This is a genomic window from Klenkia terrae, assembly GCF_900491935.1.
In the GTDB taxonomy this organism is placed as follows: domain Bacteria; phylum Actinomycetota; class Actinomycetes; order Mycobacteriales; family Geodermatophilaceae; genus Klenkia; species Klenkia terrae.
This window is the reverse complement of record NZ_UEXK01000004.1, coordinates 1,537,331-1,651,059: the sequence shown is the minus strand read 5'-3', so window position 1 is coordinate 1,651,059 and position 113,729 is coordinate 1,537,331. Positions and strand designations below refer to the sequence as shown.

Here is a 113,729-nt window from a genome sequence, read left to right as displayed (position 1 = left end):
CCTCGCGCCCCCGCACCCCGCCGAAGATGAAGCTCACGGCGTCCAGTGTCCCTGGTGACGGGATGGAACGGCCTGGCCCCAGGGGCCCGCGGCACGCGGAGCGTGTCGTGGGGTGGGGCCAGGTCCTTCGTCGGCTGCGGGGTGTTGCTGGGTGCGGTTACTCGGCGGGTGCGGCGCCCGGGCCGGACTGGCCCTGCTGGGTCTCGCCGTGCTCGGTGCCCTGCGGGGCGGTGCCCCGGTCCTCCGGGCCCTCGGAGCCCGGCGTCGGGCCCGACGCGGTGCCGGCTGCGGCGGCCCCGACCGGGGCCATCGCGCGGAGCAGGATCTGGCTGACGTCGAGGACCTCGACGTGCTCGGCCGCCTCGCCCTTCTCCTTCTTGGTGTTCACCGCGTCGCTGAGCATCGTGATGCAGAACGGGCAGGCGGTGGAGATGACGTCGGGCTCGAGCTCGAGCGCCTCCTCGGTGCGGTTCATGTTGATCCGCGTCCCGATCTTCTCCTCCATCCACATCCGCGCACCGCCGGCGCCGCAGCAGAACCCGCGGTCCTTGCAGCGGTGCATCTCCTGGGTGCGCAGGCCCTGGACGCTGTCCAGGATCTCCCGCGGCGGGGTGTAGACCTTGTTGTGCCGGCCCAGGAAGCACGGGTCGTGGTAGGTCACCTTGCGGTCGATCGGGGTGACCGGCACCAGCCGGCCCTCCTCCACGAGCTGGCCCAGCAGCTGGGTGTGGTGCACGACGTCGTAGTCGCCGCCCAGCTGCGGGTACTCCTTGTTGATCGAGTTGAAGCAGTGCGGGCAGGTCGCCACGATCTTGCGGCGGCCGGTCTCGCGGCCCTCGAAGACGGTGTTCAGCGTCTCGACGTTCTCCGCGGCCAGCTGCTGGAAGACGAACTCGTTGCCCATCCGGCGGGCCGGGTCACCGGTGCAGGTCTCGCCCGAGCCCAGCACGGCGAACTCGACGCCCGCGGTGTGCAGCAGCTCGGCGACGGCCTTGGTGACCTTCTTGGCCCGGTCGTCGATGGCCCCGGCGCAGCCGACCCAGAACAGGTACTCGACGTCGTCGTCGATCGCGCCCTCGACCTGGCGGACCGGGAAGGGCATGTCCTTCATCCACTCGTCACGGGTGGACGGGCTGACGCCCCACGGGTTGCCGCGGTTCTCCAGGTTGCGCAGCATCACGCCGGCCTCGGAGGGGAAGCTGGACTCGATCAGCGTCTGGTAGCGGCGCATGTCCATGATGTGGTCGACGTGCTCGATGTCGACCGGGCACTGCTCCACGCAGGCCCCGCAGCTGGTGCAGCTCCACAGCACGTCGGGGTCGATGACCCCGCCCTCCTCGAGGGTGCCGACCAGCGGGCGCTCGGCCTGGGCGTCGTTGGTGCCCTCGATGCGGGCGAAGCCGGAGTACCAGGTCTGCTCCGCCGACGGCGCCTCGGGCGTCATCACCGACTCGCCACCCGCGGAGTCGCCCTTGCCGTCACCCACCTCGCGGGCGCCGACCAGGTACGGCGCCTTCGCGTACAGGTGGTCCCGCAGGTCCATGATCACCATCTTCGGCGACAGGGGCTTGCCGGTGTTCCAGGCCGGGCACTGGCTCTGGCACCGCCCGCACTCGGTGCAGGTGGTGAAGTCCAGCATCCCCTTCCAGGTGAAGTCCTCTATCTTGCCGCGGCCGAAGGTCGCGTCCTCGTCCGGGTCCTCGAAGTCGATCGGCACGCCGCCCGAGGTCATCGGCTGCAGGGCGCCCAGCGCGACCCCGCCGTCGTCCTCGCGCTTGAAGTAGATGTTGAAGAAGGCGCTGAACCGGTGCCAGGCCACGCCCATCGTCAGGTTGCGCGCGATCACGATCAGCCAGACCAGGCTGACCACGATCTTCACGAACGCGATGACGCTGACCAGGTCGGGGCTGTCGGGGAACAGGTTCGACAGCGCCGAGCTGACCGGGTGCGACCAGCCGGGGGCGTCGTCCAGGCCCGAGGCGATCTTGGCGGCCCGGATCGACAGGATGCAGATGCCGATGACCAGGACGACGGCCTCGACGAAGTAGCCGCGGCCCTCGTTGGACCCGGTGAAGCGGCCGTTGCGGCCGGTGCGGCGCGGGTGGTCCTTCTGCCGGATGACGATCAGCACCAGGATGCCGATGACCGTGCCGGCGCCGATGACGTCGACGAAGAGGTTCCAGACGCCCCAGGTGCCGATCAGCGGCAGGTGGAAGCTGGGGGAGAAGACCTCGCCGAAGGCCTCGACCAGGGTGAGGAACAGGCCGTAGAAGCCCACCATCACGAACCAGTGCGCGGCGCCGATGGTCGACCACTTGAGCATCCGGGTGTGCCCCAGGGACTCCACGGCCAGGTTCTTCAACCGGGGGCCGACGGGGCCGAACCGGGTGCCGTCGGGCTGGCCGGTCTTGATGACGGCCAGCATCTTCCGCACCGCCTGGGTCGCCAGCACGACGGCGACGACGAGCAGCAGCACGCACAGCGTGCCCAGGACGATCTGCAACGGGCCCACGGAACTCCCTCTCCCCGAGCGTCGGGACGACGACGGTGACTGGCGCGGACGATAGCCCAGCGCACCGACAGGCTACTGGCGAGTAACCGACACCGGGGGCGCGCCCGTCCGCGGGTCGGCGTTGCCGCGCCCGGGCGGGCGTGACAACCTCTGGCGACCGCCCGACCTGCGTCGATCACCCGGCGCAGGGGGGTGGCGACAGGGAGGCGGCGCGTGCAGGGGCAGGTGCGGCGCCGCGTCTACCTCGCGATCTGCCTGCTCGGCCTGCTGGGCTGCGCCTGGCAGATCGCCCGCCCCGGGGGTCAGCAGCTCGAGCGGACGGTGTCCTTCCCGCTGCTGGCGCTGTTCCTGCTCGGCGCCGGGGCGCTGCTGGTGTGGTGGCCGTCCCGGGTGCGGTGGGTGGAGGTCGGCGGGTTCGTCGTCCTCGCGGTGGTCTGGCTGACCACGATGGCCCTGCAGCTGGCCGCGGCCCCCGACGACGCCGCCGCGTGGGCCTCGCTGTTCCCGGGTGTCTTCGCCAACCTGTGCCTGCTCGTGGTGCTGGCCCACCTGTGGTTCGACGTGCGCTGGGCGGTGGTCGCCTCGCTGGCCGGCCCGGCGATCGCGCTGGTCGTCGGCACGGTGCGGTTCCTGCCCGTCGAGCCCGGGATGCGGAACTACGCGCTGGACCTCGCCGGCGCGCTGGGCTACGTCGTGGTGCTGGCGATGCTGGCCTTCCTCATGGCCCGCAGCAAGGAGGCCCTGGCGCTGAGCCGGGCCGAGGCCGCCCGGCTGCGGGAGCTCGCGCACACCGACGTCCTGACCGGGCTGCCGAACCGGCGCAGCCTGATCGACGCGCTGCACACCGCGGTGCAGGACCGCCGCGCCGGCGGCAGCACCGCCGTCGTCCTGTTCGACCTGGACCACTTCAAGGCCGTCAACGACCGGTACGGCCACGACGTCGGCGACCTGGTGCTGCAGGAGGTGGCCGACGTCGTGCTGTCCTCGCTGCGCCCGGACGCCGTGTTCGGCCGCTGGGGCGGCGAGGAGTTCCTCGTCGTGGTCCCGCGGGCCGACCTGGAGGCCGGGGTGGCGGTCGCCGAGCGGCTGCGCCGGGACATCGCCGCCCGCGGCTTCCCGGGCGGGCTGGCCATGACGGCGAGCTTCGGGGTCAGCGTGCTCAGCGACGCCGACTCGGTCGACGCGGTGCTGCTGCGCGCCGACCGGCTGCTCTACGTGGCCAAGGAGGCCGGGCGGGACCTCGTGGTCACCCGCCTGCCGCGCCCCTGACCGCGCGGGTCGCCCAGCCGTGCCGCTGTGGCGCAGGTCTCCGGCGACCCCCGGGAACACCACCCCGGGGTCTGCCGTTACGGTGGGCAGGAAAGTTGAGCGGCCAGGGCGCAAGGCCCGGTGGTCGCGAGACGACCAGCCAGCACCAGACCTGACCACCGCACGAGAAGGGCCAACTCCCCCATGGCACGAGCTGTCGGCATCGACCTCGGCACCACGAACTCCGTCGTCACCGTCCTGGAGGGTGGCGAGCCCACGGTCATCGCCAACTCCGAGGGCTCCCGCACCACCCCGTCGGTCGTCGCCTTCGCCAAGAACGGCGAGGTGCTGGTCGGCCAGTCCGCGAAGAACCAGGCCGTCACCAACGTCGACCGCACCATCCGCTCGGTCAAGCGGCACATGGGCACCGACTGGAAGACCGCCGACATCGACGGCAAGAACTACACGCCGCAGGAGATCAGCGCGCGCGTGCTGCAGAAGCTCAAGCGCGACGCCGAGACCTACCTGGGCGAGCCGGTCACCGAGGCCGTCATCACCGTCCCGGCCTACTTCGAGGACGCCCAGCGCCAGGCCACCAAGGAGGCCGGCGAGATCGCCGGCCTGACCGTCCTGCGCGTGGTCAACGAGCCCACCGCGGCCGCGCTGGCCTACGGCCTGGACAAGGGCGAGACCGAGCAGACCATCCTGGTCTTCGACCTCGGCGGCGGCACGTTCGACGTCAGCCTGCTCGAGATCGGCGACGGCGTCATCGAGGTCAAGGCCACCGCCGGTGACAACCAGCTCGGTGGCGACGACTGGGACCAGGCCGTCATGGACCACCTGGTCAAGCAGTTCAACGCCGCCAACGGCATCGACCTGTCCAAGGACAAGCTGGCGATGCAGCGTCTGCGCGAGGCGGCCGAGAAGGCCAAGATCGAGCTGTCCGGCGCGCAGTCGTCGACGGTCAACCTGCCCTACATCACCGCCGGGGCCGACGGCCCGCTGCACCTGGACGTGACGATCACCCGCGCGGAGTTCCAGCGGATGACCCAGTCGCTGCTGGACCGCACCAAGGCGCCGTTCAACCAGGTGGTCCGCGACGCCGGCATCCCGGTGGCCTCGATCGACCACGTCGTGCTCGTCGGTGGCTCCACCCGGATGCCCGCCGTCTCCGACCTGGTGCGCGAGCTGACCGGCGGCAAGGAGCCCAACAAGGGCGTCAACCCCGACGAGGTCGTCGCCATCGGTGCCGCGCTGCAGGCCGGCGTGCTCCGCGGCGAGGTCAAGGACGTCCTGCTGCTCGACGTCACCCCGCTGTCCCTGGGCATCGAGACCAAGGGCGGGATCATGACCAAGCTCATCGAGCGCAACACCACGATCCCGACCAAGCGCTCGGAGATCTTCACGACGGCCGACGACAACCAGCCCAGCGTGCAGATCCAGGTGTTCCAGGGCGAGCGCGAGATGGCCGCCTACAACAAGAAGCTCGGCATGTTCGAGCTGACCGGTCTGCCCCCGGCGCCCCGCGGCGTCCCGCAGATCGAGGTGGCCTTCGACATCGACGCCAACGGCATCGTGCACGTCCACGCCAAGGACCTGGGCACGGGCAAGGAGCAGTCGATGACGATCACCGGCGGGTCGGCCCTGCCCAAGGACGACATCGCCCGGATGATGGCCGACGCCGAGGCGCACGCCGAGGAGGACAAGAAGCGCCGCGACGAGGCCGAGACCCGCAACCTGGCCGAGTCCCTGCAGTACCAGACCGAGAAGTTCCTGGCCGAGAACGGCGACAAGATCCCCGAGGACAAGAAGGACGAGCTGGGCTCCGCCCTGACCGACCTGCGCTCCGCCCTCGGTGGCTCGGACATCGCCGCGATCAAGACCGCGCAGGAGAACGTCGCGCGGATCTCCCAGGAGGTCGGCGGGGCCCTGTACGCCCAGCAGGCCGAGAACGCCGCCGGTGCCGAGGGTCAGCCCGGTGCCGACGCCGGTGCCCCCGGCGCCGCGGCCGGCAACGACGACGACGTCGTCGACGCCGAGATCGTGGACGAGGACACCGACAAGAAGTGAGCGACCGACCGCAGGACGAGGAGACCCCGCGCGTCGTGATCAACGACAAGCGTCGGATCGACCCGACCAGCGGCCAGGTCAGGGTGCCGACCGGCGGGTCCGTGGAGGACCCGTCGGCCGGCGCCCAGCCAGGGTCGACAGTCACCCCAGGGGAGCAGATGAGCGAGCAGACCGGTCCGGCCCCCGAGGTCGACCAGCCCGATGCCGTGACCGCCGAGGTCTTCGATGCAGCAGACGCACCTGCCGACGGGCCGGCCGACGAGGCCGCCCGCCAGCTGGCCGAGCGCACCGAGGACCTGCAGCGGGTGACGGCGGAGTACGCCAACTACCGGCGGCGGGTCGACCGCGACCGCGTCGCGGTGGTGGACCAGGCCGCCGAGCGGTTCGCCGGCCAGCTGATCCCGGTGGTCGACGACATCGAGCGGGCCCGCGAGCACGGTGACCTGACCGGTGCGTTCAAGGTCGTCGCCGACCGCGTGCTGGGGCTGCTCGACGGCCTGGGCGTGACCACGTTCGGGACGCCGGGCGACCCGTTCGACCCCGCCCTGCACGAGGCGGTGCTGCACGACTCGTCGGCCGACGTCGCCGTGCCCACCGCCACCACCGTGCTGCGGCCGGGCTTCCGGCGCGGCGACCGCGTGCTGCGCACCGCGATGGTCGGGGTCACCGACCCCGAGCAGCCCGCAGCGCCCGCGCCGGACGCGGCGGGGGAGACCCCCGCGGGCTGACCGGCACCACCGCGGCCGGGGCGACGGACCGTCGCCCCGGCCGCACCCGCACTCACCCGTCCGGTCACCGGACGCACACCGAGCAGGAGGGGGGCGCCCGATGAGCACCCGGGACTTCATCGAGAAGGACTACTACGCCGCACTGGGCGTCGCCAAGGACGCCGACGCGGCCGCCATCAAGAAGGCCTACCGCGCGCTGGCCCGGGACCTGCACCCGGACAAGAACCCGGACAACGCCGCGGCCGAGGCCAAGTTCAAGGAGGCCTCCGAGGCCTACGGCGTGCTCTCGGACCCGCAGAAGCGCACCGAGTACGACGAGGCCCGCCGGCTGTTCGGCAGCGGCGGGTTCCGGCCCGGCGGCGCCGGCGGCGGCTTCCCGTCCGCCGGCGGCTACCCCAGCGGCGGCGCCGGCCAGCCCTTCGACCTCGGTGACCTGTTCGGCGCCGCCGGTCAGGGCGGGGCCGGCACCCGCGCCGGCGGCGGCGGTCTGGGCGACCTGTTCGGCGGGCTCTTCGGCGGCGGCGCCGCCCCGGGCGGGACCCGGAGCCGGCAGCAGGCCGCGTCGGGCCCGGCCCGCGGCCAGGACGTCGAGACCGAGGCGACGCTGGCCTTCGACGAGGCCGTGCTCGGCGTGACCGTGCCGCTGCGCATGCAGAGCCCCGGCTCGTGCCCCACCTGCCACGGCAGCGGCGCGAAGCCCGGCACCGCACCGCACACCTGCCCGGTCTGCAACGGGGCCGGGGTCACCAGCCGCAGCCAGGGCGCCTTCGCGTTCTCCGAGCCGTGCCGCGAGTGCCGCGGCAGCGGCTCCGTCGTCGACGACCCCTGCGCCACCTGCAAGGGCAGCGGGATCACCGACCAGGTCCGCACCATCACCGTCCGCATCCCGGCCGGGGTGAAGGACGGCCAGCGCATCCGGCTGGCCGGCAAGGGAGCCCCCGGACGGCGGGGCGGCCCAGCGGGTGACCTCTTCGTCGTCGTGCACGTGACCGGCAGCGAGCTGTTCGGCCGCAGCGGCGACGACCTGACCCTCGACGTGCCGATCACCTTCGCCGAGGCGGCCCTGGGCACCACCCTCACCGTGCCGACGCTGGAGGGCACCGTCTCCCTCAAGGTCCCCGCCGGCACGTCGGGCGGACGCACCTTCCGGGTCCGCGGCCGCGGCGTGCAGGGCAAGTCCCGCGCCGGTGACCTGCTGGTCACCGTGTCGATCGCCGTGCCCGCCGCGCTCAGCCCGGAGGCGCGCACCGCCGTCGAGGCGCTGGCCGCCCAGCTCGACGAGGACCCGCGCCCGGCGGTCACCGCCGCCGTCCGTGCCGGAGGGGGTGCATGAGGTGACCGAACCCCGGTCCGTGGCCGAGGACGCCCCGGTCTTCGTCATCTCGGTGGCCGCCCAGCTGGCCGGGATGCACGCCCAGACGCTGCGCCAGTACGACCGCCTCGGCCTGGTCAGCCCCGGCCGCACCGCCGGCGGCGGACGCCGCTACAGCCCCCGCGACGTCGCGCTGCTCCGCGAGGTGCAGCGGCTGAGCCAGGAGGACGGCGTCAACCTGGCCGGCATCAAGCGGATCATCGAGCTGGAGTCCCAGGTCGAGGCGCTGCAGGACCGGGTGCGCGAGCTGCTGGCCGAGGTCGACGACGCCCAGCGCCGCGCGATGGCCGCCGAGTCGGCGTTCCGGCCCGACTTCGGCCACCCCGCGCCGGGGACCGCCCTGGTGGTGTGGCGCCCGCGCGGTCCGCGGAGCAGCCGGTGAGCGCCGCGGACCCGGCCGGGAACCCAGGGGGCCCCGCGCACGTGGAGCACGACGTGAGCACCGCGACGACCACCACCGACCCCGCCGCGCACGAGGCGCACGTCCAGCTCGAGCGCGAGATCGCCCTGCTGCTCCGCCGGGCGCGGGCGATCCAGGGCCGGCTGGCCAGCGAGCTGCACCGCGGTCTGGACGGCGCGGCCTACGGGTTGCTCGTGCTGCTCGACGACGCCGGGCCGCTGCGGGCCAGCGACGTCGTCGTCCGGCTCGGCCTGGACAAGTCCACCGTCAGCCGGCAGGTCGCCTCGCTGGTGGACGCCGGCCTGGTCGACCGGGTGGCCGACCCCGACGACGGCCGCGCCCAGGTGCTGTCCACCTCGCCCGAGGGCCACCGGCGGCTGTCGGAGATCCGCGACGCCCGGCGGGCCCGCTGGGAGGCCGACCTGGCCGACTGGGCGACCGACGACGTCGCCGCCCTCGGCGCGCTGCTCGGCCGGCTGAACCGGCTCGGCGAGGCCCGCGAGGCGCAGATCGGCGCCCCGACCACGACCTGACCCACCCGCACCGCCACGACCGCCACGACGGCCGCGTCCCCGCACCCGGGGGACGCGGCCGTCGTGCGTCGTGAGGCAGGTCTCCGGGCAATGAGGTTGCAGACAACAACCATCGGTGTGAACATGGTTGGAGCAAGCAAGCAACTTCCTGGAGGTCCCCCGTGCAGCTCGCGCAGCACACCGCCGACCGGCTCACCGCCGGGCTCAGCCAGCTCATCCGCGCCGGCCGGCACCTCTCGCACGCCGCGGCCCACGAGCTCTACGGCGACCTGCCCAGCTTCGGCTGGGCGGTCCTCGTGCCGCTCGAGCGCGACGGCGAGCAGCGCTGCAGCGCCCTGGCCGCCGGCCTCGGCGTCGACGGCTCGGTCGCCAGCCGCCAGGTCGCCGCGCTCGAGCGCGCCGGCTACGTCCAGCGCCGTCCCGACCCCCTCGACGGCCGGGCCAGCCTGATCGGTCTCAGCGAGGCCGGCGCCGCCGCGCTCGCCCGCACCCGTGAGGTCCGGGCCGACTGGGCCACCGCCGCGCTGGCCGACTGGACCGACGAGGAGGCCGACACGCTGTGCCGCCTCCTCGAGCGGCTCACCGCCGACCTCGCCGTCGGCCGCCCCGCCCGCCACGCGCAGCTCGCCGGGGCGGGCGGCGAGCACGAAGGACTGCAGCCGCATCTTCAGGGTGTTGCTGCCGCNCCCCCCGACCGGCGGCCGTCGGATGAGCACCGTCGCCGACCCCGCCACCCCGCACACCTCACCCGCAGGAGCTCCTCGCATGGCCAGCACCACCGCCGACCTGCCGTCGGCCGAGCAACAGGGTCGGATGACCCACCGGCAGATCCTGGAGGCCCTCTCGGGTCTCCTCCTCGCGCTCTTCGTGGCGTTCCTGTCCTCGACGGTGGTCTCGAACGCCCTGCCCACGATCATCACCGACCTGCGCGGCAGCCAGAGCCAGTACACCTGGGTGGTCACCGCGACCCTGCTGGCCAGCACCGCGTCCACCCCGATCTGGGGCAAGCTCGCCGACCTGATGAGCAAGAAGCTGCTCATCCAGATCGCGATCGTCGTGTTCGTCCTCGGGTCGATGCTGGCCGGGCTCGCCCAGTCGGTGCCCACCCTGATCGGCTGGCGCGTGCTGCAGGGCCTGGGCCTGGGTGGCCTGCAGGCGCTGGTGCAGATCGCGATGGCCGCGATGATCAGCCCCCGCGAGCGTGGTCGGTACTCCGGCCTGCTCGGCGGTGTGATGGCCGTGGCCACCGTCGGCGGCCCGCTGATCGGCGGTCTGCTGGTGGACACCAGCTGGTTGGGCTGGCGCTGGTGCTTCTTCGTCGGCGTCCCGTTCGCCGTCGTCGCCCTGGTGCTGCTGCAGCGCACGCTGCACCTGCCCACGATCAAGCGCGACGTGTCCATCGACTACCTGGGTGCGGCCTTCCTGACCGCTGGCGTCTCCCTGCTGCTGATCTGGGTCACGCTGGCCGGTGACACCTTCGCCTGGATGTCGGTCGAGACCCTGCTGATGGTCGGCGGCGGGCTGCTGGCCGTGGCCGCGTTCATCGTGACCGAGCTTCGGGCCAAGGAGCCGATCGTCCCGCTGCGGCTGTTCAAGGACCGCACCACGACCCTGGCCATCGTCGCCAGCGTCGCGGTCGGCGTCGCCCTGTTCGGCTCCACGGTCTTCCTCGGCCAGTACCTGCAGATCTCCCGCGGCTACTCGCCCACCGCGGCCGGCCTGCTCACCATCCCGATGGTCGGCGGCCTGCTGGTCTCCTCCACGGTGTCGGGCATCCTGATCAGCCGCTACGGCCGCTGGAAGGCCTACCTGGTCACCGGGTCAGTGCTCGTCGCCGCCGGGTTCGGGCTGCTGTCCACGATCGACCACACCACGAACATGGTGCTGCTCGGCGTCTTCCTCGCCGTGCTGGGCCTGGGCATCGGCATGACGATGCAGAACCTGGTGCTGGCCGTGCAGAACACCGTGGCCGCCACCGACCTCGGGGCCGCGAGCTCGGCGGTCGCGTTCTTCCGCAGCCTGGGCGGCACGATCGGCGTCTCGGTGCTGGGCGCGGTGCTCAGTGCCCGCGTCACCACCCTGATCACCGACGGCCTGCCCGCCGGTGCGGCGGCCCAGGCCGGGGGCGGGGACGTCGGCCTGGCCACCCTCAACGACGCGCCGCCGGCGATCCAGGACCTCATCCGGGTCTCCTACGGCGACGCCACCGGCCGGATCTTCCTCATCGCCGCGCTGCTGTCGGTGATCACCGTGCTCGCCGTGGTGTTCATCCACGAGGTGGCGCTGCGCACCGAGAGCGGCGACGAGCGGGTCGCCCAGCAGAGTGCACCGACGGACAGCACGTCCGCGGTGGACCAGCAGCTGGCCGGTCGGCACACCGCCGGTGGGGTCGACGGCCCGGCCGAGCCGGTGCGGGTGACCGCGATCGTCGGCACGGAGCTCGACGACCACCACGGCCGGCACGAGTCGGCGGGCCGCGAGCGGGTCGACACCCGCAGCTGATCCGCTGCACCACCACCGAGAAGCCCGTCCCCAGCCGGGGGCGGGCCTCTCGTGCGTCGCGGGGGTCGACGCCCGGGACGACGACGGCCCCGCCTCCCCAGGGGGAGACGGGGCCGTCGGGGTGGTGCGGGTGGATCAGGAGACGAGCGCGGCGTCCAGGGTGATGTCGACGCCGGTGAGGGCCTTGCTGACCGGGCAGCCGGCCTTGGCGTCCTGGGCGGCCTTCTCGAAGCCGGCCGCGTCCAGGCCGCTGACCTCGCCGCGGACGGTGAGCGCGATGCCGGTGAGCTTGAAGCCGCCGTTGGCGGAGTCCGGGCCGAGCGAGACGTCGGCGGAGACCTCGAGGGACTCCGGGGTGCCGCCGGCCTGGGCGATCAGGGCCGAGAGCTGCATGGCGAAGCAGGAGGAGTGCGCCGCGGCGATGAGCTCCTCGGGCGAGGTGGTGCCGCCGGCCTCGTCGGCCGCGCGCTTGGGGAAGGACACCTCGTAGGTGCCGACCTTCGAGCTGGACAGCTCGACCTGGCCGGAGCCCTCCTCGAGCGTGCCGTTCCAGGCGGTGCGTGCGGTGCGTGTCGGCATCGGTGCTCCTTCGTCGTCGAGGGCGACCGACGATCGGCCACCCTGTTCAATTGTGCACAACCGATCAGCTGTGCGCGGTGTTCCCGTCGGCGGTCACGCGGTCGGTCAGGGTGCGCAGCTCGGTCTTGAGGTGGTCGAACTCCGAGATCGTCATGCCCAGGGCGCCGATGATCTCGCCGGACACCTCCAGCGCCTGCGAGTGCAGCGCCTTCCCCTCGGGGGTGAGCAGGATGGAGACCGACCGCTCGTCGTCCACCCGGCGGTGCCGCGTGACCAGGCCGGCGGCGGTGAGCCGCTTCAGCAGGGGGGACAGGGTGCCCGAGTCCAGCGCCAACCGGCTGCCGAGCTGCCCCACGGTCTGTCCGTCGGACTCCCAGAGCAGCATCATGACCAGGTACTGCGGATAGGTCAGCCCCATCCGGTCGAGCATCGGCCGGTAGCGGGCCGTCACGGCACGCGAAGCTGCGTACAGCGCGAAGCAGAGTTGGTCGTCGAGTTCGACGCTGGGTGACGGCGTGTCCGACATCGCCCCAGCTTAAGGGGCGTTGGCCAACCATGTGACGCCCACCCGTTCCGGATGCCCGCACAGGGTTGAGTGGAACAGACTCAACCCGACGCTCGTTGCCCCCTTCGAGAGCCCCCGGACGAGAGGAACACGCACCGACCATGGACAAGCTGACCACCCGGTCGCAGGAGGCCATCGCTGCTGCCCAGCGGCTGGCGGTGGACCGCGGCCACGCCGGCCTGGAGCCGCTGCACCTGCTGCTGGCGCTGCTGGACCAGGCCGACGGCATCACCGGCCCGCTGCTGCAGGCCACCGGCGCCATCCCCGGCGAGGTCCGCGTCAAGGCCGACGCCGCGCTGCGCCGCCTGCCCAGCGTCTCGGGGTCCACGGTGGCCGCGCCGTCGCCGTCCCGGGACTTCTTGCGGGTGGTCAACGCGGCCGGCGAGCAGGCCACCGCCCTGGGCGACGAGTTCGTCTCCACCGAGCACCTGCTGGTCGGCCTGGCCGCCGTCGGTGGCGAGGCCGGGTCGGTGCTGGTCGGCGCCGGGGCCACCGACGACGCGCTGCTGGCCGCCTTCCGCACGGTCCGGGGCAACCGCAAGGTGACCTCGGCGGACCCCGAGGGCACGTTCCAGGCGCTGGAGAAGTACGCCGTCGACCTCACCGAGCGGGCGCGGGACGGGAAGATGGACCCGGTCATCGGCCGCGACGCGGAGATCCGCCGCGTGGTCCAGGTGCTCTCCCGGCGCACGAAGAACAACCCGGTGCTGATCGGCGAGCCCGGGGTCGGCAAGACCGCGATCGTCGAGGGCCTGGCCCAGCGGATGGTGGCCGGCGACGTCCCGGAGAGCCTCAAGGGCAAGCGGCTGATGAGCCTGGACCTGTCGGCCATGGTGGCCGGGGCCAAGTTCCGCGGTGACTTCGAGGAGCGGCTCAAGGCCGTGCTGACCGAGATCACCGAGTCCGACGGCGAGATCGTCACCTTCATCGACGAGCTGCACACGATCGTCGGCGCCGGCGCGAGCGGGGACTCCGCGATGGACGCCGGGAACATGATCAAGCCCATGCTGGCCCGCGGCGAGCTGCGGATGGTCGGTGCCACCACGCTGGACGAGTTCCGCGAGCACATCGAGAAGGACCCCGCCCTGGAGCGCCGCTTCCAGCAGGTGTTCGTCGGCGAGCCCACCGTCGAGGACACCATCGGGATCCTGCGCGGGCTCAAGGAGCGCTACGAGGTGCACCACGGCGTCCGGATCACCGACGCCGCGATCGTGTCCGCCGCGACCCTGTCCGACCGCTACGTCACCGCCCGCTTCCTGCCCGACAAGGCCATCGACCTGGTCGACGAGGCCGCCAGCCGGCTGCGCATGGAGATCGACAGCCGTCCGGTCGAGGTCGACGAGGTCGAGCGCGTGGTGCGCCGGCTGGAGATCGAGGAGATGGCGCTGGCCAAGGAGGAGGACGAGGGCTCCCGGGCCCGGCTGGTCGCCCTCCGCGAGGACCTCGCCGACCGCCGCGAGCTGCTGGACGAGCTCACCGCCCGCTGGCAGCAGGACAAGGGCGCCATCGACCGCATCCGCGAGACCAAGGAGCGGCTGGAGACGGTCCGCTCCGACGCCGAGCGCGCCGAGCGGGACGGCGACCTCGCCCGCGCGGCCGAGCTGCGCTACGGCCAGCTCCCCGCCCTGGAGAAGGCGCTGGTCGAGGCCTCGGCCGGCACCGGCGAGGCGTCGATGCTCAAGGAGGAGGTCGGCCCCGACGACATCGCCGAGGTGGTGCAGGCCTGGACCGGCATCCCGGCCGGCCGCCTGCTGGAGGGCGAGACGGCCAAGCTGCTGCGCATGGAGGACGTGCTCGCCGGGCGCGTCGTCGGCCAGCCCGACGCCGTCCGCGCGGTGTCCGACGCCGTCCGGCGGGCCCGCTCGGGCGTCGCCGACCCCGACCGGCCCACCGGGTCCTTCCTGTTCCTCGGCCCGACCGGGGTGGGCAAGACCGAGCTGGCGAAGGCGCTGGCGGAGTTCCTCTTCGACGACGAGCGCGCCATGGTCCGCATCGACATGAGCGAGTACTCCGAGAAGCACTCGGTGTCCCGGCTGGTCGGGGCGCCCCCCGGCTACGTCGGCTACGAGGCCGGTGGCCAGCTGACCGAGGCGGTGCGGCGCCGTCCGTACACGATCGTGCTGCTCGACGAGGTCGAGAAGGCGCACCCCGACGTGTTCGACGTCCTGCTGCAGGTGCTCGACGACGGCCGGCTGACCGACGGCCAGGGCCGCACGGTCGACTTCCGCAGCACGATCCTGGTGCTGACCTCGAACCTGGGCTCGCAGGTCATCGCCGACCAGTCGATCCCGGCCGACGCCAAGCGGCGCGCGGTGGACGAGGTGGTGCGGGCGCACTTCAAGCCCGAGTTCCTCAACCGGCTGGACGACGTCGTGGTCTTCCGGGCGCTGGGCACCGAGGAGCTCACCGGGATCGTGGACATCCAGGTCGCGGTGCTGGCCCGCCGGCTGGCCGCCCGCCGGCTGGTGCTGGAGGTCTCCGACGCCGCCCGCGAGTGGCTGGCGATGAACGGGTTCGACCCGGTCTACGGCGCCCGGCCGCTGCGCCGCCTGGTGCAGTCGGCCATCGGCGACCAGCTGGCCCGCGCCCTGCTGGCCGGGGACATCCGGGACGGCGACACCGTGGTCGTCGACGTCGCCGGGGACCTGGACGCCGGGCTGACCGTGCGGCGGTCCGGTGCGGCCACCCCCGAGGAGCCGATCGACCCCGCCTCGCGGGAGCTGACCGCCTGACCCCGCCGCGACGGGCCCGCCGACACGCCGTCGGCGGGCCCGTCGTGCACCCCGTCGTGCCGTCCCGGCTCGCCACCGTCTCGTTGGCCCGCCATGATCACTGCGCCCGGCGCGCGCCGGGTCCGGACGAGGAGGACGCATGACCGCAGGACAGGGACAGCCCGACGGCTCGTGGGGGCAGCCCCCGCAGGGTGGCCCCGGTCAGCCCCCGCAGGGGTACGGCCAGCAGCCGCCCCAGGGCTACGGCCAGCAGGGCCAGCAGCCCCCGCCGGGGTACGGCCAGCAGCCGCCGCAGGGCTACGGCCAGCAGGGCTACGGCCAGGGCGGTTACCCGTCGGCCCCGCAGGCCGGCTTCGGTGCCCCGGGCCAGGCGCCGCCGCGGCCCTCGACGGTGACCAACGGCGTCTACGCCTTCGTCGCGGCCACGGTCATCGGCCTCATCGGGTCGATCATCACCTTCGCCAACCTGGACACGATCCTGGACAACGCCTACCGGGACGCCGGGATCGACCCGAACTCGGTCGACGCGTCGCTCTCGGGCATCGGCACCGGGGCGGCCACGGCCGGCGCGGTCTTCGGCCTGATCATCTTCGCCGCCTACTGCGCGGTCATCTGGTTCGCCTACCAGGGCAAGAACTGGGCCCGGATCGTGCTCTTCGTGCTCGGCGGGATCAGCCTGCTGTCGGTGTTCAACGTCGCCGGCACCGGCGTCGCGCTGATCACCATCACCAGCATCCTCCAGCTGCTGCTCATCGCCGCCGGCATCTTCTTCCTGGCCCAGAAGGCCTCGAGCCAGTGGTACGCGGCCATGAAGGGCCGCTGAGCGCCCAGGCACAGGACCGCGGGGGTCGCAGGGCCCCCGCGGTCAGCCCGTCCGGCGGGCCGGCAGCCAGGCCCGGGTGGTGCGGGCCAGCAGGCTGCTGACCGCGGCCACGCAGAGCACGAGCACCAGCAGCGAGAGGATCGTCGTCCCGCCGGCGGTGAGCGTGGACAGCAGCGTGCGCAGGCCCAGGAACAGCGCGGCCCCGACCCCCAGCCACCGGCCCCACGGGCGGCCACGCAGCAGGGCCACCGCGCCGACCCCGGCGGCCAGGGCCAGCACCAGGTAGAGGAGCTGGCCGAGCACCAGCGACCGGGTGACCGCGGCGCGGTCGAGCTCGGGCTGCGCGGCGACGAAGCGGTCGACCACCGTGTCCTGGCCGAGCAGGGTCAGCGCCGCGCTGATGCCCAGCAGCAGGGCCAGCGCGAGCAGGGTGCCCACGGCGACGCGCACCGACGGGGGAGCAGGCGTCCGGTCGGTCACCGCTCCACCCTGGCACGAGCCAGCACACTGGTGACGTGAACCCCCCGGCGACCCAGCACGAACCCCGGGTCGTGGCCCCCACCCGCGCAGCTGCCGCCCTCGCCGGGGTGCTCTCGGCCGCGGTGGCCCTCGGCGTCGGCGAGTTCGCGGCCGGGCTGCTCGGCGCGGAGAGCCCGGTGGTGGCCGTGGCCGACGCCGCGGTCGCCGCGACGCCGGAAGGGCTCAAGCAGTTCGCGATCGCCTCGTTCGGCACGGCCGACAAGGCGGTGCTGGTGGCCGGCGTGCTGGTCGTCGTCGGGCTGTGGGCGGCCGCGACGGGCCTGGCCGGGCGGCTCCGGCGGTGGGCCGGGATCGCCGGCGTCGTGGTGTTCGGCCTGCTCGGCGCGCTGGCGGCGGCCACCGCGCCGGCCGGGTCACCGCTGGACGTGGCCCCCCCGCTGCTGGCGGCCGCGGCCGGCGCCGTCGTCCTGCCGGCGCTGCTCACCCGGTTCGGCGCCGCCGGGCGTGCGCCGGCGGCCGGCCGCCGCGGCTTCGTCCTGGCCACCGGGGCAGCGCTCGGGACGGCGGTGGTCGCCGGCGGTGGTGGCCTGGTGCTCCAGCGCCGCCTCGCGGTGGCCGACGCCCGGGCCGACCTCGTGCTGCCCCGGGCCACCGACCCCGCCCCCCGCCTGCCCGACGGCGCGGACCTGGTGGGCGCCGTCGACGGCCTGACACCGCTCATCACCGACGCGGCCGACTTCTACCGGGTGGACACCGCCATCCAGGTGCCGCAGCTGGACCCCAGCCGGTGGTCGCTGACCCTGTCGGGCATGTTCGACCGGCCCGGCTCGATCACCCTGGCCGAGCTGTTCGACCGCCCGGACGTCGTCGAGCGGGACATCACGCTGACCTGCGTGTCCAACGAGGTCGGCGGCACGCTGGCCGGCACCGCGCGGTGGCTGGGCGTCCCGCTGGGGCCGCTGCTGCAGGAGTTCGGCATCCGGTCCGGTGCCGACCAGCTGCTGTGCCGCTCCAGCGACGGCATGACGATCGGGACGCCGACCCGCGCCGCGCTGGACATCGCGGACGCGATGCTGGCCTTCGGCATGAACGGCGAGCCGCTCCCGGTCGAGCACGGGTTCCCGGTGCGCATGGTCGTCCCGGGGCTCTACGGCTACGTGTCGGCGTGCAAGTGGCTGACCGGCATCGAGGCCACCACGTTCGACGCCCAGGACGCCTACTGGGTGCAGCGCGGGTGGGCGGCCGAGGGGCCGATCAAGATCGCCTCGCGGATCGACACCCCGGTCCGCGACGTCGACGCCGGCCAGGTGGTCGTGGCCGGGGTGGCCTGGGCCCAGGGCACCGGCATCGAGCTGGTCGAGGTGCGGGTGGACGACGGCCGCTGGCGCGAGGCCGAGCTGTCCCCGGAGGTCGGCCCCGACCTGTGGCGGCAGTGGTACCTGCCGGTGGACCTGGACCGCGGCACGCACCAGGTGTCGGTGCGGGCCACGGACGCCGACGGCCGCCGGCAGCCCGAGGAGCAAGCCCCGCCGTTCCCGGACGGCGCGACGGGCTGGCACACCGTCGAGGTGCAGGCCGGCTGATGCCGGACACTGGTCGCCAGTCCCCGACCGCTAGGAGCCCCCGACCATGACCAGCACCCGCCGCGCCCGCGGCGCCCTGATCGCGGCCACCGTCGTCCTCGTGGTCGGTGGTTGCTCCTCCGACGCCGGCACGGACGACGCGGCCGGCAGCTCGACGGCCACCACGACGTCCGCGCCGGCCACGGCCACCGGCCCGATCGGCGCCGGCTGCGCGCAGCTGCAGGTCGACCCGGCCGCCGCGGCCACGCTGCCGGCCGGCACCGCCCTGGCCGCCGTCCCGCTGCTGAGCACGCTGGCCTCGGTGGTCGGCACGGCGAACCTGACCGCGGCGCTGGACGCGCAGACCGAGATCACCGTGCTGGCGCCGGCCAACGCGGCCTTCGACGCCGTCCCGGCCGACCAGCTCAACGCCCTCGTCGCCGACCTGCCGCGGCTGACCTCGCTGCTCCAGCACCACGTCATCAGCGGCCGGCTGAGCCCGGACGAGCTGGTGGGGGAGCACACCACCCTGCTCGGCGACACCGTCACGGTGACCGGGTCCGCCGACGCCCCGGTGGTCTCCGCGGACCAGACCGTGCTCGGCGCGGTCGACGCGACCGTGGTGTGCGGCAACGTGCAGATCGCGAACGCCACCGTCTACGTCGTCGACCAGGTGCTCAGCCCCGAGGCGTGATCAGTTGCGCCGGGCGATGGCCCCGGACAGCACGGTGGCGAACGCCGTCCACGCGGCGTAGGGCGCCAGGGCGGCCGCGGCCGGTCGGCTGACCCGGTCCGCCCGGCGCACCAGGTCCACGGTGGACGCGGTGAGCGCGGCGGACTCGAGCGTGGCCAGCCACGGCCGGTGCGCGCGGAAGAACAGCGGCGTCCACGCCGTGTTCAGGGCCAGGTTGGCCGCGTAGGCGCGGGCGAAGTCGTGCCGCTGCTGGGCGTCGGACCTGGCCAGCACCTCGCCGCCGGCCCAGGCGATCCCGGTGTACAGGGCGCTCCACACGATGCCGAAGGCCTGCGGCGGCGGGTAGAACGACGGCGTGGACAGGCCGCGGAACCAGCGGCTGCCCGGGTCGGTCGCCAGCCCGCCCACCAGCGCCGAGCCAGCGGCCAGGACGGCCGCACCGATCCGGTCCGAGGAGGTCGTCATGCCCGGATGGTCGTCCTCAGTAGGGTCGGCCGCATGACGGCGACCACCCCGCACCCCGACCGGACGCGCCTGCAGGAGCTGATCACCGAGCTCGCGGTGGTGCACGGCAAGGTCACGCTGTCCTCCGGGCGCGAGGCCGACTACTACGTCGACCTGCGCCGCCTGACGCTGCACCACGAGGGCGCACCGCTGGTCGGACGGGTGATGCGCCAGCTGACCGCGGACCTCCGCTACGACGTCGTCGGCGGGCTCACGCTGGGCGCCGACCCGGTGGCCACGGCGATGCTGCACGCGGCCGCCGAGGGCCAGGGCTTCCTGGACGCCTGCGTGGTGCGCAAGCAGGGCAAGGCGCACGGGCTGCAGCGGCGGATCGAGGGCCCGGACGTCGCCGGGCGCGCGGTGCTGGTCGTGGAGGACGTCTCGACCACCGGCGGCAGCCCGCTGACCGCGGCGGAGGCGTTGACCGAGGCCGGCGCGGAGGTGGTGGCGGTCGCGGTGATCGTCGACCGCGGTGCCCGCGCGGCGGTCGAGGCCGCCGGCTACGAGTACCGCGCCGCCTTCGACCTCTCGGACCTGGGCCTGGCCTAGGCCGCCGAGCCGGCTCGCCGGTTGCGGACGACCTCGATCACGACCGGGACCAGCGACAGCGCGACGATGCCCAGGATGAACAGCTCGACGTGCTCCCGGACGACGGTGACCTGGCCCAGCCAGTAGCCCAGCAGCGTCACGCCGCCGGCCCACAGCACGCCGCCGATCACCGACCACACCGCGTAGCGGCGGAAGTCCATGAGCGACGCGCCGGCCATGACGGTCGCGAAGGTCCGGATGATCGGCACGAAGCGGGCCAGCAGGATCGTCCGGCTGCCGTTGCGGTCGAAGAAGGCCTGCGACTTGTGCACGTACTCGGCCTTGAACAGCCGGCTGTCCGGGCGGCTGAACACCGCCGGCCCGAGCCGCCGGCCGATCCAGTAGCCGACCAGGTTGCCGGCGATCGCGGCCAGCGGCAGCGCGACCAGCAGCACCCACAGCGGCACGGTGAACACCCCGCCGGCGACCAGCAGCCCGGCGGTGAACAGCAGCGAGTCCCCGGGCAGGAAGAACCCGACGAGCAGCCCGCACTCGGCGAACAGGATCACCACCAGCCCGATGAGGCCGAAGGTGTTGACCAGGTGCTCGGGGTCCAGGAAGGAGCTCACGGGGCGGGACCGTACGTGCGCCGGCTGTGGGTTCCCTGGACGACGGCGGGCGTGTCGGTGCCAGGTCGTACGGTGAGGAGGTGACCGCCACCACAGCGACGACGACGTCGCCGACCGCGCCCACCCCGGCGTGGCTGGCCGAGCTCACCGCGGCCCTGGGCGCCGGCAGCGTGCTGACCGACCCCGACGTGACCGCCTCCTACGCCCGCGACCAGGCGATGCTGGCGCTGTCCGGTGTCCCGGCCGCGGTCGTGCTGCCGCGCACCACCGCCGAGGTGTCGGCGGTGATGACGATCGCCTCCGCGCACGGCGTGCCCGTCGTGCCGCGGGGCGCGGGCTCCGGGCTGGCCGGTGCCGCGAACGCGGTCGACGGTGCGATCACCCTGGTGATGACCCGGATGGACGCCGTCCTCGAGGTGTCGACCGCCGACCGGCTGGCCGTCGTCCAGCCCGGGGTGGTGAACAAGGCGCTGCGCGACGAGGTGGCCCGGCACGGGCTGTTCTACCCACCGGACCCCAGCTCCTACGACTGGTGCACGATCGGCGGCAACCTGGCCAACAACTCCGGTGGCCTGTGCTGCGTGAAGTACGGCGTGACCACCGACTACGTGCTGGGCCTGGAGGTCGTGCTCGCCGACGGCCGGGTGCTGCGCACCGGCCGGCGCACGGTCAAGGGCGTGGCCGGCTACGACCTGGCCAAGCTGTTCGTCGGCTCCGAGGGCACCCTGGGCGTGATCACCGAGGCCACGCTGTCGCTGCGCCCGGCCCCGCAGACCCCGGTCACCCTGGTCGCCACCTTCTCCACCACCGCGCAGACCGGGCAGGTGGTGGAGGCCGCCGTCAGCTGTGGGGTGGTGCCGAGCCTGTTCGAGGTCATGGACCGCACCTGCATCCGCGCGGTCGACGACATGATGAAGGCCGGGCTGGACCGCGACGCGCACGCGCTGCTGGTCGCCCAGTCCGACGCCGGCGGCGAGGCCGCGCTGGCCGAGATGGAGGTCCTGGCCCAGCTCTGCCGCGACGCCGGCTGCGACCTGGTGCACGTCACCGACGACGCGGCCGAGGGCGACCTGCTGCTGGCCGCGCGCCGGATGGCGCTGCCCGCGCTGGAGCAGCTGGGCACGACGCTGATCGACGACGTCGCCGTCCCGCGGTCGCGGATCGCCGCGTTCCTCGACGGCTGCGACGCGATCGCCCGGGCCCGCGACCTGGTCATCGGGGTGGTCGGGCACGCCGGCGACGGCAACATGCACCCGACGATGTGCTTCGACCCCACCGACGACGACCACCGCGCCCGGGCCTTCGCCGCCTTCGACGACGTGCTGGAGCTGGGCCTGTCGCTGGGCGGCACGATCACCGGCGAGCACGGGGTGGGCAGCCTGAAGACCGCCTGGCTGGAGCGCGAGATCGGCCCGGTCGGGCTGGACGTGCACCGGTCGGTCAAGCGCGCGCTGGACCCGGACGGACTGCTCAACCCGGGCAAGATGTTCAGCGCGGGCTGAACCGGGGCACCTGGGCACGGTGTCGAGACAACGGCTGGTGGTCATCGGGGGAGATGCGGGCGGGATGTCCGCGGCGGCGCAGGCGCGCCGGCTGGACGAGGACCGGGAGATCGTGGTCCTCGAGCAGGGCCACGACACCTCCTTCTCGGCCTGCGGCATCCCCTACTGGGTCGGCGGGCTGGTCGGTTCCCGGGAGGACCTGGTGGCCCGCACCCCGGCCGAGCACCGGGAGCGCGGGCTCGTCGTCCACACCGCGACCCGGGCGGCCGGCATCGACCTGGACGCCGGCCGGGTGACCAGCGACGACGGCCGCACCTTCGACTACGACACCCTCCTGGTGGCCACCGGCGGGCGGCCCACCCGGCCGCCGATCGAGGGCCTCGACGCCCCCGGGGTGTTCGGCGTGCACCGGCTGGACGACGGCGAGGCCCTGCGCGCGTGGATCGCCGACCTGCCCGCGGGCGCCCCGGCGGTCGTGCTGGGCGGTGGCTACATCGGCCTGGAGATGGCCGAGATGCTTCAGGTCCGCGGGCTGGACGTCACCGTCGTGCTGGCCGACCCGCTGCCGATGGGGCTGCTGGACGCCGACATGGGCGAGCGGGTCTGCACCGCCATGCGTGCCCAGGGGATGACGGTGCAGACCGACCAGGCGGTGCGCGAGGTGCTGCGCGACGCGGACGGCACGGCGTGCGGGGTGCGCACCGACGTGGGGTCCTACGACGCGCGGGTCGTCGTCCTCGGGCTGGGCATGGGGCCCGAGTCGCGGCTGGCCGCCGAGGCCGGCCTCGGCATCGGCGTGACCGGCGGGATCGACGTCGACGCCTCGATGCGCAGCCGCACCCACCACAACGTCTTCGCCGCCGGCGACTGCGTGCAGACCTACCACCGGCTCACCGGGGAGCCCGCGCACGTCGCGCTGGGCACCCACGCCAACAAGCAGGGCCGGGTCGCCGGGTCGGTCATCGCCGGCCGGCCGGCCCGGTTCGCCGGCGTGCTGGGGACCGCGCTCACGAAGGTGGGCGACCTGGAGATCGGCCGGACCGGGCTGTGCACCTCCCAGGCCGAGGCCGCCGGCTTCGCCTTCCGGTACGACACGGTCGAGGCGACGACCCGGGCCGGGTACTACCCGGGGGCCGAGGACATCGCGGTGAAGCTGATCGCCGAGCAGGGCTCCGGCCGGCTGCTGGGCGCGCAGGTGCTCGGCGGGTCGGGTGCGGGCAAGCGGATCGACGTGTTCGCCACCGCGATCTGGTCGGGGATGACCGCCGACGAGCTCGCCGGGGCCGACATCTCCTACGCCCCGCCGTTCTCCCCGACCTACGACGCGGTGTCGGTGGCCGCCCGGGTGGTCAGCCGGCCCGAGCGGGGCTGACGCCCCGCCGGGGTGCCGACCGGGCCAGCAGGACGGCGCTGCCGAGGCCCGCGAGGGCGAGCACCACCGCCACCCAGGTGCCCGGCTCGACCGTCGCGGTGCCCCCGACGAGCTGGAGGGCGGCGACCACGGCGCCGAGCAGGGCGAGCCCGGCGAAGACGGCCGCGGTGACCCCGGCGGCCCGTCGGGCCCCCCGCCAGACCAGGACCAGCAGCACGACGGCCGGGAGCGCCGCTACCAGGAGCAGGATGAGCAGGGTCTCGCCCAGGGGCGAGTACTCGTCGACGTCGGCGATGCCGGCAGCGATCAGCACCCCCACGACCACCGCGACGCCGACGGTCACCCCGATCCGCCCGACCCGGCCGGCGGGCACCGCGGCGACCCCGAACCAGGCGGCCAGCACCAGGCCGAGGACCGAGGCCACGACGGCGAACGGGAGCGCGCCGTCGCCGAGGTTCACCAGGTCACCGGCGTTGAAGTCCGTCGTCCGGGCGCTGAGCAGCTCCCCGGACGCCCACGGCAGCTGGGCGACGGCGGCGGCGAACGCCGCCACGGCGGTCACCAGCACGAGCAGCCACCCGACCAGCACGCCCGTCCGACCCGGCGCACCGGTGCCGGGCGCCGGCGCGGGCGGCCACGGGCTGGTCACGCGGCAGATCCTGCCCGAGCGGGGTCGACCCGGGCCAGCGACCGGACGACCCACCCGGTGGCGCCCAGGGCCACCAGCAGCAGCCCGCCCATCGCCCAGGCCCCGAGCGCGGGGGAGCCCGCCGAGGTGAGCAGGCGGACGAGCGTGATCGCGTGCGCGAGGACCCCGACGGCCACGGCCACGAGCGCGATGACGGCGCTGGTGAGGCGCCACCGCCGCCAGGCCAGCAGCAGGAGCAGGGCCGCCGGGACCAGCGAGATGACGAGGGCGCCGATCAGCTCGCCGGACGGGGCGTCCTGCTCCTGGGTGAGGGTGGCCACGACCCCGGCGAGCACCACCGCCGCCACGACCGTCGTCAGGGCCCAGCGGGTCGCCCGGGACCAGGGCGCTGCGGCCAGGCCGAAGAAGACGGCGGCACCCAGCCCGGCGAAGGCCAGGATCACCGTCGCCTCGTAGCCGGCGACCGCGACCAGCACGCCCTGGGTCGCGGTCACCTCGGAGCCGCCGTCCATGACGCCGCGGGCCCAGACGGTGTCGCCGGTCAGCGGGATCGACAGCAGGGCGGCGGCCAGGGTGATCAGCCAGCCCACCAGCGGGACCAGCTGCCGTCGGGCGGGGGAGAGGGCGGTGCTCACGGAGAGCGATCCTGCCGGGTGCACCGCTCGCCCGCTGTCGTCGTCCCCACATCGGGCGGGATACTGGCCCGCGAGCAGCTCGTCCTCTCTTCGATCGGAGCGTCACCGTGCCCATCGCGACCCCCGAGGTCTACGCCGACATGATCAGCCGGGCGAAGGAGGGCGGATTCGCCTACCCGGCCATCAACTGCACCTCCTCGGAGACGGTCAACGCCGCGCTGCGCGGGTTCGCCGAGGCCGGCAGCGACGGGATCATCCAGTTCTCCACCGGCGGTGCGGAGTTCATCTCCGGCACCCGGGTCAAGGACATGGTCGTCGGCGCCACCGCGCTGGCCGAGTACGCCCACGTCGTCGCCAAGCAGTACCCGGTCCAGGTCGCGCTGCACACCGACCACTGCCAGAAGGAGAAGCTGGACACCTACGTCCGGCCGCTCATCGCGATCTCCCAGGAGCGGGTGGACCGCGGGGAGAACCCGCTGTTCCAGTCGCACATGTGGGACGGCTCGGCGATCGACCTGGACGAGAACCTGTCCATCGCCGAGGAGCTGATCGCCAAGACCTCCGCGGCGAAGATCGTGCTGGAGCTGGAGATCGGCGTCGTCGGCGGCGAGGAGGACGGCGTCTCCCACGACATCAACGACAAGCTCTACACCGCCCCCGGCGACTTCGTGCAGACCGCGAAGACCCTGGGCCTGGGCGAGAAGGGCGTCTACCTGCTGGCCGCCACCTTCGGCAACGTGCACGGGGTCTACAAGCCCGGCAACGTGCAGCTGCGCCCGGAGATCCTCAAGGAGGGCCAGGAGGTCGTCGTGGCCGAGCTGGGCCTCGAGGCCGGCAGCAAGCCGTTCAACCTGGTCTTCCACGGCGGCTCGGGCTCCTCGCAGGAGGAGATCCGCGAGGCGCTGAGCTACGGCGTGGTGAAGATGAACGTCGACACCGACACCCAGTACGCCTTCACCCGGCCGATCGCCGGGCACATGCTCGCCAACTACGACGGGGTGCTCAAGGTGGACGGCGACGTCGGCAACAAGAAGTTCTACGACCCGCGCACCTACATGAAGGCCGCCGAGCTCGGCATGGCCGCCCGCGTGCAGACCGCGTGCGAGGACCTCCTGTCGGCGGGGAAGTCCCAGGCATGACCCACGCGCACCGGGACCTGATGGGCCCCCCGCCCGAGACGTTGCTGCCCGAGACCCCCGAGGCCAGCGCCGCGCTGGCCGCCGGCACCCCGGCCGCCGAGGTCGCCGCGGCGCACCCGACGGTGAGCGCCGCCTGGGCCGCGCTGGCCGAGGAGGCGCTGGCCGGCGGCCGGACCATCGAGGCCTACGCCTACGCCCGCACCGGCTACCACCGCGGCCTGGACGCCCTGCGCCGCAACGGCTGGAAGGGCTTCGGCCCCGTGCCGTGGCGGCACGCCCCCAACCAGGGCTTCCTCCGCTGCGTGACCGAGCTGGCCAAGGCCAGCGAGGCGATCGGCGAGACCGCCGAGACCCAGCGCCTGACCGAGCTCCTGCGGGACTGCGACCCCACCCTCGCGCCTTAGTCGCACCAGACTCACGCCGTCCAGGGATCTTCCTGCCCTGCAGGGGCACAGGATCCCCGGACGGCGTGAGTCTGCGGCCGGGTGACGGACCGGTTGTCCACAGGGCCGCCGACGGGGCTGGGCGGGCGGCGCACTCCGGGTCACGATCCCGGGCGTGCACCCCCTCGTCCGCGCCGCCGCCGACCGCCAGCACGGCGTCGTCACCCGCCGGGACCTGCAGCGGGCGGGGATCGGCGACCAGGAGATCCGGACCCGGGTGGCCCGCGGCGAGTGGGTCCGCCTCCGTCGAGGCGCCTACATCGCGGCCGCCGACCTCGCGGCCGCCCGGTCCCGGCACCGGCGGCACGTCATCGCCTGTCGCGCGGTGCTGCTGACCCTCGGTCGGGACAGCGCCGTCGTCGGCGGGCTCAGCGCGGCGGTGGTGTGGGGACTGCCGCTCCCAGCCGGCCCCGATCCCGAGGTCACGCTGCTGGACCCGACGCAGACGATGCGCGGACCGGGGTTCCGCATGTCCATGGCCCCGATGCCCCCGGACGCGGCGACCGAGCACGACGGTCTGCCGGTGACCTCGCTCGCCCGGACGGTCGCCGACTGCGCCCGCCTGGAGCGGTTCGACCACGCGATGGTCATCGCCGACGCCGCCCGCTGGGACGACCGGCTGCCGTCGGCCGACCTGGCGGCCGTGGTCGCCGGGATGCAGGGCTGGCGCGGCGCCGCCGCGGCCCGGTGCGTCGCGGAGCTGTGCCGGGCCGGCGTGGAGTCACCGCTGGAGACGAGGGTGCGGCTCCGGCTGCTCGCCTCGGGGATCGTCGAGCCGGAGTTGCTGGTGACGATCCGGGTCGACGGCCGGGCGATCGAGGCCGACGGGTGGTGGGCCGACGCCGCGGTGGTCATGGAGTGCGACGGGCGGGTCAAGTACCGCGAGCCCTGGGGCGGGCTGACCACCGAGCAGAAGCACTGGGAGGAGAAGCGCCGGGCCGAGGTGGCGGGCGCGGCCGGGGTGCGGTTCTGGCGGGTGGCGGAGGAGGACCTGCGGTCCGATGCCGCCTGGGCCGCCGCGGTGGCCCGGCTGGAGGCCATGCTCGCGCACCCGCTGCCCGGACCTCGACGGTTCACGGTGACCCACGAGCCCCGTCGCGTCCGTCGGGCGAGCTGACCCCCGGCGCAGGATCACGCCGTCCAGGGATCCTGTGCCCCTGCAGGGCGGGAAGATCCCTGGACGGCGTGAGTCTGCGGGGGAGGGGCGGTCGGCGGGCGCGGGGGGACCTGGCCCTTATACACATCCGACGCCGCCCGCGCAAGTCCCTGGTCGGGCTCNTCGAGACCGAGCTGATCCCGTTCATCTCCAGCGTCGAGATGGCCCGCGACGTGGTGGCCAAGCTGGACGAGGCGGCGCAGGGGCCGGTCATGCCGCTGGCGTTCACCACGGCCGCGGACACCGAGGTCCGCGACGTGCTGCTGACCAGCCGGGTGCCGATCATCGACTTCTTCGGCATGCACATGGACCGGGTCGAGTCCCTGCTCGGTGCCCCGGGCGTGCGCGAGGCCCGGCGGCTGCACGGGGTCGGCGACGTCCGTCGGTACAACGACCGGATGGCCGCGGTCGAGTTCGCCATCGAGCACGACGACGGGCAGACCTTCCGGGCCATCGAGCGGGCCGACGTGATCCTGCTGGCGCCCTCGCGCTGCGGGAAGACCCCGACCGCGATGTACCTGGCGCTGCAGCACGGGCTCTTCGTGGCCAACTACCCGCTGGTCGACGAGGACCTGGAGTCCACCGACCTGCCCCGCCCGGTCCGCGACCACGCCGCCAAGTGCTTCGGGCTGACCACGACGGTCACCCGGTTGTCCCGGGTGCGCCAGGAGCGCCGTCCGAACTCCCGGTACGCGTCGGAGGAGCAGTGCCGCTACGAGCTGCGGCAGGCCATCGCGATGTACGACCGGCACAAGCTCCCCACCGTGGACACCTCGGCGGCCTCCGTCGAGGAGATCGCCGCGGTGGTCATCCAGACCCTGGCCAAGCTGCGCCGCCGGCAGGGCACCGCCCCGAGGAGAGGAACCCCATGAGCACCGAGAACGTCCGCTGGTTCGCCGACCTGGGCATGGGTGACCTGGAGGAGGTCGGGGGCAAGAACTCCTCGCTGGGCGAGATGATCTCCAACCTGGCCGACGCCGGGGTCAAGGTGCCCGACGGCTTCGCCACCACCTCGTCGGCCTACCGCTCCTTCCTCGGCGACACCGGGCTGGCCGAGCGGATCACCGAGAAGCTGGGCTCCCTGGACGTCGACGACGTCCGCGCGCTGTCCGCGGCGGGCACGGAGATCCGCGGCTGGATGGTCGACCAGCCCTTCCCCGAGCAGCTCGAGGCCGACATCCGCACGGCCTACGAGCAGCTCGCCGTGGACCAGGAGCTGTCCTTCGCCGTCCGGTCCAGCGCGACCGCCGAGGACCTCCCCGACGCGAGCTTCGCCGGGCAGCAGGAGACCTTCCTCAACGTGCGCGGGATCGACTCGATCCTGACCGCGATCCGCGAGGTGTACGCCAGCCTCTACAACGACCGGGCGATCGCCTACCGGGTGCACCACGGCTTCGACCACGACGCGGTGGCGCTCAGCGCCGGCGTGCAGCGCATGGTCCGCTCGGACATCGGCTCGTCGGGCGTCATGTTCACCATGGACACCGAGTCCGGCTTCCCCGACGCCGTGTTCATCACCAGCGCCTACGGCCTGGGCGAGGGCGTCGTGCAGGGCGCGGTCAACCCCGACGAGTTCTACGTCTACAAGCCCGCGCTGAAGGCCGGCAAGGCCGCCGTCCTCAAGCGGGGCGTGGGCGCCAAGGCGACCAAGATGGTCTACACCGACGACGCCACCGTCGGCCGGACGACGGAGTTCGTGGACGTCGACGACGCCGAGCGCCGGAAGCTCTCGCTCACCGACGACGAGGTGCTGACCCTGGCCCGCTACGCGGTGACCATCGAGGAGCACTACGGCCGCCCGATGGACATCGAGTGGGGCAAGGACGGCCTGGACGGCGAGCTGTACGTGCTGCAGGCCCGCCCCGAGACGGTGGTCTCCCGCACCGGCAGCTCCCTGGAGCGCTACAAGCTCACCGGGACCGGCTCGGTGGTCGTGGAGGGCCGGGCGATCGGGCAGAAGATCGGCGCCGGCGCGGTGAAGGTGCTCTCCGACATCGACCAGATGGCCGACTTCGCCCGCGGGGACGTGCTGGTCGCGGACATGACCGACCCCGACTGGGAGCCGATCATGAAGCGTGCCTCGGCGATCGTGACCAACCGCGGCGGGCGCACCTGCCACGCCGCGATCATCGCCCGCGAGCTCGGCATCCCGGCCGTGGTCGGCACCGGCGACGCCACGAAGACCCTCGCCGACGGCCAGGAGGTCACCGTCTCCTGCGCCGAGGGCGACGTCGGCAACGTCTACGAGGGCCTGGTCGACTTCGAGGTGGAGGAGACCCGGCTGGACGCGATGCCGGAGATCGCCACCAAGATCATGATGAACGTCGGGACGCCGGAGCAGGCCTTCGCGTTCTCCCGGCTGCCGCACAAGGGCGTGGGCCTGGCCCGCCTGGAGTTCATCATCAACCGGCAGATCGGCATCCACCCCCGCGCCCTGCTGGACTTCGACTCCCTCGAGGGCCGGCTGCGCGAGGAGGTCGCCGAGCAGATCGCGGCCTACCCCAGCCCGCGGGACTACTTCGTGCAGCGGGTCGCCGAGGGCATCTCGATGATCGCCGCGGCCTTCGCGCCCGAGCCGGTGATCGTGCGGATGAGCGACTTCAAGTCCAACGAGTACGCCAACCTGCTCGGCGGCGAGGCCTACGAGCCGCACGAGGAGAACCCGATGCTGGGCTACCGGGGCGCCTCCCGGTACCTGTCGGCGGACTTCGCCGAGTGCTTCGCGATGGAGTGCGCGGCGCTCAAGCACGTGCGCGACGAGATGGGCCTGACCAACGTCAAGATCATGATCCCGTTCGTGCGCACCGTCGCCGAGATCGAGGGCGTGGTGGAGCTGCTGGCCTCGCACGGGCTGGTCCGCGGGGAGAACGACCTGTCGGTGGTGATGATGTGCGAGCTGCCCTCGAACGCGCTGCTCGCCGACGCCTTCCTCGACCACGTCGACGGGTTCTCCATCGGCTCCAACGACATGACCCAGCTGGTGCTCGGCCTGGACCGGGACTCCAGCCTGGTCGCGGCCACCTTCGACGAGCGCAACCCGGCCGTGCTCGCGGTGCTGGAGATGGCGATCAAGGCCTGCCTGGCCCGCGGCAAGTACGTCGGCATCTGCGGCCAGGGCCCCAGCGACCACCCGGACCTCGCCCAGTGGCTGGTCGAGCAGGGCATCGAGTCGATGTCGCTGAACCCGGACACCGTCGTCGACACCTGGCTGGCGATCGCGAAGCAGAAGGACCCCGGCGCCCCCCACCACTCGTGACCTCGCGGCGGGCCCCTGCGCCGGGGCCGTTCCATCACGTCACCAGGGGGTCGGGGCGGCGGCGGAGCTCGGCGGTCAGGGTCGCCAGGGCCTCGCCGCCGCTCACCAGCCGGGTCAGGCCGTCGACGTCGACGTCCTCCCGGGTGAGGTCGGCGGCCACCCGGCCGCCGGCCAGCAGCACGAACCGGTCGCCGACCAGGTGCGCGTAGGCCGGCGTCGAGGTCACGAACAGCACGGCCAGGCCGGCGTCCCGGGCGCCGACGACGGTGCGCAGCACCAGCGCGTGCTGCGCGACGGTCAGCGGTGCCGCGGGCTCGTCGACCACCAGCACCTTGGCCCCGAAGTGCAGGGCCCGGGCCACGGCCAGGCTGTGCCGCTGGCCCGGCGCGAGGGAGGCCGCGGGCTGGTTGACGTTGAGCCCCGGCAGCCCGACCCGGGCCAGCGCGCGGGCCGCGCCGTCCCGGGCGACGTCCACGTCGATCCGGCGGAACGGCCAGATGCCGCGGGTGGGCTCGTCGCCGAGCCAGAAGTTGCGCCAGACGGTCATCAGCGGGATGACGGCCAGGTCCTGCCAGATGGTGGCGATGCCGCGGGACCGGGCCTGCCGGGGACGGCGGAAGCGCACCGGCCGGCCGTCGACCAGCAGCTCGCCCTCGTCGTGCCGGCGGACCCCGGACACCACCTGGACCACCGTGGACTTGCCGGCGCCGTTCTCGCCCAGCAAGCAGGTGACCGTGCCGGGGTGCATCCGCAGGGAGACCCGGTCCAGCGCCGGCACGCTGCCGTAGCGCACGGTCACCCCGCGCAGCTCCAGCACCGGGGCGCCGGGCACCGGGGGCAGGCCGCCGGGGGAGTCGGGGAAGGGCAGCGGCTCCTGGCCCTCGACGGCGCCCACCCGCTCGGGACCGGTCACGACCGCGGCACCGCGACCAGCCGGCGGCGGGCCACGCCGTTGGCCAGCAGGGCCACCACCAGCAGCACGCCGAGCACGACCTGGAAGGACCGCGGGTCCCACCCGGCCACCCCGATGCCGGTCCGGACGGTGCCGTAGAGCAGGGCGCCGGCGGCCGCGCCGACCGCCGAGCCGTACCCGCCGCCGAGCAGGCAGCCGCCGATGACGGCCACCACGATGTACTCGATCTCGTTGCCGAACTCCGGCGTCACCGGCACGCCGGACTGCCGGACCAGGGCCAGCGTGCCCAGGAGCCAGGCCGCGGTGGCGGTGACCAGGTACAGCGCCACGGTGGTCCAGGCGGTCGGCACGCCGAGCTCGCGGGCCGCCCGCCGGGACCCGCCCAGGGCGTAGACGGCGTTGCCGAACCGGGTGCGGCGCAGCAGCCAGCTGGTGAGGCCGACCGCGAGCAGCCACCACACGATCGACACCCGGAACCGGCCGTCGCCGACCAGCAGCCCGGAGCCGAACACCACCTCGGCCGACGCCCAGCCGGTGCCGCCCTCGACCTGGTCGACCAGGGAGGTGCCGGCCACCGACTGCGCCACCACGAGCGTGCCGCCCTGCAGCACCAGGAAGGTGGCCAGGGTGACCAGGAAGCTGGGCAGCCCGGTGAACACCACGAGTGCCCCGTTGACCGCGCCGACGGCCAGCGCGGCCAGCAGCGACACCGCCAGCGCGGGCCACACCCCCCATCCGGCCTCGGAGATCAGCAGCGCGGCGACCACGCTGCTGGCCACCGCGAGCACGCCGATGGAGACGTCGAACTGCCCGGCGACCAGCAGCAGCGTGACCGCCACGGCGCCGATGCCGATCAGGGCGGTGGCGTCCAGCAGCGAGGCGAGCCCCCCGGTGCCCAGCAGCTGCGGGGCCTGCGCGCCGAAGACCACCAGCGCCACCACGACCCCGATCAGCGCGGGCGTGCTGGGCCGGGTGAGCATCCGGCGGCCGCGCGAGGGCGGCCGGCGCGCGGGCGCCCCGAAGACCGGGCGCTGGGCGGTGCTCACCGGGACGGACCAGGGGTGGAGCGCGACAGGGGGGCCTCCTACGGGGGCGGGAGCACCAGTCTCCCCCACGACCCCCCGCGGTGGTGCCCCGCGGCCCTACGGTGCGGGGGTGGACCCCGCCCGGCACCGTCGCCGGCTGCTGGTCGCGCTGTTCGCCACCGCGGTCAGCACCCAGTCGCCGTCCCCCCTCCTGCTGCGCTACGCCGACGTCCTGGACCTCGGTGCGCTGACCCTCACGCTGTTCTTCGCCGCCTACGCCGCGGGCCTGGTGCCCTCGCTGCTGCTGGCCGGCCCGCTGTCGGACCGCGACGGCCGTCGCCGGGTGGTGCTCGGCGGTGTCCTGGCCGCCCTGGTCTGCACGCTGGTGCTGGTGGCCGCCGACGTCGGCGGCGTGACGTTCCTGGTGGTGGGCCGGATCGCCCAGGGGCTGGCCAGCGGTGCGGTGTTCACCGTCGGCACGGTCTGGCTGCGGGAGCTGTCCGCCTCCGACGACGACGCCGGTCCCGCCCGGGTGCGGCGCGCGGCGGCGGTGGCCAGCGCGGTGATGGCGTCGGGGTTCGCAGCCGGGCCGCTGGTCGCGGGCTTCCTGGTGCAGTGGGGTCCGGCTCCCCAGCTGGTGGCGCTCGCGCCCTCGGCGGTGCTGCTGCTGGTCGGCCTGGTCGGGCTGCGCGGGGTGCCCGAGACGATGACCGACCGCCGTCCCGGCCGGCTGGCGCTCGGGGTGCCGCCGGTGGCCCGCCGGGCGTTCTGGGCCTACCTGCTGCCGGTCGGGCTCACCGTCTACACCTACGCCGTCCTGTCGTTGACGGTCTTCCCGCTGCTGGTGGCCGCGGCCGGCTTCGGCGCGGTGTTCGCCCTGGTCGGGGTCTCGGCCCTGCTGGTGCAGGGCAGCGCCGCGCTGGTCACCCCGCTGGCGACCCGGCTGGGACCGGTGCGCGCGGGCCCGCTGGCCGCCGGCCTCGCCGCCGGTGGCTGCGGGCTGGGCTACCTGGCCGTGCAGCCGGGCGGGTGGCCGTGGGTGCTCCCCGCCTGCCTGCTGATCGGCCTGGGGGAGGGCCTGGGGATGACCTCGGGCGTGGCGGTCTGCGACCGGGTCGCCCCGCCGGACCGGCGCGGGGCGTTGCTCAGCGCGTTCTACCTGCCGGTGTACGCGGGCTTCGTCGTCCCGACCGTGCTGGCGCTGGTCAGCGGGGACGCGCTGCGCGGTGGCGTGCCGATCCTGGTGCTCGGCGGCGTCGGGCTGCTGCTCGGCGTGGTGCTGCTCGGCCCGGGGCGGTCCGCGTTGCGCGCCGCCGGGGCGACGACGGCCACCCCGCTGGCGCCGGTCCTCGCCCCGGTGGACGGCACCGACCGCTAGACCGGCCGGTCCGCCGTCGCCCGGGCGTGCGCCCGGCGCGCCTTGGCCCGGTACATCTGCAGGTCGGCGGCGCGCAGCAGGTCGGCCGGGGTCTCGCCGTCGGCCGGGTGGACCGCGACGCCGACCGAGGCGCCGATGGTCACCGGCCCCCCGGGGAGCTCGACCGGCACCGCCAGCACGCGCTCGACGTCGGCGGCCACCCGGTGCGCGGCGGCCAGGGCGCCGGCCAGCGCGGAGGACGGCCCGTCGTCGTCCGCGGGGACGTCGACCTCGCCGAGCACGAGGACGAACTCGTCGCCGCCGAGCCGGGCGAGCAGGTCACCGCCGCGGACCACCGAGCGGAGCCGGTCGGCGACCGCGCCGAGCGCGAGGTCGCCGACGGTGTGGCCGAACCGGTCGTTGACCCGCTTGAAGCCGTCGAGGTCGACGAACAGGACCACGGGCCCGGCGCCGGGGGACCGGACCTGGCGGTCCAGCTCGCTCAGCAGCGCGGTGCGGTTGAGCGTGCCGGTCAGCGGGTCGGTGCCGGCCCGCTCGCGCAGCGCCTCCTCGGCGGCCACCCGGTCGCTGACGTCGTGCTGGAAGCCGACGAAGTGGGTGACCTGGCCGCCGGCGTCGCGCAGCGGGGACAGGTGCAGCTCGTTCCACCAGGTGGTGCCGTCGCGGCGGACGTTGAGCAGCGTCGTCCGGTGCGGCTGCCCGGCGCGCAGCGCGGCGGCGAGCTCGTCCAGCGCGGCGCGGTCGGTCTCCGGCCCCTGCAGGAACCGGCAGTTGCGGCCCACCGAGTCCTCGGCCGGGTACCCGGTGACCTCGGCGAACGCGTCGTTGACGTAGACGATCGGCATGTCCGGGGCCAGGGCGTCGACGACGACCACCGAGCTCCCGGTCAGCCCGACCGCGCGGGCCAGCAGGTCCCGGTCGGCGGGGCGCGCCGGCTCCTGCGGCTGCTCGGCCCGCGGGTCGAGCGCGACGGCGGCGTCGGGCCACGACGGGTCCGGCGCGGTGCCGGGCAGGGCCCGGGTCGGGACGGCGGCGACGGCGGTGGTCGGTCGGACCGGCCGGCCCCACAGCCAGCCCTGCCCCAGGTCGGCGCCCAGCTCGCGGGCGACCCGGGCCTGCTCCTCGGTCTCCACGCCCTCGGCGAGCACCAGGCCGCCGTAGGAGTGGGTGATGTCCACGACCGCCGACACCACGGCGACGGCGGCCGGCTCGGGCAGCGACTGCACGATCGCCCGCTCCAGCTTCACGATGTCGGGCTTCAGGCGGACCAGCAGCGCCAGGGAGGACCAGCCCGAGCCCAGGTCGTCCAGCGCCACCCGGCAGCCGCGGCTGCGGTAGTGCTCGAACACCCGGGCCAGGTGGTCGACGTCGTCCACCACGTGGCCCTCGGTGACCTCGAAGACCAGCTGGTCCAGCCGCAGACCGGCCTTCTCGGCGGCGCGCTCGGTGGTCTGCAGGCAGACCTCGGGGCGGTAGATCGACGTCGGCACGAAGTTGATGAAAAGCAGGTCCTCGGCCAGCCAGGGGCCGGCGTCCCGGATCGCGGTGGTGCGCCCGACCCGGTCCAGCACGTGCGTCCAGCCGGCCTCCTCGGCGGCCGGGAAGAGCTGGTCGGGCATGATCCGCGCGCCGTCGACGCCGGTGGCCCGCAGCAGCGCCTCGTGGCCGACCACGCCGCCGTCGTCCATCCGCACGATGGGCTGGTACTCGGCGTGGAAGCGGGCCTCCTCGTCGGCGAAGAGGGGGACGAGGTCGGCGTGCCGCAGCCGGGCGGCCGCGGCGGCGAGGCTGGGGGCGGTCAGCGCCTGCACCAGCAGGTCGGGCCCGCTGCCGGTGGCGCCGGTCAGCAGGCAGCGCACCTCGGCGGACTCCACCGACGACAGCGCGGCCGCGACCTCGGTGACCAGGGCGGGCAGGTCGTCGCCCTCGGCCTCGAGCAGGCCGGGGGCCAGGGGACGCAGGACGACGCCCTGGCGGCGGGCGACCGAGCGCACCGTCGCCAGGCTGTGGCTCACCCGGGAGGCGAAGAGGGCCCGGCGGGTGTCGCAGGCGGTCGTCGGGGCGGTGCACAGGCAGGTGGCGCAGCGGGACACGGTGGACCTTCCAACGGATTCGGGGGTGCACCGGTGTCGTCGGCGCGCCGGGCCGTCGGCTGGAGGGGGTCTCCCCCCGGAGGGGTCAGGGCTGCAGCCGCCAGCGGACCCGGTCGTCGGCGTACCAGGTCCAGCGCTGCACCTCGCGGTCCAGGGCCACGCCGTCCCGGAGCACCCGCGCCGGGTCGCAGGCCACCTGCAGCGCGCGGCCCGTCGTCCGCCGGGCCGGGCGCATCGGGACGGTGACGACGGCGACGGACAGCTCGTCGGCGTCCCACCTCGGACGGGCCTCGATCCGGGTGACCGGGCCGTCGGCGACCCGGGCGTCGTCGTGGTGGGCCTGGGCGCCGAACCGCTTGCGCAGCGCCGACCCGCCGGCCGCCTCGATCCGGCCGTGGTGCAGCAGCACCCCGCCGTGGTCGTCGCGGACCAGCGGCAGCTCGCGGGGTGCGCCGTCGCCCAGGCCCAGGGCGCGGGCCAGCCCGCGGCAGTCGGCGTCGCCGTCCACCGGTTCCCAGCCCACGGCCACCGCGGGCAGCCGGTCGGTCTTCCACAACCGGGCCAGGACGGCGGCCAGCGCGGGCACCGGTCCCTGCACGACCACGGCGCCGTCGACCCCGTCCACGACGGACGCGACGTGCCGGCGGGAGGGGCCCTGACCGGGGGCCAGCCCCCGCAGGTCGAACCGCGAGACGCTCACGGCAGTACCCTGCCACCTGCCAGCCGGGAGTCTCCGGGGCCCGTTCGACGAAGGAGAACCACCCGATGCCGGCTGTCGTGCTGATCGGTGCCCAGTGGGGCGACGAGGGCAAGGGGAAGGCCACCGACATCCTCGGCGGCCGCGTCCCCTACGTCGTGCGCTACCAGGGCGGCAACAACGCCGGGCACACCGTGATCACCCCGGACGGCGAGCGGTACGCGCTGCACCTGATCCCCTCGGGGATCCTGACGCCGGGCTGCACGCCGGTGATCGGCAACGGCGTCGTCGTCGACCCGCAGGTGCTCATCGGCGAGCTGGCCGGCCTGGAGGAGCGCGGGGTGGACACCTCGCGGCTGGTCATCTCCAGCGACGCGCACCTGATCATGCCGCACCACCGTGCCCTGGACCGGGTCACCGAGCGCTTCCTCGGCAAGGCCAAGATCGGCACCACCGGCCGCGGGATCGGCCCGGCCTACGGCGACAAGGTCGCCCGCGTCGGCATCCGCGCGCAGGACCTGCTGGACCTGGGCATCCTGCGGGACAAGCTCGAGGCCGTGCTCCGGGAGAAGAACCAGATCCTGGTCAAGGTCTACAACCGCAAGGCGATCGACGTCGACGAGGTCGTGGAGGAGTACGCCGGCTACGCCGAGGTCCTCAAGCACCGGATCACCGACACCCGCCTGCTGCTGGGCAACGCCCTCGACCGGGACGAGTGGGTCCTCCTGGAGGGCTCGCAGGGCACGCTGCTGGACGTCGACCACGGCACCTACCCGTTCGTGACGTCGTCCTCGCCGACCGCCGGTGGCGCCTCGGCCGGCTCGGGCATCGGGCCCACCCGGATCGAGCGCGTCGTCGGGATCCTCAAGGCCTATACGACCCGCGTCGGCTCGGGCCCGTTCCCCACGGAGCTCTTCGACGCCAACGGGGAGTACCTGCGCAAGCAGGGCGGCGAGGTCGGCGTGACCACCGGCCGGGACCGCCGCTGCGGCTGGTTCGACGCCGTCATCGCCCGCTACGCCAGCCGGGTCAACGGGATCACCGACTACTTCCTCACCAAGCTCGACGTGCTGTCGGGCCTGGACACGGTGCCGATCTGCGTGGCCTACGAGGTCGACGGCGTCCGGCACGACGAGATGCCGATGACCCAGACCGACTTCCACCACGCGAAGCCGGTGTACGAGGAGATGCCGGGCTGGTTCGAGGACATCACCCACTGCCGCACCTTCGACGAGCTGCCCGCCAACGCGCAGGCCTACGTGCGGCGGATCGAGGAGCTCTCGGGCGCCCGGGTGAGCGTCATCGGCGTCGGCCCCGGCCGCGACGAGAACGTCCTCATCCACGACCTCCTGGACTGAGCTCGGCGTGGATCAGCTCAGCTGATCCACGTCCGTCCTGGCTCACCGACGCCGGTGAGCCAGGACGCACGGTGGTGAACCCAGCTGATCCACGCCGCGGGGGCTACTCGCGGGGGCGGACGGGGGCGAGGGCGGGGGCGGCCAGGGCGGNGAGGCCCGCCTGCTGCTGGCCCTGGGCGTGGACGGGCTGATCACCGACAACCCGGAGATCGCCGTCCACGCCCAGGGCCAGCAGCAGGCGGGCCTCGGTGCCGGCCTCGCCCAGGCCGGCCGGGTCGGTGCCGCGGCGCAGGTGGGCGGGCAGGAAGGCGTTCTCCGCCCGGACGGTGAACGGGGCGACGGTCAGGCCGGCCCGGTGCGCCTGCGCGACCAGGTCGGAGACGCCGATCATCATGGCCCGCTCGTCGCGGAGCAGGATGCGGTGCTTGGAGGGGCCGATCCCGGCGGCGTAGGTGCTGATCTCGCGCAGCCCGACCAGCGTCACCTGGTGGTCGTGGTGGGCCTCGTCGCCGATCAGCTGCACCAGGGTGTCGGCCGACCCGAGCCGGGTGCGCACCTCGCGCATGCCGGCGGCGTCGAAGCTCTGCAGCACCACGTCGGGCGCGGCACCCACCTCGGCGCAGACGAGCTCGGCCAGCGGCAGCCCGATGGACGACGACCAGCTCGGGTTCTTCAGCTCGGCCTGCACCCCGATGCCGCGGGCGCGGGCGAGCTCGACCACCTCACCGAGGGTCAGCACGGTGCCCTCGAAGAGCGTGTTGCCCGGGCGCAGGTGCGGCCAGCGCTCGACCGCCCGCAGGGTGCGCAGCTCGGCGAGGGTGAAGTCCTCGGTGAACCAGCCGGTGCACTCCTCGTCGGCGACCTCCTGGGTGCGCCGGCGGTCGGCGAACTCGGGGCGGGCGGCGACGTCGGTGGACAGCGACAGCTCGTTCTCGTGCCGGACGACGAGGGCGCCGTCCCGGCTCACGACCACGTCGGGCTCGATGCGGTCGGCGCCGAGGTCGGCGGCGAGCTCGTAGCCGGCGCGGGTGTGCTCCGGCCGGTGTGCGGCCGCACCGCGGTGGCCGATCACGACGGGCGGGCGCCGGGGCGCCCGGAGGGTGGTGCCGGGGACGGTCTGCAGACCGGTCTCGCGCATGGAGCCCACAACACCCTCCCCAGGTGTCCTGATGGCGAACACCGGCTGACAATCGCCTGGATATGTCAGTACTTCGGTCTGAACAGGGGTTCCGTACACCTGGTGTGCGCAGCATCACTCCCCGGAGGGGTCCGGGAATCCGGTCGACAGCCACGACCGGCGCGGCGGAGCATCCCCGTGTGACCGTCCTGCGACCTCCCGTGCCGGCCTGGGGCACCGCCGCGCCGACCCCGCCGGCGGGCTCCCGGCTGGGCCGGGTCGTGCGGGTGGACCGGGGTCTGCTCACGGTCGCGACCGCGGAGGGCCGGGCGCGGCTGCCGCTGGACCCGCGGCTCCGGGACGACGCGGCACCGGCGGTCGGCGACTGGGTGACCGTGGCCGTGGCCGCCGAGCGGGTCACCGAGGTCCTGCCGCGGCGCAGCGCGCTGACCCGCACCGTGGCCGGCCGCACCTCGGCCGCCCAGGTGCTGGCCGCCAACCTCGACACGGTCCTGGTCGTGGACACCCTGGTCGCGCACGCCCGGGTGCGCCGGATCGAGCGCTTCCTGGCCATGGCGTGGGGCAGCGGGGCCACCCCGCTCCTCGTGCTCACCAAGGCCGATCTGTGCGACGACGTGCCGGCCGCCGTGGCCCGGGTGGCCGAGGACGCCGTGGGCGTGCCGGTGCTCGCCCTCAGCGCGGTGACCGGCGACGGGCTGGCGGAGCTGCGCGCCCGGCTGGCCCCCGGCCGCACCTGCGCGGTCGTCGGGCCGTCGGGCGCGGGCAAGTCGACCCTGCTGAACGCGCTGGCCGGCGGTGCGCGGGCGACCACCCACGAGATCCGGGCCGACGGCCGCGGCCGGCACACCACGACCGCCGCGGAGCTGCACGTGCTGCCCGGCGGCGCCCTGCTGGTGGACACCCCCGGGCTGCGCGAGCTCGAGCTGGCCGACGACGAGGGCCTGGACGCCGCGTTCGCCGACGTCGCGGAGCTGCTCACCGGCTGCCGGTTCCGGGACTGCGGCCACGGCGGAGAACCCGGCTGCGCCCTGGCCGCCGCGCTGGCCGACGGCCGCCTGGACCCCGCCCGGTACCGCGCCTGGCGCAGGCTGCGCGCCGAGGCGGAGCGGACCAGGCAGCGCAGGGCCGACCGCGGTGCCGCCCGCCGCGGCGGGGCCGGGCAGAGACGGTGAACCGGCCGCGCCGCCCCCGGTAGCGTCCAGCCCCATGCGCGTGCTGGTGATCGGATCCGGAGCCCGGGAGCACGCCCTGTGCGTGGCCCTCCACGACGACCCCGCGGTCACCGCCCTGGCCTGCGCCCCGGGCAACGCGGGCACCGCGGCGATCGCGGAGACGCACCCGGTCGCCGCCGCCGAGCCCGCCGACGTGGCCTCGCTGGCCACGGCGTGGCGAGCCGACCTGGTCGTGGTCGGACCCGAGGTGCCGCTGGTCGCCGGCGTGGCCGACGCCGTCCGCGACGCCGGCATCGCCTGCTTCGGGCCCAGTGCGCAGGCCGCGCAGATCGAGGGCTCCAAGGCCTTCGCCAAGCACGTGATGACCGCGGCCGGCGTCCCCACCGCGCGGGCCTGGCCGGTCGGCGGCCAGGCCGAGCTGCACACCGCCCTCGACGAGGTCGCCGAGCTCAACGCCCCGGGCAGCCCGTACGTGGTCAAGGACGACGGCCTGGCCGCCGGCAAGGGCGTCGTCGTCACCACCGACCGCGCCGCCGCCGAGGCCCACGGGCTGGCCGTGCTCGCCGACGGGCACTCCGTGCTCGTCGAGGAGTACCTGGACGGCCCGGAGGTCTCGCTGTTCGCCGTCACCGACGGGACGACGGTGCTGCCGCTGGTCCCGGCCCAGGACCACAAGCGGCGCGACGACGGGGACGGCGGCCCGAACACCGGCGGCATGGGCGCCTACGCCCCGCTGGACTGGGCGCCGGCCGGCCTGGTCGACGAGGTGCTCGCGACGGTGCTGCAGCCGACGGTGGACGAGATGGCCCGCCGCGGCGAGCCGTTCAGCGGCCTGCTCTACGCGGGGTTGGCGCTGACCTCTCGCGGCACCCGGGTGGTGGAGTTCAACGCCCGCTTCGGCGACCCGGAGACCGAGGTCGTGCTGCCGCTGCTGCGCACGCCGCTGGCCGGGCTGCTGCTGGCCGCCGCCACCGGCACCCTGGCCGACCACCCGCCGCTGGAGTGGTCACCCGGCGCCGCGGTGACCGTGGTCGTGGCCGCCCCGGGGTACCCGGAGTTGCCGCGCACGGGCTCGCCGATCACCGGGGCCGACGGCGAGGGCGTGCTGCACGCCGGCACCCGGCTGGCCGCCGACGGCAGCGTGCACAGCGCCGGCGGGCGGGTCCTCGCGGTGACCGCGGTCGGCACCGACCTGGCCGACGCCCGCCGGATCGCCTACGAGCGGGTCGCCGGCGTCGGGCTGGCCGACGCGCACTGGCGCACCGACATCGGCCTGGCCGCCCAGGAGGGCCGGATCACCGTCTGAGCCCTACCTGCGGTTGGCCACCGCCGCGCGGTGCCGGCGGGTGTCCGGCTCCGGGGGACGCCGGCCCTGGTGCCGCCGGGACAGGTACGTGCCGGCCACGTTGGCGCAGGCGATCACCGGGACGGCGATGAGCGCCCCGAAGATGCCGGCGATGAGCAGGCCGGCGGCGATGCCGAGCACCACGGCCAGCGGGTGCACCGACACCGCGCGGCCCAGCAGCAGCGGCTGCAGGACGTGGCCCTCCAGCTGCATGATCAGCACGATGATGCCCAGCGCGATCAGCGCCTTGACCGGCCCGACCGCGACCAGGGTGACCAGCACCGCGACCGATCCGGCCAGGAACGACCCGATGATCGGGATGAAGGCGCCGAGGAAGACCAGCGCGGCCAGCGGCACCACCAGCGGGGTGCCCAGCAGGGTCAGCCCGATCCCGATGAAGACGGCGTCGAACGCGGCGACCGCGACGGTGGCCCGGACGTAGGAGATCAGCGTCCGCCACGCGCGGCGGGCGGCCTCGTCGACGTAGGCCGCGGAGTTGACCGGGGTCAGCCCGACGAACCAGAGCCAGATGTCGCGGCCGTCCATCAGCAGGAAGAACAGCGTGAACAGGGCCAGCGCGAAGCCGGTGAGCACCTCGCCGAGGGTGGCCGCGGTGGTCAGCGCACCGGCGGTGAGGGTGTCCCGGTTGTTCACCAGGGCGTCCTGGGCGCTGGTGATCGCGTTGGCGATGATGTCGTTGAGCTGGTTCTGCGACACCGGGAAGTTGTCCACGACGAAGGTCTGGATCTGGTCCAGGCCCTCGCCGACCTGCGAGGCGAGGTCGTCGTAGCCGGCGGCGAACTGCTCGACGACGAGCGTGACGATGCCGGCGACGACGCCCAGGCCGACCAGCAGCATGAGCGTGGCGGCCCCGGCGCGCGGCCAGCCGTGCCGGACCAGGAAGGCCGCGCCGGGCTGGAGCAGGGCGGCCAGCAGCAGCGCCACGATCACCGGCACGACGACGACGGCGACGTAGGCGGCGCCCATCAGCAGGAGGTACAGCGCGGCGCCGACCGCGATCGCCCGCCAGGACCAGGCCGCGGCGACGCGCAGGCCGTTGGGCACCTCGGCCGCAGCCTCGGTCGGCTCCTCCGGACCGAGCAGCGAGCCACGGCTGCGGTCCCGCCCGGGGGCGGGGGGTGCTGAACCTGGTGCCGGCGGACCGCTGACGCCGTCCACGACGTCGGCGTCCGGGGCGTCGGGGTGCGGGCTGCCCGCGGGGTGCTCGTCGGCCGGGTCCGGCGCCGAGCTGCTCCCGGTCGGTGCGCCGGCCCCGGCGGCCGGGCGGTCGGGGGTGGTGGTGCGCCCGGCGGCGGCCGTGGCCGAGGACTCCCCGGTCCGGGGCGCCGGGTGGGCGTCCGGGACGTGCTCGACCACGGCGCGGCTGCCGTCGTCCATCAGGAGGACCGTGCCCTCGGGCAGCGCGTGCGGGTCGTGCTCGCGGGCCGCCCTGATGCGTTCGCGAGCCCGGTCGGTGAGGTGGCGGGCACGGTTCAACACGGAGGACCTCGAAGGTGCCGGGCCCGGTGGGGCGGTGGTGGGACGGGTGTGGTGCGGAGCGAGGACAGCGTGCGGGAAGATGTCCCGCGTGCTGCTTCGACACGACCTGGTACCCGCATGATCGACCGCTACACCCTGCCCGAGATGGGGGCGGTCTGGAGCGAGCAGCACAAGTACGAGCTGTGGTGCCGGGTCGAGACCCTCGTCCTCGAGGCGCACGCCGCCGCGGGGCGGGTGCCCGCCGACGTCGTCGAGCCGGTGCGGGCCGCCCCGGCCCCCACGCCGGAGGCCGTCGCCGAGATCGAGGCGACCACCCAGCACGACGTGATCGCCTTCCTGTCGGCCTGGGCGGACAACACCGAGCCGCGCAGCGCCGCCGCCTACGTCCACCACGGCATGACCAGCTCTGACCTGCTGGACACCGCCCTCGCCGTCCAGCTCACCGACGCGACCGACGTCCTGCTGGCCAAGGCCGACCGGCTGGTCGCCGCGCTGCGCGACCACGGGCTGGCCCACCGGAACACGCTCAAGGTCGGCCGCACGCACGGCGTGCACGCCGAGCCCGACGTCTGGGGCCACCGGGTCGCCGACCTCGCGTTCGCCGCGGCTCGCTCCCGCGACCGCCTGCGGACGGCGCGGACCGCGGTCGGCGTGGTCGCCATCTCCGGCGCGGTCGGCACCTACTCGCTGATCGACCCCGAGGTCGAGCGGACCGTCGCCCGGGCCCTGGACCTGCGGGCCGCCGACGCCTCCACCCAGGTGGTGCTGCGCGACGGCATCAGCGAGTGGGTCTCCGCGCTGGCGATCATCGCCACGGTCTGCGAGGCGATCGCGCTGGAGGTCCGGCACGGCCAGCGGACCGAGGTGCGCGAGCTGTCGGAGGCGTTCGGGTCGGGCCAGAAGGGCTCGAGCGCGATGCCGCACAAGAAGAACCCGATCCGCTCCGAGCGCATCGCCGGCCTGGCCCGGGTCGTGCGCGCGGCGATCGTGCCGGTCATGGAGGGCATCCCGCTGTGGCACGAGCGCGACATCTCGCACTCCTCCACCGAGCGGGTCTTCCTGCCCGACGCCTCGATCACCACCGACTACCTGCTGGACCTCACCGCCGGCCTGGTCGAGAACCTGGTCGTGGACGCCGAGCGGATGCGGGCCAACCTGGACTCCACCGGCGGGCTGATCTACACCTCCGCGGTGCTGCTGGAGCTGGTCGAGGCCGGCATGGGCCGCGAGCAGTCCTACGCCCTGGTGCAGGGCGCGGCGATGCAGACCTGGCAGACCGGCACCCCGTTCCGGGAGACCCTGCGGGCCCGGGCGGCCGCCGACGGGGTCGCGCTGGACGAGGCCCGGCTGGACGACATCTGCCGGCCCGAGCGGTACGTGGCGAACCTCGACCCGCTGTTCGAGCGGCTCGCGGCGCTGTCGTGACCCTCGACCTGCCGCTCGTGGCCCGCGGCAAGGTGCGGGAGGTCTACGACGCGGGGGAGGACCGGCTGCTGCTGGTCGCCTCGGACCGCATCTCGGCCTACGACCACGTGCTGCCCACCCCGATCCCGGACAAGGGCGCGGTGCTGACCCGGCTGTCGGTGTGGTGGTTCGACCAGCTCGCCGACGTGCTCGCCGCGTTCGGGGCCACCCACCACCTGCTCAGCGCCACGGACGTGCCGGCCGAGGTGGCCGGCCGGGCGATGCTGGTCCGCCGGCTGGAGATGGCGCCGGTCGAGTGCGTGGCCCGCGGCTACCTGTCCGGCTCGGGCACCGTGGAGTACCGCCGGACCGGCGCGATCGTGGACGTCGAGCTGCCGGCCGGCCTGGTCGAGGGCTCCCGGCTGCCGCAGCCGGTCTTCACCCCGTCCACCAAGGCCGAGGTGGGCGAGCACGACGAGGCGATCTCCTTCGCGCGCACCGTGGAGCTGGTCGGTGCGGACCAGGCCGAGCGGCTGCGCGACCTGACGCTGGCGCTGTACCGGCGCGGCCACGAGGTCGCCCAGCAGGCCGGCATCGTGCTGGCCGACACCAAGTTCGAGTTCGGCGTGGCCGGGGACGCCCTCGTGCTCGCCGACGAGGTGCTGACCCCGGACTCCTCGCGCTTCTGGCCCGCGGTCACCTGGTCACCGGGCGCCGTGCAGCCCTCCTACGACAAGCAGTTCGTGCGGGACTGGCTGACCTCGTCGGGGTGGGACCGGCAGTCCCCGCCGCCGGAGCTGCCCGCCGACGTCGTCGCGGCGACGCGGGAGCGCTACGTGGCGGCCTACGAGGCGCTGACCGGCTCCTCGTTCGACTGAGCAGGCTCGGGCTCGGGCTCGGGCTCGGGCTGCGGCTCGGGCTCGGGCTGGGGACCGGCCGGGACGTCGTCCTCCGGTGCGGCGGCCAGGATGAAGTCGCGCAGCCGGCGCCGGTCGGTGTCCAGGTCTCCGGTCAGGTAGACCCGGACGTCGCGGGTGCCGTCGGGCAGCAGCCCGGACCGGACGACGGTCACCGGGACGGCGGTGCGCTCGCCGGCCACCAGCACGGCCAGGTCCCCCTCCGTCCCGGGCTCGGGCAGCGGATGGGTGGCGAGGTCGGCCGGCGGGAAGCTCAGCCGGACGCCGGCGACGCTGATGTCCACGGTCTCGCCGGCCAGCCGGACGTCGTCGACGACGAGCACCGCGGGCAGCGCGACGGTGTGCCGCGGCACCGCGCGCCGGGTGCCCTCGTCGGCCGGTGCCACCGGGATCAGCCGCCAGTCCGGGCGGCCGCCCACGGGGGTGACCACATCGGCCACCTGGTAGGTCCGGGTGCGGACCTTGCCGCGGGAACCCCAGGACACCTGCAGCATCGCGCCGAGGGCGACCCGGGCGCGTCGGCCCGAGCGGGACAGCGGGACCTCGGCGACCAGCTCGTGCTCGCTGGAGGCGCCGGCGGTGCTGGTCAGGGGCACCCCCTCGAGCACCACGTGGAGCACCGAGCCGCGCTCGGGGCGGTCCTGGCCGAAGACGTCGTTCACGGTCGCGTGTCCCGTCCGTTCACCGGGTCGCGCGCCGCGCGAGCTCGAGGGCGGTGGTGGTGCGCAGCCGGCTGCGGACCTCGTCGGAGAGGTCCTCGAAGGCCACGCGCAGCTGACGGCGTCCGTCGGCCAGTCGGCTGCGGTGCACGACCCGGCAGCGCAGCTCGACCCGGGTGCCGTCCAGCGCGATGGCGAGGACGGCCCGCTCGCCGGTGTCGGGCAGCGGGTGCGCGACGTCGCCGAAGCCGGCGGTGGGCTCGGCCGGGAAGATGACCCGCAGGCCGCCCTCGCTGAGGTCGGCGGTCTCGCCCAGCAGCAGCCCCGAGGGCATGGCGAGCCCGACCGGGACGTGCAGCGGGGCGCGAGGGGTGGCGCGCCGGTCGCCGTCGACGGCCGAGCCGACCGGGCGCAGCCGCCAGGTGGGTACTGTCCCGCCCCGCACGTCGACGATCTGGTAGGGCCGGCAGCGGACCGGGACCTCGACCGGGCTCCACCAGACCGACACCTCGGCGCCCAGGGACAACCGGACCCGCCGGCCGGAGGCGTCGACCCCGACCTCGAGGACCAGCTCCTGCTCCAGGCTGCTCTCCACCTGGCTGTGCGCGGGTGCGGTCGACCCGCCGGTCACCACCTCGACGGTGGAGCCGCTCTCGGGCCGGGACAGGCCGGTGGTCTGCACGTCGTTCACGTCCCTGCTCCGTCCTGCTCCGCTGCGCCGACATGGCGTTCTCGGGGGGACCATCGGCAGGACCGACCCGGAATCGCGTCGAGACGAGGTCTTGCCGCCGGCGGGGCCGCGGTGGGTCCGTTCACGCGGTGTTGGAGGTGACGGGGGTGCCCCGCCAGTTCGTCGCGAACACCGGGGTGACGATGTAGGTCAGCGCGCCGCCGAGGCCCAGCAGGCTGCCGGTGTCCACGCAGGACGTGACGGTCAGGAGGGCGTCGCAGGCGCCCGAGCCCGGCGTGCGGGTCGGTGTGCCGAGGAGCGGGGTGACGTATCGGGCCACCTCGTACCCGCGGACCGGGACCCCCTCCACGGCCACCGCGGTCCAGGACACCGCCACGGTGAAGCCGAGGGTGCCGTCGGTCCGCTTTGCGGTGACCGTCCCCACCGAGGGGATCGTCGCGGCGGCCACGGACGTCGAGCTGCCGATGGCCGTCGACGCCTCCCACGACGCCCGGGATGCGGTGGCACCGCCGACGAGCAGGACCGCGGTGGCCACCACGGCGGCGAGGGGGCCCCACGGGAGTCGGCTCACAGCGAGGTGCCTGAGAGCGTCACCGGCACGGTGAAGGTCGCTCCGGCGCAGCCGCTGGGGGCGTCGGCCCTCATGTAGACCGCGCCGGTCAGGACGACGGCGGCGCTGGTGGAGTTGGCGGCCACCACGATGGCGGCGGCGCCGGAGCGGTTGATCGACGCCACCACGGGCAGCACGTTCCCCGCGGGGCAGGCCGCCGTGTCCGTGGCGACCCCGTTGCCCAGGGTCAGGGTGGTGAGCGAGACCGGGTAGGGGTTGGCGTTGGTGATGGTGAACCCGATCGTCCCCGTGGCCGGGTTGGCGTACGTCGTCCCGGTCCGCGGGAAGATGGGGTTGAGCTGGGGCACCGCGGTGACGGTGAGGTCCACGGGGGTCACGGCGCGGGCCTGCGTGGAACCGCCGCCCGTCGCGCTCCACGCCGCCCAGGCGACCCCGGTGCCGCCGAGGAGCAGGGCGAGCGCGGTCGCCAGGACCACCACCCGGCCCGCCCCCCGGCGGCCGGTGGACCGGCGGTGCCGTCCGCTCACGGCCGTACCCCTCCCTGCCGGAGACGTCCGCGCCGCACGTCAGGCGGGGATGGTCGTGCCCGTGGCGGTGACCGGCACCGTGAACACCGCCCCCTTGCAGCCCTCGGCGGCGGTGGGAAGCATCGTCACCGCCAGGGGCAGCGAGAGCACCGCGCTGTTCGAGTTGGCCAGGACGTCGAGGGTCAGCCCGGTGATCGTCGTCTGGGGCAGCGTGATGTTGCTGGCTGGGCAGCTGGACGAGCTAGTGGTGGGGGTCCCCAGGGTCACCGACGTGACCCGCACCGTGAAGGCGTTGTCGTTGGTGATCGTGCCGGCGAGCGCGGCCGCCCCGCCCGGGTAGAGCACCGAGGACGCCGGGGTGGTGGCGGCGACGGTGAAGTTCACCGTCGTCCCGGCCACGCCGCTGACGGCGCCGGTGCCGGTGACCATCCAGGCCGCGAAGGCCACGCCGCCGCCCAGCATGGCGACGATGATCAGGGCGACGACGCCGGAGCGCTTGCGCAGGTTCACTGGACTCCCTCGGACCGCGGTGCACCGGAACTGGGTCGTCCGGTCATGACACCCGGGGTATCGGCAGCAGTGGTTCCGAAACCAAGTCGAACGGCGAAGTCGCCGCGAGCGATCCGGCCCACCCGGCCGCGCACCGGGGAAGGGCCTGCTCGGGCCCCGGTACCCTCGTCGCGTGCCCCGTGTCGTGGTCGACGTCGTCCTGAAGCCCGAGATCTCCGACCCCCAGGGACAGGCCGTGCTCGGCGCCCTGGGCCGGCTGGGCCACCAGGGGGTGACCGGCGTCCGGCAGGGCAAGCACTTCGTCCTCGACGTCGAGGGCACCCCGGACGAGGCCGAGCTCCGCCAGATCGCCGAGACCCTGCTGGCCAACCCGGTCATCGAGGACGTCGAGCTGCACCTGACGGAGAGCTGACGTGCGCATCGGGGTGGTGACCTTCCCGGGCTCGCTGGACGACGTCGACGCCGCCCGCGCGGTCCGGCTGGCCGGCGGCGAGGCCGTGCCGCTGTGGCACGCCGACGACGACCTGGGCGCGGTGGACGCCGTCGTCCTGCCCGGTGGCTTCTCCTACGGCGACTACCTGCGCGCCGGGGCCATCGCGGCCCGCCAGCCGCTGGTGCGGGCGGTCGTCGACCGGGCCCGCGCCGGCATGCCGGTGCTGGGCATCTGCAACGGGTTCCAGGTGCTCTGCGAGGCCGGCCTGCTGCCCGGCGCGCTGACCCGCAACTCCCACCTGCACTTCCGCAACCGCGACCAGGGCCTGCGCGTCGAGCGGGCCGACACGGCGTGGACGTCGTCCTACGCCACCGGCCAGACGATCGTCGTCCCGGTCAAGAACGGCGAGGGCCGCTACGTCGGCGCCGACGCCGACCTGGACGCCCTCGAGGGCGAGGGCCGGGTCGTCGTCCGCTACGTCGGCGGCAACCCCAACGGGTCCTCCCGCGACATCGCCGGCGTGACCAGCGCCGACGGCCGGGTCGTCGGGCTCATGCCGCACCCCGAGCACGCGGTCGAGGACCTCACCGGTCCCTCCACCGACGGGCTGGGCTTCTTCACCTCCGTGCTCCAGGGAGCCGTCTCCGCATGACCGTCGACACCGTCACCCGCGCCGGGGGCACCCCGGACGAGGAGCAGCCCTGGCGCGAGCTGGGCCTCCGCGAGGAGGAGTACGGCCGGATCCGGGAGATCCTGGGCCGCCGCCCGACCACCGCCGAGCTGGCGATGTACTCGGTGATGTGGAGCGAGCACTGCTCCTACAAGTCCTCCAAGGTGCACCTGCGCCGGTTCGGCGACCTGCCGCGCAGCGAGGCCCTGCTGGTCGGCATGGGCGAGAACGCCGGCGTGGTCGACGTCGGCGACGGCTACGCGGTCACCTTCAAGGTCGAGTCGCACAACCACCCCAGCTACGTGGAGCCCTACCAGGGCGCGGCGACCGGGGTCGGCGGCATCGTCCGCGACATCCTCACCATGGGCGCCCGCCCGGTCGCGGTCATGGACTCGCTGCGCTTCGGCCGGGCCGACGCCCCCGACACGGCGCGGGTGCTGCCCGGCGTGGTGGCCGGCGTGGGCGGCTACGGCAACTGCCTGGGCCTGCCCAACATCGGCGGCGAGCTGCTCTTCGACGACTGCTACATCGGCAACCCGCTGGTCAACGCGCTGTGCGTCGGCGTCATGAAGCACGCCGACGTCCGGCTGGCCAAGGCCGAGGGCGTGGGCAACAAGGTCGTGCTCTTCGGTGCCCGCACCGGTGGCGACGGCATCGGCGGCGTCTCGGTCCTGGCGTCGGAGACCTTCGACGCCGACGGCCCGGCCAAGCGGCCCTCGGTGCAGGTCGGCGACCCGTTCACCGAGAAGCTGCTGATCGAGGCGTGCCTGGAGATCTTCGCCGCCGACCTGGTCACCGGCATCCAGGACCTCGGCGGCGCCGGCCTGTCCTGCGCCACCTCCGAGTTGGCCGCCGCGGGCTCGGGCGGCATGCGGATCGACCTGGACACGGTGCCGCTGCGCGACTCCACGCTGACCGCCGCCGAGATCCTGATGAGCGAGTCCCAGGAGCGCATGTGCGCGATCGTCGAGCCGGGCAAGGTCGAGGAGTTCCTCGCCGTCTGCCGGAAGTGGGACGTGCTGGCCACGGTCATCGGTGAGGTCACCGACGGCGACCGCCTGCTCATCGACTGGCACGGCGAGCGGATCGTCGACGTCCCGCCGCGCACGGTGGCCCTGGACGGCCCGGTCTACGAGCGACCGATGGCCCGCCCGGCCGACCTGGACGCGCTGCAGGCCGCCGTCCCCCCGGCGGAGTCCACCGACCTGCGCGCCGACTGGCTGGCCCTGGTCGGCAGCCCGGACGGCTGCGACAAGTCCTGGGTGACCGAGCAGTACGACCGCTACGTGCAGGGCAACACGGTGCTGGCCCAGCCCGAGGACGCCGGCGTCGTCCGCATCGACGAGACCAGCAACCGGGGCATCGCGCTGGCGCTGGACGGCAACGCCCGGTTCGCCCGGCTGGACCCCTACACCGGCGCGCAGCTGAACCTGGCCGAGGCCTACCGCAACGTCGCTGTGTCCGGCGCGGTCCCGCTGGCGGTCACCAACTGCCTGAACTTCGGGTCCCCCGAGGAGCCCGAGGTCATGTGGCAGTTCGCCGAGGCCGTCCGCGGCCTGGCCGACGGCTGCCGCGCGCTGGGCCTGCCGGTCACCGGCGGCAACGTGAGCCTCTACAACCAGACCGGCGACGTGCCGATCAACCCGACCCCGGTCATCGGGGTGCTCGGGGTGCACGCCGACGTCCGGCAGCGCGTGCGCGGCGGCTGGACGACGGCGGGGGAGACCCTGCTGCTGCTCGGGGAGTCCCGTCCGGAGTTCGGCGGGTCGGCCTGGGCCTCCGTCGTGCACGGCCACCTCGGGGGCCTGCCCCCGCGGCTCGACCTGGACGCCGAGCGCGCGCTGGGCGGGCTGCTCGCGTCGCTGGCCGCCGACGGGCTGGTGTCCTCCGCGCACGACCTGAGCGACGGCGGCCTGGCGCAGGCGCTGACCGAGTCCGCGCTGCGGTACGGGGTCGGCGCCACCGTGTCGGTCGACGGTGACCCCACGGCCGCGCTGTTCGGCGAGTCCGTGGCCCGCGCCGTGGTCACCACCGCCGACGCCGCCGCGGTGCTCGCCGCGGCGCAGGCGGCCGGCGTCCCGGTGACCGAGCTCGGCACCACCGGCGGCGACGCGCTCGTCGTCGAGGGCCTGCTCGAGCTGCCGCTCGACGAGCTGCACACCGCCTGGTCGACGACGCTGCCCACGCTGTTCGACACCCCCGAGGCCGTGGTCGGCTCCGTCCCGGCGGGCGCCGTCCCGACCAGCTGATGGCCGGGACGCCGCCGATCCCGGCCGAGGCGCTGCGCGAGGCCCTGGCGCCGTGCCTGCCCTGGCTGCGCGGGGAGGCCGACCAGCCGGCCCGCGCGGTGCTCGGGGCGGCGGTGAAGACGACGGCGCGCTGGCTGGCGCAGCAGGTCCCGGGGCGGTCGGTCGAGGTCCGGGTGCCCCCGCACGTGGCCGTGCAGTGCATCCCGGGGCCCCGGCACACCCGCGGCACCCCGCCCAACGTCGTGGAGACCGACGCGGCCACCTGGCTGCGGTTGGTGGCAGGCCTGCAGACCTGGGACGAGGCAGTGGCCGCGGGCCGGGTGGCCGCCAGCGGCAACCGCGCCGACCTAGCCGTTGTCCTCCCGTTGCGGCCCTTCCGCGCCGGCCCCCCCGCCTGACACGACGACGCCCCGCCCACCGCGGGGGTGGACGGGGCGTCGGTGCCGGTCGGGTCAGCCGGTGAACAGCGCGCTGGCGGTGCGGATGGTCTGCACCAGGCCGTACAGCAGCGGGATCACCACCAGCGCCCAGGCGACGACGATGAGGGCCATCGGGGTGCTGCTGCGCTCGGGTGAGCTCATCGGGCGGCGCTCCGTTCCGGGGTGGGGGAGGTCTGGGACTTCGGCTCGTGCCACTTGCTCGCGACCGGCTTGACCAGCAGGTTCGCCACGAACCCGACGGCGAGCAGGCCGACCATGATGAACAGCGCGATCCGGTAGTCCCCGGCGACGAGCTCACCGGGGGTGCCCTGGGTGTCCAGGACGCCGTTGACGATCAGCGGGCCGGCGACACCGGCGGCCGACCAGGCGGTGAGCAGCCGGCCGTGGATGGCGCCGACCTGGTAGGTGCCGAACAGGTCGCGCAGGTAGGCCGGGATGGTGGCGAACCCGCCGCCGTAGAAGCTGATGATCAGCGCGGCCAGCAGCACGAACAACCACACGGCCGAGCTGCCGACGGTGGCCAGCGCGACGTAGAGCAGCAGCCCGACGCCGAGGTAGACCATGTAGATGCCCTTGCGGCCGATGACGTCCGACGTCGAGGACCAGACGAACCGGCCAGCCATGTTGAACAGCGACAGCAGGCCGACGAAGCCGGCCGCGGCCGCGGCGGTGACCAGCGAGGCGTCCCCGTCGCGGAAGAAGTCCTGCACCATCGGGCTGGCCTGCTCGAGGATGCCGATGCCGGCCGTGACGTTGCAGAACAGCACGATCCACAGCAGCCAGAACTGCGGGGTCTTGATCGCATTCGCCGCCGAGACGCTGTCGGTGGTGACCAGCGCCTTGCTCTTCACCGTCGAGGGGTCGAAGCCGTCGGGCTTCCAGCCCTCGGCGGGCACCCGGACGATCGCGGCGCCGAACATCATGAAGACCAGGTAGACCAGGCCGAAGGTGACGAACAGCAGCGCGACCGCGGACCCGCTGGGGGTGGTCGCGGCGGTGCCGTCGTAGCTGGAGTCGTAGAGGCTCATCAGCTGGCGGGACAGCGGGGTCGCGATGAGCGCGCCACCGCCGAAGCCCATGATCGCCATGCCGGTGGCCAGGCCCGGGCGGTCCGGGAACCACTTGATCAGCGTGGAGACCGGCGAGATGTAGCCGATCCCCAGCCCGATCCCGCCGAGGACGCCGTAGCCCAGGTAGAGCAGCCACAGCTGGTTCGTGGCGATGCCCGCGGCGCCGACCAGGAAGCCGACCGACCAGAAGCAGGCGGAGGTGAACATGGCGGCGCGGGGACCGTTGCGGTCCACCCACGTGCCGAACAGCGCCGCCGACAGACCCAGCATCACGATGGCGATCGAGAAGATGGCGCCGATCGCGGTGAGCGAGGACTCGAAGTCGGCCACCAGGGCGGCCTTGTAGACGCTCGTCGCGTAGACCTGCCCGATGCACAGGTGGACGGCGAGGGCCGCCGGCGGGATCAGCCAGCGGTTGAAGCCCGGCTTCGCGACGATGCGGTCGCGGGCCAGGAAGCCGGGAACGGCCACGGTGGGTCCTCCTGTCCGGGGTCGACCCCCGGGTGAGCTGGGCGCCCGCTGTGTGACGCGGGCCATGCCGGGGGGACGGTAGTGCGGGGTGCAACCGTTCGCGCGGCGAACGAGACCTCGCCGTGATCGTCCGCAGGGCGGAAGCCGTCGGACCGCCGTCGGACCCCACCCATAGGCTGCGGTGCATGCCGTACGAGGTGCAGGGCGTCGTCGCCCTCAGCAAGGGAGCCCCCGTCAGTCTCGAGACGATCATCGTCCCCGACCCCGGGCCGGGTGAGGCGGTCGTGGACGTGCAGGCGTGCGGGGTCTGCCACACCGACCTGCACTACCGGGAGGGCGGGATCAACGACGAGTTCCCGTTCCTGCTCGGCCACGAGGCCGCCGGCGTGGTCTCGGCCGTGGGCGAGGGCGTGGAGAACGTCGCCGTCGGTGACTTCGTCATCCTCAACTGGCGCGCGGTGTGCGGGAAGTGCCGGGCGTGCGCCAAGGGCAAGCCCTGGTACTGCTTCGACACCCACAACGCCACGCAGAAGATGACGCTCAAGGACGGCACCGAGCTGTCCCCGGCGCTGGGCATCGGCGCGTTCGCCGAGAAGACCCTCGTCCACTCCGGGCAGTGCACCAAGGTCGACCCGGCCGCCTCCCCGACCGCCGCCGGCCTGCTGGGCTGCGGCGTGATGGCCGGCGTCGGTGCCGCGATCAACACCGGTGGCGTGGGCCGCGGGGACACCGTGGCCGTCTTCGGCTGCGGCGGGGTCGGCGACGCCGCGATCGCCGGTGCCCGGCTGGCCGGCGCGGCGAAGATCATCGCCGTCGACCTGGACGACCGGAAGCTCGAGTGGGCCAAGGGCATGGGCGCCACCCACACCGTGAACTCCAAGGAGACCGACGCGGTCGCCGCGATCAAGGAGCTCACCGGCGGGTTCGGCGTCGACGTCGCCATCGACGCCGTGGGCCACCCGGCGGTCTACCAGCAGGCGTTCGACGCCCGCGACCTCGCCGGCACCGTCGTCCTGGTCGGCGTGCCGAACCCGACGATGGAGATCACGCTGCCGCTGATCGACGTCTTCGGCCGCGGCGGTGCGCTGAAGTCCTCCTGGTACGGCGACTGCCTGCCCAGCCGGGACTTCCCGATGCTCATCGACCTGTACCTGCAGGGCCGCTTCGACCTCGACGCGTTCGTCTCCGAGACCATCGGCATCGGCGACGTCGAGGCCGCGTTCGAGAAGATGCACCACGGCGACGTGCTGCGCTCGGTGGTGGTCTTCTGATGCCGGCGCGCATCGACAAGACCGTGGTCAGCGGCGTGTTCAGCCTCGACGGCCAGGACTTCGACGTGGACAACAACGTCTGGCTGGTCGGCGACGACGAGACCGTGCTGGTCATCGACGCCCCGCACGACGCCGCCCCGATCCTGGCGGCGGTCGGCGGTCGCACCCTGGGCGCGATCGTGCTGACCCACGGGCACAACGACCACATCACCGCCGCGGTCGCGCTGCGCGAGGCCACCGGCGCCCCGATCTGGTTCAACCCCGAGGACCGGATGCTCTGGGACGTCGTGCACCCCGACGCCGCCCCGGACCACGACCTGGTCGAGGGCACCACCTTCGACGTCGCCGGCACCCAGCTCGTGGCCATGCACACCCCGGGCCACTCCCCGGGCAGCACCTGCCTCTACGCCCCCGAGCTGGACACCGTCTTCACCGGCGACACCCTGTTCTGCGGCGGGCCCGGTGCCACCGGGCGCTCGTACAGCGACAAGCCGACGATCCTGAACTCCATCCAGGAGCGGCTGCTCACGCTGCCCGGCGAGACCGTGGTCAAGACCGGGCACGGCGACGACACGGTCGTCGCCGACGAGGTCGACAACATCCACTGACGTGGATGCACCCCGGCCCCGCATCGGGACGTCCGGGTGGAGCTACGACCACTGGGACGGCGTCCTCTACCCACCGGGGACGCCGTCCCGGGACCGGCTCGCGCGCTACGTCGCCGAGTTCGACACCGTCGAGCTGAACGCGTCGTTCTACCGCTGGCCGCGCGACACCACCTTCGCCGGCTGGCGCTCCCGGCTGCCCGAGGGCTTCGCGATGAGCGTCAAGGCCGCCCGCGGGCTCACCCACGCCAAGCGGCTGCTGGACCCGGAGACCTGGATCGGCCGGATGGCGGCGGGCTGGCACGAGCTCGCCGACCGCCGCGGCGTGCTGCTGGTCCAGCTGCGCCCCGACCACCATCGCGACGACGACCGGCTGGCCTGGTTCCTGGCCCACCTGCCGCCCTGGCTGCGGGTGGCGGTCGAGCTGCGGCACCCCACCTGGCAGCACGACGACGTGTTCGACCTGCTCGCGCGGCACGGGGCGGCCTACTGCGTGGTCAGCGGCGCCGGCATCCCCTGCGTGCTGCGGGTGACCGCGCCGTTCGCCTACGTGCGGTGGCACGGACCCGACCACGAGCACCTCTACGCCGGCTCGTACAGCGACGAGGACCTGCACTGGTGGGCCGACCGGATCCGGGAGTGGCGGGGCACCGAGGGGGTCGGCTACTTCAACAACGACGGCGAGGGGCACGCCGTCCGCAACGCCCGGCGGCTGCGCGAACTGCTGGGGTGAGCTGAGGTTCACGCGTCGGGGGCTGGTGCGTCCACCTGGCCCCGGTACCCTCGCAACCGTGCCTCGCGGTGATGGACGGCTGACGCACGACCTCGACCCCCAGGATGCCGGACCCCAGGACGCCTGCGGCGTCTTCGGTGTCTGGGCACCGGGGGAGGAGGTCGCGAAACTGACCTACTTCGGTCTCTACGCCCTGCAGCACCGGGGTCAGGAGGCCGCGGGCATCGCGGTCTCCGACGGTGCCTCGGTGGTGGTCTACAAGGACCTCGGGCTGGTGAGCCAGGTCTTCGACGAGTCGACCCTGAGCAGCCTGCGCGGCTTCCTGGCCGTCGGGCACACCCGGTACTCCACGACGGGCGCCTCGACCTGGGAGAACGCCCAGCCGACGTTCCGGACGACGGGGTCGGGGACCGGCATCGCGCTGTGCCACAACGGCAACCTGGTGAACACCGCCGAGCTGGCCAGCCGGGCCGCCGACGAGGGCGTCTCCGGTGCCTTCTCCTCGACCACCGACTCCGACATCGTCACCGCGCTGATCGCGGCGAAGCAGGACCTGTCGGTCGAGGCCGCGGCGATGCAGGTGCTGCCGCTGCTGCGCGGGGCGTTCAGCTTCACCTTCATGGACGAGACGACGCTCTACGCCGCCCGCGACGCCCAGGGCGTCCGGCCGCTGGTGCTGGGCCGGCTCGAGCGCGGCTGGGTCGTGGCCAGCGAGACCGCGGCGTTGGACATCGTCGGCGCCTCCTACGTCCGCGAGGTCGAGCCCGGCGAGCTGATCGCCATCGACGAGGACGGCCTGCGCTCCCAGCACTTCGCGCCCGCCTCGCCCAAGGGCTGCGTGTTCGAGTACGTCTACCTGGCCCGCCCGGACACCACGATCTCCGGCCGCGGCGTGCACGCCGCGCGGGTCGAGATCGGCCGCCGGCTGGCCAAGGAGCACCCGGTCGAGGCCGACCTGGTCATCCCGGTGCCGGAGTCGGGCACCCCGGCCGCCGTGGGCTACGCCGAGGCCTCGGGCATCCCCTACGGCCTGGGCCTGGTGAAGAACTCCTACGTGGGCCGCACGTTCATCCAGCCCAGCCAGACCATCCGGCAGCTGGGCATCCGGCTCAAGCTCAACCCGCTGCGCGACGTCATCCGCGGCAAGCGGCTGGTCGTCGTGGACGACTCGATCGTGCGCGGCAACACCCAGCGCGCGCTGATCCGCATGCTGCGCGAGGCCGGCGCCGTCGAGGTGCACGTGCGGATCGCCTCGCCGCCGGTGAAGTGGCCGTGCTTCTACGGCATCGACTTCGCCTCGCGGGCCGAGCTCGTGGCCAACGGCCTGGACGTCGACGGCGTCCGCGCCTCGATCAACGCGGACTCGCTGGGCTACGTCAGCGAGGCCGGGATGATCGCGGCCACCGAGCAGCCGGCCAACCGGCTGTGCTCGGCCTGCTTCACCGGGGAGTACCCGATCCCGCTGGGCGAGCCCGAGGTGCTGGGCAAGCACGTGCTGGAGGGCATCACCCGGCGCACGCTGCCGGTGCTCGACGACGTCGACCGGGAGGCGGCCCGCGCCGTCAGCGGGTGGACCGGTCAGCAGGCCGGCAGCCCCAGCACCTCCGGTGGCGCCGACGACGCGCTGCGCCGCCCGTGACCGGCGGCTTCACCTACGCGGAGTCCGGCGTCGACATCGACGCCGGCGAGCGCGCCGTGACGCTGATGAAGAGCGCGGTCGAGGCCACCAACCGGCCCGAGGTGGTCGGCGGCCTCGGCGGGTTCGCCGGGCTGTTCGCGCTGGACACCCAGAAGTACCGCAAGCCCCTGCTGGCGTCGTCCACCGACGGCGTCGGCACGAAGATCGCCCTGGCCCGGCAGCTGGACCGGCACGACACCGTGGGCATCGACCTGGTCGCCATGTGCGTCGACGACCTGGTGGCCTGCGGCGCCGAGCCGCTGTTCCTGCAGGACTACGTGGCCTGCGGCAAGGTCGTCCCGGAGCGGATCGCCGCGATCGTCACCGGCATCGCCACCGGCTGCCGGCTCGCCGGTGCCTCGCTGGTCGGCGGGGAGACCGCCGAGCACGGCGACCTGATGGACGCCGACGAGTACGACCTGGCCGCCACCGCGGTCGGCGTGGTCGAGGCCGACGCGGTGCTGGGCCCCGAGCGGGTGCGCAGCGGGGACGTCGTCGTCGCGATGGCGTCCTCGGGGTTCCACTCCAACGGCTACTCCCTCGTCCGCCGGGTGGTCGCCAGCGCCGGGCTGGACCTGCACGCCACCCCGGCCGGGCTGGACCGGGAGCTGGGCGCGACGCTGCTGGAGCCGACCCGGATCTACGCGCTGGACTGCCTGGCCCTGGTCGCCGAGCTGGGTGTCGACGCGGTGCACGCCTTCGCGCACATCACCGGGGGCGGGCTGGCCGCCAACTCCGGGCGCGTCGTCCCCGACGGCCTGGTGGCCGTGCTGGACCGCTCGACCTGGGCGCTGCCCGCGGCGGTGCAGCTCATGGAGGCCCACGGCGTGCCGCGGGGCGAGTCCGAGCGGGCGTTCAACTGCGGCGTCGGCATGGTCGCCGCCGTCGCCCCCGAGGCCGCCGACCGCACGGTCGCCCTGCTCACCGACCGCGGCGTGCCCGCGTGGGTCGCCGGGGAGATCGGTCCCCGCGGCGACGTGCAGGCCGTGCCCAGCCGTCTGGTCGGTTCCTACCGCTGACAGCACGACGACACCGCCGTCCCGGGGGACGACGGTGTCGGCAGTGTGTTCGTCGGCAGTGCGGTGGTGCGTTGCTGTGCCCGGCGGCGCAGCGGATCAGCGACTGGCTGCCCAGTCGTCGTCCGCTTCGTCGTCGATCCACCTCGAGGCGATGTCGTCCTCGTCGTCGTCCTTCGCCACCGGGGTGGTGTAGGTCGACGGCTGACCACCGAGTTCCCGCTGCAGAGCAGTCAGGTCGGTGGATGGTGAGCTGTACTTGAGCTCACGGGCCACGCGTGTCTGCTTGGCCTTCGCTCGGCCGCGCCCCATGGCTCGACCCCCTCGTTACGGAGTGGCGGGCGTCCAGCACTGGGCTTGGACGGCCCGTGTGGCGACCCCGACTGAGTGATTGTGTCCGAGGAGGAGCTTACGTCACGGATCGGGGCTCGGCACACGTCCGACCCGCGCGTCCCCCGGACGGGCTGGTCAGAGCGGCCCGGAGTGAGGTGGATCTCAGCCCGGACGGGGCAACCGGATGGTCGCCAACCGGCCGACGGACCGGATCCGGTCCTCGGCGAGCCGGTCGGCGGCGACCGCGGGGGAGACCCCGTCGGCGTCGGCGGCGGCGAAGACCCGGAGGGCGACGTCGAAGATCGTGGTCGCCTTGGCCTCGGCCCGGGCGAAGGAGAAGCCGTGCCGCTCGTCCTCGACCTGGATGACCCCGCCGGCGTTCACCAGGTAGTCCGGGGCGTAGAGGATGCCGCGGTCGGCCAGCAGCTGGGCGGTGCCCTCGTGGGCCAGCTGGTTGTTGGCGCCGCCGCACACGATCTCCGCCGGCAGCACGGCGACGGTCTCGTCGTCCAGCGCGCCGCCGAGGGCGCAGGGCGCGTAGACGTCGTGCGGGGTGCGCACGAGCTCAGCGGTGTCGGCGGCGGTGCGGACGCCGGGGTGCTTGGCCACCACCCGCTGCACCGCGGTCGGGTCCACGTCGGTGACGACGACCGCGGCGCCGTCCTCGACGAGGGAGTCGACCAGCCAGGAGCCGACCTTGCCGACCCCGGCGACGGCGACGGTGCGCCCGGCCAGCGACGGCGAGCCCCACCGGTGCTGCGCCGCGGCCCGCATGCCCTGGAAGACGCCGAACGCGGTGAGCACCGAGGAGTCGCCGCAGCCGCCGTGGGCCAGCGAGCGGCCGTGCGCGAAGCGGGTCTCGCGGGCCACGACGTCCAGGTCGGCGTTGTAGGTGCCCACGTCGCAGGCGGTCAGGTACCGGCCGCCGAGGGACTCGACGAACCGGCCGTAGGCGCGCAGCAGGGCCTCGGTCTTGTGCACCGCGGGGTCGCCGATGATGACGCCCTTGCCGCCGCCGAGGTCCAGGCCGGCCAGGCTGTTCTTGTAGGCCATGGCCTTCGACAGCGCCAGCGCGTCGGTGACCGCGGCCTCCTCGGAGGCGTAGGGGAAGAAGCGCGTGCCGCCCAGGGCGGGGCCGAGGGCGGTGGAGTAGATGGCGATCACCGCCCGCAACCCGGACTCCGGGTCGGCGCAGAAGACGACTTGTTCGTGACCGGAGGCGAGGACGTCCACGCCCGTGACACTACGAGCCGCCCCCGTGCCAGGCTGGTACCCGACACCAGGAGGAACACGATGGGCTCGGTCGAGGGCACCCCCGACGTCGTCGCGGGGCTGGAGCTCGACCGGACCAGCCCGGTGCCGCTGTACCGCCAGGTCGCGCGATACCTCGAGCAGGGCATCGCCTCGGGTCGGCTGCCGCCGGGCACCCGGCTGGACAACGAGGTCGCGCTGGCCGACTCGCTCGGGCTGTCCCGGCCGACCCTGCGCCAGGCCATGCGCTACCTGGTGGAGAAGGGGCTGATCGTCCGCCGCCGGGGCGCCGGCACCCGGGTCGGCCAGCCGCTGGTGCTGCCGGCGCCCGAGCCGACCAGCAGCTTCGACGAGCTGGTGCGGGCCGACCAGGACCCGGTCACCCGGGTGCTCTCGCTGGACGTCGGCCCGGTCGACCCGGAGATCGCCCGCGCGCTGGCCATCCCCGAGGGGATGGACGCGGTGACCGTGGTGCGGCTGCGCTCGGCGGGCAGCGCGCCGATCGCCCGGCTGACCAACTGGCTGCGGGTCGGCCTGCTGGAGCTCGGCACCGAGGAGCTGGAGCGGACCGGGCTGTACGCGCTGATCCGGTCCTCGGGGATCGTGCTGCACTCGGCCAAGCAGGTCATCGGCGCGCGGGCGGCGACCGAGTCGGAGGCCGACCTGCTGGACGAGCAGGTGGGCGGGGTGCTGCTGACGATGGAGCGCACGTCCTACGACCGGTACGGCACCCCGGTGGAGTTCGGCCGGCACGTCTACGTGGCCGGTCGGTACAGCTTCGAGATGAGCCTGCTCACCCCCTGAGAGCGGGGCGTGCCGGCGTCCGGCGGCGAGGCATACATACTCATCCACTGGTATGCCCGGTCGCGGGCGCTGTTGCAACGAGAGGCACCACCACCATGCGCATCACCCGATCGGCCGGCGTCCTCGCCGTCGCCGGTGTCCTGGCCCTGAGCGGCTGCAGCGGCACCGGCCAGGAGGACACGTCGTCCTCGGACTCCGGGTCGGTCGACCTGGACATCGCCGTCATCACCCACGGCGCGCCCGGCGACTCCTTCTGGGACGTCGTCCGCTCCGGCGCCGACCGCGCGGCCGACGACCTGGGCATCACCGTCGACTACAACAGCGACCCCGACCCGACCCGGCAGGCCGAGCTGATCGACAACGCCGTCTCCCAGGGCGTCGACGGCATCGTGGTGTCGATGGCCAACCCCGACGGGCTGCGCGACTCGGTCGAGGCCGCCGTCGCCGCCGGCATCCCGGTCATCACCATCAACTCCGGGCAGGGCCAGTCGGCCGAGTTCGGCGCGATCACCCACGTCGGCCAGGACGAGACCACCGCCGGCCAGGCGGTCGGCACGCGCCTGAACGACGAGGGCCAGACCGGCAAGGTGCTCTGCGTCATCCACGAGGCCGGCAACGTGGGCCTGGAGGACCGCTGCTCCGCGGTCGCCGCCACCTACGGCGGTCAGGTCGAGAACCTGCAGGTCGACGGCACCGACACCGCCCAGGTGCAGGACACCATCCTGTCCAAGCTGCAGTCCGACCCCGACGTCGGCGTGGTGCTCGCGCTGCAGGGCCAGGTCGCGGTCGCCGCGGTCGCCGCCCAGGGCGACGCCGGCACCTCCGCGGAGATCGACACCTTCGACATCTCCTCCGACGTGACCGACGCGATCACCGCCGGGGACATCACGTTCGCCGTCGACCAGCAGCCCTACGTGCAGGGTTACCTGCCGGTCTCCTTCCTCTACCTCTTCGCGACCAACGGCAACGTGGTGGGCGGTGGCCAGCCGGTCAACTCCGGCCCGGCCTTCATCACCCAGGACAACGCCGCCGAGGTCGCCGAGTTCGCCGCCAACGGCACCCGATGAGCACGGTCGCCCCGACCCGGGACGTCGACGGACCGCCGGCCCCCACCGGGCGGGTCACCCGCGTCCTGCGTCGTCCCGAGGTCGGGGCGGCGGTCGCCGCGCTGGCGATCCTGATCTTCTTCACCGCCGTCGCCGACCAGTTCCTCACGCCCTCGGGCGTGGGCACCTGGCTGAACTCGGCGTCCCGGTTCGGGATCATGGCCGTGGCGGTCGCGATGCTGATGATCGGCGGGGAGTTCGACCTCTCCGCCGGCGCGATGACCGGGGCCACCGGGCTGCTCGTCGGCGTCACCACCACCGGCTTCGGGCTCAACGTCTGGGTCGCGGTGCTGCTGGCGCTGGTCGTCGCGCTGGCCATCGGCGCGCTCAACGGCGTGCTGGTGGTCCGCACCGGGTTGCCCAGCTTCATCGTCACCCTCGGCACGTTCTTCGTGCTCCAGGGGCTGGACCTCGCACTGGTGAAGCTGGTCTACGGCCAGGTCGCGGTGCAGGGCTTCGCCAAGGTGCCGAACTTCGACTCGGTCCGGCCGCTGTTCGGCGGCGTGATCGAGGTGGGCGGGGCCAGCATCTCGGTCTCGGTGCTGTGGTTCCTCGCGGTCACCGCGGTCGCGACGCTGGTGCTGCTGCGCACCCGGGCCGGCAACTGGGTCTTCGCCGTCGGCGGGGCGCAGGACAGCGCCCGGGCGACCGGCGTCCCGGTGGCCCGGACCAAGATCGGCCTGTTCATGACCACGGCCGCGGCGGGCTGGCTGGTCGGCATGATCAGCCTGTTCCAGTCCTCGACCGTGCAGTCCTCGACCGGCGTCGGCGACGAGTTCATCTACATCATCTGCGCGGTGGTGGGCGGGTGCCTGCTCACCGGCGGGTACGGCTCGGCGGTCGGTGCGGCGCTGGGTGCGCTGATCTACGGGATGACCCGGCAGGGCGTGGTCTACGCCGGCTGGGACAGCAACTGGCTCTACGCCTTCCTCGGCGTGATGCTGCTGGCCGCGGTGCTGGTGAACAACTGGGTCCGCACGAGAGCGGAGCGCATGCGATGACGACCGACACGACCGCGCCGCTCATCGAGGTCACCGACCTGGGCAAGACGTACGGGTCGGTGGTCGCGCTGCGCGGGGTCACCACGACCGTGCGGGCCGGCCAGGTGACCTGCGTGCTGGGCGACAACGGCGCCGGCAAGTCCACCTTCATCAAGATCCTGGCCGGGGCGCACGAGCACTCCGAGGGCACGTACCGGGTCGACGGGGTGGAGCAGCACATGTCCAGCCCGCGCGACGCGCTGGCGCTGGGCATCGCGACGGTCTTCCAGGACCTGGCCGTCGTCCCGCTCATGCCGGTGTGGCGGAACTTCTTCCTGGGCTCCGAGCTCCGGAAGGGCCCGTTCGGGATGCTGGACGTCGGCCTGATGAAGCAGACGGCGAAGGACGAGATGGCCGCCATGGGCATCGACCTGCGCGACGTCGACCAGCCCATCGGCACGCTGTCCGGCGGCGAGCGGCAGTGCGTGGCCATCGCGCGGGCGGTGCACCTGGGTGCCCGGGTGCTGATCCTGGACGAGCCGACCGCGGCCCTGGGTGTCCGGCAGTCCGGGGTGGTGCTGCGCTACATCGCGGCGGCCCGGGAGCGCGGTCTGGGAGTGGTCTTCATCACCCACAACCCGCACCACGCCTACCCGGTGGGTGACCGGTTCCTGGTGCTCCGCCGGGGTCGCAGCATCGCGGAGCGGGAGAAGGCCGAGGTCAGCCGGGACGAGCTGACCACGCTGATGTCCGGCGGGGCCGAGCTCGACGCCCTCGCGCACGAGCTGGAGCGCGATCCCCTCCTCGGCTGACGGGGGATTCAAGCTGCTCCGGTTCCGTGTCGATGGGAGTGGGACAGCAACGCACGGGTCGTGACGGACCAGTCCAGGCTGCCTCGGCGTGTTGCGCGTGTGACTCGTGGGGCGGGTGGGACAGTCCAGCGGCTCGTACGCCATCCCTCTTCCCCAGGGAGCGCCACCATGCCGCAGCACCCGCTGCGCACCACGCTCGTCGCCGTCCTGGCGTCCGCCGTCGTCGTGCTCGGCCTCGCCGGGCCTGCCGCGGCGGCCCCGCCGGCCCCGGGCAACCCCAGCGACGGCGAGATCACCGCGGCCCAGGCCGCCCAGGACGCGGCCGCGGCCGAGGTCGGTCGGATCGCCGGTCTGGCCGCCGCCGCCCAGGCCCAGCTCGAGCAGGCCCAGGTGCAGGCCGAGTCGGCCGGCATCGCCTACGAGGTGGCCCAGGAGGCCCTCGCGGTCGCCCAGGCGGCCGCCGACCAGACCGCCGCGCAGCTGGCCGCTGCCACCGCCGAGGTGACCGCCGCGCAGGGCCGCATCTCGGTGTTCTCCCGCGACAGCTACATGGACGGGACCGCCCTCACCACCACCGCGGCCCTGCTGGACGCCGCCGGGCCGGGTGAGCTGATCCAGCGGGCCGCGCTGCTGGACTGGGTCGCCGAGAACCAGGTCGACGTCCTCGGCGAGCTCGAGGTGGCCCAGGTGGCCCAGGCCAACGCCGACTCCGCCGCCCGCCAGGCCCGCGACCAGCAGGCCGCCGCCGAGCAGGCCGCGGCCGACGCCAAGACCACGGCCGACAGTCAGGTCGCCTCCCAGCAGTCGGTGTTCGCCTCGGTGAGCGCCGAGAAGGCCGACTACGACGCGCAGCTGCAGGCCGCGCAGATCCAGCTGCTGTCCCTGCAGGGCGCCCGCAACGCCTACCAGGCATGGGTGGACCAGAAGGCCGCCGAGGAGGCCGCCGCGGCCCGCGCCCAGCAGGCCGCCGCGGCCGCCGCCGCTGCGGCCGCCGCCTCCGCCCGCAACGCGGCCGCGGCCTCGTCGTCCTCGGGCTCGGGCTCGGCCCAGGCCGGGTACGTGCTGCCGGCCGCCGGCCGGACCAGCAGCTGCTTCGGCGCTCGCTGGGGCACCACGCACAACGGGGTGGACATGGCTGCCCCGATCGGGACCCCGGTCTACGCCGCGACCGCCGGGACCGTGCAGCGCGCCGGTCCCGCGACCGGCTTCGGCTACGCGGTCTACATCCTGGGAGCCGACGGGGCGGTCACCGTGTACGGCCACATCAGCCGGTACTACGTCTCTGCCGGGCAGCGGGTGCAGGCCGGTCAACAGATCGCCGACGTGGGCAACGAGGGCCAGTCGACCGGTCCGCACCTGCACTTCGAGGTGCACCCCAACGGGGCGATGTACAGCGGGGCGATCGACCCCGTGCCGTGGATGTCCGCCCGCGGTGTCTCGATCCGCGGCTGCTGAACGCACGAGGCCCGGTCCCCCGAGGGGGGATCGGGCCTCGTGCGTCGTGGTGGGTCAGCTGGTCGGCGAGGCGCTCTCGGTGGGGACGTCGCAGTTGGCGGTCACGTAGGTCTCGACCTGTGCCTGCGCGTCGGTGGCCGTGGTCTGCAGCTGGGTGAACTCCGCGACGAAGGCCTGCTGGCCCTCCGGGGTGTTCAGGTCCAGGCCCTGGACGTTGGCCACGGCGGTGTCCAGCGCGCCGGTCAGGACGCCCCAGGGCTCGCTGATCTCGGCCGGGGGCTCGATGGCGTCCAGGCGGGCGGAGGCCTCGGCGAACAGGGCCGGGATGGTGGAGGGGTCGGCGCTCGTGGTCGCGGACTGGAGGTCGGCGAAGGCACCCTCAGCCTCGCTGCAGAACGCGGCGGCCTCGCTGTCGTCGCCACCGGACTCCTCGCTGGAGCTGGGGGCCGCGGCGGAGGAGGACGAGCTGGAGCTGCCCTGGGCGGTGGTCTCGTCGTCGGAGCCGCCACCGCACGCGGTGAGCAGGGCGAGGGCGGCAGCCGCGGAGAGGGTCGTCTTCAGGGTCGTCGTCAGGCGCATGGGTCCAGGCTACGGACCAGCTGTGCCCCCGGACGGGTGGCGTGGCCGACCCGGGGGCGTCCGGGCTGGCTACCGTCGTGCCGTGGACGCCCCCGTCGATCCCCGCCGCAGCTGGTCGCTGCCTGCCCCCGGTGAGCTGCCCCGGACGGCCGAGCCCGAGCCGCTGGTGACCCGGGTGCTGGCCCCGAACCCCTCGCCGATGACGCTGGACGGCACCAACACCTACGTGGTGGGGGCGCCCGGCAGCGGTCAGGTGGTCGTGGTCGACCCGGGGCCCGACGACCCGGTGCACCTGGCCGCGGTGCGCGAGGTGCTGGCGGCGCGGGCCGCCGAGGTGGTCGCGGTCCTGGTGACCCACCACCACGGGGACCACGCCGAGGCGGCCCTGCCGTGGGCGGCGCGGTTCAGCGTGCAGGTGGCGGCGGGTTCGGCCGAGGTGGCCGGGCCCGACGGGCGGGTGCTCGCCGACGGGGACACGGTCACCCTCGCCGGGACGTCGCTGGCCGTCGTCGCGACCCCGGGGCACACCCGGGACCACCTGGCCTTCCGGACCGAGACGGGGTCGGTGCTGGTCGGGGACCACGTGCTGGGCCGGGGGACGTCGGTGGTCACGCACCCCGAGGGCGACGTGCTGGCCTACCTGGACTCGCTGCGCCGGGTGCACCGGCTCGGGCCGGCGGCGCTGTACTGCGGGCACGGGCCCGAGCTGACCGAGGACGTCGGGTCGGTGCTGGAGTTCTACGCGGCGCACCGGGCCTACCGGGAGTTCCAGCTGCTGGAGGCCCTGCTCGGCGGGGACCGGACGGTCGCCGAGCTGGTCGCCCACGTGTACGCGGAGGTGCCGCGCGCGGTGTGGCCGGCCGCCGAGCAGTCGACCCGGGCGACGCTGGCCAAGCTGTCGGCGACCGGCCAGGTCGTGTGCGGTGCGGGGGACAACTGGCGGGTGGCGTGATCGCCGACCTGCGGACCGGTGCGCCGGAGGGCTACCTCGCCGGTGACGACGTGGTCGACCTGGACCACCCGGTGGTGCGGGCGCTGCACGACCGGTTGGCCGCCGACGGCCCGGACGACGCGACCTACGCCCGACGCGCCTTCGAGCACGTGCGGGACCGGGTGGCGCACTCCTCCGACGTCGACGACCCACGGGTGACGGTCCGGGCCTCCGAGGTGGCCGAGGCGGGCGTGGGGCTCTGCTACGCGCAATCGCACCTGCTGGTGGCGCTGCTGCGGTCGCGCGGGATCCCGTCCGGTCTCTGCTACCAGCGGCTGGCCGACGGCTCCGGCGGGCACGTCGTGCACGGCCTGGCGGCGGTCTGGGTGGACCGGCGGTGGCACCGGCTGGACCCGCGCGGGGTGGACGTGCCGTTCGACTTGGTGCGCGAACGGCTGGTGTACGTCCCGGACCCCGGCCTGGGCGAGCGGGACGTCCCGGGTGTCTTCGCCGCGCCGGTCGTGGAGGTGCTGGCCCCGCTGCGGTCGGTGACCGATGTCCGCCGCGCCCGGCTGGCCCACGACGTGCCGTCGATGATCGGGGATCGCTGCCCCTGACCGGGCATCCCACCCCGAGCCCGCCGGGCTGTCCAGGCCGGAGGAACGTCCGTCGTGGCCGGGGTTCTCCGACGTGCCGCCCGGCCTCGGATTGCTCCGTCGACTCCGGTGCCCCCGTCGTGCCGCCCGGCTGCGGATCCGGACGGTCAGAAGGGTGGGGGGTCCGCGCTGGGATCGCTGCCCTCTGCGGCTCGGTGCTCGGCGGCCCGCTCGGCGGAGTCGGTCGAGACGTGGTCGCCGCGCTGGGTCTCGTCGGCTCGACGAGCGAGGGCGGCGTCGAGCTCGGCCTCGATCTCGGCGGCCAGGCGCGCGCGGTCGGCGGCTGCTGCTCGGCGAGCTGCTCGTTGCTCGGGGGTGAGGCTGCGGAACCGCTTCGGGGTGGGTCCGAGGAGGTCGGTGAGGGTGTCGGGGTGGGTGGGTGTCGACANCCCCGATGCCCAGCACGACGGCGACCTCGTCGGCGACCCAGTCGTCGGGCCGGTCGGCGTCGGCCGGGTCATTGCGGCGGCTGCCGGGCAGCGGTTCTTGCGCCGGTTGCAGCTCGGCCAGGCGGGCGATCGCTGCAGCCTGCAGGGCGTGCAGCTGCGCCTGGGCGTCGGCGACGTCGCGCAGCACGGCGTGCACCCTGGCCCGGCCGGTGTCGGGGGTGACCAGCAGCTCGGACAACCGGGTCGATCGCAGGGTGGCACCCGCGGGCGCGAGGCCGGCGGCGATGCGGGTCGCCTGCTCGGCCTCCAGCACCGCCGCGTGGGCGGCGGCTGACGCGAAGACCTCGACCTGGGCAATGCCCACCGACAGCCCCATCCGGGTCCCGACCACCTGCTGCTGCACCGCCACCACCTCCTCGCGCTGTTCGAATATGTGTTCGAAGTCTACCGGGCCTGATCAGCCCGAGCAAGATAAATCCGCAGCTCAGAAGGTTGTCCACAGGCTGTCGACCCGGTGTCTGAGGTAGCTGCGATGCTGGGGTGCCGGGTTGCGCGGGGGCCATCGGGGACCGCAGCGACGAGCGCCTGCGCCGCCCCGAGCCTTCCCGTGCGTCCCTGCAGCGACGGACGCCTGCACCGCCCCGAGCCCTCCCCTGCGTCCCTGCAGCGACGGCCCGCGCGGGAGGTCGTGAGGGAAGGTCCGCCGCGGAAGACGGAAGGCGGAAGGCGGCAGGCGCAGGCGGCAGGGCCCTCCAGGACGGCAACCGCGACGACGGTGGGAGGTCGTGAGGGAAGGTCCGCCGCGGAGGGCGGCAGGCGGCAGGCGTATGCGCAGGCGGCAGGGTTCGCCAGGAGGGTGACCGCGACGAAGGCGGGATGCCAGACTCGGCCATGGGGTTCTGGGCTGCGGTGGTGGGCGTGCTCGTCGTCCTGCTGGTGGTCGGCTGGTCGATGGACCGGGCGGTGCGCAAGCGAGGATCCACGGTCACCCACTCCGGCGACATCTCGTACCAGGCGCGCGAGGGCCGGCGGGACGCCGAGGTGCTCGGCAACGCGCACAACCACGACGTGTCCTGGAGCAGCTGGAGCCGGCGCAACGGCCGTCGCTGAACCGCGTGGCCCGTGCGAGGGTGCAGGGATGAACGAGGTGCCCGTCGTCCGGGCGGCGGACAGCACGGCCGCCCAGCGGCGGGTCGCCGGCGCGCTGGCCGACCGCGGCATCGGCCGGGGGGACCGGCTCGTCGTCTCCGCGACCGCCTCGCCGGAGCTGCTGGCCGTCGTCCTCGGGGCGCTGCGGACCGGCGTCGTCCCCGTGGTGCTGGACCCGGCGCTGCCGGCCGCCGAGCGGGCCGAGCTGGTCGCCGACGCCGACCCCGCGCTGGACGTCGGCGACGACCCCGGGCAGCTGCTCGGCGACACCGAGGCCGACCTCGCCCCGTTCCCGCTGGCCCGGCCGATGCACTACACCTCGGGCACCACCGGACGGCGCAAGGGCGTGTGGTCCGGCGTCCTGGCCGACGACGACGCCCGCGCCCTGGCCACCGAGGAGATCAACCTCTGGGGCTTCGGCCCGGACGACCGGCACCTGGTGCTCTCCCCGCTGCACCACTCCGCGCCGCTCCGGTTCGCCGCGCACACCCTGCTCGCCGGGGGCGAGGTGCTGCTGCCCGGGCCGTTCGACGCAGCGCGCGCCGCCCGCACCATCACCGACCAGGCCCCCACCACGACCTTCTGCGTGCCGACCCACCTGCAGCGGCTGCTCCGCGAGGACGTCGACTGGTCCAGCTTCCGGCTGCTCGCCCACGCCGGCGCCCCCTGCCCGGAGCCGGTCAAGCGGGCGGTCGTCGCGGCCCTCCCCGACGGCGCCGTGCACGAGTTCTACGGGTCCACCGAGGCCCAGTTCACCGTCTGCACGACCGAGGACTGGCTGGCCCGCCCGGGCAGCGTCGGCCGTGCCCGCCCCGGCCGCACGCTGTCCACCGACGAGCGCGGCCAGCTGTGGTGCGCCGTCCCGCGGTGGGCCCGGTTCGAGTACTGGCGCGCGCCGGAGAAGACCGCGGCCGCCTGGGACGGCGACTGGGTCACCGTCGGCGACCTGGGCCGGGTGGACGACGACGGCACCGTCTGGTTGGACGGCCGCCGCGAGGACCTGGTCATCTCCGGCGGGGTCAACGTCTACCCGGCCGAGGTCGAGGCGGTGCTCGACGCGCACCCCGGGGGCGTGGAGTCCGCCGTGTTCGGCGTCCCGGACGACGACTGGGGCCAGCGGGTCGTCGCGGCCTACGTGGGGACGGCGACCCCCGACGAGCTGGCCGCCTGGGCGCGGGAGCGGCTGGGCCCGGCCCAGCGCCCCAAGTCGACACGTCGACTCGACGAGCTCCCGCGCACCTCCCCCGGCAAGGTCCGCCGCCTCGACCTCCCGGGTGTCCTCGGGCTGTGACCGACGTCGTCGTGGTGGGCGCCGGGTCCGCCGGGTGCGCGCTGGCCGCGCGCCTCGTGGACGCCGGTCGCTCGGTGCTGCTGCTGGAGGCCGGCACCGACCACCGCCGTCCCGAGGACTTCCCGGCCACGATCCGGGAGGCCGCCACCATGGGGGCCGCCGTCCCCGGGCACCCGGCCAACTGGGACCTCACCGGCGAGCTGACCGACGGCGTCCGCTGGCCGGTGCCGCGCGGCAAGGTGCTCGGCGGCTCCAGCGCGCTCAACGGCACCTACTTCATCCGGGCCACGCGGGAGGACTGCGACGGCTGGGCCGCCCTCGGCAACGACCTGTGGTCCGCCGACGCCCTGCGCCCGGCGTTCGACCGCAGCGAGGCCGACCCGCTGCACGGCACCACCGGCCCGCTGCCGGTCAGCCGGGTCACCGACCCGCACCCGATCACCGACGCCTTCACCGCGGCCTGCCTCGAGCTGGGCTTCCCGGCCGAGCCGGACAAGAACGCCGACGCCCCGCCCGGGGTGGGGCCGGTGCCGCTGAACGTGCGCGACGGCGTCCGGGTGAACGCCGCGATGGCCTACCTGTCGCCCCGCCGGGACTCCCCGGGGCTCACCGTCCGCGGCGACAGCCCCGTCGTCCGCGTGCTGGTGGAGCACGGCCGGGCGGTCGGCGTGCGCACCGCCGACGGCACCGAGCACCGGGCCGCGGAGGTCGTGCTGAGCTGCGGGGCGGTCGGCACCCCGCACCTGCTGATGCTGTCGGGCATCGGACCGGCCGACGCGCTGCGGGCGGTCGGGGTCGACGTGCTGGCCGACGTCCCCGGCGTGGGCGCCGACGTCACCGACCACCCCGACCTATACGTCACCTGGTCACCCACCCGTCGGACGCCGATGCCCCGCGGCATGCTGCCGCTGACCACCGCGCTGAACACCCCCGACCACCTCGAGGTCATGCCCTGGCTCAAGCCGTTCTCGAAGGTGATGCTGTCCCGCTCCGACGGGCACGCCCTGTCCGGGCTCGCGGAGGTGCTGCGCCGGCCGGGGGCCACCCTCCGGGCGCTGCGCGGGACCTCGCCGGCCAAGGTCTGGCAGCAGGCCCGCACCCGCGACGACCTGTACCTCGGCGTCGCGCTGCAGGCCGAGGACAGCCGCGGGACGGTCGGCCTGACCAGCGCCGACCCGTCGGTCCAGCCGCGCATCCGGTACCGCTACCTGTCGACGGCGACCGACCGGGAGCGGATGCGCCGGGCGGTCCGGCTGGCCGCCGACCTGCTGGGCACCGGCGCGATGGCCGGACTGGTGCAGGGGCGCACCGACCTGCCCGACGACGTGCTGGCCGACGACGCCGCCCTCGACCGCTGGACCCGGGCGCACCTGGCGACCGCCATCCACCTGTCCGGCAGCGCGCGGATGGGGCCGGCCGGTGACCCGGGTGCCGTGGTCGACCAGCACCTGCGGGTCCGCGGGGTCGAGGGGCTGCGGGTGGCCGACACGTCGGTGCTGCCCACCGTGCCCACCCGGGGCCCGGCGGCCACCGCGGTGGCCGTCGGCGAGCGGGCCGCGGAGCTGATGACCGAGCTGTGACCCGGACGAGTGCGTCGGGGCCGCGGACGGACGGGGCGGCGTCGTATCTTGACCGCATGTGGTCCGAGGAGTTCCTGGCACCGTGAGCTCGCCGTACCCCCCGATGCCCTACTCCGGCCAGCACGGAGCCCCGCACCTCGACCCCGGTGTCGCCGGCCTGGACGCCCCGCGCCCGGCGCCGCGCCGCCGGCTGTTCGGCCGTGGCCTGGCCGAGGGCGAACCCACCCCCAGCAACGCCGACCTCACCGCCTGGACGGCGTTCCTCGGGACGCCGGTGCCCTCGCCGCGGCGGGTCGGCGTGATCGCGCTCAAGGGCGGCGTCGGCAAGACCACCCTGTCGGTCCTGCTGGCCAGCACCATCGCCCGCTCCCGGCAGGACCCGGTGCTGCTGTTCGACACCGACACCACCTTCGGGTCGCTGGCGCTGCGCACCGGCGTCCCGCTGCAGGCCTCGGCCCACGAGCTGGCCGCGGCCGGCGACCCGGGCCGGTTCGAGGTGCTCGCCGGGGCCCTGGCCCGCTCGGCCGACGGCGCGTGGGTGCTGCCCAGCGGCCGGGACCCCGAGCAGAGCGCGGCGCTCACCGAGGACGTCTACGTCCAGGCGATGAACGCCGTCTTCCGGCACTTCGCGGTGATGGTGACCGACTGCGGCGCCGGGCTCGCCACCCCGCTCATGCGCCGGGTGGTCAGCGGCTGCCACAGCCTGGTGCTGGCCACCTCGCCCAGCGTCGACGGCATGCTGGCCGCGCACAACGTGCTGCGCTGGCTGCGCACCAGCGGCTTCGAGGCGCTGGCCGACCGGAGCATCGTCACCGTCACCAACGTGCCGGCCGGCGGGGCGGCGATCGACCTCGCCGAGGCCCGCGCCCGGTTCGCCGGGCTGGCCGGGGACTTCCTCTCGGTGCCGGCCGACCGGCACCTGGCCACCGGCAGCCAGCTGCGTCTGGAGCTGCTGGACCACCGCACCCGGGCGGCCGCCGTCCGGCTGGCCGCCTCGGCGTTCGGGGCGTCGCTGGCCACGAGCTGACGGCTACGAGCTGACGGCGATCGCCACGTCGTCGGCGGTGATGGTCTGCAGCTGGGCCACCGTCGGGCGCTCGCCGAGCTGGCGCAGCCGGGCCGACTGCACCTTGCGCAGCTTCTCGAACAGCTTGCGGGCCTCGCGGGCGTTGCCGAAGTCGGCCCCGCGCTGCACCCCGGCGAAGTGGTCGTGCAGCAGGGGGACGGCGGCGTCGTCCAGCAGGTAGTCCCCGGCGCTGATCATCCGGGTGATGATCAGGGTCAGCTCCTCGGGCCCGTAGTTCTCGAACTCCACGGTCTTGACGAACCGCGACGCCAGGCCGGGGTTGGCCTCCAGGAACTGGATCATCTCGGCGGTGTAGCCCGCCGCGATCACCGCGAGGGTGTCCCGCCGGTCCTCCATGAGCTTGACGATCATGTCCACGGCCTCCTGGCCGAAGTCGTTGCCGCCGCCCCCGGCCTGCCGGGTGAGGGTGTACGCCTCGTCGAGGAACACCACCCCGCCGGCGGCCTCGTCGAACACCGCGGCGGTCTTCTCCGCCGTGTGCCCGATGTACTGGCCGACCAGGTCCCGCCGGGAGACCTCCTTCAGCGGGCCGCCGGGCAGGGCGCCGAGCGCGGCCAGCAGCTGCCCGTAGATCCGCCCGACCGTGGTCTTGCCGGTCCCGGGCGCCCCGGCGAACACCAGGTGGTGGCTGGCGCCGCCGACCGCGAGCCCGGCGCTGCGCCGCCACTCGTTGACCTGGATCTCGTCGATCATCGAGCGGACCTCGGCCTTGACCCCCTCCAGGCCGACCATCGCGTCGAGCTCGGCGAGCAGCTCCTCGACCCGCTCGGGGTCACCGCCGGCCGAGCCGTCGGACCCGACGCCCGCCGCGGCGGCCGTGGCCGCCTCGACGACGGTGACGTCGGCGTCCGGGTCCACGTGCACGCCCGGCTCGGCGGTGCGCTCGGTGCGGCAGCCCTCGACCCGGCCGGCCGTGCCCGCCGCGAAGTCGATGCCCACCCCGCCGGTCCCGCGGACGGCGCACCGCTGCAGCACTGCGGTGCTGCCCGAGGCCACCGCGATCCCGGTGCCGCCGCTGCCGGTGATCTCGCAGGAGACCAGCGTCGGCCGCGCCGACTGGTACAGGTACACCCCGCGGGCACCGCTGTCGCGGACCACGCAGTCGCGCAGCTCCGGGTCCGCGCCCAGCCGGACGACGACCCCGTCGTCGGCGGACCCGGTGATCGTGGTCTGCACGACCGTTCCGCCGCTGTCCTCCACGACCAGGCCCTGCGCCCCGCCGACGAGCACGCACCCGGTGACGATCAGCCGGCTGCGGTCGGTGGCCCGCAGGGCGGCGCCGACGCCGGCCTCCAGGCGGCAGGCCTCGACGACCAGCTCGGCGTCGACGGCGTCCAGGACGTGCCCCTCGTCGGCGGTCAGCACCAGCCCGCGCAGGGTCAGCCGGCCGCCGTGCACCCGGACGGTGGGGTCGTAGCCCCGGCCGGTCAGCCGGACGGCGCCCTCGGCGGGGGCGTCGGGGCCCCCGCCGACGGCCGCGGTGGCCGACGGGTCGGCCTCCAGCACCAGGGCCCGGCCGCGGAGGTCGAGCTCGCCGACGTGCTCGCCGGACGACAGGACCACGGTGTCGCCGTCGGCCGCGTCGAGGAGCGCCTCGGCGAGCGTCGGGTAGCTACCGGGACGGGTGGCGGACACCTGCAGGCGTGGGCTCATGGGGCTGCTGACGGTACCGGAGCCCTAGGCTGGGGACCGATGGACGACGAGCAGCCGCCGGTCGACGACCTCCCGTTCGCCGAGCTGTGGGCCTTCGCCGCCGAGTCCGGGGACGAGGCCGCCCGACTGGCGCTGCTGCGCGGCGCCGACCTGGTCGTGCCGGCCAGCACGGACGGCGCGGCCTCCTGGCCGCTGGCCCAGTCGGAGGGTCGGGACTGGGTCACGGTCTGGACGTCGCCCGAGCTCATGGCGGCCGGCGCGCCGGCCGGTCCCTGGCAGGTGGCCTCCTTCGCCGAGCTGGTGCTGCACTGGCCGGACCCGGCCTGGGGCCTGGCCGTGGACCTCGGCACCCCGCACCCGCTGCTGCTGGAACCGGGCACGGTCTCCCGGCTGCTGGCCCCCGACCTGGCCGACGAGGTGGCGGCCGCCCCCGGCGAGGTGGTCTGGGTGCAGCAGGTGGTCCCGATCGCCGGCATCGACCCGCTGCTGCACGAGCGGGACGCCCGTGCCTCGGGCCAGGTGCAGCGCGCCGCGGACCTCGAGCACGTCGGGGCGCCGACGGTGCTGCTGCAGGCCCTGGGACGGGCGGACGAGGAGCTCGCGCTGGTCACCGACGAGGGATCGGTGCACCTGCTGCGCTGGCCGGTCCTGGGCGCCGGGCTGTACGGCGTCGACCGCGACGCCATGGGCCTCGGGCCCGGCCGGACGACGCCGGTGCGCGAGTACCGGGTGGACCAGGTCGCCCTGCCGCACGGCGCGGGGCTCGTGGAGCTGGACCGGCACGGCGCGGAGACCCAGCGCGCCCGCTACGACGCCCTGCACGGCCGGTGGCGGCTGCTCGTGCCGGTGCCGGCGGGGGAGCGGGCATGAGCTGGCGGGCCCGGGTCGAGGGCGAGGAGCACCGGGCGGCGCCGGAGCTGCGGGCGGACGGCTGGTGGGTCTGGCTGCTGTCCCCATCCGAGCGACCGGGCTTCGTCCCCGGCCCGGCCGCCGGGGAGTGGGTCCGCGAGCTGCCGCTGGCCGGGTGCGAGGTGCTGGTGCACCTGCGCCGGGTCGGCACCTGGCGCGGCGCGGACTGCGCCGTGGTCGACGAGCGGGGCACCGAGCTGCTGCTGCAGCACCTCGGCACCGGCGCGCCGGCCCGGGCACTGGGGTTCGAGCAGGTCGAGCGCGGGGTGCACCGGCGCTGGGTCCCGGCCGACGAGGTGCGGGGCGTGCGCGAGGAGCAGACCCTCGCCGCTGGCTGACCGGGTCAGCCGCGGCCGGTGGCGGCGCCGACGAGCCACTGCTCGACGCCGGTGACCCGGTGCTGCACCTGCACGACACCGGCCCGCGAGGCCAGCAGCAGGGCGTCGTCCCGGCCGGTGGACCGCAGCAGCGTCTCGTCCAGGTTGAGCACCCGCGCGAGCTGCCGGGCCTCGGTGCGGGACAGCGGCCGGGAGACCACGACGTCCGCGGAGCCGAGCGCGCCGCGGCCCCACTCGTGCGTGCTGTCCACGCAGGTGAGCACCGCCGACCAGCGCCCGGCCCGGCGGGAGTCCCCCGCGGCCGCGGCGTCGCCGTCCAGCACGAGCAGGCGGGGCCGGCCGGGCGTGCCCGGCTGCTCGTCGCCGGCCGGTGCCTGGCGGCCGCGGTCGTGCGGGACCACCACGACCTGGCCGTCGGCGGCGGCCAGCCGGACCAGCGCCGTCCACGCCGAGGGGCGGTCGGACTCGATGCTGACCACGGCGCCCAGGGCCATCGCCCGCAGCACGAGCCGCTGCACCAGACCCAGCCCGCCCAGGCACACCGCGGCGGTCGGCTCGGACCGGAACAGGCTCAGCACGACCGGCAGGCCGGCGTCGTCCACGCCGACGACCAGCCCGCCGCCGCCGACGAGCGACCGGGTGCCGGCGGCCGTGGTCGCGGTGGCCGGGAGCACCTCGAGGGCGGGCACCGGCAGGGTGCCGGGTTCGCCGCTCACCGGAGGAACCCGCCCAGGGGGAGGGTGGCGGCGACGCCGGCGCGCTGCCGGCCGTCCAGCCGCCGCAGCACACCCGCGCCCACGGCGCCGGCCAGCACCTCGGGCCCGGTGCCCCCGTCGGGCACGACGGTCCGCAGCGTGACCTGGGTGTCGACGAAGCCGTCGTCACCCCGGCGGGCGGCCACGGCCAGCATGGTCGCGGTACCGGCGGCGAGGGTGCGCTCGCGCAGCTCGGCGACCGCGGCGGGGAGCTCGGACACCCGGTCGGCCGGCAGGTCGAGCGCGCTGGTCACGCACCGGTGGCCGCCGGCCGACCAGCTGGACCAGCGCTCGTGCACGGCGGGGGCGGGCCCGACCTGGTCGCCGAGCAGGCCGAGCACCCCGGTCACGGCGTCCTCGGGGGCGAGCGGGACGGCCCGCAGGCCGGCCTTGCGCAGCCGCCGCACCACCCGGCGGGCGGCGTTGGCCAGGGCGGTGCGCAGGGCCGGGTCCTCGTCGTCGGCCCCGCGGAGCACCTGCACGGCGACCCAGCAGCGGGAGACGGCGGGCACCCGCCCACCGGTCAGCTCCCGGTAGGACAGGGCGGCTGGTCCCTCGCCGACGCCGGCCGGGTGGACCTGCTCGAGCCCCTGCAGGGTGAACCGGGGGCCGCCCTCGTCCGCGGCCGGCAGCAGGGCGGGGACCGGCGGCAGGACGACGGTCCGCGCCAGGTAGGGCCGGTCCCCGGTCGAGGGGACCCCCACCGCCACGGACAGCCCGCCGTCGTGCACCCACAGCGCGGCCGGGACGCCGTCGAGGTCCAGCTGGTCCAGCCAGCCGCCGTCGACGACCGCGTCGAGCACGGCCTCCGCGAGGCGGGGTGCCGGGGCCTGCGCGGGCAGGGTCCGGCGACGCCGGCGCAGCCCGTGCCGGAGGCGGAGGCCGGCCCACTCGTAGCCCCAGCGGCCCGACCAGCGGGTCAGCGACAGGGCCAGGACGGCGACCACCGCGACGGCGACCGGCACCAGCACCGGCCAGGGCTGGCGGTGTGCGGCGACGGCGGCGACCAGGGCGATCTCGACGGCGACGACCTGCCCGGCGCGCAGGCGGCCGGTCCGGGTACGGCNCCTGGAAGCCCCCGGCGGCGTCGGAGGTCCAGTCGGCGGCCAGCGTGGTGCCCTTGCTCCGCAGCAGGGCCGCCTGGCCCTCGAGCACCCCGGCCAGGGCGGACCAGCCGTCGGCCGCGGCGGTCAGCGACGTCGGGTCCTCGAGCATGACGTAGCGGTACATGGTGGTCACGTCGAGGGTGTTGAAGTTGTGGTCGTCGGAGGCGTCGGCCGCGTCGACCGGGTAGGAGACGCTGACCGGGCCGCCGGGATCGGTCGGCACGGTCAGCCGGTGGAGTACGGCGACGAGGGCGCCGACGTCTGCGACCAGTCGTTGTACGGCGTCGGCGGACGGTCGGTCTCCGTGTGGACCTCGCCGTCCTCGCCGACGGTCACCGTCGCGTCGTACCCGTCCTCGCGCTCCTGCTCGGCCCAGTCCAGCGCCTCCTGGTACTCACCGGCGGTGCTGGTGTTCTCCTCGCCGGCGCCGCTGGCCTCCTCGTAGCTGTCCGGCGCGACGTACTCCACGATCGGGTTGCCGTACTCGTCGTAGCCGGTGACCTGCTGGGTGGCGCTGGCCTGCCGGACCGCCTCCTGGTGGTCCTCGATCGTGTCGTTGGCCAGGTTCATCCGCTGGACGGGGGTCAGGCCCGCGGGGCCGGCGCCGCCGGCGGGCTGCTCGGCGGCGGCGGCCGCGGCGTCGGCCCGGGCCTGGTCGGCGGCCGGGCCGGTGAGCGTGACACCAGCCGGGGTCGTGTACGGCGAGCCGGGCGGCTCCTCGCCCATGCGGCGGTACAGCTGGGCGAGCCGGCGATGCTCCGCCTCCGCCGCGGCCTGCTGGGCGGCGAGCTCGCTGGACAGGGTGCTGGTGCCGGCCGGCGGGTACAGCGCGCCGTTGACGCTGTTCATCTGGGCCGCCTGGCTGGTGTCGCCGTGCTGGTAGTTCCAGGCCACGATCGTGGCGATGTTGGACAGCGCCTGGGCGTTGAGCGCGACGTCCTGCATGTAGAGGGTCAGCGACTGCGCCAGCTGCCGGTAGTGCGCCTGCGCGGCGCCCGAGCCGGGCACGCCGCTGAGCCCCACGGAGGCCCCGGCGATGGGTCCGATCTGCTTCCCGGCCTCGCCGACGGCCGACATGCCGTCGGTGCGCATCGACAGCGCGTACTCACGGACGGCGTCCAGGGTGACGTCGGTGCCCTCGGCCACGTGCCCTCCTCGCGTCAGCCGCGCCGGGTGGCGGCATCGGTCCGCCATGCTAACGGGACCGGGTGGTCCCGCCCACCCGACGGCGGTCGTCGGGCACCAGGATCAGGAGGTCGGCGGGGACCAGGCGAGCTGGACCAGCTGCGTCCCACCCCGGCGGGTGACCAGCCAGCCCCGTCCGGGTGGCTGCGGGCCGGGGCGCACCGAGCCGACCAGGGCGCCCTCCTCGCGGTTGCCCGACAGCACGATGCCGGGGCTGGCCAGCTCCCGGAGCCGCTGCAGCACCGGCTCGAACAGCGCGCGCCCGGCACCGCCGCTGCGCCGGGTGACGACCAGGTGCAGCCCGACGTCGCGGCCCTGGGCGATGAACTCCAGCAGCGGGGCCAGCGGGTTGGGGGTCCCGCTGGCCACCAGGTCGTAGTCGTCGACCAGGAGGTAGAGCTCGGGTCCGGTCCACCAACTGCGGTTGCGCAGCTGCTCGGTGGTGACGTCCGGGCCGGGCAGCCGGGTGCGCATGACCCCGGTGATCTCCTCGACCATCGTGGTCGCGGTCGGCCCGGAGGTGCCGTAGGCCAGCAGGTGATCGGGGCTGATCGCGCCGAGCAGGCTGCGCCGGTAGTCCAGCGCGACGATCCGGGCCTCCTGCGGCGTGCACTGCTCGCTGATCCGCCGGGCGAACGAGCGCAGGAAGGCGCTCTTGCCCGACTCCGCGTCGCCGAAGACGACCAGGTGCGGGTCGCCGGTGAGGTCCAGGTGCACCGTGGACAGGTCGTCCTCGGCGATGCCGACCGCGAACCCGCGGTTGGGGTCGGACAGCAGCTGCTCGTGCGCGACGTGGTCGGGCAGCAGCCGGACGCCGGGTGCGGCGGGCCCCGTCCACGCCTCGGCCACCCGGTCGACCAGGTCGGCCTGGCCGGCGGCGAGGTCGTCGGCGGACTGCTCGCCGTCGATGCGGGGGAGCGCGGTGAGGATGTGCGCCTTGCCGGCCTCCAGGCCGCGGCCGGGGGTGCCGGTGGGCACGTTGGTCGCCGTCCGGCGGTCGATCATCGAGTCCGAGGTGTCGCCGAGCCGCAGCTCGACCTTGGTGCCGAACAGGTCGCGGACGGCGGGCCGCAGGTCCAGCCAGCGCGACGCCGCGGCGACGACGTGCAGGCCGTAGGAGGGACCCCGGGTGGCCAGGTCGGTGACCAGGGGCTCCAGGTCCTCGAACTCGCCGCGGATGGTGGACCAGCCGTCGACGACCAGCACGACGTCGCCGAACGGGTCGTCGGCCACCCGCCCGGCGCGCAGCCCGCGCCGGTAGGCGGCGACGCTCTCGGTCCCCAGCTGGGCGAAGCGCGCCTCGCGGGCGGCCAGCAGGCCGCGCAGCTCGGCGATCGTGCGCCGGACGACGGCGACGTCGTTGCGGCCGGCGACCGCGCCGACGTGCGGCAGCCGGCGCAGCGCACCGAGCCCGCCGCCGCCGAAGTCGAAGCAGTAGAACTGCACCTCGCGCGGGGTGTGGGTCAGCGCCAGCGAGGTGATCAGCGAGCGCAGCAGGGTGCTCTTGCCGCTCTGCGGACCGCCGACGACGACGGCGTGCCCGCCGCTGCTGGTCAGGTCCAGCACCAGCGGGTCGCGGCGCTGCTCGGCGGGGCGGTCGACCACGCCGACGTGGGCGCGCAGCGTGCCGGTCAGGTCGGGGTTGTCGACGGTCAGGCCCCGGGCCGGGTCGGTGACCAGGGGCGGCAGCAGCTGGTCCAGCGTCGGGGGCTCCTGCAGGGGCGGCAGCCACACCTGGTGGGCGGGGGTGCCCTGCCCCTCCAGCCGGTCGACCAGGACGTCGAGCAGGCTCTCGCCCAGCGTGTCGACCTCGGTCGGGTCCGGGACGTCGGCGTCGTCGTCCTCGGTGGGGACCGGCAGCGCCGGCGCCACGTAGGAGGACTCGTAGGCCAGCACCGCGGGGCCGGCCGACGTGCCGACGTCGGGGGCGGCGGACGCCCGGCGGTAGGTGCCCGACACGTAGGCCGCCCGGAACCGCTCCAGCGGGTCGGTGCCGAACTTGACGTAGCCGAACCCGGGGGCGCGGGGCAGCTCGAAGGCGTCGGGGGCCGACAGCACGACCCGGCTCTCCATGGCCGAGTTGGTCCGCAGCGCGATCCGGTAGGACAGGTGGGTGTCCAGCCCGCGCAGCCGGCCCTCCTCCAGGCGCTGCGAGGCAAGAAGCAGGTGCACGCCCAGCGAGCGGCCCACCCGGCCGATCTGCACGAACATGTCGATGAAGTCGGGCTTGGCGCTCAGCAGCTCGCTGAACTCGTCGCAGACGATGAGCAGGCTGGGCAGCGGGGCCAGCGGCACCCCGGACAGCCGGGCCCGCTCGTAGTCCCGCAACGAGGCGTAGTTGCCGGCCGAGCGCAGCAGCTCCTGGCGGCGCACCAGCTCGCCGTTGATGGCGTCGGTCATGCGGTCGACCAGGGGCAGCTCGTCGGCCAGGTTGGTGATGACCGCCGAGGTGTGCGGCAGCCGGTCCAGCCGGGTGAAGGTGGCCCCGCCCTTGAAGTCGCTGAGCACGAAGTTCAGCGTCTCGGAGTCGTGCGTGCAGGCCAGGGCCAGCACCAGGGTGCGCAGCAGCTCGGACTTGCCGGACCCGGTGGCCCCGACCAGCAGGCCGTGCGGCCCGACGCCGTCCTGGGCGCTCTCCTTGAGGTCCAGCTCCAGCGGTGCGCCGTCGGCGCCGACACCGATCGGGACCCGCAGCTGGTCGCGGTTGGGGCGGGGGGCCCACCCGCTGGAGACGTCGAAGCTGAACGGGTCGGTGATGCCGAGCAGGTCGGCCAGGTCGGTGGTGGCGGTCATCGCCTTCTCGCCGGTGCCGCCGGCCGACAGCCGCAGCGGGGCGAGCTGCCGGGCCAGGGACTCGGCGGCGGCACCGGTGAGCGCGTCGGCCCGGCCGAGCTCGACCTCGCCGTCGGTGGTGCGGCTGCTGAGCCGGCCGTCGGCGGTGACCTCCAGGACCAGCGTGCCGCGGTCCAGCAGCCGGGGCGGTGCGGTGGTCAGGTCCAGCACGGTCACGCCCTCGACCCCGCCCTCGCTGGCCAGGTGGTCGGAGCCGGCGGTCTCCCCGCCGTCCAGGACGACGAGCACGTGCGGGCCGCCGACGGTGGTCACCGGTCCGCTGGGGTTGAACCGCGGCCGGACGGCGACCAGGTCGTCGAGCTGGGCCTCCAGCGCCGGCAGGGTCGGCGCCATGAGCCGCACCCGGCCCAGGGCGTCCGACCGCTCGGGGTGCTGGGCGTGCGGCAGCCACTTGGCGTACTCCCACGCCTCGCGCCGGTCGGTGCCGGCGCACACGGCGACCAGGACGTCGTCGGGGCTGTGGTGGGTGGTGAGCTGGGCGACCACCGCGCGGGCCAGGGCCTCCTGCTGCTCGACGGGGCCCAGGACGTGCACCCGGCCGAACCCGTTGAGGGCCATCGACACCGGCAGGTCGGGCACCGCGGACCAGGTCAGCACGAACCGGCGCAGCGCGGCCGCCGACAGCGGCTCCAGCTCGTCCAGCGGCCCGGTCTGCGGCGGCACCACCGGGGTGGCCAGCGCCTGCGGGCCCAGCCCGATCCGCACGACGCCGAAGTCGGCGTGGTCGGCCCGCCGCTCCCACAGTCGGTGGCTGGCCGCGGTGGTCCACAGCTGGTCGGGGTCGGGGTGCCGGTAGAGCATCGCCCGGCGCTGCTGCTCGGCCGCCCGCTGGGCCGAGCGCCGCTGCAGGGACAGGTGCCGGAGGTAGGACCGGCGCTTGCCGGCCATCTCCTTCTTGCCCCCGCCGCCGCCGTTCATGAAGCCCATGGCGACCATGCCCAGCGCGGAGACGCCGAACAGCCCGCCGGCCACGTAGCCCAGCGGCCCGCCGCGCCCGCTGGTGAACAGCAATGCCATGGCCCCGGCACCGGCCAGCATGGGCAGCACCATGAGCATCTGGGACCACTTGCGGCCGCCCTCGGTGGGCAGCTCGGGCGGGGGGTCGAGCACGATCTCCCCGGCCGGCAGCTCCGGGGCGTCCCGGCGCGGACGGCGTCGGACGACGACGGTGCTCAGCTCTCGGCCCTCCTCGCCCGGCTCCCCCGACGGCGGGAGGCCCGTCCGTATCGTATGGGCCGCCCGCCCGACGCCGTCCCCGCCGGCGACCCGAGCCCTGGAGTGCCGATGAGCCACCGCCCCGCCCGACTGCTGCTGGCCGCGGCCGCCTCCGCCCTGCTGCTCGCCGGGTGCGGCGGCGGGGTCGACGAGGAGGTCGGGGCCGCGTCGTCGTCGGCCGCCGGGCAGTCCGAGGGAGGCAGCAGCGAGGGGGGCAGCACCGAGGACGACGGTGCCGGTGCGCCCGCGGTCGAGTACGACACGGTCGCCGTCCCGGACGAGTTCGGCGGCGGCGAGATCCCGGTGCCGCCGGGGCTGACCCCGGGGGAGCCGGTCGTCACCGGCGGCGAGTGGGAGATCGAGATCGACGGGATCGACAAGGAGGAGGGCGTGGCGTTCTACGCCCAGGCCCTGCCGGCCGCGGGCTTCACGGTGGACGTGGAGAACGAGCTGCTGGTGACCGCCTCCGACGACACCCGCACCGTGACCGCGACGCTGTCCCCCGGTCCCGACGGCGTGTCCGTCACCGTCGCACCCGTCTCGTGACCCGGGCGGTCGGCTCCGGGCTCGCCCGGATCACCGTCGCGGCCCCCACCCGACGGGTGGACGTCGCGCTGCCCGACGGCGTGGCGGTCGCCGAGCTGCTGCCGATGCTGCTGCGGCACGCCGGCGGCGAGCTCGCCGACCTCGGCCAGGAGCAGGGCGGGTGGGTGCTGCGCCGTCCCGACGGCACCCCCGTCGAGCCCGACCGGTCGCTGGTCGCCCAGGAGGTCCGGGACGGCGACGTCCTGCACCTGGTGCCCAGCCGCGAGCAGTGGCCCGAGCTCGACTACGACGACGTCGTCGACGCCATCGCCCGCAGTGCCCGCGACCGCAGCCGCAGCTGGGGCAGCGCGGCCACCCGCCGCGCCGGGATCGCCGCCGGCACGGCCGGCCTGGTGGTCGCCGGCCTGGTCGTGGCCACGACCGGACCGGACGACTGGGGCCGGGCCGGCGCCGTCCTGCTCGGGCTGGGCGCGGTGGCCCTGGTGGTCGCCCTGCTGCTGGCCCGGGCGACGGGCGACGCGGGCGCAGCGGTGCCCTTCGGCGCCGTCGCGCAGCTGGCCGTGGCCGGCGGTGCGCTGGTGGTCGGGCTCGGGGCGCAGCCGCTGGGCGAGCTCGGCCCGTGGCAGTGGCTGTCCGCCGCGCTGGCGCTGGTCGCGGTCTCGCTGCTGGTCCTGGGCGCGGTCTCGGTGTCCGCCGAGGGGCCGGTCGCCGGCATCGCGCTCGGCGTCCTGGGCGCGGTCGCGGCCGCCGCGGCGCTCACCGGCGCCGTGGACGCGCTGGACGCGGCCGCGCTCGTGGTCTCGCTGACCGTCGTGCTGATCCCCGCCGTCCCGCTGCTGTCGGTCCGGCTGGGCAAGGTGCCGATGCCGGTGCTGCCGACCACCACCGAGGACCTGCTCGCCGACGGCCCCCAGGTCCCGCGCTCCCGGGTGGCCGCGCGGGTGCGGCGGGCCGACGAGATCCTGACCGGCCTGCTCACCGGGACCGCCGCGGCCGCGCTGGCCGCCGGTGCCGTCCTGGTGGCGTCGGGGCGGACGTCGGCGCTGGTGCTGGTCGCGCTGGTGACGGTGAGCGCGCTGCTGCGGGCCCGGCTGTTCCCGGCGTCCCGGCACCGCCTGCCGTTCCTGGCCACCGGGCTGGGCGGGGTCGTGCTGCTGGTGGTCGCCGCCCTCGCCCTGGAGCCGGGGCAGCGGCTGACCGTCCTGGTGCCGGTGCTCGTCGTCCTCGCCCTGCTGGCGCTGGTCGCCGGGCTGCGGCTGCAGGACCGCGCGCCGAGCCCGTACCTGGGCCGGCTCGCCGACGTCCTGGACGTGCTGGTGGCGCTGGCCGTCGTGCCCGTGGCCTGCCTGGTGGCGGGCCTGTACGGGTACGTCCGCGGGCTGTACGGCTGAGGGCGTCGTGGCCAGCCGGCGGGACCTGTTCCAGAGCTACCAGTTCCTCACCCAGCGGGTGGTCTCGGGCCTGGTGCTGCGCGAGAGCGACCCCCTGCAGTCCCCGGGCCGCCGGATGGGCGGGGCGGCGTTCGGCAGCGTGATGGTCGCCGTCCTGGTCCTGGCCGTGGTCGGCGTGATCGGGGTGATCAACCCCGGCGGCAACACGACCTGGCAGAGCGCCGGCGCGGTCGTCGTCGAGGAGGAGACGGGCACGCGGTTCGTCTACCTGCCCGACGACGACGGGACGATGCGGCTGCACCAGGTGGCCAACTTCGCCTCCGCGGCCCTGCTCACCGGCAGCACCGAGGTGGTGTCGGTGTCCTCCTCCTCGCTGGACGGCGTCCCGCGTGGCCCGCGGCTGGGCATCACCGGCGCCCCCGACGCGCTCCCCGCGGCCGACGACCTGCTGGGCGCGCCCTGGACGCTGTGCGCGGCGCCGGTCAGCTCGGCCAGCGGGGAGTCCACGCCCTCGACCGCGCTGCTGGTCGGCGGCGGCACCGGCGGCGGGCGCTCCCTCGGAGAGGACGTCCTGCTGGTCCGCGACCGGGGCACGGGCGAGCTGCAGCTGGTGTGGCGCGGCCGGCACCACCTGGTCGTCGACGAGGCGGCCGTGCTGCTGGCGCTCTCGCTGCGGGACGTCCCGCAGGTCGACGTCGGGTCGGCGTGGCTGTCCGGGTTGCCGGCCGGCCGCGCGCTGGAGCCCGAGCCGGTGGCCGGCCGCGGCGTCCCGTCGGCGGCGGTGCCCGGCGCGCTGGTCGGCCAGGTGGGCCGGGTCGGGGACGGCGAGAGCGCGCAGTGGTACCAGGTCGACCTGGACCGCGTCGTGGAGATCACCGAGGTGCAGGCCCGGATCCTGCTGGCCGACCCGCTCACCGCGCAGCAGGCCTACCCAGGCGGGGAGCCGACCGCGCTGACCCTGTCCGCCGTGGACGTGACCGGCGTCGACAGCGTCGAGCTGCCCGAGGCCGAGCCCGCGGACCCGCCCGCCCAGGTGCCGACGGCGGCGGACGTCGCGGGGTCCGAGGAGACCGTCTGCGCCGGGTTCGACGACGCCGGTGACCCCAGTGGCGTGCTGATCGGGGCGCGGGTCGACACGACCGGGGGCGTCGCCGGGCCGGGCGCCACGACCGGCGGCACCACGCTCGCCGACCTCGTCGTCGTCCCCCCGGGCCGCGGGGCGCTGGTGTCCGCGCGGGCGTCGGCGGAGGCGCCCACCGGGGCGCTGTTCCTGGTCACCGACGAGGGCCGGGCCTACCCTGTGCCCTCGCCCCTGGAGGCCGCGGCCCTGGGCTACGACGCCTCGACCGCGGTCCCGATGCCCGAGCAGCTGGTCGCCCGGATCGCGCCGGGACCGGCCCTGTCCGAGACCGCGGCGGCGGCGTCGGCCTGATCCCCCGACCGGGTGGCTGTCCACAGCCGTGACCACTTCGGTTCGGCAGCGCGGCGACCGGACCGGTAGGTTCCGTGGGCGTCGGCGCCCCCGGGCGACGACGGCACGTCGACCGCGGACGGACTCGCAGACGAGGAGCACACGGCATGGCAGGACAGCAGACAACCACCGATGCGGCGGTCATGGCGCAGTTCGCCGGCCGCGCCGAGGAGGTGTCCATGAGCCTCACCGCTGCGATCAGCAGCCTCATGAACAACCTCGGCACGCTGCAGTCGACCTGGCTCGGGCTCGGCGGCACCGCCTTCACCACCACCAGCCAGACGGTGGCGGAGGAGACCAAGAAGCTGAACCAGGCACTCCTGGGGATCAGCGCGGACATCAACACGGCCGCGGGGAACTACACCAGCGCCGACGAGCAGCAGCAGTCGCAGATGAACACCGTCAACAGCCAGACCAGCGGCATCACCGCCGGTCTGACCGGCGTCTGAGCGAGGAGGACCAGCGATGAGTGGTGGCCAGTACCGGGTCAACTGGGGTCAGCAGCAGGAGGCCGCGTCCATGGTGAGCGGCACCGTGGCGACGATGGACTCCCAGCTCAGCGACCTGAACACGCAGGTCAACAACCTGATCGGCACCTGGGACAGCGATGCCCAGGAGGCCTACCGGGCCCGTCAGGACCAGTGGAACGGCGCCTCGACCCGCATCAAGGAGGCCCTGCAGGCCTTCGTGACCGGGCTGAACTCCGCCGCGGACACCTCGTCGGGCACCGAGCAGACCAACGTCTCGGTGGTCAGCGCCTGACGCACGCAGCCTGACCCGCACGGGTCAGCACGATCGGGCCGCTCCGGGATCCCCCGGGGCGGCCCGTCGCGTCCCCGGGGTCAGCGCGGCGGCTCGAACAGCGCGGCCGACGGGATGTGCCCCGCAGGCTCCGGCTCGACCGCGGTGGGGGCCGCCCGGCCGGTGCGCCACCGGCGGCGGCGCGCCCGCGGCAGCAGCAGCGCGGTGAGCACGGCCAGGACGGCGACCGCCCCGGCGGCCAGCGCCCAGAGCGCCGAGCGGTCGGCGGCGTCCTCGGCGGCCCGGGCGGCCGCGACGGCGGCCTCGTCCACCGGGGGCGCCTGGTAGCCGGGGTCCTGCCGGGGCGGTGCGGCCGCGAGGTCCTCGGTCACCGCGCGCCCGGGGGAGAGGAGCCCCGCGCCGTACCCGGCCGGTGACGGCGGCGGCACCGCGGTGGCCGCCAGCCGGGCCTGCACCGCGGCCGGCCGGTCGGCACCGGACGGCACCAGACCGGGCTCGGCCACCACGAGCGCGGCGGCGGCGGCCACGAAGGCCGCGGCGAACGCCGTCCCGTCGTACACCTGCTGGGCCGCGGTGCCGGTGGAGACCACCTCCGCGCCGGGTGCGGCGAGGTCGACGTAGTCACCGATCTGCGAGGTGTCGGCGCGCAGCCCGTCGCTGCCGACGGCGGCCACGCCCAGCACGCCGGGGTAGGCCGCCGGGTAGGGCGTGGCGAGGGCGGCGGTGGGCCCCTCGCCGTCCCGGTCGGCCTCGTGGCCGTCGCCGACGCCGGCCACCACGACCACGCCGGCGTCCAGGGTCCGCTGCACCGCGTCGGCCAGCTGCGGGTCGTCGCGGAACACGACCGGCCCCACGAGCACGACCTGCGCACCGCCGGCCACGGCGGCGTCCAGACCGGCGGCCATGACCCCCGGGTCCACCGGGGTGGTGCCCGGCTCGCCGACCGCGGCCTGCGCCACCTGGACCGGCAGGACCGTGGCGTCGGGTGCCAGCCCGCGCAGGCCGACGCCGGCCTGCTGGCCGGCGACCACCACCCCGGCCAGGCCGCTGCCGTGCGGCACGCAGTCCACGTCGGCGGTGCCGCCGGACACCAGGTCGACGCCGCCGGCCACCCGGCCCGCGAGCTGGGGGTTCGACGTCTGCACCCCGGTGTCCAGGACCGCGACGGTCACGCCCGCGCCGGTGGAGAACGGCCACACCTGGGCGGCCGGGTCCCACGCCTGCTGCGACCACGGGACGGCGGCCTGCACGGTGTCGGCCACCGGTGGCTGGTCGCAGACCTGCGCGGCGGCCGCCGGACCGGCCGCGGCGACGGCGACCACGACCGAGGCGGCCGCCACGGCGAGCGACGCGCCGGTCGCGACGGCGGCGCGGGACGCCCCGGGTACGGCCACCGTGGTCCTCCGATCGGGCGCAGTCCCCCGACGCGGGATCGCGCGGGCGGGTGTCGGGCGCCAGTATCGTGCGGAGGTCGGTGCCGATCGCCGACCGGGAGGGGAGGTCCGGCCGTGAGCATGCCCGTGGGACCCGACCTGGACGCCTTCCGCGAGTACTCCGCGGGCCTGCAGGTCAAGCTGCACCATCTGATGGACCAGGGCCCGGAGCTGGCCCGGCAGGCGCGGGCGGTCCAGGTGACCGAGACGTCGCCGGACGGCCTGGTGTCGGTGACCGTCGGCGCCCGCGGCGACCTGGTCCGGCTCGACCTGGACCCGCGCATCTACCGCCGTCCCGACTCCCGGACCCTGGCCGACACCATCACCGAGACGGTGCACCGGGCGACTGCTGCGGCCCAGGAGCAGGTGGTGCAGACCTTCGCCGGTGTCGCCGACGCCGACCAGCTGCGCGCCACCATCAGCGGGGACGACGACGCGCTGACCGAGATCGTGACCGACCAGATGCACGGCAGGAGATGAGCTGACATGGCCTACGACGAGGTGTTCATCGACCCCCCGGTGGCGGCGAGCGGGCTGCTGGCCTGGGAGTCCTCCGCGCAGCTGCTGACCACGGCCGTGCAGGCCCGGATCTCGGCGATCGAGACGGGGCAGGCCGCCAAGCCGTGGGGGTCCGACAGCGGCGGCCCCGAGTTCGAGGCGGCGTACCTGGAGGGCGCGCAGCCCTCGCTCGACGCCGTCTCCGGCACCACCGACCAGATCACCCGGCTGGGCCAGCAGGCCCACCAGGCCGTCGACGCCTCGCTGGCCTCGGACGCCGAGCAGGCCGCCGCCGTGACCGTGCCGGTCGAGAGCGGGCTCTAGCCCCTAGGGACGCCCCAGCGCCGGCTCCGGCGCCCCCGGCAGGCACGGATCGCGGAGGGAGGTGACGGTGGAGCACCCGGACGACGTCACCAGCCCGTTCGCCTGGTTGGGCGGGTCCGACGGCTGGTGGAACGACCTGCTGTCGATGATCTTCGCGGGCTCGAAGTGGCCCGAGGGCAGCGAGTCGGCGGTCTGGGAGCTCACCGAGGAGTGGGACGGCCTGGCCGAGGCGCTGTCCACCGGCGCCGAGGAGCTGATGAACGCGGCCACCCTGCTGATGCAGGGCTGGGACGCGCCGGCCACCGAGAGCTTCCAGGACCTCGCCCAGCAGCTGCTGTCCTCGCCGGAGTTCGGCCTGGTCGGGCACATCCAGAACGCCACGGCGATGGGGATGCAGACCAGGTCCTTCGGCACCGAGCTGCAGTACGCCAAGATCTCGATCAACGTCGCCGTGGCCGTCGCGGTCGCCGCCGCCTTCATCGCCCTGCTCATGGCCTGGGCCGGCGGGGTCTCGCTGGCCACGCTCGGGCCGATCGCGCAGACCGCGCGCACCGTCGTCAGCCAGGCCATCTCCAAGCTGGTGTCCTCCGCAGGCCGGGCCGCGGCCACCCGGGCCATCACCGCGGCCGCCGCGCGCGGGGCCGCGAACGCCGTCGCCCGGACGACGGCCCGGGACGTCGCCCGGCACCTGGCCCACGAGGTCGTGGAGGAGGTGCTCGAGGAGGTCGCGATCGACGCGATCAGCCAGGGCATCCAGTTCGCCCAGGGCACCCGCACCGACTGGAACGTGCTCTCCACGGTCGCCGCCGGGATCGGCGGCGGGGCCGGCGGGTTGATCGGGGCCGGCGCGATCGCGCCGATCATCGGCCGGACCGGGCTCAGCCGCATCGGCCGCGGGGTCGACGGCGCGAACCTCCCCGGGGCCGGCAATCGGCTGGCGCGGACCGGCACCGGGCTGGCCTCGACCGCCGCGACGAACACGGTGGCCTCGCCCGGCGGCAGCATCGTGGCCAGCCTCGCCACCGGCCAGGGCTTCCCGTCGCTGAGCGGCGACGACTTCCTGGGCGCCGCGCTGGGTGCCACCGGCCGGTACGGCACGGTCAGCCCGTTCAACCCCGCGGTGATCAACGCCGCCGCCCACCCGGCCACGACGCTGACCAACCTGCACCTCAACGCGCTGGCCGGGGCGGCCGCGCAGAACGGCGCGCTGGGCACCGGCTCGCCGGTCGGGGCCCCGGGCCAGGCCGGCGCCGGTGCCACCGCGGGCGGGACCGCCTCGGCGGGCTCGTCCGGCACCGGCGGCTCGAACGCGGGGTCCGGTGCGACGGCCGGGTCTGGTGCATCGGGGACCGGGGGGTCCNGGTGGCACCCAGCGCGGCGCCCAGGAAGTCGTCGCCGCTCAGCGACGGGAAGCCCTGGCCGGTGGCGAGGCTGGCCACGATGCTGCCGCCGGGCGAGGCCACCGTGTTCGTCGCGGCGGTCGAGGCCGCAGCACCCGCGGCCGCCGCGCAGACCGACGGCGGGAGCCCCGCGGCCCCGACCAGCGGCGTCGCAGCCCCGGGCACCGATGTCGCAGCCCCGGGCACCGATGTCTCGGCTCCGGGCACCGACGTGTCCGCCCCGGGTACCGATGTGTCTGCTCCGAGCACCGACACCCCCGGCGCGCAGACATCCGTCGGGACCGACGGGCAGCAGCAGACCGCTGCTCCTGCTGGACCGCCGTCGACGCAGAACCCGTCCGGCACGGGCACCTCGGGCACGGGCACCTCGGGCACGGGCACCTCGGGCACGGGCACCTCGGGCACGGGCACCTCGGGCACGGGCACCTCGGGCACGGGCACCTCCGCGCCGGGCCAGCCGGTCACGGCGCAACCTGCGCAGGGCCAGTCGGCACCGGCTCAGTCCGCGCCGAGCCAGCCCGCGCCGGCCACGTCGACGCCGGGCCAGCCAGCCTCGAACCAGTCCGCGCCGAGCCAGTCGACGCCGGGTCAGTCCGCGCCGGGTCAGTCCGCGCCGGGTCAGTCCGCGCCGAGCCAGTCGACGCCGGGTCAGTCCCCGGTGACCCCGTCCGCGCCCACCGCCACGCCGACGACCGGCACCCCCGGGCAGGCCGACCCGGCGAGCGCCGGGGACGGCTCGCCCGAGACCGGGACGGGCACCCCGACGACCGGTGCGGCCGCCGACACCGATGCGTCCACCGCGACCGATCCCGCCGCCTCCACGGACCCCTCGGACCCGGCCGGCCCGACCGGTCCGCCGGGATCCGGGCCGACCGCGCCGGCCGCGCCGGCCGCGCCTGGCGACGCGTCGCCCGCTGCGCCGGCCGCCGCGACGGCGGGGGACGCGCGCCGGGTCGCCCGCGTGGACCAGCAGATCGACGCGTTGACCGCTGCCGTGGCGGTCGAGGGCGCCGCCACCGGCGCCGACCCGCTGACCCGGGCCGACGTCGTCCAGGCCCTCGCGACCATCCACCAGGCGGCGGTGGACCGCAGCGGCACCGGATCCCGCGGCGACCACTCCGGCCCCGACGACGGACGACCCCAGGGGCCGGCGGCCCAGGTGGGCGTCGACGGCCCGCTGCACAGCAGCAGCGCCGGCGGCATGACCAACTCCGAGGCACTGGACGGGGGCGCGCACGTCGAGATCAGCCTGGACTCGGTGCAGCACGTCGCCGCCGCGTTGGCTCTCGACCTCACCTCCGTCGAGGTCCTGGTGGCCACCGACGAAGCGAGCGTCGAGTGGTACGACTACTCGCGGGCGATGGCGTCGACGAACACGCCGTTCGGCCAGCCGCAGATCATCTTCGCCCCGGCTGCCTTCGCGACCGAGGAGTCCCTGGTGCGGACGGTCGCGCACGAGATGCAGCACGTCGTGCAGATCCGCGAGGGTCGAGCCGGCGACTCGACGGGCCGTGCCGCGTTGGAGGCCGAGGCGTACGGCGTGGAGGATGACGCGTGGGCGCGCTACCGGGAGGGCGGACATGTCGGCACGGGTCGTGGTGGAGCGGGTGTTCCAGGTGCCGCATCGCGGCCCGGTGGCGATGGGCCTGCTGACGGCCGGGACGGTCTCCGTCGGGGACTGGATGCAGGCGGTGGACAGCGGGGCCATGGTGGCGATCCGCGGCCTGGAGTTCCACGTCCCGCAGCCGGAGACCGGTCAGCGGGTGGGTCTCCTGCTCCGGATGGAGGACGCGACGGCGGTGGCCGCGGGATCGACGCTGGTCAGCGCGCCGCCGCCAGCGACCGACCAGGAGTCGCCGGAGGGCTGAACTCGCCCGCCGAGGTGTCCGACCGGGAGGCGTCGCCCCCGTCGCGCACCGGGGAGACGCCGCCCGCAGCCGGGGCCGCGGAGCAGATCGAGGGACCGCCGGCGCAGGCCGGTGGGGCCGTCCGGCCGCGGTCCGAGCTCCGCGCGGAGGCCTGGGCCGAGAGCACCTACGACACCATCCGGGCCGACACCCGCGACGTCGCCGACATCGTGCGCGCCACCGCCGAGGTGCCCCGCGAGGACGGTCGCACCGGGTTCACCGCCGAGGAGGTGACCCGGGTCAAGGACCACGTCTTCCACGAGGAGCACCGGCTCGGGGTGTTCGACGACAACGGCGACCTCGTGCCGGGCGAGCACGTGATGGGCCGGTTCGACCCCAACGCGGACATGGCCGAGGCGTGGATCCGGCTCACCCGGGAGGCCGACCCCCGCGATGTCGAGCTCCTGCTGCACGAGCTGGCCGAGGCCGAGCACATGGCCCGGCACCCGGACTGGACCTACCCGCAGGCGCACGCCGTCGCGCAGGCCGAGCACGACTGGCACCGCGGACGACGTGGACCCACCTACGAGAACACCGATACCTGGGGTGACCGCCATGGCTCTGCTGATGCGCTTTCGACGGGAGACCTCGACGCCGTCGACGGTGACCTACCGGTGGGGGACCGATCAGGGCGATCTGACCTGGACGTTGACGATCGACCCCGCCGACCCGGAGGCCCCGCCGAAGGGGGACGGGGACCCGAGGGATCGGGCGACGATCGCGGCCAAGTTGACCCTCCGCTGGATGCGGGAGGGGGACTGGCCCACGGGCGGAGCGATCCAGAGCTGAACCCCGCCGAGGCGGAGCAGGACGACCCCCGGACCGCTCCGGATCCCCGGCAGGTGGTCGACCGGGGATCGGTGCGCACGCCGCGCACCGGGGAGACGCGGGAGGGCCTGTCCCATGGCGACGGCGACGTTCGTGCAGAGGGAATCGATGGACGACCGGGAGATCACCTACCGGTACGGGCCGAGCCCGGACGCGATGGACCAGCAGCTGACGATCGACCTGGTGACGGGCGAGACGACGGGGACCACCGACCGCGCGCCCTGGGTGGGCGGGTGGCTCCGGCACCGGCAGGCGACGACGGGCCGGTGGCCCGACCGGGCGTCGATCGCGACCTGACCGGTGGCGATCCTGCTGCGCTGCCGACCGGCGACCCGGACCCCGTGCAGGCAGCCCTGGACGCCGCCGACGCCGCGGCCGCGCAGGCACTGGCCGGCCTGTCCGCCGACGACCGGGCGCTGCTGGACGCCCGCCTCGAGCGCGCGCAGGAGGTGGCCGCCCGGGTGAGCACCGACCTCCACGCGGTCGTCGGCGGCCTCGACGGCGACGCGGCGGTGCACAAGGAGCAGTACCGCGTGAAGGGCCCGGAGTCCGTCGCGCGGAAGTTCGACGGAGCCCTGGACGACGGCTCGGTCACCGGCCTCGAGCAGTTCCTCGACCGGGCCAAGGACCTGGTGCGGTTCTCCGTGGTGAGCGCGCCCGAGGGCTACGGCCCCCGCGTCACGACCGTGCTCGACGCACTGGCGGCGCGGGGGTACTCGGTCGTGGAGACGAAGAACAACTGGCTGGCGGGCAACAGCTTCCTGGGGCTGAACGTCCCGCTGGTGAGCCCCGACGGGCACCTCGTCGAGCTGCAGTTCCCCACCCACGCGAGCGCCGCGGTCGGCGAGTCGACCCACCGCGACTACGAGATCGCCCGGTTGCCGCAGGTGTCGGCCACCGACCGGCTGCACGCCACGGCCCGCATGGTCTCCGCGGTCATGGCCTCCGGGGCCGACACCGTCCTGCCGGACGGCGTCGACGCGTTCGGCCCGCCCCGCAGCAGCCGCCCGGAGGACGTGTGGCCGACCGACGGCGGGTTCCGCTCGATGGTGGCGGAGTACCTGGGGGCGCTGCCGGAGGGCGTCGGCGTGGTCGACGACCTCGGGGCGGCGGGGGTGGACCCCCGGGCAGCCGACCGGCTGGCCCGGGTGATCGAGGGGATGGGAGGCGATCGTGGCGGAGCACCCGTGGCGGTACGAGGTCCTGCAGGACGAGGTGACGGGCAGCCCGGTCAACGTGATGGCCAGCGAGGGACCGGTGCCGGGCGTGGTGATGTTCAGCCACAAGCGGAGGAGCTGGGAGGAGGCGACCGGTCGGGCCCAGGCCAGAGCGGTGGTCGACTCGGCCGAGGGGACGCAGCGGACCCGCCGGGTGGGCCGGGCGGAGGCCGAGACGGCGGCCGCCCGGTTCGGGCAGACGCTGCCGGACGAGCCGACGTTGACGGCCCTGCTGACGACTCGCTGACCCCCGGGGGCGACCCCGTCGTCCCGCCGGCGTTCGGGCTGGGCACGCTGGACCTGCCGCCGGCCTTCCACGACGTCGTGGCCCAGCACCTGCCCCCCGGGATGACCACGGACCGGTTCGACCAGCTGCGCCGGACCCGGGCCGAGGACCTCACCCCCGAGGAGCGGCAGCAGCTGCACGACGTCCGGATGTCGGTGCCGCTGGCGCCGGGCACGCCGGTGCAGCGCGTCATGCCGCTGTCCGACGCCGTCCGGTACCTCTCCGACGAGACGTCCGACGGATCCGACGGCCGCACCCGCTTCGCGCACACCACGGCCTTCGGCTTCACGGCCCGCCTGCAGGACGTCGCCGGCCTCACCACCGTCGCCGCGATCGTGGAGGGGCTGCGCCTGGACTACCGGGGGACGCCGTTCACCGACGACGTCCCCGTGGTGGCTGCGCTCCGCTTCCAGCGCGGCGCCGAGCTCGCCGTCCCCTTCGGCCCGGCGATGGCCGACGCCCGGCCCGAGGGCCTGCCCTACACCCGGTCCGACGACGCGCCGTTCACCGGCACCGGCTTCACGGGGAGCGTCGACCACCGGGTGCCCGAGGCGCACACCGGCACCGCGGTCCGGTTGACCGACGGCGCCGAGCTGTGGGCGGTCGCCGACGGGCGCGAGGTCCACCTGGGCACCTACGACCTCGACAGCGAGAGCTGGCTGGCGACCACGACCGGCGCACTGCTGGTCCAGACGGAGGAGACACATGGACGACCGGGCACGGACCTTGCCGGACGGGTCCTACGTGCAATGGCAGGGCCGGACCTACCGGGGGTCGGTGAGCGGCCCGGACCGGTTCGTGGTGTTCGCCGACAGCCAGGAGGACCCGGAGTTCACCCCGGGCCGGGTGCGGGGTTGGCGCCGGCTGGTGCCCGCGACGGAGGCGACGGCGTTCGAGCTGACCTCCCGGTGCAGGTGGCGGGGCGAGACGTTCTGGGTGCTGTCCCGCAGCGACCCGCCGGGCCGGCTCCTGCTGGCCTGGGACGGGGACCCGGCGACGGCGACCCGCTTGGGGCTGACCCGCACGGACAAGATGGGGTGGGAGATCGAGGTGGCCGAGTCGGAGGTGACCGACCTGGAGCAGGTGCGCTCGCCGGTCTGAGCGAGTCCGACGTCGCCGACCTCGTCCGGTTGGCCGAGCAGGCCACCTCGCCGCGCGCCGCGGTGCGCCGCGAGGTGGCCGCGGTGGCGGCCGAGCTGCTGCCAGCCCTGGGCCTGGACGAGGGTCGGTACGGCCCGGACGGCACCCGCACCGGCGGCTCCCCGGCCTTCGCGGCCACCGTGGCCGCCCTGCCGCCGCAGGCCCGTGCCGCGGTCGCCCTCCTCGGCCTCGTGGGCGACCCCGCCGTGCTGCCCAGCGGGCTGCCGACGACGGGCCGGGCCGTGGGCAAGGTCCTGCTCGGCGGGGTGGTGGCCGCCGCCGCCGCCGCCGGGACGGCCACCGCGGTGGGCCTGGCCACCGGCGACCTCGGGCGGGTGGTCACCGCCGGCATCACCGGGGGCGCCGCGCTGGTCGGCCAGGTCGCGGCGCTGCGTGCCGACCGGGTGCACGCCCGGCTGACCGAGCTGCTCCGGGCCGCCGCCGACGTCCGCCGCGGCCTGCCCCCCGACGCCCTGGCCGTGCACGACCTGGCCGTCGCCGACGCCGTCCGCCGGATGTCCGGGGACGTCGCCGACACCGCCGCGTCGCTGCGTGCCCTCGACGACCTGGCCGCGGTCGCCGGCCGCCCGGCGGCGACGGGCCGACCCGGCGCACGCGCCCTGCTCGCCGAGCGGCTGGCCGGCGTGACCCCCGCGGCGACCCCCGGGCGGCGGGACCGGACGACGTCCGGCGAGGCGCGGGCCGACCAGCTCGCCGTCCCCCCGCAGGTCGGTCCGGACGCGACCCCCGCGCGCCGGGCCTGGGCGGCCAAGGCGGCGGCCGGTCCCCTGGCCGCCGCGACGGTCGCCGGCGTCGGGCTCGTCGTGGCGACGTCGCTGGGCCTCGCCCTGCCGGTCGCGGCGGTCGGCGGCCTCGTCGCCGCGCTCGCCTCGGTCGGGCTCACCACGGTCGTCGAGCACGCCCAGGCCCGGTACAAGGCGGTGCTGGAGGGCCGGCGCACCGCCGTCGAGGAGGCCCGTCGCGCCGTCCGCGCCGCCGCGGAGCACGCGGCCCGGTCGGCAGCCGGCCGAGCTCTGGACGCCCGCACCGAGGCGGCCTCGCAGCAGGCGGAGCGGGTGGCCCGCCGGCTCGACGCGCTGCTCGCCGACGCCGCGGCCGGCCGGCCGGTGGCGACACCGGACCCCGCCGCGGACGTCGCGCCGGCCACCACCGAGCCGGACGGCGGACCGACCGGCGACCAGCTGGTGCCCGGCCCGCGCACCGGTCCGGTCGACCCGACGTCGCTGTCCGACGCCGACCGGGCGCGGCTGGCCGACCTGACCAGCGCCCTGGACGCCGTCGACGCGGCCCGCGGCCGCAGCCGCACCGCCGCTGTGGCCCGGGCGCGGCAGGCAGCGGCCGGGCTCGGGCTCGACGCGCCGCTGGACCTCGGCCTCATCACCGACCCCGACGAGCTCGGCTGGCCGCACCGCCGGGCGGCGCTGGACCCGGCCCTGCAGCTGCGGCTGGCGGGCATCGACGAGTTGCCCAGCGCCGTCCCCGCCCCCGGCTGGGCGGTGGCGAAGGGACTGGCCTCGTCGGTGCTGCCCTCGGTGACCGGGGCGGTCCTGGGCGCCGCGGCCCTCGGGGTCGCACCGGCGGTCGGCCTAGCGCTCGGCCCGGTGGCCCTGGCGGTGTCGGCGGCGGTGGCGGAGCGGGCCACCGCCCTCGGCAAGGAGCGCGGCAAGCGCCCCGGCAGCCTGTGGTCCCCGGACGCCGCCGACGCGCTCGACGCCGGTGACGCCCAGCGCGCCGCGGCCCGGGCGGCGGCCACCGCGGAGCTGGCCGCGCAGCAGGCCGAGAACCGCGACCGGCACGACCGGCTGGACCGGCTGGACCGGGACCGCGCCGCTGCCCGCCGACGCCCGCGCACCGTCGTCCCGACGGCGCCGCCGACGCCCAGCGCCGCCGTCGAGGTCGAGGAGCGGGACGACGCGCCGCCGCCGCCGGCGCAGCCGGCCGCTGGCCGACCCCGCTACCCCGTGGCCGTCGCGCGGGCCCTCGGGCCGGCCGCCGTCGTGGTCGGCGGTGCGGTCACGGTGTTCGTCACGGCCACCGACCTGAGCCCGCTGACCCTCGTGCAGCCGCAGACGTGGAGCGCGCTGGGGGCGTCGGCGGTGCCGGCCCTCGCGGCCACCGTCGGCGCCGCCGCGGCGGGACTGGCTTCCGTGGTCGCGGCCGGGGGCGACGCGCTGGCGGGGAGGTCCGGCTTCGACCGCGAGGCCGCCCGGGCCAAGGCCGCCGAGGCGCGGCGGGCCCGCTGGTCGCAGCTCGAGCGGGCCGCCCGGCAGGCTGCCGTGGACGAGGCGGAGGCGCTGACCCGTGCCCGGCGCGCCGAGGCCCGGGCCGACCTGGCCGCGGCCCGGGACCAGCTGGACGACGCGGTCACGCGGTCGCGCCGCCCGCGGTTGCTGCAGCTCGTGCTGGACCGGGCGGCGGCGTTCGTGGCCACCGTGGAGTCCGCGCTCGGCCGGCTGACGCACGGGCCCGCACCCTCGGACGGCACCCCGCCGGTGGACGACGGTGCCGCGCGCGATCTCGCGGTGCTGGCCCGCGAGGCCGAGCAGCTGCGCACCACCCCGCCGGACGCGCGCGGCGTCCGGGTGGCCGAGGTGCTCGAGGAGGCCCGCCGACTGGGCCTGCTCGACGCCGGGCCCGATGCCGCCCGGCGCCGGACCGCGGTCCCGGCCGCCCTGGCCGCCGTCAGCGGCGCGTTCGTGGGGGTGGTCGTCTCCACCGGCCAGGACGCGCAGCTGTGGCGGTGGGTGCGCACCGTCGCCAACGCCACCGGGTGGTGGCCCGAGGAGGCCTGCGACTGCCCGCCCGGAGCCCCGTGCACCTGCGCGACCCCTGCGCAGTCCCCGACCACGCAGGCCCCGACGACGACGACTCCGGCCGAGCAGCCCCCGACCGCGGGCCCGCGCGACATGTCCCCGACGCCGGGCACCCCGACGCCGGGCACCCCGACGCCGGGCACCCCGACGCCGGGCATCCCGACCCCCGGCACCCCGACCCCCNGGAGGTTGTTTTTTCAAGCAGAAGACGGCATACGAGATAGCGTAGCGTCTCGTGGGTTTTTCATTTTCAGGCAGAGGCCGGCATGTCTGGTCTCGTCTGGTCGCGTGGGCTCGGAAATGTGTATAAGGGACAGGCCCACCCCGTACGGGTCCGCCCCGGACGCCGCGCCGCCGCCGGTGGCCGGCGCGGAGCAGCCGGTCGTCGACGTCGACGACTGGCCCGGGGGCGTGGGGCGCACCACCGCCGCGGTCGTGACGGTGGTGGCGCCGGGCGGGTCGCAGGCGGACCTGCTGGTCCGGTGGGTCGACCCGGGGCCGGGGCACCGCCCGGTGCTCGTGCTGTCCGACGTCCCCGGTGCCTCGTTCTGGTGGGGCGTGCCCGCGGCCGTGCTGGCAGCGGCCGGACTGGCGCTGGCCGCCCTGCGCCCGCCGGCCGCCCGGCTGGCCGGCGCCGTCGTGGTCGGGGAGCGCGCCGGGACCCGGTCATTGCTCAGCGAGCTGCCGGTCTCCCTGGTGGGCGTCCCGGCGCTGCTCACCGGCCGGGGCCCGCGGCAGCTGGATCAGTCCGAGGCCGACGCGGCCACCGCCGCGCTCCGGCTGCGGCCGGTGGCCGACCTGCTGGGCCGACTGCGCCGGGTGCCCACCGGGAGCTGACGGGCAGCGCCCCGGGCCGCTGGGTCAGGCCGCGGGGTCGGCCAGGTCGAGGTACCCGCAGCTGCGGGCGAGCAGGGCCGGCAGGTCGGCGACGACGTCGGCCAGCGCACCGGCGACCTCGTCGGCGGTCGGCACCGGGGCGGATTCGGCGTCGGCGTCGGGGTGGACGCGGTCCCACTCCCGCAGCACGGCGAGCTCGGCGGCGGCCACCAGGTCCGGCGAGGCGGCGGTGTCCTCCCACCGTCGCACGCTGGACCGGGGCAGCTCGAGCACCGGCCACCCGGGCAGGCCGAGCAGGCCGGTGGTGCCGTCACGGCCGGAGCCGAGCCCGAGCAGCAGCGGGCGGGCCCGCAGCCGCCCGGCGGCCGCGGCGAGGTCGGGTCCGCCCGTGGGCAGCTCGACCAGCAGCGAGCGCGCCAGCAACCCGGCCACGACATCGGCCGGGGAGGCCACCCCCAGGCCGGCTGCCCGCTCCACCAGCAGGTCCCGGCCGTGGTCGGTGTCCTCCACCGCGCCGTGCGCGAGGTCCCAGACCCGGGCCTCGTCGGCGTCCAGGCCCAGGCGCCGCCAGCCCAACCGCACCGAGCCGGGGACCGGTCGCGGCAGGGTCTCGGCACCCAGGCGGAAGCCCACCGGCAGCACCAGCGGGGCGGCGCTCACGCCGCACCCCCGACGGCCGGGTCGAGGTGGGCGGCCCGGGCGAGCAGCAGCGCCGGCAGGGAGGCCACCAGGTCGGCGAGCAGCAGGTCGGGATCGGTCGTGCGGGGCTCCGCGGCGCCGGCGTCCCGGTACCCGGCGGCGTGCCAGTCGACGTCGGCCCAGACGTCGGCGAACAGCGGTCCCCACGCGCACACGTCGCGCAGCACGCGGGCCAGCTGGACCCGGGGCAGCTCCGGCTCGCCGGGCAGGCCGAGCTGGTGCAGACCGGACTCCCCGGGCACCTCGCCGAGACCGGGCACCAGCGGGTGCATCGTGTGCGCCCGGGCCCACGCGCGGCGGCCGTCGGCGTCGTCCACCAGGTCCACGACGGCGCCCGCGGCGGCCAGCTCCGCCCAGCCGTCGGCGACGTCCGCCGGGTCCAGGCCCCACTGGCCGGCGAGGGCCGCGGCGTCGTCCCGTCCCTGCGGCCCCGGGCGGTCGCTGCGGCCGTGGCAGGCCGACCAGAGGTGGAGGGCGGCGCCGGACAGGCCGACCGTGCGGCCGGCGAGCTGCACGTACCCGTGCGCGGACCGCGGGTCGGGGTGGCCGGTGGGGGACAGGTCGAGCACGGTGAGCTGCCGGCCGAGCGGGAGCACCAGCGTCGCGGTCACGGGCGCGGCTCGGCGACGGCGTCGCGGGGGACGTCGAGGTACACCAGCTCGGCGGCCAGCAGCTCGGGCAGGCGGTCCAGCAGCCGGTCCAGCACGGCGTCCCCGGTCGGCGGCTGGGGACCACCGGTGTCGGCGACGGACGACGCCCCGGCCAGCCCGGCGGCCGCGGCCTCCAGGGTGGGGAACAGGTGGGCCCACGCCCAGATGTCGAAGGCCTCGGGGTCGGTGGTCGCCGACGGGCGCGACCAGGTGCCGAGCACCCGGCCGCCGTCCTCGGTGGCCAGCGTGCCCATCCCCAGCGGCTGCACCCGGTGGGCGCGGGCGAAGGCGATCCGGGCCTCGCGGGTGTCGTCCACCCGGGCGACCAGCCCGCGGGCGACGAGGGCGTCGACCACCGCGGGGTCGGTGCCGGGGTCGGGGTGCCCCAGGGCGTGCTCCCACGCCGTCCGCTCGGCCTCGCCGACCAGCTTCGGGGTCTCCCAGCCGATGCGGACGACGTGGTGCCGGGCGGACTCACCGGGTGCGGGGTGGAACGGGCCGAGGGCGTGGCCGACCCGCAGCAGCAGGGTCACGCCGCCACCCCCCAGGTGTCCAGGCACACCGTGCCGGTGCTGAGCAGCGGGTGCAGCGTCGAGAGCAGGCCGGTGAGCAGCTCGTCCGGGTCGACGAGCCCGGGGTCGGTGGCCCCGGCCCGGGCCGCGACCGCCCCGGAGGCGACGCAGGCCCGCCACAGGCTGGTCTCCATGTGCGCCCAGGTGACCAGGTCGTAGGTGGTGGAGCTGCCCACCGCCAGCACCTCCCCGGACCGGCCCAGGCGGTAGACCTGCGGCTGCACCCGGGTGTTGCCCAGGCCCAGCGCCAGCGGCAGCAGCCGGACCCGGTCGGCCAGGGCCCGGGCGGAGGCCTCGCCGGGGGTGGCCCGCACCAGCAGGCCGCGCTGCTCCAGGGTGTCCAGGTGCGTCCCGGCGTCGGCCAGGCCGGCCTGCTCCGCGGCCGCCAGCACCCGGTCGGCGCCCCACGGCTCGTCGCCGCCGTCGGGGTCGCCGTGCGCGAGCGCCCACAGCGAGAACTCCTCGAGGGGCAGCTCCTCGACCGAGGCGCCGAGGCGGACCTCGACGGCGCCCTGGTCGCCCAGTCCCAGGGAGTGGCCGACCGGCAGCAGCAGGTCGGCCGCGGACGACGGCGGCGGGGTGACACCGGGTGCGGACATCCCGGCGACCCTATCGCCGGCGGGCCGTCGTCGTCCCCGTGCGTGGCACCCTCGGGCCGTGTCCCGGCCGTTGCCCCCGCTCATGGAGTCGGCCAAGGCCGTCCAGGGCGCCGGGCCGCCCCGCGGGTTCGGGCCGCCGGTCGGCGCGGTGCTGGCCGGCGTCCGGCAGGTGCGTCCCCCGGCCGTGGTGCTCGGGGCGGCGGCGCTGCTGGCCGTGGCCCCGGTGGCGCTGCTCGCCCTCGCCGTGCTGCTCGCCGGCCAGCTGCTGGGCAGCGACCTGTGGGGCGTCGTCCGCGTCGTCGGGCTCGTGCCGGTCGTCGGGGTGCCCGTCCTGCTGGCTGCGCTGGCCTGGCGCGGCCTCAAGCGGGTCGTGCACACCGGCAGCTACGCCGACGGCTTCTTCCTGGCCCGGCTCGGCGTGGTCGGGCTGCTGGTCTACACCGCCGCGCTCGTGGCGATGCTGCTGGGTGACGACCGGCCGGCGCCGTGGACGGCGGTCCTGCCCTACGTCGTGGTGGCCTACCTCTGGCTGCCGTGGGTGCTGCTGCGGCTGCCCGCCGCCCGGGCGTGGCCGCAGCGGGTGGCCCTGCGGCACGGCACCGCGGTGGCCGACGAGCTCGAGGCCCAGCTGCTGTGCGCCGCGCGCCAGCACCCGGGCGGGCAGGTGCTCCGGTGCCCGACCACGCCCCCGCTGGTCCGGCACGTGCTGCAGCCGGTCGCCGACGCGAGCGGGGAGGGGTGGCAGCTGTCGTGGCGGTGCCCGACGTGCGGGCAGCCCGTGCCGACCCTGGCGCGCCTGGCCCCGGCGGGCGGGGGGACCGGCCTCGGCGGGGCCGACTGGCTGTTCCTGACCTGGGCCGCTGCCGACGCCACCGCCGCGGACCCGGCCGGCCTCGACGGTCCGGAGCTGGCGCGGCACGCGTTCGCGGCGGACGCCGGGGTGCTCGCCGCCGAGCGGCTGCTCGAGCTGGTCCCGGCCGGCCGCCCGCGGGTGCCGGTGCTGCGCCGGCACGGCCGGGCGATGAGCCCGCTGCCCGAGAGCTGGGACCGGTCGGCCATCGAGCAGGGCCTGCAGGTGGCCCGGGCGCGCCGCGATGCCGCCCGGCACGAGCTGGCGCGGCGGGGCGCCGGCTGACCCTCCCGCGACCCGGTCCCGCGCGCCGGGCTCAGCGGGTGGCGCGGATCTGGGTGCTGGTGTTGGACAGCGGCTCCCAGGCGCCGGGGTGCTTCTGCCCGGTGTCGACCACCCAGGAGGGGGTGCGCGACGCCGTCGTGGAGCCACGGCGGTCGGCGGGACGGGCGCTCAGCTTGACGATCAGCGCGAGCAGCCCGACGAGTGCCAGGAGCACACCACCGATGATCAGGAGCGTCGACATCATGGTGTCGACGCTAGGTGACCGACCGGTCCGTCGCCCCGACAGATGTCACCGAACATCACCGGACGGCTGCGGAGAGTGTGCCAATCCTGGTCCCACCCGTCCCAGCCGCCTCCTGCTCACCGGCCGGGGTCGCCGTCGAGCAGGTCGGCGAGCACCCGCGGCAGCACGTCGGCGGGCACCGCGTCCGGGTCGGGCAGGGCCTCCAGGGCCAGTCCGTTGGTCAGCGCGATCAGCACCAGGGTGAGGCCCTCGGCGTCCCACCCGGTGCGCACCGGGTGGTCGGCGAGGAACTGCTCGACCACCCCGGCCACCCGCGACCGCAGGTCCCGCCGGGAGGCGACGAAGGCGGCCCGGGCGTCGACGTCGCGCACGGCCCGCTGCCAGAACTCCAGGTAGAGCAGCTGCCAGCCGGGGTCGCGGCGGGACAGCTCACCGCCCACCGCGGCCAGCGCCCCGGCCAGGTCGGCGGTGCCGGCCAGCGCGTGCTCCACGGCGACGACCCGGGCGGTGACCTCAGCGTCCATCAGCGCGAGGAACAGGTCGTCCTTGCTGCCGAAGTTCGAGTAGACGGCGCCCTTGGTGAAGCCCGCGGCCGCGGCCACCTGGTCGGTGCTGGCGCCGGCGAAGCCGCGCTCGGCGAAGACGGTGCGTGCCGCCGCGAGCACCCGGGCACGCACCTCGTCGCGGCGCGGCCGGGTGCGCACCGTCACGTCGTCTGGTCTTGCGTCGTCCACGGCGGAGAGCATACTCGTGCGTATCGGATACGCACCGGTATCGAGGGAGAGACGATGAGCCAGCACGGACACCACGAGGCGCCCCGCCGCGAACTTCTGCCCGGGGTCACCCGGCGGGCCGCCGTCCTGGTGGTCGGCGTCCTGCTGCTGCAGCTGGGCTTCGTGCTCAGCTACGTCGGCGCCTTCCACTCCCCGGTCCCGCGCGACGTGCCGCTGGCCGTGGTCGCGCCCGCCGGGGCGCCGGCCGGCACCGCGGACTCCCTGGTCGACCAGCTCGACGGGCTGACCGGCAGCCCGGTGGCCGCCACCGCCTACGACACCGAGGACGCCGCCCGGCAGGCCCTGGCCGACCGCGACGTCGACGGCGTGTTCCTCCCGGGGACCGGCACCGCCGACACCCTGCTGGTCGCCGGCGCGGAGGGCGGGGCGGTGAGCAGCGCGCTGGAGCAGGTGCTGACCCAGGTCGAGGGCGCGCAGTCCCGCACGCTCACCACCACCGACGCGATCCCGGCCGGGGACGGCGACGCCCGCGGCCTGTCGGCGTTCTACCTCGCGGTGGGCTGGGTGGTCGGCGGCTACCTCGTCGCCTCGATCATCGGGATCAGCGCCGGCTCCCGGCCGCTGACCCGGGGGCGCGGTGCCACCCGGCTCGCCGCGCTGGCGGTCTACTCGCTGGTCAGCGGCCTGGGCGGGGCGCTGATCGCCGGCCCGGTGCTCGGCGCGCTGGACGGCGGGCACACCCTGGCGCTCACCCTGTTCGGCGCGCTGCTCGTCTTCGGCGTCGGCGCGCTCACCATGGCCCTGCAGGTGTGGACCGGTCTGGTCGGCATCGGGCTGGCCATCGTGCTGTTCGTGATCCTGGGCAACCCCAGCGCCGGCGGGGCCTACCCGGCGCCGCTGCTGCCCCCGTTCTGGGCCGCGATCGGCCCGTGGCTGCCGCCGGGCGCCGGCACCGACGCGGTGCGGGGCATCGTCTACTTCGGCGGCAGCGGGGTGGCCCAGGCGTGCTGGGTGATGGCCGCCTACGCGGTGGTCGGCGTCCTCGGCACGCTGGCCGGCTCCGGCCGGGCGACGGCGGCCGAGCCCGAGCGGGTCGACGTCCGGGCGTGAGCCTCAGAGGGCGACGGGCAGCCCGGTGTACATCTCGGCGAGCTCGCGGGCGGCCGCCTCCGACGTGCAGACCCGCTGCAGCTGGGAGAGCTGCAGCTGGGCGTCGAACTCGTCGCCGTGGGTGTGCAGCATCGAGGTCATCCACCACGAGAAGTGGGTGCACCGCCAGACCCGGGCCAGCGCCTTGTCCGAGTAGGCGTCGACCAGGTCGGTCTCCTTCTCGGCCAGCAGGCGGACCAGCGCCGCGGCCAGCAGGGTCACGTCGGCGACGGCGAGGTTCAGCCCCTTGGCGCCGGTCGGCGGCACGATGTGCGCGGCGTCCCCGGCCAGGAACAGCCGGCCGTGCCGCATCGGGGAGGACACGAACGACCGCATCGGCAGGATCGACTTCTCGGTCACCGGCCCGGTCTGCAGCTCCCAGCCCGGCAGCGCCATCCGGGTGGCCAGCGCCTCCCAGATCCGGTCGTCGGACCAGTCCTCGATCTTCTCGGTCGGGTCGACCTGGATGTACAGCCGCGAGACCGACGGCGAGCGCATCGAGTGCATCGCGAAGCCGTCGGGGTGCCAGGCGTAGATCAGGTCGTCGGTGCTGGGGGCGACGTCGGCCAGGATGCCCAGCCAGGCGAAGGGGTAGGTGCGCTCCCACAGCTTCCCGTCGGTCGCTGCGGTGACGATCGGCCGGGAGACGCCGTGGAAGCCGTCGGTCCCGGCGACGACGTCGCACTCGAGCACCTGGGCCACGCCGTCGGCGTCGGTGAAGGCGATGGAGGGGGAGTCGGTGTCCACGTCGCGGGGCTGCACGTCGGTGACCTCGAACAGCAGCGGCGGGCCGTCGTCCAGCTGGGCGGCGATGAGGTCCTTGACCACCTCGGACTGGCCGTAGATCCACACGTTGCGCCCGCACAGCTCGGGGAAGTCCAGCTTGTGCCGGGTGCCCGGGTACTGCAGGTAGATGCCGTCGTGCTCCAGGCCCTCGCGGTCCAGCCGGGCGCCCATGCCGACGTCGCGCAGGGTGTCGACGGTGTGCTGCTCGAGGATTCCGGCCCGGATCCGCGCCTCGACGTAGTCGCGGGACCGGTTCTCCAGCACCACGGACTCGATGCCCTGCACGGCCAGCATCCGCGAGAGCAGCAGTCCGGCCGGCCCGGCGCCGATGATCCCCACCTGGGTACGCATGGCAGGAGTGTGACCACGGTGACGTCGGCACGGCGACACCTCGTTCCCGCTGACCGGAAGCGTCAGCGGAACTCCTCCGTGCGGGCCAGCTCCCGGCCGATCCCGCGGGCCGCGACCTCCAGGACGGGCACCAGCCGGGGCAGGTCGCGCTCGGCCCGGTGCGTCGGGACGACGATGCCCAGCGCGGCGGCGACCACCGCGCGCCCGCCCGACCCCCGGACGACGGTGACCGGGACCGCGACCGACGCCGCGCCCAGGCTCATCTCCTCCGACGTCCGGGCCCAGCCGGTGCGCCGGACCTCGGCCAGCTCGCGGGCGAGCCGGGCGGGCTCGACGACGGTGTGCCGGGTCTGCCGGTCCAGCGACCGCAGCACCTGCTCCACCACCTCGTCCGGGGCGGCGGCCAGCAGCACCTTGCCCACGCCGACCGCGTGCAGCGGCAACCGGCTGCCCACCTGGCTGACCACCGGGACGGACTCCCGGCCCGACACCCGGTCGACGTAGAGCGCGGTCGGCCCGTCCCGGACGGCCAGGTGGACGGTGTCCCGGGTGGCGGTGTGCACGTCGAGCAGGAACGGGCTGGCGACCTGCCGGAGCTCGGCCTGCACCGGCGCGAGCAGCCCCAGGTCCCAGAGCTTGCGGCCGATCTCGTAGCGGCCGTCCGGTCGCCGGACCAGCGCCCCCCAGGCGGCGAGCTCGCCCAGCAACCGGTGCGCCGTGGTCAGCGGCGTGCCGCTGCGGTCGGCGATCTCGGACAGGCTGAGCCGGGGGTGGTCGCCGTCGAAGGCGTCCAGGACCCGCAGCGCGCGGGAGGTCACCGACCGGCCTGCTGCGGCGCTGCCACCGGCCATGCGCACCTCTTCCACTGAGCGGGAAGGTCAGGGTGCCAGACATCCGGCGCAGGTCGTACGTTGCCGGGCATGACCGGGACCACATCTCCGCTGGTCGTCCCCGCGTACCTGCGCGAGGCCGCCGACCAGCGCACCCCCGTCGCGCACCCCGCGTACCGCTCGACCGGGCTGCGGGCGCCGCTGCGCACCCCCGTCGACCTGCCGCACCGGCTGACCGAGATCACCGGGCCGGTGCTCGGCGAGGACCGGCTGGCCGCCGGGGACGCCGACCTGACGCTGCGGGCCGGTGGCGAGGCGCTGGGCCAGCGGATCATCGTGTTCGGCCGGGTGCTCGACAGCGGTGGTCGGCCGGTGCCCGACGCCCTGCTGGAGATCTGGCAGGCCAACGCCGCGGGGCGCTACCGGCACGTGGTGGACAACTGGCCCGCCCCGCTGGACCCGCACTTCGACGGCCTGGGCCGGGTGGTCACCGACGCCCTGGGCCGCTACGAGTTCACGACCATCCAGCCCGGCGCCTACCCGTGGGGCAACCACCACAACGCCTGGCGGCCGGCGCACATCCACTTCTCGCTGTTCGGCCGGGCCTTCACCCAGCGGCTGGTCACCCAGATGTACTTCCCGGGCGACCCCCTGTTCGGCCAGGACCCGATCTTCAACGCCATCCCGCCGACCGCCCGCGACCGGGCGATCGCCACCTTCGACCTGTCCCGCACCCAGCCGGACTGGGCGCTGGCCTACCGGTGGGACATCGTGCTGCGCGGCACCGAGCAGACACCCTTCGAGACCGACGACGACGGGTACGTCGCGTGAGCGACTCGGCTGGACGCGGACGCAGGCCCGGTGCAGGCGTCGCCGCAGCGGTGACGACGAGAGGACTTCCCTGATGGCGTTCGAGCACGACTCACCGCTGGTCCGCGACGCCGACGAGTCCAACGACCGGCGCCCGGGCACCCCCCGCCGCGGGTCCGGCTTCCTCGACGAGCCGCTGCTGCTGCGCACCACGCCCAGCGCCACGGTGGGCCCGTACCTGGCCATCGGCCTGACCTGGCCGGACGGCGCCGACGCGGTCACCCCCGGGACGACCGGGGAGATCTGGCTGCGCGGCACGGTGTTCGACGGCAACGGCGACGTGGTCCCCGACGCGATGGTGGAGACCTGGCAGGCCGACCCCGACGGCCGCTTCGCCCACGCCGACGACCCGCGTGGGTCGTCGTCCACCCCCGGGTTCCGCGGGTTCGCCCGGTCGGCGACACCGGGCGGGGAGTACGCCGTCCGCACGCTCAAGCCGGGCCCGGTGCCCGACGGCGAGGGCGGGCTGCAGGCCCCGCACGTCGACGTCTCGGTCTTCGCCCGCGGTCTGCTGGACCGCGTGGTCACCCGGGTCTACTTCGCCGACGACGACCTGGGGACCGACCCGGTGCTGGTGGGGCTGTCGCCCGAGCAGCGGGCCACGCTGGTCGCGCAGCCCACCGACGACGGCTACCGGCTGGACATCCACCTGCAGGGCGACAGCGAGACCGTCTTCTTCGCGGTGTGAGGATGACGGCATGACCGGACTGTGGGACGGCACGTTCGCGCGCGGGGGTGCTGCCGCTGCGGTCACCGGGGACGCCTGGCTGCAGGCGATGCTCGACGTCGAGGCGGCACTGGCCCGCGCGGCCGCCCGCTGCGGGCTGGTCGCCGAGACCGCCGCCGCCGAGGTCACCCGGGTCGCCGCGCAGCCCGGCGCGCTCGACATCGCCACGGTCATCGCCCGGGCGGCCGACGCCGGCAACCCGGTGCCCCCGCTGGTCCGGGTCCTCGGCGAGGCGGTCGGCCCGCACGCCGCGGGTGCCGTGCACGTGGGCGCCACCAGCCAGGACGTCGTGGACACCGCGATGGTGCTGGTGGCCCGGCGGGCGATCGCCGCGATCGACGCCGACCTGGCCGCCGCCGCGCAGGCCGCGGCCCGGTTGGCCGCCGACCACCGGGACGACGTGACCATCGGCAGGACGCTGCTGCAGCAGGCGCTGCCCACCACCGCCGGGCTCAAGGCCGCCGCGTGGCTGACCGGCCTGGTCGGCGCCCGCGCCCGGCTGGCCGCCGTGGACGCCTCGTTGCCCGTGCAGTACGGCGGGGCGGTCGGCACGCTGGCCGCCAGCTCGGGCTCCGGCCTCGACGTGCGGGCCGCGCTGGCCGACGAGCTGGGGCTGACCACGACCGCCGTCCCGTGGTTCACCGTCCGGCTGCCGGTCGCCGACCTCGCCGGCGCGCTGGGGACCGCCGCCGGCGTGGTGGCCACCGTCGCGCTGGACGTCGTCCTGCTGGCCCAGACGGAGGTGGCCGAGGCCGCGGAGTCCGGGGAGGGGCGCGGCGGGTCGTCGGCGATGCCGCACAAGCGCAACCCGGTGGCCGCCGTCTCCGCGCGGGCGTGCGCCCGGCGGGCCCCCGGCCTGGTCGGCACGCTGCTCGGCGCGATGGAGCAGGAGCACGAGCGGTCGGCCGGGGCCTGGCACAGCGAGTGGCCCACGCTGTCGGAGCTGCTGTCCACCGTGGGCTCGGCGGCCGCCTGGCTGGCCGACTGCCTGGGCGGCCTGCGGCTGGACACTGCGCGCATGGCCGCCGTCGTCGAGGCCGCGGGCGGCGCGCAGCTGGCCGGTGCGCTGGCCGACGCGCTCACCGGGTCGCTGGGTCGCGGCCCCGCCCACGACGCGGCCGCGGAGGCCGTGCGGCAGGCTGCCCGGGAGGGTCGGTCGCTGGCCGACGTCGTCGCCGAGCGCACCGACGTCGACGTCGCCGCCCTGGTCGCCGCGACCACCCCGGACGTCGGGGAGGCCGGCGCCCAGGTGGACGCCGCCCTCGCCGAGCACACCATCACCCGCAGCTGAGGAGAGCCCGTGCCCCCGATCGACGTCCACGCCGTGGTGGAGGGCCCCGAGGGCGCCCCCGTCGTGCTGCTGTCCAACTCCCTGGGCGCGACCCTGGAGATGTGGGAGCCGCAGGTCGCCGCCCTCGCCGAGCGCTTCCGGGTGGTCCGCTACGACACCCGAGGGCACGGCCGGTCGCCGTCGCCGGAGGGTGACTCCACCGTCGACGACCTGGCCGACGACGTGCTGGCGCTGCTGGACCGGCTGCGGATCCCCCAGGCGCACGTCGTCGGGCTGTCCATCGGCGGCATGACCGGCCTGCGGCTGGCCGCCCGCAACCCCGAGCGGGTGGACCGCCTGGTGGTGCTGTGCAGCTCGGCGTACCCGGGCAACCCCGACGCCTGGCGCGACCGCGCCGCGACCGCCCGCACCCAGGGCACCGGCGCGCTGGCCGAGGCGGTGGTGGGCCGCTGGTTCACCCCGGCCTTCGCCGAGGCGAACCCCGAGCTCGTCGCCCGGATGCGGGAGACCATCACCGCGAGCGACGACGAGGGCTACGCCAGCTGCTGCGCCGCCGTGGGTGCGCTGGACCTGCGCGACCAGCTCGACGCGATCACCGCGCCCACCCTGGTGATCAGCGGGGCCGACGACCCGGCGCTGCCGCCGGAGCACCAGCAGGCCATCGCCGCCGGGATCCGCGGCGCGGCCCTGCTGACCGTCGCGCCGGCCGCGCACATCGCGAACATCGAGCAGCCCCAGCACGTCACCGACGCGCTGCTGGCCCACCTGGGCGGTGCGGCATGACCGACCCGGCCGGCACCCCGACCACCGGCCCGACGACCGACGACGAGCGCCGCGCGGCCGGGATGCGCACCCGGCGGGAGGTGCTGGGCGACGCGCACGTCGACCGCGCGGTGGCCGCGGTGACCCCGCTGACCGCCGACTTCCAGGACTTCATCACCCGGGTCGCCTGGGGCGACCTCTGGCAGCGGCCCGGCCTGGACCGGCGCACCCGCTCGATGCTGACCCTCGCGATCACCGCGTCGCTGCGGCACTGGGACGAGTTCGCGCTGCACGTGAAGGCCGCGGTGCACAACGGGCTCACCGACGAGGAGATCGCCGAGGTCTGCCTGCACACGGCCGTCTACGCCGGGGTGCCCGCCGCCAACCACGCCCTCGCCGTCGCCAAGCCGATCCTGGCCGAGCTGCGGGGCTGAGCCCCGCAGCCGCACGGTGACCGGCCCGGCCGGTCACCGTGCGACGCCGGGTCAGCCGGCCGCGACGGTGACCGGGAACGACAGGGTGCCGGGCTGGAAGTCCACGGTCGCCGTGTCGGGGTAGGTGAAGACCCCGCCGAAGGTGATCGTGCCGGCGGTGAAGTCGGCGGGGACGTCGAACGCGGTGCCCACCAGGGCGGGGTCGTCGACGATGTCCTGGGCCGCCACCACGGTGCCGTCGGGCAGCGTGAGGGTGAAGTACTGCGAGGGACCCTCCCCGGCGCTGAAGGTGTCGGCCACCAGGTCGGTGTCGATCACCAGCCAGGCGCGGTCCGGCCCCGAGGGGCGGGCGGTCACGTTGGTGCCGGCGAACCAGCTCAGGGTCGCGCTCTGGATGGTCACCGTGAAGGTGAACGGCGTGGTCACCCGGCCAGGTGCGCTGATCACGCCCGGGATCTGCTGTGCCGGGATGGCGTCGGCGGTCCGGTTGACCCGGGTGGTCACCTGCAGGTTGTCCGGGCCGGGGGAGCCGTCGACCATCGACAGGCTCTGGGTGTCCACACCGTCCACGACCACCAGCTGGACGTCGGCGTCCTCGGGGGCGGACACCAGGGCCTCGACCGTCGCCCCGGGGGTGACCACCGAGGAGTCGACCGGGACGGTCTCGCCGCCGTCGACGACGTAGGACAGGGTCGGGGCGTCGCTGGCGTACCCCTCGCCGCGGTCCACGACGTACTCGACGACCCGGAACACCTCGCCGTCGGCGGGGGAGCGGGCGTCGTCTCCGGTGCCGACCCGGTCGGCCTGCGCCAACCCGGTGATCGTCACCCGCGCCGAGGCGCCGGACAGGGTGGCCGGACCCTCGGGCGCGGTCAGCTCCACGTCGTCGAATGGGCCCTCGGCGGTGTAGCCGGCCTCGGCCGGCGGGGGCTGGGGCACCTCGAGGTCACCGGCGCCGTCGGGCGGGGTGTCCCCGTCGGGGCTGGCCAGCAGCTCGCGGTCGGTGAGCTCCTGCGGCTGCGGGTCGGTGGGCTCGGCGGCCACCTCGAAGGTGACGTCGCCGTCGCCGGCCGACGGCGTGAGCGCGAAGAGGAGGTAGGTGGCGGTGGGGTCGCCGTCGACGAACAGGACCGGGCCGCACACCAGGTCGTCCTGCACGTCGGAGGTGTCGGCGTCCAGGTAGCGGAACCAGCAGCCGCTGTCGTCGCTGGTCACCCCGCCCCGGCCCTCGGCGTAGGAGTCGAGCTTCGCCTCGGCGTCGTCGATCACCTGCTGGGGCTCGACCACGGTGCGCCCGGCGTAGCTGAAGTCGTCGCCGCGCAGGAAGAAGAACAGCCCGCCGGCGACCAGCAGGAGGACCACGAGCACCGCGCCGCCGATCAGCAGCGGCTTCTTCCGGCTGCGCTTGGAGGGCTGCACGGCCCACGGCGGGGGACCACCGGCGGGGTTCCACGCACC

At 75.1% G+C, this 113,729-nt stretch carries 106 protein-coding genes and 1 pseudogene (1 of these 107 cut by a window edge); 66 read left to right on the top strand and 41 right to left on the bottom strand.

Translation table 11 applies throughout. The features are described 5' to 3' along the window. On the bottom strand, positions 1-37 hold the beginning of the coding sequence (locus tag LFA75_RS08565; protein ID WP_225233222.1) for a hypothetical protein. Its footprint begins 524 nt before the window's first position; the window shows 37 of its 561 coding nt (coding positions 1-37); its start codon is at positions 35-37; its stop codon lies off the left edge, out of view. A gap of 120 nt (positions 38-157) precedes the next feature. Next, positions 158-2,512, bottom strand: a complete 2,355-nt coding sequence (locus LFA75_RS08560) for a (Fe-S)-binding protein (RefSeq protein WP_225233221.1) — start codon at positions 2,510-2,512, stop codon at positions 158-160. Positions 2,513-2,725: 213 nt separating this feature from the next. Between LFA75_RS08560 and LFA75_RS08555 the strand changes: the two genes are divergently transcribed. From LFA75_RS08555 to LFA75_RS08520, 8 genes and pseudogenes are all read left to right on the top strand, one after another. Continuing rightward, complete coding sequence (locus tag LFA75_RS08555; RefSeq protein ID WP_225233220.1) at positions 2,726-3,781, top strand: GGDEF domain-containing protein; 1,056 nt, start codon at positions 2,726-2,728, stop codon at positions 3,779-3,781. 183 nt (positions 3,782-3,964) lie between these two features. After that, positions 3,965-5,830: a molecular chaperone DnaK gene (dnaK, locus tag LFA75_RS08550; RefSeq protein ID WP_225233219.1), complete on the top strand. Its 1,866-nt coding sequence runs from the start codon at positions 3,965-3,967 to the stop codon at positions 5,828-5,830. After that, on the top strand, positions 5,827-6,558 hold the full coding sequence (grpE, locus tag LFA75_RS08545) for a nucleotide exchange factor GrpE (RefSeq protein ID WP_225233218.1): 732 nt from the start codon (positions 5,827-5,829) through the stop codon (positions 6,556-6,558). Before dnaK ends, grpE begins: the two co-directional genes overlap by 4 nt. Positions 6,559-6,658: 100 nt before the next feature. After that, complete coding sequence (dnaJ, locus tag LFA75_RS08540) at positions 6,659-7,891, top strand: molecular chaperone DnaJ (protein ID WP_225233217.1); 1,233 nt, start codon at positions 6,659-6,661, stop codon at positions 7,889-7,891. A 1-nt stretch (position 7,892) separates the two neighbouring features. Beyond that, entirely contained in the window at positions 7,893-8,312 is a 420-nt protein-coding gene (locus LFA75_RS08535; protein WP_225233216.1) for a heat shock protein transcriptional repressor HspR, read from the top strand. 53 nt (positions 8,313-8,365) lie between these two features. After that, positions 8,366-8,863: a MarR family winged helix-turn-helix transcriptional regulator gene (locus tag LFA75_RS08530; RefSeq protein WP_225233215.1), complete on the top strand. Its 498-nt coding sequence runs from the start codon at positions 8,366-8,368 to the stop codon at positions 8,861-8,863. 161 nt (positions 8,864-9,024) lie between these two features. Further along, positions 9,025-9,273: pseudogene (locus LFA75_RS24010) on the top strand (MarR family winged helix-turn-helix transcriptional regulator); the annotation flags it as partial. A gap of 355 nt (positions 9,274-9,628) precedes the next feature. Then, the gene (locus tag LFA75_RS08520) at positions 9,629-11,365 is read left to right on the top strand and encodes an MDR family MFS transporter (protein WP_225233214.1); all 1,737 of its coding nucleotides are present in this window, start codon (positions 9,629-9,631) and stop codon (positions 11,363-11,365) included. A gap of 135 nt (positions 11,366-11,500) precedes the next feature. On the opposite strand, the gene LFA75_RS08515 is transcribed toward LFA75_RS08520, so the two are convergent. Continuing rightward, positions 11,501-11,944: an OsmC family protein gene (locus LFA75_RS08515; protein WP_225233213.1), complete on the bottom strand. Its 444-nt coding sequence runs from the start codon at positions 11,942-11,944 to the stop codon at positions 11,501-11,503. 64 nt (positions 11,945-12,008) lie between these two features. Continuing rightward, positions 12,009-12,395, bottom strand: coding sequence for a MarR family winged helix-turn-helix transcriptional regulator (locus tag LFA75_RS08510; RefSeq protein ID WP_318249971.1), 387 nt, complete (start codon positions 12,393-12,395; stop codon positions 12,009-12,011). Positions 12,396-12,610: 215 nt separating this feature from the next. Here LFA75_RS08510 and clpB point away from each other — a divergent pair, with 215 nt between their 5' ends. Both clpB and LFA75_RS08500 read left to right on the top strand, forming a co-directional pair. Beyond that, positions 12,611-15,241, top strand: coding sequence for an ATP-dependent chaperone ClpB (clpB, locus tag LFA75_RS08505; RefSeq protein ID WP_225233211.1), 2,631 nt, complete (start codon positions 12,611-12,613; stop codon positions 15,239-15,241). Between the two features lie 139 nt (positions 15,242-15,380). Then, the gene (locus tag LFA75_RS08500) at positions 15,381-16,064 is read left to right on the top strand and encodes a hypothetical protein (RefSeq protein WP_225233210.1); all 684 of its coding nucleotides are present in this window, start codon (positions 15,381-15,383) and stop codon (positions 16,062-16,064) included. A 42-nt stretch (positions 16,065-16,106) separates the two neighbouring features. On the opposite strand, the gene LFA75_RS08495 is transcribed toward LFA75_RS08500, so the two are convergent. Then, a complete protein-coding gene (locus LFA75_RS08495; RefSeq protein WP_225233209.1) occupies positions 16,107-16,544 on the bottom strand; it encodes a hypothetical protein in 438 nt (145 codons plus the stop codon). A 35-nt stretch (positions 16,545-16,579) separates the two neighbouring features. On the opposite strand from LFA75_RS08495, the gene LFA75_RS08490 reads away from it, so the two are divergent. Together LFA75_RS08490 and LFA75_RS08485 are read left to right on the top strand one after the other, a co-directional pair. Beyond that, on the top strand, positions 16,580-18,127 hold the full coding sequence (locus tag LFA75_RS08490) for a molybdopterin-dependent oxidoreductase (protein WP_225233208.1): 1,548 nt from the start codon (positions 16,580-16,582) through the stop codon (positions 18,125-18,127). A gap of 46 nt (positions 18,128-18,173) precedes the next feature. Then, a complete protein-coding gene (locus LFA75_RS08485; RefSeq protein ID WP_225233207.1) occupies positions 18,174-18,800 on the top strand; it encodes a fasciclin domain-containing protein in 627 nt (208 codons plus the stop codon). On the opposite strand, the gene LFA75_RS08480 is transcribed toward LFA75_RS08485, so the two are convergent. After that, positions 18,801-19,265, bottom strand: a complete 465-nt coding sequence (locus tag LFA75_RS08480) for a TspO/MBR family protein (protein ID WP_225233206.1) — start codon at positions 19,263-19,265, stop codon at positions 18,801-18,803. A 33-nt stretch (positions 19,266-19,298) separates the two neighbouring features. Between LFA75_RS08480 and pyrE the strand changes: the two genes are divergently transcribed. Next, a complete protein-coding gene (pyrE, locus tag LFA75_RS08475) occupies positions 19,299-19,853 on the top strand; it encodes an orotate phosphoribosyltransferase (protein ID WP_225233205.1) in 555 nt (184 codons plus the stop codon). Here pyrE and LFA75_RS08470 read toward each other — a convergent pair. Then, positions 19,850-20,461 (bottom strand): VTT domain-containing protein, encoded by a 612-nt coding sequence (locus tag LFA75_RS08470; protein WP_318249970.1) that lies wholly within the window; start codon positions 20,459-20,461, stop codon positions 19,850-19,852. The two genes, pyrE and LFA75_RS08470, sit on opposite strands and share 4 nt — an antisense overlap. Before the next feature lie 80 nt (positions 20,462-20,541). On the opposite strand from LFA75_RS08470, the gene LFA75_RS08460 reads away from it, so the two are divergent. After that, complete coding sequence (locus tag LFA75_RS08460; protein ID WP_225233204.1) at positions 20,542-21,963, top strand: FAD-binding oxidoreductase; 1,422 nt, start codon at positions 20,542-20,544, stop codon at positions 21,961-21,963. 19 nt (positions 21,964-21,982) lie between these two features. Continuing rightward, complete coding sequence (locus LFA75_RS08455; protein WP_225233203.1) at positions 21,983-23,335, top strand: FAD-dependent oxidoreductase; 1,353 nt, start codon at positions 21,983-21,985, stop codon at positions 23,333-23,335. Here LFA75_RS08455 and LFA75_RS08450 read toward each other — a convergent pair. Continuing rightward, a complete protein-coding gene (locus LFA75_RS08450; RefSeq protein WP_225233202.1) occupies positions 23,313-23,984 on the bottom strand; it encodes a hypothetical protein in 672 nt (223 codons plus the stop codon). The genes LFA75_RS08455 and LFA75_RS08450 overlap by 23 nt on opposite strands. Then, positions 23,981-24,619, bottom strand: coding sequence for a hypothetical protein (locus LFA75_RS08445; protein WP_225233201.1), 639 nt, complete (start codon positions 24,617-24,619; stop codon positions 23,981-23,983). The genes LFA75_RS08450 and LFA75_RS08445 overlap by 4 nt, the downstream gene beginning before the upstream one ends. A 107-nt stretch (positions 24,620-24,726) precedes the next feature. On the opposite strand from LFA75_RS08445, the gene fbaA reads away from it, so the two are divergent. The 5 genes from fbaA to ppsA all read left to right on the top strand — a co-directional run bounded on the left by fbaA (position 24,727) and on the right by ppsA (position 30,613). Next, on the top strand, positions 24,727-25,758 hold the full coding sequence (fbaA, locus tag LFA75_RS08440) for a class II fructose-bisphosphate aldolase (RefSeq protein ID WP_225233200.1): 1,032 nt from the start codon (positions 24,727-24,729) through the stop codon (positions 25,756-25,758). After that, positions 25,755-26,162, top strand: coding sequence for a DUF3151 domain-containing protein (locus LFA75_RS08435; protein ID WP_225233199.1), 408 nt, complete (start codon positions 25,755-25,757; stop codon positions 26,160-26,162). Before fbaA ends, LFA75_RS08435 begins: the two co-directional genes overlap by 4 nt. A gap of 154 nt (positions 26,163-26,316) precedes the next feature. Then, on the top strand, positions 26,317-27,318 hold the full coding sequence (locus LFA75_RS08430; RefSeq protein ID WP_225233198.1) for a type IV toxin-antitoxin system AbiEi family antitoxin domain-containing protein: 1,002 nt from the start codon (positions 26,317-26,319) through the stop codon (positions 27,316-27,318). 68 nt (positions 27,319-27,386) lie between these two features. Beyond that, the gene (locus LFA75_RS08425) at positions 27,387-28,229 is read left to right on the top strand and encodes a kinase/pyrophosphorylase (protein ID WP_225233197.1); all 843 of its coding nucleotides are present in this window, start codon (positions 27,387-27,389) and stop codon (positions 28,227-28,229) included. Next, a complete protein-coding gene (gene ppsA, locus LFA75_RS08420) occupies positions 28,226-30,613 on the top strand; it encodes a phosphoenolpyruvate synthase (RefSeq protein WP_225233196.1) in 2,388 nt (795 codons plus the stop codon). Before LFA75_RS08425 ends, ppsA begins: the two co-directional genes overlap by 4 nt. Positions 30,614-30,647: 34 nt before the next feature. Here ppsA and LFA75_RS08415 read toward each other — a convergent pair whose 3' ends face one another. Both LFA75_RS08415 and LFA75_RS08410 read right to left on the bottom strand, forming a co-directional pair. Next, positions 30,648-31,526, bottom strand: coding sequence for an ATP-binding cassette domain-containing protein (locus tag LFA75_RS08415; RefSeq protein WP_225233195.1), 879 nt, complete (start codon positions 31,524-31,526; stop codon positions 30,648-30,650). Further along, positions 31,523-32,572, bottom strand: a complete 1,050-nt coding sequence (locus tag LFA75_RS08410) for an ABC transporter permease (protein ID WP_225233194.1) — start codon at positions 32,570-32,572, stop codon at positions 31,523-31,525. The genes LFA75_RS08415 and LFA75_RS08410 overlap by 4 nt, the downstream gene beginning before the upstream one ends. Before the next feature lie 109 nt (positions 32,573-32,681). On the opposite strand from LFA75_RS08410, the gene LFA75_RS08405 reads away from it, so the two are divergent. Continuing rightward, positions 32,682-33,929, top strand: coding sequence for an MFS transporter (locus LFA75_RS08405; RefSeq protein ID WP_225233193.1), 1,248 nt, complete (start codon positions 32,682-32,684; stop codon positions 33,927-33,929). On the opposite strand, the gene LFA75_RS08400 is transcribed toward LFA75_RS08405, so the two are convergent. Both LFA75_RS08400 and LFA75_RS08395 read right to left on the bottom strand, forming a co-directional pair. Next, positions 33,926-36,022, bottom strand: a complete 2,097-nt coding sequence (locus tag LFA75_RS08400; RefSeq protein ID WP_318249969.1) for an EAL domain-containing protein — start codon at positions 36,020-36,022, stop codon at positions 33,926-33,928. The two genes, LFA75_RS08405 and LFA75_RS08400, sit on opposite strands and share 4 nt — an antisense overlap. Before the next feature lie 85 nt (positions 36,023-36,107). Next, positions 36,108-36,722 (bottom strand): hypothetical protein, encoded by a 615-nt coding sequence (locus LFA75_RS08395; RefSeq protein ID WP_225233192.1) that lies wholly within the window; start codon positions 36,720-36,722, stop codon positions 36,108-36,110. Positions 36,723-36,787: 65 nt separating this feature from the next. Between LFA75_RS08395 and LFA75_RS08390 the strand changes: the two genes are divergently transcribed. Beyond that, entirely contained in the window at positions 36,788-38,077 is a 1,290-nt protein-coding gene (locus tag LFA75_RS08390) for an adenylosuccinate synthase (RefSeq protein ID WP_225233191.1), read from the top strand. A gap of 103 nt (positions 38,078-38,180) precedes the next feature. Here LFA75_RS08390 and LFA75_RS08385 read toward each other — a convergent pair whose 3' ends face one another. After that, positions 38,181-39,215, bottom strand: coding sequence for a glycerophosphodiester phosphodiesterase family protein (locus tag LFA75_RS08385; RefSeq protein WP_225233190.1), 1,035 nt, complete (start codon positions 39,213-39,215; stop codon positions 38,181-38,183). Between the two features lie 179 nt (positions 39,216-39,394). Here LFA75_RS08385 and rsgA point away from each other — a divergent pair, with 179 nt between their 5' ends. Continuing rightward, positions 39,395-40,387: a ribosome small subunit-dependent GTPase A gene (gene rsgA / locus LFA75_RS08380; protein WP_225233189.1), complete on the top strand. Its 993-nt coding sequence runs from the start codon at positions 39,395-39,397 to the stop codon at positions 40,385-40,387. 34 nt (positions 40,388-40,421) lie between these two features. Next, complete coding sequence (gene purD, locus LFA75_RS08375; RefSeq protein WP_225233188.1) at positions 40,422-41,693, top strand: phosphoribosylamine--glycine ligase; 1,272 nt, start codon at positions 40,422-40,424, stop codon at positions 41,691-41,693. A 3-nt stretch (positions 41,694-41,696) separates the two neighbouring features. On the opposite strand, the gene LFA75_RS08370 is transcribed toward purD, so the two are convergent. Next, positions 41,697-43,232 carry an AI-2E family transporter gene (locus LFA75_RS08370; protein ID WP_225233187.1) on the bottom strand — a complete coding sequence of 512 codons (1,536 nt, stop codon included), beginning with the start codon at positions 43,230-43,232 and terminating at the stop codon, positions 41,697-41,699. A 117-nt stretch (positions 43,233-43,349) separates the two neighbouring features. Between LFA75_RS08370 and purB the strand changes: the two genes are divergently transcribed. Together purB and LFA75_RS08360 are read left to right on the top strand one after the other, a co-directional pair. Then, positions 43,350-44,657: an adenylosuccinate lyase gene (gene purB, locus LFA75_RS08365; RefSeq protein WP_225233186.1), complete on the top strand. Its 1,308-nt coding sequence runs from the start codon at positions 43,350-43,352 to the stop codon at positions 44,655-44,657. Beyond that, positions 44,654-45,514: a phosphoribosylaminoimidazolesuccinocarboxamide synthase gene (locus LFA75_RS08360; protein ID WP_225233185.1), complete on the top strand. Its 861-nt coding sequence runs from the start codon at positions 44,654-44,656 to the stop codon at positions 45,512-45,514. The genes purB and LFA75_RS08360 overlap by 4 nt, the downstream gene beginning before the upstream one ends. Here LFA75_RS08360 and LFA75_RS08355 read toward each other — a convergent pair. The 5 genes from LFA75_RS08355 to LFA75_RS08335 form a co-directional block, all read right to left on the bottom strand. Then, positions 45,481-46,215, bottom strand: coding sequence for a PilZ domain-containing protein (locus LFA75_RS08355; RefSeq protein ID WP_225233184.1), 735 nt, complete (start codon positions 46,213-46,215; stop codon positions 45,481-45,483). The genes LFA75_RS08360 and LFA75_RS08355 overlap by 34 nt on opposite strands. Positions 46,216-46,234: 19 nt before the next feature. Continuing rightward, positions 46,235-46,903, bottom strand: a complete 669-nt coding sequence (locus tag LFA75_RS08350; RefSeq protein ID WP_225233183.1) for a PilZ domain-containing protein — start codon at positions 46,901-46,903, stop codon at positions 46,235-46,237. Positions 46,904-47,024: 121 nt separating this feature from the next. Then, entirely contained in the window at positions 47,025-47,474 is a 450-nt protein-coding gene (locus LFA75_RS08345) for a hypothetical protein (RefSeq protein WP_225233182.1), read from the bottom strand. Then, positions 47,471-48,001: a hypothetical protein gene (locus LFA75_RS08340; RefSeq protein WP_225233181.1), complete on the bottom strand. Its 531-nt coding sequence runs from the start codon at positions 47,999-48,001 to the stop codon at positions 47,471-47,473. The genes LFA75_RS08345 and LFA75_RS08340 overlap by 4 nt, the downstream gene beginning before the upstream one ends. Before the next feature lie 39 nt (positions 48,002-48,040). Beyond that, positions 48,041-48,511: a hypothetical protein gene (locus LFA75_RS08335; protein ID WP_225233180.1), complete on the bottom strand. Its 471-nt coding sequence runs from the start codon at positions 48,509-48,511 to the stop codon at positions 48,041-48,043. 172 nt (positions 48,512-48,683) lie between these two features. On the opposite strand from LFA75_RS08335, the gene purS reads away from it, so the two are divergent. Genes purS through LFA75_RS08315 form a run of 4 tightly spaced genes read left to right on the top strand, consistent with a single transcriptional unit; the run spans position 48,684 to position 52,261 of the window. After that, positions 48,684-48,923 (top strand): phosphoribosylformylglycinamidine synthase subunit PurS, encoded by a 240-nt coding sequence (purS, locus tag LFA75_RS08330; protein ID WP_225233179.1) that lies wholly within the window; start codon positions 48,684-48,686, stop codon positions 48,921-48,923. Position 48,924: 1 nt separating this feature from the next. After that, positions 48,925-49,596, top strand: a complete 672-nt coding sequence (gene purQ, locus LFA75_RS08325; RefSeq protein WP_225233178.1) for a phosphoribosylformylglycinamidine synthase subunit PurQ — start codon at positions 48,925-48,927, stop codon at positions 49,594-49,596. After that, entirely contained in the window at positions 49,593-51,863 is a 2,271-nt protein-coding gene (gene purL, locus LFA75_RS08320) for a phosphoribosylformylglycinamidine synthase subunit PurL (protein WP_225233177.1), read from the top strand. The genes purQ and purL overlap by 4 nt, the downstream gene beginning before the upstream one ends. Next, positions 51,863-52,261, top strand: a complete 399-nt coding sequence (locus tag LFA75_RS08315; RefSeq protein WP_225233176.1) for a sterol carrier family protein — start codon at positions 51,863-51,865, stop codon at positions 52,259-52,261. Before purL ends, LFA75_RS08315 begins: the two co-directional genes overlap by 1 nt. Positions 52,262-52,315: 54 nt before the next feature. On the opposite strand, the gene LFA75_RS23810 is transcribed toward LFA75_RS08315, so the two are convergent. Next, the gene (locus LFA75_RS23810; protein WP_263639364.1) at positions 52,316-52,444 is read right to left on the bottom strand and encodes an MFS transporter small subunit; all 129 of its coding nucleotides are present in this window, start codon (positions 52,442-52,444) and stop codon (positions 52,316-52,318) included. Further along, entirely contained in the window at positions 52,441-53,844 is a 1,404-nt protein-coding gene (locus LFA75_RS08310) for an OFA family MFS transporter (RefSeq protein ID WP_225233175.1), read from the bottom strand. Before LFA75_RS08310 ends, LFA75_RS23810 begins: the two co-directional genes overlap by 4 nt. Before the next feature lie 185 nt (positions 53,845-54,029). Between LFA75_RS08310 and LFA75_RS08305 the strand changes: the two genes are divergently transcribed. Genes LFA75_RS08305 through purM form a run of 5 tightly spaced genes read left to right on the top strand, consistent with a single transcriptional unit; the run spans position 54,030 to position 59,150 of the window. Next, entirely contained in the window at positions 54,030-55,115 is a 1,086-nt protein-coding gene (locus tag LFA75_RS08305; RefSeq protein ID WP_225233174.1) for an S-(hydroxymethyl)mycothiol dehydrogenase, read from the top strand. Continuing rightward, entirely contained in the window at positions 55,115-55,723 is a 609-nt protein-coding gene (locus tag LFA75_RS08300) for an MBL fold metallo-hydrolase (RefSeq protein ID WP_225233173.1), read from the top strand. Before LFA75_RS08305 ends, LFA75_RS08300 begins: the two co-directional genes overlap by 1 nt. A gap of 1 nt (position 55,724) precedes the next feature. Beyond that, positions 55,725-56,453, top strand: a complete 729-nt coding sequence (locus LFA75_RS08295; RefSeq protein WP_225233172.1) for a DUF72 domain-containing protein — start codon at positions 55,725-55,727, stop codon at positions 56,451-56,453. A 58-nt stretch (positions 56,454-56,511) separates the two neighbouring features. Further along, positions 56,512-58,092: an amidophosphoribosyltransferase gene (purF, locus tag LFA75_RS08290; RefSeq protein ID WP_225233171.1), complete on the top strand. Its 1,581-nt coding sequence runs from the start codon at positions 56,512-56,514 to the stop codon at positions 58,090-58,092. Next, on the top strand, positions 58,089-59,150 hold the full coding sequence (gene purM, locus LFA75_RS08285; RefSeq protein ID WP_225233170.1) for a phosphoribosylformylglycinamidine cyclo-ligase: 1,062 nt from the start codon (positions 58,089-58,091) through the stop codon (positions 59,148-59,150). Before purF ends, purM begins: the two co-directional genes overlap by 4 nt. Before the next feature lie 96 nt (positions 59,151-59,246). On the opposite strand, the gene LFA75_RS08280 is transcribed toward purM, so the two are convergent. Both LFA75_RS08280 and LFA75_RS08275 read right to left on the bottom strand, forming a co-directional pair. Then, entirely contained in the window at positions 59,247-59,459 is a 213-nt protein-coding gene (locus LFA75_RS08280; RefSeq protein WP_225233169.1) for a DUF3073 domain-containing protein, read from the bottom strand. Positions 59,460-59,642: 183 nt separating this feature from the next. Next, complete coding sequence (locus tag LFA75_RS08275; RefSeq protein WP_225233168.1) at positions 59,643-60,713, bottom strand: Leu/Phe/Val dehydrogenase; 1,071 nt, start codon at positions 60,711-60,713, stop codon at positions 59,643-59,645. 60 nt (positions 60,714-60,773) lie between these two features. Here LFA75_RS08275 and LFA75_RS08270 point away from each other — a divergent pair, with 60 nt between their 5' ends. The 5 genes from LFA75_RS08270 to LFA75_RS08250 all read left to right on the top strand — a co-directional run bounded on the left by LFA75_RS08270 (position 60,774) and on the right by LFA75_RS08250 (position 65,888). Beyond that, positions 60,774-61,535 (top strand): GntR family transcriptional regulator, encoded by a 762-nt coding sequence (locus LFA75_RS08270; RefSeq protein ID WP_225233167.1) that lies wholly within the window; start codon positions 60,774-60,776, stop codon positions 61,533-61,535. A gap of 95 nt (positions 61,536-61,630) precedes the next feature. After that, positions 61,631-62,602 (top strand): substrate-binding domain-containing protein, encoded by a 972-nt coding sequence (locus LFA75_RS08265; RefSeq protein ID WP_225233166.1) that lies wholly within the window; start codon positions 61,631-61,633, stop codon positions 62,600-62,602. Continuing rightward, entirely contained in the window at positions 62,599-63,642 is a 1,044-nt protein-coding gene (locus LFA75_RS08260) for an ABC transporter permease (protein ID WP_225233165.1), read from the top strand. The genes LFA75_RS08265 and LFA75_RS08260 overlap by 4 nt, the downstream gene beginning before the upstream one ends. Beyond that, a complete protein-coding gene (locus tag LFA75_RS08255; RefSeq protein WP_225233164.1) occupies positions 63,639-64,433 on the top strand; it encodes an ATP-binding cassette domain-containing protein in 795 nt (264 codons plus the stop codon). The genes LFA75_RS08260 and LFA75_RS08255 overlap by 4 nt, the downstream gene beginning before the upstream one ends. A 168-nt stretch (positions 64,434-64,601) precedes the next feature. Then, positions 64,602-65,888: a M23 family metallopeptidase gene (locus tag LFA75_RS08250; RefSeq protein ID WP_225233163.1), complete on the top strand. Its 1,287-nt coding sequence runs from the start codon at positions 64,602-64,604 to the stop codon at positions 65,886-65,888. A gap of 54 nt (positions 65,889-65,942) precedes the next feature. On the opposite strand, the gene LFA75_RS08245 is transcribed toward LFA75_RS08250, so the two are convergent. After that, positions 65,943-66,467 carry a hypothetical protein gene (locus LFA75_RS08245; RefSeq protein ID WP_225233162.1) on the bottom strand — a complete coding sequence of 175 codons (525 nt, stop codon included), beginning with the start codon at positions 66,465-66,467 and terminating at the stop codon, positions 65,943-65,945. An 82-nt stretch (positions 66,468-66,549) separates the two neighbouring features. Between LFA75_RS08245 and LFA75_RS08240 the strand changes: the two genes are divergently transcribed. From LFA75_RS08240 to LFA75_RS08215, 6 genes are all read left to right on the top strand, one after another. Then, the gene (locus LFA75_RS08240) at positions 66,550-67,419 is read left to right on the top strand and encodes an MBL fold metallo-hydrolase (protein WP_225233161.1); all 870 of its coding nucleotides are present in this window, start codon (positions 66,550-66,552) and stop codon (positions 67,417-67,419) included. Further along, entirely contained in the window at positions 67,416-68,015 is a 600-nt protein-coding gene (locus LFA75_RS08235) for a transglutaminase-like domain-containing protein (protein ID WP_225233160.1), read from the top strand. Before LFA75_RS08240 ends, LFA75_RS08235 begins: the two co-directional genes overlap by 4 nt. A gap of 1,304 nt (positions 68,016-69,319) precedes the next feature. Further along, on the top strand, positions 69,320-69,553 hold the full coding sequence (locus LFA75_RS08230) for a hypothetical protein (RefSeq protein ID WP_225233159.1): 234 nt from the start codon (positions 69,320-69,322) through the stop codon (positions 69,551-69,553). A 28-nt stretch (positions 69,554-69,581) separates the two neighbouring features. Next, positions 69,582-70,883, top strand: coding sequence for a class I adenylate-forming enzyme family protein (locus tag LFA75_RS08225; protein WP_225233158.1), 1,302 nt, complete (start codon positions 69,582-69,584; stop codon positions 70,881-70,883). Then, positions 70,880-72,463 carry a GMC family oxidoreductase gene (locus LFA75_RS08220; protein WP_225233157.1) on the top strand — a complete coding sequence of 528 codons (1,584 nt, stop codon included), beginning with the start codon at positions 70,880-70,882 and terminating at the stop codon, positions 72,461-72,463. The genes LFA75_RS08225 and LFA75_RS08220 overlap by 4 nt, the downstream gene beginning before the upstream one ends. A gap of 82 nt (positions 72,464-72,545) precedes the next feature. Then, the gene (locus LFA75_RS08215) at positions 72,546-73,490 is read left to right on the top strand and encodes a MinD/ParA family ATP-binding protein (RefSeq protein ID WP_225233156.1); all 945 of its coding nucleotides are present in this window, start codon (positions 72,546-72,548) and stop codon (positions 73,488-73,490) included. A gap of 3 nt (positions 73,491-73,493) precedes the next feature. On the opposite strand, the gene LFA75_RS08210 is transcribed toward LFA75_RS08215, so the two are convergent. Continuing rightward, positions 73,494-75,203: a right-handed parallel beta-helix repeat-containing protein gene (locus LFA75_RS08210; RefSeq protein ID WP_225233155.1), complete on the bottom strand. Its 1,710-nt coding sequence runs from the start codon at positions 75,201-75,203 to the stop codon at positions 73,494-73,496. A 39-nt stretch (positions 75,204-75,242) separates the two neighbouring features. Between LFA75_RS08210 and LFA75_RS08205 the strand changes: the two genes are divergently transcribed. Together LFA75_RS08205 and LFA75_RS08200 are read left to right on the top strand one after the other, a co-directional pair. After that, entirely contained in the window at positions 75,243-76,073 is an 831-nt protein-coding gene (locus tag LFA75_RS08205; RefSeq protein ID WP_225233154.1) for an SseB family protein, read from the top strand. Then, complete coding sequence (locus LFA75_RS08200) at positions 76,070-76,450, top strand: hypothetical protein (RefSeq protein ID WP_225233153.1); 381 nt, start codon at positions 76,070-76,072, stop codon at positions 76,448-76,450. The genes LFA75_RS08205 and LFA75_RS08200 overlap by 4 nt, the downstream gene beginning before the upstream one ends. 5 nt (positions 76,451-76,455) lie before the next feature. Here LFA75_RS08200 and LFA75_RS08195 read toward each other — a convergent pair whose 3' ends face one another. The 4 genes from LFA75_RS08195 to eccCa form a co-directional block, all read right to left on the bottom strand. After that, complete coding sequence (locus LFA75_RS08195) at positions 76,456-77,166, bottom strand: hypothetical protein (RefSeq protein WP_225233152.1); 711 nt, start codon at positions 77,164-77,166, stop codon at positions 76,456-76,458. Beyond that, entirely contained in the window at positions 77,163-78,176 is a 1,014-nt protein-coding gene (locus LFA75_RS08190; protein WP_225233151.1) for a type VII secretion protein EccE, read from the bottom strand. The genes LFA75_RS08195 and LFA75_RS08190 overlap by 4 nt, the downstream gene beginning before the upstream one ends. A gap of 360 nt (positions 78,177-78,536) precedes the next feature. Further along, positions 78,537-79,457, bottom strand: a complete 921-nt coding sequence (locus LFA75_RS08185) for a hypothetical protein (RefSeq protein WP_225233150.1) — start codon at positions 79,455-79,457, stop codon at positions 78,537-78,539. Between the two features lie 102 nt (positions 79,458-79,559). Beyond that, on the bottom strand, positions 79,560-83,459 hold the full coding sequence (gene eccCa, locus LFA75_RS08180; RefSeq protein WP_225233149.1) for a type VII secretion protein EccCa: 3,900 nt from the start codon (positions 83,457-83,459) through the stop codon (positions 79,560-79,562). Between the two features lie 174 nt (positions 83,460-83,633). Between eccCa and LFA75_RS08175 the strand changes: the two genes are divergently transcribed. From LFA75_RS08175 to LFA75_RS08155, 5 genes are all read left to right on the top strand, one after another. Continuing rightward, a complete protein-coding gene (locus tag LFA75_RS08175) occupies positions 83,634-84,110 on the top strand; it encodes a hypothetical protein (RefSeq protein ID WP_225233148.1) in 477 nt (158 codons plus the stop codon). After that, complete coding sequence (gene eccD / locus LFA75_RS08170; RefSeq protein WP_225233147.1) at positions 84,107-85,501, top strand: type VII secretion integral membrane protein EccD; 1,395 nt, start codon at positions 84,107-84,109, stop codon at positions 85,499-85,501. Before LFA75_RS08175 ends, eccD begins: the two co-directional genes overlap by 4 nt. 7 nt (positions 85,502-85,508) lie before the next feature. Then, positions 85,509-86,933 (top strand): type VII secretion protein EccB, encoded by a 1,425-nt coding sequence (gene eccB, locus LFA75_RS08165; protein ID WP_225233146.1) that lies wholly within the window; start codon positions 85,509-85,511, stop codon positions 86,931-86,933. A 146-nt stretch (positions 86,934-87,079) separates the two neighbouring features. Next, entirely contained in the window at positions 87,080-87,421 is a 342-nt protein-coding gene (locus LFA75_RS08160; protein WP_225233145.1) for a WXG100 family type VII secretion target, read from the top strand. 16 nt (positions 87,422-87,437) lie between these two features. Beyond that, a complete protein-coding gene (locus tag LFA75_RS08155) occupies positions 87,438-87,734 on the top strand; it encodes a WXG100 family type VII secretion target (protein ID WP_225233144.1) in 297 nt (98 codons plus the stop codon). A gap of 80 nt (positions 87,735-87,814) precedes the next feature. Here LFA75_RS08155 and LFA75_RS08150 read toward each other — a convergent pair whose 3' ends face one another. Beyond that, positions 87,815-89,128, bottom strand: a complete 1,314-nt coding sequence (locus LFA75_RS08150) for a S8 family serine peptidase (protein WP_225233143.1) — start codon at positions 89,126-89,128, stop codon at positions 87,815-87,817. A 120-nt stretch (positions 89,129-89,248) separates the two neighbouring features. Here LFA75_RS08150 and LFA75_RS08145 point away from each other — a divergent pair, with 120 nt between their 5' ends. The 3 genes from LFA75_RS08145 (at position 89,249) to LFA75_RS24275 (ending at position 92,051) form a co-directional block, all read left to right on the top strand. Beyond that, positions 89,249-89,647, top strand: a complete 399-nt coding sequence (locus LFA75_RS08145; RefSeq protein ID WP_225236028.1) for a YbaB/EbfC family nucleoid-associated protein — start codon at positions 89,249-89,251, stop codon at positions 89,645-89,647. 6 nt (positions 89,648-89,653) lie between these two features. After that, on the top strand, positions 89,654-89,989 hold the full coding sequence (locus LFA75_RS08140) for a hypothetical protein (RefSeq protein ID WP_225233142.1): 336 nt from the start codon (positions 89,654-89,656) through the stop codon (positions 89,987-89,989). Positions 89,990-90,134: 145 nt separating this feature from the next. Beyond that, positions 90,135-92,051, top strand: a complete 1,917-nt coding sequence (locus LFA75_RS24275) for a WXG100-like domain-containing protein (protein ID WP_455428475.1) — start codon at positions 90,135-90,137, stop codon at positions 92,049-92,051. Here the strand turns inward: LFA75_RS24275 and LFA75_RS08130 are convergent. Continuing rightward, complete coding sequence (locus LFA75_RS08130; protein WP_225233140.1) at positions 92,038-92,592, bottom strand: hypothetical protein; 555 nt, start codon at positions 92,590-92,592, stop codon at positions 92,038-92,040. The two genes, LFA75_RS24275 and LFA75_RS08130, sit on opposite strands and share 14 nt — an antisense overlap. A 377-nt stretch (positions 92,593-92,969) precedes the next feature. Between LFA75_RS08130 and LFA75_RS08125 the strand changes: the two genes are divergently transcribed. The 3 genes from LFA75_RS08125 to LFA75_RS08115 all read left to right on the top strand — a co-directional run bounded on the left by LFA75_RS08125 (position 92,970) and on the right by LFA75_RS08115 (position 94,421). Beyond that, entirely contained in the window at positions 92,970-93,257 is a 288-nt protein-coding gene (locus LFA75_RS08125) for a hypothetical protein (RefSeq protein ID WP_225233139.1), read from the top strand. A gap of 594 nt (positions 93,258-93,851) precedes the next feature. Beyond that, a complete protein-coding gene (locus LFA75_RS08120; protein ID WP_225233138.1) occupies positions 93,852-94,085 on the top strand; it encodes a hypothetical protein in 234 nt (77 codons plus the stop codon). A 114-nt stretch (positions 94,086-94,199) separates the two neighbouring features. Beyond that, a complete protein-coding gene (locus tag LFA75_RS08115) occupies positions 94,200-94,421 on the top strand; it encodes a hypothetical protein (RefSeq protein WP_225233137.1) in 222 nt (73 codons plus the stop codon). Positions 94,422-100,462: 6,041 nt separating this feature from the next. Here LFA75_RS08115 and LFA75_RS08110 read toward each other — a convergent pair. From LFA75_RS08110 to LFA75_RS08095, 4 genes are read right to left on the bottom strand one after another with little or no spacing between them, the layout of a single operon-like run. Then, positions 100,463-101,098: a hypothetical protein gene (locus LFA75_RS08110; RefSeq protein WP_225233136.1), complete on the bottom strand. Its 636-nt coding sequence runs from the start codon at positions 101,096-101,098 to the stop codon at positions 100,463-100,465. Then, complete coding sequence (locus LFA75_RS08105) at positions 101,095-101,748, bottom strand: hypothetical protein (RefSeq protein WP_225233135.1); 654 nt, start codon at positions 101,746-101,748, stop codon at positions 101,095-101,097. Before LFA75_RS08105 ends, LFA75_RS08110 begins: the two co-directional genes overlap by 4 nt. Then, positions 101,745-102,320, bottom strand: coding sequence for a hypothetical protein (locus tag LFA75_RS08100; RefSeq protein ID WP_225233134.1), 576 nt, complete (start codon positions 102,318-102,320; stop codon positions 101,745-101,747). The genes LFA75_RS08105 and LFA75_RS08100 overlap by 4 nt, the downstream gene beginning before the upstream one ends. Next, positions 102,317-102,958, bottom strand: coding sequence for a hypothetical protein (locus LFA75_RS08095; protein WP_225233133.1), 642 nt, complete (start codon positions 102,956-102,958; stop codon positions 102,317-102,319). Before LFA75_RS08095 ends, LFA75_RS08100 begins: the two co-directional genes overlap by 4 nt. Before the next feature lie 58 nt (positions 102,959-103,016). Between LFA75_RS08095 and LFA75_RS08090 the strand changes: the two genes are divergently transcribed. Then, positions 103,017-104,093: a hypothetical protein gene (locus tag LFA75_RS08090; RefSeq protein ID WP_225233132.1), complete on the top strand. Its 1,077-nt coding sequence runs from the start codon at positions 103,017-103,019 to the stop codon at positions 104,091-104,093. Between the two features lie 31 nt (positions 104,094-104,124). Here the strand turns inward: LFA75_RS08090 and LFA75_RS08085 are convergent, their stop codons facing one another. Further along, entirely contained in the window at positions 104,125-104,337 is a 213-nt protein-coding gene (locus tag LFA75_RS08085) for a hypothetical protein (RefSeq protein ID WP_225233131.1), read from the bottom strand. A 116-nt stretch (positions 104,338-104,453) separates the two neighbouring features. Next, on the bottom strand, positions 104,454-105,047 hold the full coding sequence (locus tag LFA75_RS08080) for a TetR/AcrR family transcriptional regulator (RefSeq protein WP_225233130.1): 594 nt from the start codon (positions 105,045-105,047) through the stop codon (positions 104,454-104,456). Positions 105,048-105,125: 78 nt separating this feature from the next. Between LFA75_RS08080 and LFA75_RS08075 the strand changes: the two genes are divergently transcribed. Next, positions 105,126-106,181, top strand: a complete 1,056-nt coding sequence (locus tag LFA75_RS08075) for an ABC-2 transporter permease (RefSeq protein WP_225233129.1) — start codon at positions 105,126-105,128, stop codon at positions 106,179-106,181. Positions 106,182-106,184: 3 nt separating this feature from the next. Here LFA75_RS08075 and LFA75_RS08070 read toward each other — a convergent pair whose 3' ends face one another. Together LFA75_RS08070 and LFA75_RS08065 are read right to left on the bottom strand one after the other, a co-directional pair. Next, positions 106,185-107,357, bottom strand: coding sequence for a 4-hydroxybenzoate 3-monooxygenase (locus LFA75_RS08070; protein WP_225233128.1), 1,173 nt, complete (start codon positions 107,355-107,357; stop codon positions 106,185-106,187). A 62-nt stretch (positions 107,358-107,419) separates the two neighbouring features. After that, positions 107,420-108,208, bottom strand: a complete 789-nt coding sequence (locus tag LFA75_RS08065; protein WP_225233127.1) for an IclR family transcriptional regulator — start codon at positions 108,206-108,208, stop codon at positions 107,420-107,422. Positions 108,209-108,277: 69 nt separating this feature from the next. On the opposite strand from LFA75_RS08065, the gene pcaH reads away from it, so the two are divergent. From pcaH to pcaC, 5 genes are all read left to right on the top strand, one after another. Next, positions 108,278-109,018, top strand: a complete 741-nt coding sequence (gene pcaH / locus LFA75_RS08060) for a protocatechuate 3,4-dioxygenase subunit beta (protein ID WP_225233126.1) — start codon at positions 108,278-108,280, stop codon at positions 109,016-109,018. 73 nt (positions 109,019-109,091) lie between these two features. Next, entirely contained in the window at positions 109,092-109,745 is a 654-nt protein-coding gene (pcaG, locus tag LFA75_RS08055; RefSeq protein ID WP_225233125.1) for a protocatechuate 3,4-dioxygenase subunit alpha, read from the top strand. A gap of 10 nt (positions 109,746-109,755) precedes the next feature. Continuing rightward, positions 109,756-111,075: a lyase family protein gene (locus LFA75_RS08050; protein WP_225233124.1), complete on the top strand. Its 1,320-nt coding sequence runs from the start codon at positions 109,756-109,758 to the stop codon at positions 111,073-111,075. Between the two features lie 9 nt (positions 111,076-111,084). Next, on the top strand, positions 111,085-111,858 hold the full coding sequence (gene pcaD / locus LFA75_RS08045; protein WP_225233123.1) for a 3-oxoadipate enol-lactonase: 774 nt from the start codon (positions 111,085-111,087) through the stop codon (positions 111,856-111,858). Further along, a complete protein-coding gene (pcaC, locus tag LFA75_RS08040; protein ID WP_225233122.1) occupies positions 111,855-112,271 on the top strand; it encodes a 4-carboxymuconolactone decarboxylase in 417 nt (138 codons plus the stop codon). Before pcaD ends, pcaC begins: the two co-directional genes overlap by 4 nt. Before the next feature lie 51 nt (positions 112,272-112,322). On the opposite strand, the gene LFA75_RS08035 is transcribed toward pcaC, so the two are convergent. Beyond that, the coding region (locus tag LFA75_RS08035; protein ID WP_225233121.1) for a hypothetical protein at positions 112,323-113,729 on the bottom strand (1,407 nt) is incomplete at its 5' end.

Bases quoted from the DNA above. Each gene is read 5' to 3' on its own strand.
- dnaK (WP_225233219.1), top strand. From the start codon at position 3,965: ATGGCACGAGCTGTCGGCATCGACCTCGGCACCACGAACTCCGTCGTC.
- dnaJ (WP_225233217.1), top strand. From the start codon at position 6,659: ATGAGCACCCGGGACTTCATCGAGAAGGACTACTACGCCGCACTGGGC.
- LFA75_RS08520 (WP_225233214.1), top strand. From the start codon at position 9,629: ATGGCCAGCACCACCGCCGACCTGCCGTCGGCCGAGCAACAGGGTCGG.
- LFA75_RS08515 (WP_225233213.1), bottom strand. From the start codon at position 11,944: ATGCCGACACGCACCGCACGCACCGCCTGGAACGGCACGCTCGAGGAG.
- clpB (WP_225233211.1), top strand. From the start codon at position 12,611: ATGGACAAGCTGACCACCCGGTCGCAGGAGGCCATCGCTGCTGCCCAG.
- LFA75_RS08500 (WP_225233210.1), top strand. From the start codon at position 15,381: ATGACCGCAGGACAGGGACAGCCCGACGGCTCGTGGGGGCAGCCCCCG.
- LFA75_RS08485 (WP_225233207.1), top strand. From the start codon at position 18,174: ATGACCAGCACCCGCCGCGCCCGCGGCGCCCTGATCGCGGCCACCGTC.
- LFA75_RS08480 (WP_225233206.1), bottom strand. From the start codon at position 19,265: ATGACGACCTCCTCGGACCGGATCGGTGCGGCCGTCCTGGCCGCTGGC.
- pyrE (WP_225233205.1), top strand. From the start codon at position 19,299: ATGACGGCGACCACCCCGCACCCCGACCGGACGCGCCTGCAGGAGCTG.
- LFA75_RS08435 (WP_225233199.1), top strand. From the start codon at position 25,755: ATGACCCACGCGCACCGGGACCTGATGGGCCCCCCGCCCGAGACGTTG.
- ppsA (WP_225233196.1), top strand. From the start codon at position 28,226: ATGAGCACCGAGAACGTCCGCTGGTTCGCCGACCTGGGCATGGGTGAC.
- LFA75_RS08390 (WP_225233191.1), top strand. From the start codon at position 36,788: ATGCCGGCTGTCGTGCTGATCGGTGCCCAGTGGGGCGACGAGGGCAAG.
- purD (WP_225233188.1), top strand. From the start codon at position 40,422: ATGCGCGTGCTGGTGATCGGATCCGGAGCCCGGGAGCACGCCCTGTGC.
- purB (WP_225233186.1), top strand. From the start codon at position 43,350: ATGATCGACCGCTACACCCTGCCCGAGATGGGGGCGGTCTGGAGCGAG.
- purL (WP_225233177.1), top strand. From the start codon at position 49,593: ATGACCGTCGACACCGTCACCCGCGCCGGGGGCACCCCGGACGAGGAG.
- LFA75_RS08315 (WP_225233176.1), top strand. From the start codon at position 51,863: ATGGCCGGGACGCCGCCGATCCCGGCCGAGGCGCTGCGCGAGGCCCTG.
- LFA75_RS23810 (WP_263639364.1), bottom strand. From the start codon at position 52,444: ATGAGCTCACCCGAGCGCAGCAGCACCCCGATGGCCCTCATCGTCGTC.
- LFA75_RS08305 (WP_225233174.1), top strand. From the start codon at position 54,030: ATGCCGTACGAGGTGCAGGGCGTCGTCGCCCTCAGCAAGGGAGCCCCC.
- LFA75_RS08300 (WP_225233173.1), top strand. From the start codon at position 55,115: ATGCCGGCGCGCATCGACAAGACCGTGGTCAGCGGCGTGTTCAGCCTC.
- LFA75_RS08280 (WP_225233169.1), bottom strand. From the start codon at position 59,459: ATGGGGCGCGGCCGAGCGAAGGCCAAGCAGACACGCGTGGCCCGTGAG.
- LFA75_RS08270 (WP_225233167.1), top strand. From the start codon at position 60,774: ATGGGCTCGGTCGAGGGCACCCCCGACGTCGTCGCGGGGCTGGAGCTC.
- LFA75_RS08265 (WP_225233166.1), top strand. From the start codon at position 61,631: ATGCGCATCACCCGATCGGCCGGCGTCCTCGCCGTCGCCGGTGTCCTG.
- LFA75_RS08260 (WP_225233165.1), top strand. From the start codon at position 62,599: ATGAGCACGGTCGCCCCGACCCGGGACGTCGACGGACCGCCGGCCCCC.
- LFA75_RS08255 (WP_225233164.1), top strand. From the start codon at position 63,639: ATGACGACCGACACGACCGCGCCGCTCATCGAGGTCACCGACCTGGGC.
- LFA75_RS08250 (WP_225233163.1), top strand. From the start codon at position 64,602: ATGCCGCAGCACCCGCTGCGCACCACGCTCGTCGCCGTCCTGGCGTCC.
- LFA75_RS08245 (WP_225233162.1), bottom strand. From the start codon at position 66,467: ATGCGCCTGACGACGACCCTGAAGACGACCCTCTCCGCGGCTGCCGCC.
- LFA75_RS08230 (WP_225233159.1), top strand. From the start codon at position 69,320: ATGCCAGACTCGGCCATGGGGTTCTGGGCTGCGGTGGTGGGCGTGCTC.
- LFA75_RS08225 (WP_225233158.1), top strand. From the start codon at position 69,582: ATGAACGAGGTGCCCGTCGTCCGGGCGGCGGACAGCACGGCCGCCCAG.
- LFA75_RS08210 (WP_225233155.1), bottom strand. From the start codon at position 75,203: ATGAGCCCACGCCTGCAGGTGTCCGCCACCCGTCCCGGTAGCTACCCG.
- LFA75_RS08205 (WP_225233154.1), top strand. From the start codon at position 75,243: ATGGACGACGAGCAGCCGCCGGTCGACGACCTCCCGTTCGCCGAGCTG.
- LFA75_RS08200 (WP_225233153.1), top strand. From the start codon at position 76,070: ATGAGCTGGCGGGCCCGGGTCGAGGGCGAGGAGCACCGGGCGGCGCCG.
- LFA75_RS08175 (WP_225233148.1), top strand. From the start codon at position 83,634: ATGAGCCACCGCCCCGCCCGACTGCTGCTGGCCGCGGCCGCCTCCGCC.
- LFA75_RS08160 (WP_225233145.1), top strand. From the start codon at position 87,080: ATGGCAGGACAGCAGACAACCACCGATGCGGCGGTCATGGCGCAGTTC.
- LFA75_RS08155 (WP_225233144.1), top strand. From the start codon at position 87,438: ATGAGTGGTGGCCAGTACCGGGTCAACTGGGGTCAGCAGCAGGAGGCC.
- LFA75_RS08145 (WP_225236028.1), top strand. From the start codon at position 89,249: ATGCCCGTGGGACCCGACCTGGACGCCTTCCGCGAGTACTCCGCGGGC.
- LFA75_RS08140 (WP_225233142.1), top strand. From the start codon at position 89,654: ATGGCCTACGACGAGGTGTTCATCGACCCCCCGGTGGCGGCGAGCGGG.
- LFA75_RS08130 (WP_225233140.1), bottom strand. From the start codon at position 92,592: ATGCCGCCGGCGCTGCTGCTGTGCAGCGGGCCGTCGACGCCCACCTGG.
- LFA75_RS08125 (WP_225233139.1), top strand. From the start codon at position 92,970: ATGTCGGCACGGGTCGTGGTGGAGCGGGTGTTCCAGGTGCCGCATCGC.
- LFA75_RS08120 (WP_225233138.1), top strand. From the start codon at position 93,852: ATGGCTCTGCTGATGCGCTTTCGACGGGAGACCTCGACGCCGTCGACG.
- LFA75_RS08115 (WP_225233137.1), top strand. From the start codon at position 94,200: ATGGCGACGGCGACGTTCGTGCAGAGGGAATCGATGGACGACCGGGAG.
- LFA75_RS08095 (WP_225233133.1), bottom strand. From the start codon at position 102,958: ATGTCCGCACCCGGTGTCACCCCGCCGCCGTCGTCCGCGGCCGACCTG.
- LFA75_RS08085 (WP_225233131.1), bottom strand. From the start codon at position 104,337: ATGATGTCGACGCTCCTGATCATCGGTGGTGTGCTCCTGGCACTCGTC.
- LFA75_RS08075 (WP_225233129.1), top strand. From the start codon at position 105,126: ATGAGCCAGCACGGACACCACGAGGCGCCCCGCCGCGAACTTCTGCCC.
- LFA75_RS08070 (WP_225233128.1), bottom strand. From the start codon at position 107,357: ATGCGTACCCAGGTGGGGATCATCGGCGCCGGGCCGGCCGGACTGCTG.
- LFA75_RS08065 (WP_225233127.1), bottom strand. From the start codon at position 108,208: ATGGCCGGTGGCAGCGCCGCAGCAGGCCGGTCGGTGACCTCCCGCGCG.
- pcaH (WP_225233126.1), top strand. From the start codon at position 108,278: ATGACCGGGACCACATCTCCGCTGGTCGTCCCCGCGTACCTGCGCGAG.
- pcaG (WP_225233125.1), top strand. From the start codon at position 109,092: ATGGCGTTCGAGCACGACTCACCGCTGGTCCGCGACGCCGACGAGTCC.
- LFA75_RS08050 (WP_225233124.1), top strand. From the start codon at position 109,756: ATGACCGGACTGTGGGACGGCACGTTCGCGCGCGGGGGTGCTGCCGCT.
- pcaC (WP_225233122.1), top strand. From the start codon at position 111,855: ATGACCGACCCGGCCGGCACCCCGACCACCGGCCCGACGACCGACGAC.